We start from the raw sequence: 115,343 nt of genomic DNA on the forward strand, positions 1-115,343 counted from the left end.
CTGGAACAAAACACCATTGATATTGCGACTGAAGCAAAAGCAATGGAGCCGGAAATTGACGTCAAAACAGCGGTGGAAACCGTTGAAGAAATTCAAGAGTGGGTGATCGACGAAGAGCCGATGCCGACTGTTGAGGTTGAACAACCTGAGCCAGTTTGGGAGCAACCAGAAATTGAAATGGTTGAACCCACAGTTGATGTTGAAGTGGAGATTGAACAGTACACTGAGACAGAAACAGAACTGGAAACCGAAGCGGGTGCAAAGTTACCCAATACTTGGGAAAGTACGCAGCGGAGTGCAGACTTTCAAGTGCTTTACTTCGATGTAAATGGTGTGACTTTTGCGGTGCCGCTTGATGAGTTAGGGGGTATTCACCGCATCACAGAGCTGAACCACTTGATTGGCCGTCCTGCATGGTACTTGGGTTTGCAAACCAGTCGTGAGCAACAATTTGATGTTGTCGACACTGCAAAGTGGGTGATGGCGGATAAGCTTCGCGACGACAACTACAAAGATAACTACCAATACGTCGTCATGCTTGGTGAAAGCATGTGGGGGCTGGCCAGTAACCAATTGATGGGGACTGAGACGCTCAATATCGACAAAGTCCGGTGGCGTGAACAAGCGGGCAAACGCCCTTGGCTAGCGGGCATGGTGAAAGAAAAAATGTGTGCTTTAATTCATGTCCAAGCACTTATAGACATGCTAAACGCGGGTTTAGATGTAAAATCACTGAATTAGATTTTTGGTCGGGAACGACATTAACGAGGATTAACTATGTCTCAAGCTTTTGAAGTAGAAGTGAAGAAAGATACATCGAACGACGAAGTTCTTCAGTGGGTGACGTTCCAACTAGAAGAAGAAACGTACGGCATTAACGTAATGCAAGTTCGTGAAGTTCTTCGCTACACAGAAATCGCTCCAGTTCCAGGTGCGCCAGATTACGTGCTAGGTATTATCAACCTACGTGGCAACGTTGTAACGGTTATCGATACACGTTCACGTTTTGGCCTAATGGAAGGCGAAGTAACAGACAACACGCGTATCATCGTGATTGAGTCTGAGCGTCAAGTAATTGGTATCCTAGTAGACAGCGTTGCTGAAGTGGTTTACCTACGCTCTTCTGAGATCGATACAACACCTTCTGTAGGTACTGACGAAAGCGCGAAGTTCATCCAAGGTGTAAGCAACCGTGACGGTAAGCTGCTTATCCTTGTTGATTTGAACAAGCTGCTAACCGATGACGAATGGGATGAGATGGCTCACCTGTAATTGGCTGATGAATCATGGCTGAAGAAACCTTCCTATCATTACCGTTTATTGTAGGCGGTCTAGCGTTTGTCTTCTTGGTGCTGCTTTTGCTTCAGCTGCGCGTGCGTGCGGGTTTGCAAAAGCAGATGGATCAGCAACGTGCTCAAGCGCGTCATGCGGAAAAAGAAGTGCAAAAGCTGAATAAACAACTGTTGGAAGTGCGTTCAGTGGTGGTTGGCCTAGGTCAGAAAGTCACTGAACAACAAGATGTTATTCAACATCTTAATGAGCGCATTCGTGAACTTGAACACGCTGATACAGACGGACGTTTGTACAGCCGCGCTTCAAAAATGGTTCAACTTGGTGCTGACATCAATGAGTTGATTGAAGAGTGTGAATTGCCGAAAGCAGAGGCTGAATTGATGTTGTCTCTGCAGAAAAAATTGGCAGGGAAAGAGAAAATCCCACCGCTAAGCAGTCAACCCTCCGATGACCCGACATATTCCTCTCGCGGAAGACGTCGATAAAGATTGAAAAAAGAAGCTCCGGCTTCTTTTTTTATTTTTAAAATAAAAACTTATAATCACTTATGGTTATTTTTATTAAAATGTGACTATAAGTTAACAAAAACTCACGAACTTACATACATCAACGCTTTCTTATCCTGTTTTGTCATATCTAAGCTGTGCTAATATAGCGACTCGTTCATTTTTTAGTTGAAGCCCTATGTTAGAAGTCTCTAACCTAACTGCGATCCGTGATGACCGGGTCCTGTTTGAAAACCTGCAATTCGAAATCAAGCCTAGTGAGTTGGTCCAGATTGAGGGACGTAACGGTACAGGTAAAACCACATTATTGCGCATCGTGACAGGGTTAGGGGACAGAGAAGAAGGCATCATCAAATGGAAGGGTGAAGAGGTTGAGAAATCTCGCGACGTATTCCATCAAGACTTGCTGTTCTTAGGGCATCAAACTGGCGTTAAACGCGAACTGACCGCATTAGAAAACCTGCGCTTTTACCAATCTATCCACAATAATCGCTCCTCTGAAGAAGAAATCTTTGCCGCACTTGCCCAAGTGGGACTTGCAGGCCGAGAAGATGTGCCTGTAGCACAACTTTCTGCAGGCCAGCAACGTCGCGTGGCGTTGGCAAGGTTGTGGTTAAGCAATCAAATCTTGTGGATTCTGGACGAACCTCTTACTGCCATCGACAAACAAGGTGTCAAAGTGCTGGAGTCGTTGTTTGCCAGTCATGCAGATAATGGCGGCATTGTTGTACTTACTACACACCAAGATATGTTTGCAGACAGCCCGAAACTTAGAAAAATAAAACTGGGTGATTGATATGATTTCGGCCATGACAACCATTATCCGCCGTGAGCTTCTGATCGCATTTCGCCGTCAAGCGGACATCTTGAACCCGTTGTGGTTCTTCATCATCGTGATCACACTTTTTCCTCTCAGCATTGGTCCCGAGCCTAATTTGTTAGCACGTATTGCAGCTGGCATTGTTTGGGTTGCTGCGCTGCTGTCTGCCTTATTATCATTAGAGCGTTTATTCCGTGATGATTATCAAGATGGCGCACTTGAACAAATGATGCTAATGCCAATTCCATTGCAACTTGTTGTGATTTCTAAGGTCATAGCTCACTGGTTGCTGACGGGATTGCCTCTGATTTTGATCAGTCCATTGTTGGCGATTCTGCTTTCTCTTGATTTCAATACTTGGTTGTCTGTAGTGCTGACACTTGCTATCGGTACCCCGACGCTGAGTTTTATCGGTGCCATTGGTGTGGCACTGACGGTTGGGTTGCAAAAAGGCGGCGTTCTTTTGAGTTTGCTCATTCTTCCGCTCTACATCCCGATTCTGATTTTCGCTACGTCCGCGATTGATGCTGCGGCATTAGGTATGTCGTATAACGGACAACTGGCAATTTTAGGCGCAATGCTGATGGGGGCGATGACCCTCACGCCATTCGCCATAAGCGCAGCATTGCGAGTTAGTGTTAACTAACTCAATAAATGCGATTTAAGCGACGTTTGATCAAAGAATTATTATTAAAGCACTGCTACGGTCTCGGCCCAATGGACAGTGTCCCTGAAGTAAGAGTGAGAACTTAACATGTGGAAATGGCTACATCCTTATGCCAAGCCTGAAACAGCTTATCACCTGAGTGGTAAGTTCCTACCTTGGTTTTCTGTATTGGCTCTCGTATGCCTAACGGTTGGTACTGTCTGGGGCCTTGCATTTGCGCCTTCTGACTATCAACAAGGCGACAGTTTCCGAATCATCTACATCCATGTACCTTCGGCTATTTGGTCGATGGGCGTTTACATGTCGATGGCCATTGCCGCATTTATCGGCTTGGTTTGGCAAGTACGCCTGTCAGATATGGCAGCATTGGCGATGGCGCCAATCGGTGCAGTATTCACCTTTATTGCTCTATTAACGGGTGCCGTTTGGGGTAAACCTATGTGGGGCACTTGGTGGGTATGGGATGCACGTCTGACTTCAGAATTAATTCTTCTATTCTTGTACCTTGGTGTTATTGCGTTGTACCACGCGTTTGACGACCAAAAAACAGCGGCGAAAGCGGCAGGTATTTTGGCTATCGTCGGTGTCGTTAACCTTCCGATAATCCACTTTTCAGTAGAATGGTGGAACACGCTTCACCAAGGCGCGACTATCACTAAATTTGAAAAACCATCCATCTCATCCGATATGCTTTGGCCTCTACTGCTAAACATCTTTGGTTTTGCGTTCTTCTTTGGCGCAGTCACGATGGTGCGTTTCCGTAACGAAATTATCAGCAAAGAGAGTCACCGCCCTTGGGTGCGCAAACTCGCAACTGAAAAAACTCAGTGAGGTAATTGATTATGCATTTTGATTCTCTGAGCGAACTATTTGCCATGGGTGGCTACGCAGGATACGTATGGAGCGCGTTTGGTATCACCTTCTTATCTATGCTTATTCTTCTGATTTCGAGCATCCGTCGTGGGGATGCATTGTTGAAAGAGGTGAAAGCGAAAATTGATCGTCAAGCGCGTATCGACGCGGCGAAGAATATGGAGAACACGTTATGAACCCGAGACGTAAAAAGAGGCTAGGCATTGTTTTAGCAATCTTTATCGGTATTAGTGCAACCATCGGTTTAATGCTATATGCACTGAACCAAAACATGGATCTATTCTACACGCCGACGGAATTGGTAAACGGTAAGCCAGACGGTACTAAACCTGAAGTAGGCCAACGCCTGCGTATCGGTGGCATGGTGGTTGAAGGTTCGGTTCGCCGTGACCCTGAATCATTAAAAGTAAGCTTTGATCTGCACGATGTGGGCCCTAAAGTTACCATCGTTTATGAAGGTATCCTTCCTGACTTGTTCCGTGAAGGTCAAGGTATCGTTGCGCAAGGTGTTCTTGAAGACGCAACAACCGTAAAAGCTTTTGAAGTGTTGGCAAAACACGACGAAGAATACATGCCACCTGAGATTGCAGAAGCAATGAAGAAGACTCATGAGCCTCTGCAGTACACAACTGAACAGAAACAAGGAAGCGGCCAATGATTGCTGAAATCGGTCACTTTGCCCTCATACTCTCGCTAGCAATGGCATTATTGCTCAGCGTATTGCCGCTATGGGGTGCATCAAACAACAACACCATGCTGATGAATACAGCACGACCGCTTTCGTGGTCGATGTTCATCATGCTGTTTTTCTCTTTCGTTATTCTATGTTGGGGTTTTTATACCAACGACTTTACTCTGCAATATGTAGCAAGTAACTCAAACAGCCAACTGCCTTGGTACTACCGTCTGACCGCGGTTTGGGGCGCGCACGAAGGTTCATTGTTGCTCTGGGTACTTATCCAAGCTGCGTGGACAGTGGCAGTTGCTACTTTCAGCCGTGGCATGCCACAAGAATCGGTTGCTCGTGTACTTGCAGTAATGGGTATGATTTCGGTGGGCTTCCTGCTGTTTATCATTCTGACGTCTAACCCATTCCTACGTACGTTGCCATTCTTCCCGGTAGATGGCCGTGACTTGAACCCACTTCTTCAAGACCCGGGTTTGATCGTTCACCCACCGATGCTTTACATGGGCTACGTAGGTTTCTCGGTAGCGTTCTCGTTTGCAATTGCGTCTTTGATGACTGGTCGTCTTGATACGGCTTGGGCTCGTTGGTCTCGTCCTTGGACAACCGCAGCTTGGGTATTCCTAACACTAGGTATCGCACTAGGCTCTTGGTGGGCTTACTACGAACTTGGCTGGGGTGGCTGGTGGTTCTGGGACCCAGTAGAAAACGCATCATTCATGCCTTGGTTAGCGGGTACAGCGCTGATGCACTCCCTAGCAGTAACTGAAAAGCGCGGTACGTTCAAAGCGTGGACAGTACTTCTGGCGATCTCAGCATTCTCATTAAGTTTGCTAGGCACCTTCTTGGTTCGTTCCGGTATCTTGGTATCGGTGCACGCGTTCGCGTCAGATCCATCACGCGGTATGTTTATCCTTGGTTTCCTAGTCTTCGTTATCGGCGGCTCACTCCTGCTATTCGCAGTGAAAGGGGCAGCGGTTCGTGTACGTGGTAATTTCGATTTGGTGTCGCGTGAGAACGCGCTGCTTGCTAATAACGTCCTTCTGATTGCTGCGCTAGTTGTAGTATTGGTTGGTACCTTGTTGCCATTGGTTCACAAACAAATTGGTCTTGGTTCAGTATCTATCGGTGCACCATTCTTCGACATGCTGTTCGCGTGGCTGATGATGCCGTTCGCCTTCCTATTAGGTATTGGTCCTATGATTCGCTGGAAGCGCGACAATCTATCCAAGCTTATTAAGCCAATGATTGTTTCTGGTGTGCTTGCTTTCGCATTGGCTGCAGTATGCGTGTTCCTATTCGCTGACTTCTTCTCAGTGATGGCCTACATCGGTTGGGTGATGGCAATCTGGATCATTGCAATGCATGGCTTTGAGTTGTACGAGCGTGCTACGCACCGTCACAGTTTCGGCGAAGGTGTTCGTAAACTTCAACGTAGCCACTGGGCAATGATGCTAGGTCACATCGGTCTTGCGGTTACCGTGATTGGTATTGCGATGGTGCAAAACTACAGCATCGAACGTGATGTACGCTTAGCACCAGGTGAGCACTTCAAGATTTACGGTTACGACTTCTACTTCTCAGGCCTACGTGACAAAGACGGTCCAAACTACGATGGTTACATCGCGGACTTCGAAATCACCAATGATGGTAAGTACGTGAACACGCTGCACGCTGAAAAACGTTTCTACCGCACGGCTAAGTCAATGATGACAGAAGCGGCCATCGACCGCGGCATCACTCGTGACCTCTATATCGCAATGGGTGAGCGTCTAGACGACAACCGTTCTTGGGCAGTACGTATTTACTACAAACCATTCGTTCGTTGGATCTGGGCTGGTTCATTGATCATGTCTTTAGGTGGTGCACTGGCTATCTCTGATAGACGCTACCGCTTCCGCAAAACGGCTAAGAAAGACGAAAAGTCAAAGCTAGCGGAGAAGGAGGCATAATAAATGAATAAGAAGGTCTTATTTATCCCGTTGGTGGCTTTCATGGTATTGGCGGGTATCTTCGCAACTCAGTTGGTTCGTAACCAAGAGGGTGATGATCCAACAAAATTGGAATCGGTACTGGTAGGTAAGCCAGTGCCTGAGTTTCACTTAGAAGATTTGGCGGAGCCTGGTAAGCAATACGATCAATCGATCTTTAAAGGCGAGCCTTTACTGCTTAACGTGTGGGCGACTTGGTGTCCAACGTGTTACGCAGAGCATAAATACCTAAACGAGCTTGCTGGTAAAGGTGTGAAGATCATCGGTATGAACTACAAAGATGATCGCAACAAAGCGGTGGGTTGGCTAAATGACTTAGGCAACCCATACCTAATCAGCCTGTTTGATGGCAGCGGCATGCTAGGTCTAGACCTTGGCGTATACGGTGCTCCAGAGACATTTATCATCGATGCTAACGGTGTAATTCGTTACCGCCATGTTGGTGACGTAAACCCTCGCAACTGGGCGGAAAAACTAGAGCCGCTTTACACCAAGTTGGTTGAGGAGGCGAAGCAATGAGAAAGTTTATCTTAGCGGCATTGGCTGCAATGACATTCTCTCTTGCTGCCCACGCAGCGATTGAAGTGTATGAGTTTGATAACCTAGAGCAAGAGCAGCAGTTCAAAGAGCTAGGCCATACTCTGCGTTGTCCAAAATGTCAGAACAACACTATCTCAGATTCGAATGCGGAACTGGCTCAGGACCTACGCCACAAGGTGTACGAAATGACCAAAGAAGGTAAGTCGAAAGATGAGATCGTCGACTACATGATTGCTCGTTACGGTAACTTCGTAACTTACAATCCTCCGTTTACTTTTGCGACTGCAATTCTTTGGCTAGGTCCGCTTGCAGTGGTATTAGGCGGTTTTGGTTTGATCGTGCTACGTAGCCGCAAATCTAAAGCAAAAGCAGTTCAAGCAAGCAATGAGCAATGGGACGAAGAGAAAGAAGCGCGTCTCAAATCATTACTTGATGAAGAGAACAACGGAGATAAGAAGTAATGACACTATTTTGGGTTTCAACCGTTGTTCTTACGCTAGTAGCGTGTGCACTGATTGCATTGCCATTGCTTAAGCAAAAAGCCAACAACGATGAAGTGTTACGTGATGAGCTCAACAAGGCGTTCTATAAAGACCGTTTATCTGAGCTTGCTGAAGAAACAGACGAAGGTCTGGTGGAAAGCGAAGACGATCTGATTTCGGATCTAAAGCAGTCTCTACTTGACGATATCCCGGGTGATAAAGCTCAAAAAGAAACCAAGGTTTCTCCTATTGCTGTATTAATCCCATCGGTCATTCTGACAGTAGTCTTGAGTTACGGCTTGTACTACAAGTTTGGTGCATCTCAAGATGTGATCAAGTGGCAAGAAGTTAACGCTAACCTTCCTGAGCTTTCTAAGAAGCTAATGTCTGCTGCGTCTGAGCCGTTAAGTGAAGACGAAATGGCCGATCTGTCTTTAGCACTGCGTACTCGTCTGCATTACCAGCCTGAAGATTCAACCGGTTGGTTGCTACTAGGTCGTATTGCTTTGGCTAACCGTGACGTGACGACTTCTATTGATGCGATGGAAAAAGCGTACAAGCTAGAGCCAAAAGACCCTGATGTTCAACTTGGTTATGCGCAAGCACTGATGCTTTCTCAAGACGAGATGGATCAAGCGACGGCTCGTTCTCTACTTGGAAAACTGATGCAGCAGGATTACGTTGATCTACGTGTATTCTCGCTTCTAGCGTTTGATGCATTCGAGCGTCAAGACTTCCCTGCGGCCATTAAATACTGGGGCATCATGCAGCAAATGATCGGTCCTGAAGACAGCCGCTATGAAATGCTTGGCCGTAGTATCGAGAGCGCGCGCAAACAAATGGGCGAAGCGGTTTCTCCAGATAAGAGTGTAGCTGTGACCATTAATGTTGCTCCAGAAGCTCAGTTGGATCCAAACGCAGTCTTGATCGTTTCAGTTCATCGTGCAGATGGTTCTCCAATGCCAGTTGCGGCGGCTCGTTACCCATTAGGTACATTCCCTCGCACAGTCGTACTGGATGATGGGAATGCGATGATGGATGGCCAGAAGCTTTCTTCATTGGATAAGCTGATAGTCCGTGTCCGCGTAGACTCTGATGGCAACGTGGCGACTCGTGACCAAGATTGGCACGGTGAGAGCGCTGTGGTAGATTTCGGTCAGCCAGTTGAAGTAATGATTGATAAACAGTATCAATAGACATCATTGTCTCTGATAGTTGACACTCAGTGAGCGCCACATCGGTTTTGTGGTATGACTTGCAACTATCGAGTAGAATATACAAAGGCCAGCAATCGCTGGCCTTTATTTATATACCCAAGTGACTTTTGTTTCGGCGCTAAAGAGCGACAACACAGGTTGCTTAGGTATATTAATAGTCGTTATGGAACGAAGAATGTATAACAAGGGTAAATCCATCTTCTTGTTGCTGTTTGCAGTTGGACTGGTTGGCTGTTCAAGTGCTCCCGAAGAGGCAGTGACTGAAGAAAACGAAACGAATCAAGCAACTTCTGATGTTTATGACCCATTAGAAGGCTTCAACCGCGCTATGTGGGACATCAACTACGACTATCTAGACCCGTATTTGGTTCGTCCGATCTCTCTTGCGTATGTTGATTACACACCAGTACCGATTCGTTCTGGTATTGCTAACTTCTTAGCGAACTTAGATGAACCAGCGAGTGTGGTAAACAACCTTGTAATGGGTAATGGCACTAAAGCTGTCGATCACTTTAACCGCTTTTGGATTAACTCGACGTTCGGTGTTTTCGGTTTGTTCGATATTGCAACGGCCGCTGGTATTACTAAGTACGACAACAAAGAATTCAGCAGCGTAGTCGGGCACTATGGCGTTGGTAACGGCCCATACTTTATGATTCCTGGTTATGGTCCATATACGCTACGTGAAGTGACAGATACTGTAGATGGTATGTACGTCCCCTTGTCTTACCTTAACTTCTGGGCTGGTCTTGGAAAGTGGGCACTAGAGGGCATGGAGAAACGTGCGCTATTGGTGCCACAAGAAGCACAGCTCGATGCATCGCCAGATCCTTACGTGTTAACGCGTGATGTCTACTTACAGCGCCAAGACTTTAAAGCGGAAATCAACAATGTTGATGAAGTGGATGAAGACGAAGAAGCATACTTGGATGAGTACTTAGAAGAAGACTTCTAATCGCTTCAGTAAATAGCAAAATAAAAAGGCTTGGTTTTCACCAAGCCTTTCTTTTTATCGTTAACTTTCTTTTATCGATAATTCGCGTTCAGATTAGAACGTGTAGTTCGCTTGAACACCGATTAGCCATACGTTACCAGTCACTTCACCTTCGAATGCGCCACCGAAACCAGCTGCTTCGTTATCAGAAGCATCGCGAGGTTCGCTGATAGGCGCGTCTTTTGCGAAAATGTAAGTGAAGCCCGCGTCTAGTGTTAGGTTCTTAGACCATTCATAGCCTGCACCAACACTTAGCCATAGACGATCAGTTTCTGGAATGGTCGTTGTGCGGTACTTGTCATCAACCGCTGACATGTCATAAGCAACGCCTGAGCGCAGTGTCCATTTTTGGTCAAGCTTGTAAGTAGTACCTACAGCAAAGCGGTAGTTATCTTCCCAGTTTTCAGACTTGATTAGATCTGATTTGTCTGGGAAATCTGCCACTAGCTCTTTAAAGCTGCTCCAATCAGTCCAGTTAATGCTAGCGTGTACTGCTAGTTGATCATTTAGTTGGTGGAAGCTTGCTAGTTCCGCTGTCGCTGGCAGTGTTAGGTCCATTGAGCCCGCTTTTTTAGCGTTAGGGTTCATTGGGTTGAAAGCAAGACCATTCGCGTGACCTTCAAGAGTAAGGTCTACTGCTGACTTGTATGCAAAACCAAGACGGTTGTTGTCGTTGATTTGCCAAGCTGCACCAACTTGCCAACCCCAAGCGGTATCATCACCTTCCATGTATTTAAGAGTTTGACCCGGTAGGGTAGGCTTTACTAGCCCCATTTGAGGAGGCATTACCGCACCAATGCTACCGTCTGCGATGATGTAACGAATACCACCACCAATGCTTAGCGCTTCATTCAGTTTGTAAGCCGCATTCAGGTTCGCTTCCATTGACATTACGCTTGCTTCGTTACCAAAGTTAGCGGCCGCGAAATCTTTACCTAGATCCGTTTCCATACCGTAGTTAGTACCAAACGCTAGACCAATAGCAAACTTGTCGTTGTACTGATGAGATAGGTAGAAGTTAGGGATAACAGCGTCGTGTGCAAAGTCATGTGAACTTGCTGGAAGAGTAGTACCACCACCAACATGCATTTGACCATCAACATCAACGTTAGGATTTACATAGATAGCGCCAACAGACACTTGTGTGCCTTCTAGGTAAGTTAGCATCGCTGGGTTACGCCATTGTGCGCTTGCGTTATCAGCCATTGCCGCTTCACCAGCGTATGCACGACCTAGGCCCGTTGCAGAGTATTCCGCAAGTTGGAAACCTGCTGCGTTTGCAACGCTTGAAGTGCTTAGTAGGCCAAATGCTACTGCTGCTGAAAGGAGAGTCTTGTTGGTTTTCATTGTAATGTTCGCTGAGTTATTTATAACGTGGAGCGAAATTTTACGACTAGAGTTATTACTTTAAAAATGAAAAGCCAATAAAACAGTGTTTTCAGTCCGATAATCTATTTATATAGAGATATGTAGATGATCTATCTAACTGTAACGGCTGTGTGAAAAAATTTCAGCTAACACCTGTGAGTTATAATTACGGCTTTTGATTACACATGTGCGCCCAATCGCGGTGAATGGGAAACAATAGATAAGAAAAAAGGCTGGAATTCCAGCCTTTTATATAGAGAGTGTTTATATTAGCTTATCGCGTAATGCTTAGAAGCTGCGGCTGTATTGTAAGCCGAATAGAATCGCATTTGCACGAGTTGTGGCTTCGATCGTCGATAGGCTACCACCGATAGGGTTCGGAGTAGACTCGCTCACACTAACATCATCGCCAAGTAGGTAGGTAAAGCCGATATCTACGTTCGATTTGTTGTCGATGTGGTAAGTTGCACCCGCTGAGAACCATTGACGATCTGAGTCTGGAACAGAGATAGACGTTGTTTCATCTTGAGCACTAGTGTCGTACATGTAGCCAGCGCGTAGCGTCCAGTCAGTGTTCATGTAGTACGTACCACCAATAGAGTAGTGCCAGCCATCTTGCCAATTATATTCGTTTAGTGGTGCCGTCGAGCCATTGATTGTTGCATCTAGTGTGTCAAATGCTTTCCAACCAATGTATTGGATGCTGTAGTGGACAGCAAACTGAGTATCTTGAATTTTGTGGTAGCCAGAGAATTCTGCAATATCTGGGAGAGGCATGTGCAGTTTACCGTTGCTATCTGCGTTACCTGAATATTCGACATCGCCTTCTGCTTCGATCTCTGGGCTGTAACGGTAAGAAAGACCAAAACGGTTATTCTCGTCTAGTTCAAATACAGTACCAACGTTAAAGCCTACACCAAAACCTGATGCATCCGCTTTAACTAGAGTTGTTCCTTGTGGAACTGGCATTACACAGTTACCAGAGATAGCTGCGATACACATACCATTACCAGCATAACGCTCTAGTTTACCCGCACCGTAAATTAGATCGATACCAGCACCAAAGCTCCATTGGTCATTTAGACGGTAAGAACCCGCAATACCAACGTTTACACTTTTAACGTCAGTTAGGCCGCCGTACTCAGACCAAGATAGGCTGTTAGAGAAGTCAGTCTTGGTACCGAAGTTAGAGTATGCGTTTACGCCCCATGCAAACTTGTCGTTTACTGGCACGATAAGGTGGATGTTCGGTGCAACTGAAGTGCTACCAGCATCATCGTAAGACTCTGCTGCTGAGCCGTTATATTGAACGCCTTTTGCTGTGATATCAGTAGTGATCGTTTCAAAACCTAGCGATAGTTCCATTTTGTCAAATAGAGCCATTGCTGCTGGGTTACGAGCCATTACAGATGCGTTATCTGCAATTACTGCATCACCTGCGAATGCACGACCGATACCAGTCGCTGATTGTGCGTTTAGCTGGAAACCAGCTGCCATTGCTTGACCGGATGCCATTGCAACCGTCACTGCTAGGAGAGTCTTTTTAAACAGACGCGTATTCTGAGTCATTTTTTATTCCTTATGGGTTTCGTCTCTTTGGACGATAAGTTGAGCTTTTGCTCAGTGGCGCAGATAGTAGTATTAAGAGTGGACCATACAAATCCGACCATTGGATAAATTTGAATAAAAATTGCAGAAATGATGTCTAAATGTCGGGAAATTGCATCTAAAGTGCATAATTTAGAGTTTTGACTCTAAAGTAAATAATTGGTGTGAATGATTTTTGTTTTATACATAAACAAAAAGCCTCTAAATTTCGAAATTTAGCGGCTTTTTACTGTGCAGTTACGTGCTTTCGATGAAGTTACTACATTGGCTCCATCATTGGCGCTAATTTCGCTGCGATAGCATCGATATCTTCGCCGCTGCTACCAACAAGAATCATGCTGGCTTTGCCCACCGGTTTCACTACACCACTCATACCATCTTTATCAAAGTCGACTTTCTGGTCGCTCTTCACATCAGTCACAAACATGGTGACTTTGCCTTCTTTGCCTTGGAAGACGATATGAAGCGCATTATTCGACTCACCAAAACCACAATGGTTTAGGTAGTAGACGTGATATGGGAAATCACCGTTTAGCTGATAATGGAAAGGCATCATTTTCGCATTGACTTGCTTATTCGAAACATCTTCATCGATGTTGCGAACAAACGGCTCTTCCGCCACGACGTGTTTCATTGCGGTGTCTGCGAGGCTTGCTTGCGCTGGAGAAACAATAACGTTACCCCAGTTAATTTGACCTACGAGTAGACCCGCAGTAAATGCAACTGATGCTGCCAACGCCATCGCTTTGCGAGCAAAATTCGGTCTTACGATTTTCTCGTCATCTAGCGCACTCGATGTCTGGTTAAACAGAATTTTATCAGCAAGATCTTCAGGCACATCCACATTCATGGCTTGCTTAATCTTAAGGTCGAGATCCAAAACATCATCAGCAAACTTACTGTTAGCGTCGCTCTCAGCTAAAGCTTGCAGAATCTCTTCATCCTTCTGTTTTGGATCCGACAAAATACGACGACGAAATTCTAAATCATCCATTTTTTTGTCCTCTCTGAGTATCTTGAGAATCCAACATCTCTTTTAATTGATTACGTGCACGGAATAGGCGTGTCATTACTGTGTTCTTGTTTAGATCAAGAATGCTGCCGATTTCTTCTCCACTGAAACCGCCTACAACTTGAAGAAACAAAGGCTCACGGTATTCAACATCAAGCTTCATGATTTGAGCTTGAAGCCATTCCTGTTGATGATGTGGGTCATCGCTGACTTTAGCATCATTGCCATAGTCATCGATATCAACCAAATCAAATTGTTTACGTTCAAAGCGGCGTGCGTTTTCTCGTCTTAATATAGTAATAAGCCAAGATTTCGCGGCCTTTTCATCTTGAAGACTATCCAGTGACTTCCATGCGCGCAGACAGGTCTCTTGAACCAAATCTTCTGCAATTGCCTTGTCTTTGCATAACCAGTAAGCGTAGCGATACAAATCTCTGTGATAGCCCCGTACAAGAGCTTCGTATTTTCTTTGTCTGTCCATATCAGAGTTGACCGGACTGTTGGAATTTTTCTTTCCAAACATTTTAAATATTGCCACAGGAGCCTCCGTCTTGCTCTGTGAGGTCATGGGTACCGCTTGTATTTATGGTTGTTCTGAGTACACACCATGTAGTTTAGCAGCAGCACAATATACATCTTGTACGATCAAACACTTATTTGAAGTGATGATAATTTGTTCTATATCTTTTTATTCGGGTGTTTTCCTACACTTATTGTTAGGCGATTTGAAGTTATTCGAACTTTGATACGGTTGGAATTCGTAAAATCGCCATAAAATTGATCTATTTCAAAATCTCGTGCAGTGAAGGGGCTATAGTACATCTTGTCATCTAGTTAGTCATTGACGACTAACATGTTGAGCAAGGTGACACTTCCTTTTGAAGGCTGACTTTACTTTCTCCTAATCAGGAAACTGATTAATTTTACAATTGGCGTAGGTTAATTGTTTTATAGATATTCCGACCACACAGTTTTGTGTGGTTTTTTTTTTGCTTCAATTTTACCTTCCGCACACTTCTCCTCTGTTTTACTCACTATAGTTAATCATTCTTAATCGCCTAAGAATCAATGAACTAGAGCAATAGATCTACTCGCTTCACGTTTATTTAAACGCACGTTTGATAAATTTAACAAGCTGATTACAATACATCAGGTCAGACCTCTTGTATTTAAGGAGAAACAATGGGCAAGCAGGAAGTGAAAACACGCCATGGTGAACGTGTTGCTATTGTCGCAGGGCTACGAACCCCCTTTGCTCGTCAAAGCACTGAGTTCAGCCAGGTGCCAGCGGTCGATTTAGGCAAAATGGTAGTGAGCGAAATGCTTGCTCGTACAGACATCGACCCGAAACTCATCGAACAAGTGGTATTTGGACAAGTAGTTCAAATGCCAGAAGCACCAAACATTGCGCGTGAAATCGTGCTTGGCACAGGAATGCACATCCATACTGATGCCTACAGTGTTACTCGCGCATGTGCGACTAGCTTCCAAGCTGCAGTCAACGTGGCAGAGAGCATTATGGCGGGCAGCATTGATGTTGGTATCGCGGGTGGTGCGGATTCTTCATCTGTTCTGCCAATTGGTGTTTCGAAGAAACTTGCCGCTAACTTGCTTGCGCTAAGCAAAACCAAAACGCTGGGTCAAAAGCTCAACATTCTTAAAAAACTCAGCTTCAAAGATTTAATGCCAGTGCCGCCGGCAGTGGCTGAATATTCGACGGGTCTTTCTATGGGCCAGACTGCCGAGCAAATGGCGAAATCTCACGGCATTACTCGTGCAGAGCAAGATGCTTTGGCGCACCGCTCTCATTCTTTAGCTTCACAAGCTTGGAAAGACGGAAAGATCCAAGACGAAGTGATGACCGCTTTCCCTGAACCTTACAAAAAGTGGATCTCTGAAGATAACAACATTCGTCATGACTCGACATTAGAGGGCTACGCAAAACTGCGTCCGGCTTTCGACCGTCAATACGGCAGCGTAACAGCCGCGAACAGTACGCCATTAACCGATGGTGGTGCGGCAGTGATGTTAATGCGTGAAGGCAAAGCGAAAGAGCTTGGTATGGAAATACTTGGCTACATCCGCGGTTATGCATTCTCAGCCATTGGTGTGGAAATGGACATGCTAATGGGGCCAACATACGCGACGGCAAAAGTGTTGGAGAACACTGGTCTCGAGCTTTCAGACCTGACACTTATCGATATGCACGAAGCGTTTGCTGCACAAGCTCTTGCGAACGTGAAGATGTTTGCTTCTGATAAATTTGCCCAAGAAAACCTAGGTCGCTCGAAAGCGATAGGTGAAATCGATATGGATAAGTTCAACGTCCTTGGCGGTTCAATTGCCTACGGTCACCCATTTGCCGCAACTGGCGCTCGTATGATGACGCAAACACTGCGTGAGCTTAAACGTCGTGGCGGTGGTCTCGCGTTGAATACAGCGTGTGCCGCAGGTGGTCTTGGTGCAGCAATGATTTTGGAGGTTGAGTAATGAGCGAGCAAAAAGCATTTAGTCTAAAGATTGATGAGCAGAACATTGCTTGGCTAGCCATCGATGTGCCAAACGAGAAAATGAACACGCTGCAAGCGGCGTTTGCAGATGAGATGAAAGAAATTTTCGCTCAACTGAAAGACACCAGCGGCGTGAAAGGGATGATTATTCACTCCCTAAAACCAGATAACTTTGTTGCGGGCGCTGACGTTCGTATGCTTGAAGCGTGCACAACGGCGAGTGAAGCGGAGGCATTGGCTAAGCAAGGCCAAGACTTGTTCCAACAGCTATCTGATCTGCCTTATCCGGTTGTCGCTGCGATTCACGGTCCATGTCTAGGTGGCGGTTTAGAGCTTGCTCTAGCGTGTGATTACCGTGTGTGTACTGATTCCGATAAAACGCGTCTTGGTTTGCCAGAAGTGCAACTTGGTTTGCTGCCAGGCTCCGGTGGTACTCAACGTCTTCCGCGTTTGATTGGTCTATTACCTTCGTTGGATTTAATCCTTACAGGTAAACAACTGCGTGCAAAGAAAGCGAAAAAGTTGGGTGTGGTTGACGCATGTGTGCCAGAGACTGTCTTGCTCGATATTGCGAAGATGCATGTCGAAAAAGGCAAGAAGAAAGGTAAACAAAAGCAATCGACAAAAGAGAAGTTGATGTCGGGTAGTGGTTTAGGTCGTAAGTTTGTGTTTGAGCAAGCCGCGAAGAAAACCAATGAAAAGACCCGTGGTAACTACCCAGCAACGGTTGCGATTTTAGAAGTGATCCAGCATGGCCTTGAAAAGGGCTTTTCCCAAGGTCAAGAACTTGAAGCGAAGCGCTTTGGCGAATTGGTGATGAGTTCAGAATCTAAAGCACTGCGTTCTATTTTCTTTGCTACCACTGAAATGAAGAAAGAAAACGGTGCGGAAGCAGACCCAGCTACAGTCAATAAAGTTGGCGTGTTGGGTGGCGGTTTAATGGGGGCGGGCATCAGCCACGTTTCTGTTGCGAAAGCGACAGTGCCAGTACGAATTAAAGACGTCAGCAATGATGGTGTGCTTAACGCATTGAACTACAACTACAAGTTGTTCGAAAAACAGCGTAAGCGCCGCATTATCTCGAAAGCAGGTCTGCAATCGAAGATGCTGCAACTTTCGGGTGGTATTGATTTTACAAGCTTCAACCATATTGATGTGGTTATAGAAGCGGTGTTTGAAGACCTCGATCTGAAGCAAAAGATGGTTGCGGATATCGAAGCGAACGCTAAACCGGAAACCATTTTTGCGACCAATACGTCTTCTCTGCCAATCCACAAAATTGCGGAAAAAGCAGAGCGCCCAGAAAACATCGTTGGTTTGCACTATTTTAGCCCGGTAGAAAAAATGCCGTTGGTGGAAGTGATTCCTCACGAAACTACGTCAGAAGAGACCATTTCTACGGTTGTTGCACTTGCTAAGAAGCAGGGCAAGACACCAATCGTTGTTAAAGATAAAGCGGGCTTCTATGTAAACCGTATTCTTGCACCTTACATGAACGAAGCTGCGCACATCTTGCTGGCAAATGAGCCAATCGAACAACTTGATGGTGCTCTGCTTGACTTCGGTTTCCCAGTGGGTCCAATTACTTTATTGGATGAAGTTGGTGTTGATATTGGTGCTAAGATCATGCCAATCTTGGTTAACGAATTGGGCGAGCGATTCAAAGGTCCAGACGTATTCGACACACTACTGAACGATGGCCGCAAAGGTCGTAAGACTGGTAAAGGCTTCTATACCTACAAAGGTAAGAAGAAAGAGGTCGATAAGTCAGTTTATAAGCTATTGAACCTGACACCAGAATCCAAGCTAAGCGACAATGACATTGCATTGCGTTGTGTGCTGCCAATGCTAAACGAAGCGGTTCGCTGTTTAGATGACGGTATTATCCGTTCTCCACGCGATGGTGATATCGGTGCGATCTTTGGTATAGGCTTCCCACCATTCTTAGGTGGTCCATTCCGTTACATGGATCAATTCGGTTTGAAAGAACTGGTTGAGAAAATGAACGAGTTTGCATCGAAATACGGTGATCGTTACGCACCGTGTGATGGTTTGTTAACTCGAGCTGGCGAAGGTCGTAACTTCTATGATTAACGGCTAGCGCTAAAAATAGAAAGGCTTGCATGATGCAAGCCTTTTTTGTAATCGAGGTTACAAGACATTATTTCTTTTTGTCTTTTTTGCCCTTGTCATGGCCTTTGCCAGGGTTGTCGTCCCCATGGACGCTTGCGTTACCTTTGTGGTCTTTATCATGCTTACCTGATGAACAGTCATCAGATTTGATTGATACGTTATCACCACTAAGACGCAAACAGTCCTCACTTAGCTCGAAGTCGTCACCTTTAATTGTAATATCTGCATATGCTGCAGGAGCAAGTGGCATCAGTACAGCAGCAAGTAAAAGTAGCTTTTTCATATTGTCCCCGTGTTTACGTATGTTTATTGAACGACGCTATTACAGCATAAACTAAATTAGTATTTTTACCATTTGGCGCCATTTCTTTGGTTATGTCTCTTATCCGAGACCGAAATCTTTCGGGCGCAACTGAAACTCTTCAATCGACCCAATTTCTAAACCAAGGTTGATACGCGGCGCGTCTTCATGAGCGATACCTTGCGAATGCATCACCAAACGATTGGCAGTGCGAGGTTTTAGTTCATTGACCACAAAACGGATCATGTCGGTACGGGTCAACTCTTTAAGCTCTTCCAACACTTTTTCACGCTGGTTAAAGTCGGTGTCTTTGTTACCAATTGCTACCCATAGGCGCTGCGCTCGACCGCGTAATGTGGTGTCAGGCGTTGCAATTTGGTTCCATAATCCGCGCTTGCTGCTGTGCCATTGGTATTCGTTAAGCTCCAACAACACCATATAAAACGCATTCAAGAACTCATCGATTGAGGTAACCAATTCAGCTGGCGCCGCATTTGGTGACTGCACATAAAGCACAATCCCCGGATGACGATTAAGCGGCATATTCCCCGTTCCCACCATGTAGCCAAGCTGTTGTTTAGTTCGGATCTCATGGAAGAAGGTTGCCGACATTAAGTGATTCGCCAAGGAATAAAGCGCAATGTTACGCGGCGATATATCTTCACATTGGTGATAAATCACCACCGCCGAGTCTTGTTGGTTACAGTTTACTTCGCGTTGGAAGCTGCCATTTTCACCCAGCATGACGAGTGGGCGAAGTGCCTCTTCGTAACGCTGCTCTTTTACACGCAATGCATCTTTTAATGTGGTTGCCATGTCATGAGCTTGCTGACGTTGCCAGTCGCCATACACAAACATCTCAACATGCAACTCGGCAAGAATCGATTCAACAAACACAGACAGCTCATCCACCTCAATCTCTTCCAATGCTTCAACCAGCGTTGCAAAAGGTGGATTGTTAGGTTGGAGCAAACCTGTCAGTGCATTAAAAAGCTGCGAAATTGGGCGATCTTGAGATGAATTGCGCCAATTACGAAGAAGCTGCTGTTTAATGGTTTCAAATCGATCTGGGTTGAATTCACGAGCTGCAAAGCGATGCAGAATCATTTCTAAAAGTTGAGGTAACTTCTGGCTAAAGCCCGATAATGTAAGCGTGACGCCGCCTTGGTGAGCATACATGTTGTAACCCATCCCCGCGATTTCCGCTTGATAGGTTTCTTTGGCTAGAGAATCGAGGAACATCTCGACACATAGGCGTGTTTTCACGATATTTTTCGGCGATGCAACGGCGTGTGAACTGTCGATAGCGACGTAAACGACACCTTTCGGTACTCTGAACTCATCATCTTGCAGGTGCCATAGTCGGAAACCTTCGAGATCTTCAACCAATTCTGGCAACGACCCGCCGTTTTCAAATGGTCTTGGGTCGAGGTCATAACAAATGTATGGGTTCTTTTCTGGCAGAACGAATTGCCAACTCGGATCAATTTGATGATAGAAGCGACGCTGGTTTTCACTAAACGGGATGACTGAGTAAGGCGTGAAGTACCACTCTGCGGTTCGGTTGTATTCTAAACCTTGTGCAATCAATGTGACGCGAACATTTTCAACCGAAAGGTACTGCAACAATGAACGTTGAAGCTCTTCATCGTAGCCTGCCATTTTGTAGTCACCATAAACCGTGTCTTCCGGTTGATAGTGCTGCATGTTGATCACCAGATGGCTGACCAAATCCATTGGGCGTGATGGCTCTTGGAAGCGGAAAGCCGATTCTAATACCGCTTGTTTTTCCAAGTATCGCCATTCATCCATGCCATCTTGTTTGATCATGGTGAGGTACTGGAATACCGCTTGAACGATGTCATCGACATGATCCAAACCGTTTGGTGTCAAGGTGCAACTTACTGTGAAGTCGCGGTAGTTGCTGCCGCTCGCCCCGCCACCTGCAGAGAGGGAAGTAATCCAGCCTTTCTCTTTGAGTTGAAGCATTAAACTGCCTTCACCTTCGTAGCCCAACAGGTGAGCAAAGTAGGAGAGAGGCTTCACGCTGTAGTGTGCGTCCATTCCTGGCATTGGGAACGTGAGGATCAGTTTACGGAACTCTTTGATTGGTTCGACTTGGACCAAAATACCAGTGCTATCTTCGCTGCCAATAGGGACATCAATCGATTTGCCGCGCAGTTGGTGGTTTGGAATGTCGGCAAACATGGCCTCTACCCAAGCTTGCTGCTCATCGAGAGATTGTGGACCAAACAAAGTCAGCGTCATCAAATCAGCGGAATACTGTGAGTGATGAAACTCAACAATTTCGTCGCGAATCGATTTGCCTTCGCGGTCACCAAGCGTATCCAAGTTGCCGACAGAGAATTTAGAAAACGGGTGCTCTGGGTTGATGACTTCTTTATTTACTTGATACAGACGGCGAGAATCGTCGTTCAGTTTGAGCTTGTATTCGGAGTCGACCGCTTGGCGTTCTTTGTCTAACGCTTCTTCGTTAAACAGTGGTGCGGTAAAGAATTGGCTGAAGCGATCAAGTGCGCTCTCAAAGGCGGTTGGTGTCACATCGAAGAAGAAACAAGTGTGCTCGGTACCTGTCCAAGCGTTGTTGGTGCCACCATGTTGACTAATATAACTTTGAAACTCGCCCACTTTAGGGTATTTTTCCGTACCCAAAAACAGCATGTGTTCTAGATAGTGTGCCAGACCTTGGCGATCCATCGGATCATCGAAGTGTCCAACGTTTACTGCTAGGGCTGCTGCCGACTGTTGAGCCGTGTCGGAATGAATCAGCAACACGCGCAGTGCATTACTCAATGTAATGTAGCGGTATTGATTTGAATCGTTTGGACTTAGGTGCACGATGCGTCTCCAGATTTCGCATTACAGTAATTATGATCCCCGAGCGGGGAGGCGCAAAGTTTGCGCTTCGACAAATACTGCTTGCCGCATTTTTGTTATTCGTAAGAGTACTGCATAAGCCCATCAGCAAATTGCTATGGGGTTCGAGCTATTTGAAGGAATGCACTGAGTTCATAACTTCATCGTAGAATGTGATGAACTGAGTATATTCTTTTTAATAGATTGTTAAGAAAGTCGCTATCTTTAGCAAGCGAATTGGTATAATGAACCGATAATTATATCAGTATTTTTGTTTCGACATTATTAAAGTTAGCCCGCTATCCGTATAAAGATAGCAGTCAACCTTTTGGTAGCGTTAGCTATCCCTAGGAAATAACATGAAAATATTTATCTTGCGTCACGGTGAAGCAGAGCATTTTGCGAACACCGACGCAGAAAGACAACTGACCCCAAGAGGCAGAACTGAATCGGAAGCAGTTGCCCGAGCATGTAAAGAGCAAGGTTTTGCTCAATTCGACAAAGTACTGGTGAGCCCGTACATTCGAGCGCAGCAAACTTGGCAAGAAATCAGCGCACACTTTTCGGCAAAAAGCATCGAAACGTGTGAAGACATCACGCCTTATGGTCAATCCGATCAAGTGTTTGATTTCGCTAATGCGCTAATTGAAGTTGAGAAGCTTGAATCTCTTTTGTTTGTGTCACATTTACCGCTGGTGGGCTACCTTACTGCGGAATTTGTGAAAGACATGACGCCGCCGATGTTCCCGACATCTGGCTTGGTGTGTATTGAGTTTGACCCGCAAACACGACGCGGTGAAGTGCTTTGGCATATCACGCCATAGAACAATAGTTCTCGGGATGATGGCTCGAGAAAAACAAAAAGGCAGGGTTAACCTGCCTTTGTCGTTCTTGCTCGTCAGCGAAATACTTTTCGGAGTCGGTGGGTTATTTCTCAGGAATAGAAAGCAGCACCAGTAGGGCACCATCGCCGCCAAACTCTAGAGGCGCTTGGTGGAATGCCATTACGTCTGGATGTTGAGCTAACCAAAGCGGCGCTTTCTGCTTCAAGATGTGCTTACCGATGCCATGTTGTACACACGCACAGTGTATTTCATTTTTCACGCAGTACGCGATCATCGCACCGAGTTCTCGCTTGGCTTCTTGTTGTGTCATGCCGTGCATGTCTAGGAAGACGTCAGGCACGTACACGCCACGACGAAGACGTTTCACTTCATAAGTCGAAACATCATCACGCGCGTAGCGAGTTGGTCCATCCGCATTTAAGAGCGGGACAAACTCATCGGAAAAGTAAAATTCAGAATCACTCGCTTCACGGTTTGAGCGTGTGATTTCTTTTTGCTTAGTATTTTTTTTTTGGTTGCTGGATTATGGTATCCTGTCGCAACTTTTTTACGCCCTGTACTGCATCCTTAAACAAGGCGAAATCGTCATCGTGTTCGGTGTCTTTTTTGCTCATTAGGTAAACAATTTCATTTTTACAACTTATGGCAGTATTGTAGCGCTTTTCGGAGGCAATTTTGGATAAGATTTTTGTAGAAGAGGCGGTATCGGAGCTCCATACCCTTCAAGATATGATTCGTTGGACGGTAAGCCGCTTTAACGCCGCTAACCTGTTTTACGGTCATGGCACTGATAATGCGTGGGATGAAGCGGTTCAGCTTATCCTGCCAACATTATACTTGCCGATTGATGTGCCTCCGCACGTATTGAACTCTCGCCTAACGACAAGCGAGCGTCTGCGTATTGTTGAGCGTGTAGTAAAACGCATCAACGAGCGTACACCAACTGCATACCTAACCAACAAAGCGTGGTTCTGTGGTCTTGAGTTCTTCGTTGATGAGCGTGTACTTGTGCCACGTTCTCCAATCGGCGAATTGATTCAAGCGGAATTCCAGCCTTGGTTGGTGGAAGAGCCTACGCGCATCATGGACCTATGTACGGGTTCTGGTTGTATCGCAATTGCTTGTGCACACGCATTCCCTGAAGCAGAAGTTGACGCGATCGACATCTCTACAGACGCTCTACAAGTGGCTGAGCAAAACGTACAAGATCACGGCATGGAGCAGCAAGTGTTCCCAATTCGCTCTGACTTGTTCCGCGATCTTCCAAAAGAGAAGTACAACCTGATCGTGTCTAACCCACCTTACGTGGACGAAGAAGACATGAACAGCCTACCAGACGAGTTCACGCACGAGCCTGAACTGGGTCTTGCTGCAGGTACTGACGGTCTAAAACTGGTTCGTCGTATTCTTGCTAACGCACCAGACTACCTAACAGACGATGGTATTCTTGTGTGTGAAGTCGGTAACTCAATGGTTCACATGATGGAACAGTACCCACAAATTCCATTCACTTGGATTGAGTTCGAGAACGGTGGTCACGGCGTATTCATGCTAACACGTGATCAGCTGGTTGAGTGTGCAGAAGAGTTCAAACTGTACAAAGACTAAGTCTGTCGAAATACACCATTCGAATAAACAATGAAAACACCGAGCCCAGTGCTCGGTGTTTTTTTTATCCGCTTCGCACTGAGCTTGGAAAATTTCGGCTGTTTTGTTTTTTCCACCAAATCGGGCTTTACATCAAAACGTAATACCGCCACTATGATTCCACGAAGAATTGAAAAGCAGTTGCGCTCATGGAGAGCGTGGCGACAAGAACTTGAGGAAGTAATGGCAGGAAACAGTATCGGACAACATTTCCGAGTAACGACATTCGGAGAAAGTCACGGTATCGCACTAGGATGTATCGTAGACGGATGCCCTCCAGGTTTGGAAATCACTGAGGCAGATCTGCAAACGGATCTCGACCGTCGCCGTCCTGGCACATCACGTTACACTACCCAACGTCGTGAACCGGACGAAGTAAAAATTCTTTCTGGCGTATTTGAAGGTCAAACTACAGGCACTTCAATTGGTCTGATGATTGAGAACACAGACCAGCGTTCTAAAGACTACTCAGACATCAAAGACAAGTTCCGTCCAGGACACGCTGATTACACTTACCACCAGAAATACGGTGTGCGCGATTATCGAGGTGGCGGCCGTTCGTCTGCTCGTGAAACGGCAATGCGTGTGGCGGCTGGTGCAATCGCTAAGAAATACCTGAAAGACGAGTTCGGTGTTGAAATCCGCGCTTACTTGTCACAAATGGGTGACGTTTCAATCGATAAAGTGGATTGGAATGAAATCGAAAACAACGCGTTCTTCTGCCCAGATGCAGACAAAGTGGAAGCGTTTGATCAACTTATCCGTGACCTGAAAAAAGAAGGCGACTCTATTGGCGCTAAAATTCAGGTTGTGGCAACGAATGTACCTGTTGGTCTTGGTGAGCCTGTATTTGATCGTTTGGATGCCGACATTGCGCATGCGCTAATGAGCATCAATGCGGTGAAAGGTGTTGAAATCGGCGACGGTTTTGATGTGGTAAACCAAAAAGGCAGCGAGCACCGTGATACGCTTTCTCCAGAAGGCTTCGGTAGCAACCACGCGGGTGGCATTCTTGGCGGTATCTCTACCGGCCAAGAGATTGTGGCAAACATCGCGCTTAAGCCAACCTCAAGCATTACGGTTCCAGGCGAGACTATCACTAAAGAAGGTGAACCAACTCAGTTGATCACTAAAGGTCGTCACGACCCATGTGTGGGTATCCGCGCTGTGCCTATTGCAGAAGCGATGCTGGCTATTGTCGTGATGGATCATTTGTTACGCCACCGTGGTCAAAACCATGGCGTACAAACCGAGACTCCAAAGATCTAAGTTTGAAACGTAAGTCGATAGATACACAAAAGGCTGCTCAGTGAGCAGCCTTTTTTCATGTCTTTTCAATAGCTTTCGAGTCGAATCAGTGAATCGAGCCTTCTGTTTCCAAGTGGAATGAAGGTAAGCGCCATTTGAAGCGTACTGCAGCCATTCGCAGCATGTAACCAGTAATCAGAGTGACAATCGTCGCGGTTACATCTGGTACGTTGAACTCAAGTAGCGCTAGGTACAAACCTGATGCGATAAGTGCCACCGATGCGTAAAGCTCTTCATGCAACACAAGCGGTGTTTGACGACAAATCAAATCGCGTAGCAGGCCACCAAATACACCAGTGACTAGCGCTGACACCATACAAATGCCAGGGTGTAAGCCCATACCAATTGCTACCTTGGTGCCGATAATGCTAAATACGATCAAGCCAAGAGCATCCAAACGAATGAATAGCCCTTTGAATTTAATCACCCATTTCGCTAAGCCAGTTGTCAGAACACCAGCTACACAAGTGATTGCCAAAAATTCTGGGTTCTTCACCCAACCTAATGGGTAGTGGCCAAGAAGAATATCGCGCACCGTACCACCGCCAATTGCCGTTGCACTGGCTACCAACATAACACCAAACCAATCCATTTTTCTTCGACCAGCACTCAACGCACCAGTCATGGCTTCAGCCGTGATACCAATGATATACAACACACTTAGCAGCATAAGGGGACACTCAAATAAAAGGGCGCTGTCTTAGTCCTTGAGATTAAGGAAAACAGCAGCAAAACTTACCAACAAGATTTAAGCCTTGAGGAAGGGGCTTAAACCCTAAAAGAATCTCGCTTTAAGTGGCGTTGATGTCGCCATCATTAAGCTTAAAAATAAGGCGTGAGTGTAGTGGGAAATGTGATCTGTGACGAATGAGAAATAGTATGGAGAAAGCGACTTTCAGATAAATCCAGCTAATAACCAAACTTGTTGTGTGGCTTTACCTGTTGAAGAAAAACAGCGACAATGCGCACCGCATATCAATTTGAAGTACAGAATCGATGATGAACCACGAATATCAAGACCTTATCGCCATCTTCAACGACACGTTTCTTGAAACTTTTAATACCAAGTTGGAGCTTGGTGGTGATGAGCCAATTTATTTACCAGCAGACCAAGAGCATCCGCATCATCGGATTATTTTTGCTCGTGGTTTTTACGCGTCAGCGCTGCACGAGATTGCCCATTGGTGCGTAGCAGGACCAGAACGTCGTTTGCTGGAAGATTTTGGTTACTGGTATGAACCTGACGGCCGTACAGCCGAGGTTCAAGCTGAGTTTGAAAAAGTGGAAATTCGCCCTCAAGCGTATGAGTGGATTCTAGCGAAAAGTGCTGACTTCCCTTTTAACGTCAGTTGTGACAATCTACACGGCGATTTTGAACCAGATCGTCTTGGTTTCATGCACAAAGTGCACAATGAAGTAATGGGTATTCTAGAAAACGGTCTTCCGCCTCGCGTGAAAATGCTATCGGATGCGTTGTGTGCCTTTTACCAAACCAAGCCGCTGGAAACGTCTGACTTTATCGTTAAATAACCTCAGAGAAGCTCCATGATTATTGAATTTGAAGAAAAACTACTAGAACTGATTGATGCTCGTATTGAAACGGCATCGGATGATGAATTGTTTGCTGGTGGTTATTTGCGTGGTCACATTTCTCTGTCTGCCGCAGCGTGTGAAGAAGAAGGCATTAACGATGTGACTGAGCTGAAGTCTCGCATTGAAAACAGCCTTGAAGAAGCGCGTTCAGAATTGACGCCTGCCGATCGAGTGATCGTGAGCGATCTATGGCAAGAGCTTCAAGCGCAAGCTTAAGTCTCATTCAGTTATATATGCTTCGATTGACGGCTCTAAGTTTCTGGTTGAAGCAATAGAGAGTTGAAATAAACTCCTTCGAAATTTTCGAATCTCTCCTTAAAATTTTTGTGGTTGTGGCACTTGGGCTCACCTTTTACTCTAGTGAGTACAAAACGTGAACAAGGATTACAACCATGAAAATTATCGCATTTGGCGCTTCTACTAGCTCTACCTCTATCAATAAAACCCTCGCGACTTACGCTGCCAACCTTGTTGAAGGTGCAGACGTGCAAGTATTAGATCTCAACCGCTATGATGTTCCTTTGTTCAGTGAAGACAAAGAGAAAGAAATTGGTCAGGCGGAAGGCGCAAAATCTTTTCTTGCTGACATCGCAACAGCGGATGCTTTGGTGATTTCTTTTGCTGAGCATAACGGCTCTTACCCAGCGGCTTACAAAAATCTGTTCGATTGGGCGACACGCATCGATCGCAACGTATTCCAAAATAAACCAGCGGTGTACTTAGCGACTTCACCTGGCCCTGGTGGCGCACAAACGGTTCTCGCTGCGGCGACAGGCTCTGCGCCTTACTTTGGTGCTGAAGTGAAAGCATCGCAATCTATTCCGAGCTTCTACGATAACTTTGATTTGGAAACAGGTCAGTTCCGTAATGCGGAAGTTGCAGAGCAAGTGAAAGCGGCTGTGGCAGCATTGAACTAAAAACTGGTAACCCCCTCTAACTCCCCCTTGGAAAGGGGAAGGACTATACGGAGTTCATAACTTGCTTTTCCACTTTTCAAGACGAGACAAAGAGGGGGGGGGGACTCAGAACAACCCTCACGAGATCAGCCTTGGAAAGAGGGAAGACGAATGTGGGGCTAAGAACTTGTTCCTCCCCTTTTTAAGGGGAGGCTAGGAGGGGTTCTTTACGCACTCGAAACGCGTTACAACTCAGTAATCGCCTTACCTTTACGCAGTTTTCTAACCCACATACGGCTAGGGTGCAGCTCAGTCAGGACATCAACAGGCAGTGGTAACGGATCGCCACAGATTTGTGAAGCCAACACTTCTGCCATTAGAGGTGCTGAGCTCAAACCACGAGAGCCTAAACCTAGGAAACAGAATAGGTTAGGGAACTGGTGAATCGCGTCAACGTCTTGCTCTTGTTGATTTTGCAGATCCGCATATTGCGTTTTGATGGTTTCAAAGTCGCCTACGTTCCCTACAAACGGAAGGTGGTCACGGCTAACACAGCGAATACCTTGGCGTGACAAGTTACCAGAGGTATCCACCTCTTTCGTCCAAGTTTGGTTCGGCAGGCACTTCACCAATTTCTCAGCGTTGTCTTTTTGCGCATCCTCGTCAAACTCGTAATCGAGGTGGCTGCGGTCGTAGCTTGCACCGATGCACAAGTGCTGATTATTCGGGTTAACAGGTGTCATGTAACCGTCGTAACACAGTACCGTTTTCAGCTTGGACAAAGTTTCTGTCGCTGGTGCGTGGCTAACTTGACCTTTTACCTGACCCATTGGTAAATCAGCGGTTTGGCTTAGTGTTTGGAACTCATTGCCATTAGCAACCACTACAGTTGAATGTTCAAAGCTTTGACCGTTCGCTTTCAATATCCAAACCTTGCGCGATTCGTCCCAAGTGAGCGACTCGACTTGATGCTCGAACTTCGCTTCAAAAAGTTCTGTTTTATCCAATTGAGCTATCAAGCCTCGGGTGAGTTCAGCAGGGCATAACCAACCGCCAAGAGGATAGTGAACCGATGCCATATCAATCGGCAAGCCAATCTTCTCTGCCGTCTCTTCAGCAGATAGCTTTTGAATCAACTCTGGCGTGAAATTACCTGCGAGCATTTTCTCTAACTTGTCTGCGGATTTGTCATCCCACATTAACTGAGTGATGCCGCACCAGTCGTGATCAAACTGGATATCTTGCGCAGCTTGGTCAACAAACTGACGAGCAAACAAAAAGCCCGGAGCGAACACGCGTGAAACGCCTTTGTGTGGACCATTTAACAATGGGTATACAGCACCTTGTCGATTGCCCGACGCGCCTTCTGCGGGTTGAGCGTCTTTGCAGTAAAGCGTGACATTCTGACCGCGGCGAACCAGCGTTTTAGCCAGAGCTGCACTGGCGATGCCGCCACCAATAATCGCTATGGAATCATGATTGGTCGATGCTGTGCGGTTGAACCAAGGTAGGTGGTTTGAATGCGCTTCACGTTGCTCCATCGAACCTGCAATCATTTCACGCTTGGTGCCGAAGCCTTTGACTTTCTTCATTGCAAAGCCCGCTTCGTTTAAGCCGCGACGCACAAAGCCCGCTGCCGTGAAGGTTGCGACCGTACAATCCTGTTTCGCCAATTTTGCCATGCCGTTGAATAGGTTTTGATTCCACATCTCAGGGTTTTTGCTTGGAGCAAACCCGTCTAAGAACCAAGCATCAATCAAGCCTTGCTCAGCATAAGGAACAAGCGGCATGCAGTCTTTGATATCGCCAAACCATAGATCGAGCGTGATAGCGCCGTCTTCTAAAACAATGCGATGACACTCAGGCACAGCAGCTGGGTAGTGCTGTTGCAGCTTTTCGGCAAGCTCTGCCAATTCTGGCCAAGATTGATGTGCTTTTTCTAAATCAGCTTTGCTAAGTGGGTACTTCTCAAAACTAACGAAATGCAATTCTTTTAGCGTTGCCTCTGGATATTCGCGACGAAATTCGGTAAACCATTGCCACACGGCTAAGAAGTTCAACCCTGTGCCAAATCCGGTTTCACCAATAACAAAACGTCTTTGGTCAAATTCCTGCCATCTTTCTGGTAGATGATTTTGTTTGAGGAACACGTAACGCGTCTCTTCGAGACCGTTTACGTTGGAGAAATAAACATCATCAAATTGGTCAGAAACCGGTGTACCAGCTTCGTTCCAACCAAGTTCTGCGTTTTTAATCGAAGTCATAATGGTGCAAATATGTGATTTGGCGCGGTTAGAATTCGGCGATTGTACGAATTTCTGGGAAAGCTGACCACTTTTGTTGACTATCTTGGTTATTATCTAGCGGATTTTTGAATTATAGGAATGTCATAATGAAACGAGTCGTAATCACCGGTATGGGTATTGTTTCAAGTATCGGTAACAACGTCGAAGAAGTTCTAGCGTCTCTTAAAGCGGGCAAATCTGGCATCACTGCGTCTGAGCAGTTTAAAGAAAACGGTCTGCGTTCGCAGGTATGGGGTGATCTGAAAATCAACCCTGCAGAATTTATTGACCGTAAGCAGATGCGCTTTATGGGTGATGCGGCTGCTTATGCATACCTATCAATGCAGCAGGCAATTGAAGACGCTGGTCTATCTGAAGAACAAGTTTCAAACGATCGTACAGGTATCGTTGCTGGTTCTGGTGGTGCTTCTGCATTAAACCAAACAGTAGCAACTGACACGATGCGTGCGAAAGGCGTAAAACGCGTAGGTCCTTACATGGTTCCACGTACTATGTCTTCAACAGTATCAGCGTGTCTTGCAACACCATTTAAGATTCGTGGTGTGAACTACTCAATGAGCTCAGCTTGTGCAACGTCTGCACACTGTATCGGTCACGCGATGGAGCTTATCCAACTTGGCAAACAAGACATCGTATTCGCAGGTGGTGGTGAAGAGCTAGATTGGTCTCAAACTATGATGTTTGATGCAATGGGCGCACTATCTACTAAGTACAACGAAACGCCAGAAAAAGCATCTCGTACTTACGATGCAGATCGTGACGGTTTCGTTATCTCTGGTGGCGGCGGCATGCTGGTTATCGAAGAACTAGAGCACGCACTAGCACGTGGCGCGAAAATCTACGGTGAAATCGTAGGTTACGGCGCGACTTCTGATGGCTACGACATGGTAGCACCATCAGGTGAAGGCGCAGTTCGTTGTATGAAGATGGCAATGCAAGATGTTGACGCTATCGACTACATCAACACACACGGCACTTCTACTCCAGTAGGTGACGTGAAAGAGCTAGGCGCTATCCAAGAACTATTCGGTGATAACAGCCCTGCGATTTCTGCTACAAAAGCGATGACAGGTCACGCACTAGGTGCAGCTGGCGTTCATGAAGCGATTTACTCAACGCTAATGCTAGACAACAACTTCATTGCGCCAAGTGTGAACATCTCTAACTTGGATGAAGCAGCACAAGGTCTAGACATCGTAACGGAAGCTCGTGACGCTGAGCTAACGACAGTTATGTCAAACAGCTTTGGTTTTGGTGGTACAAACGCGACATTGGTAATCAAAAAGTACCAAGCGTAAGCGACCCAAAGCTAACTGAATTTGTTGGTCGGAATATCACTGTGATTTCCCAAGCGGCGCAAACGGACCAACAAACCAGTTTCCAGAGCTTGATCAGTCAAACTGATCGAACAGACGCAGACTCTATCCCAAGGAGAGCGGGATAGGATCCTTTTGTTCTGGAACTTTGCCCGGCTAATTTAGCCGGGCTTTTTCTTTTCTGAAACCTGTTTTTGCTCGCTCTAGTTGTTGAGATTTTTCAAGAAAAGGGCACAATCGCTTTAGCTTCGCATCTTGCGAATAAACGAACTCATACAAATGGATGTTAAACGCTGGCGCTATGAAAATTATTGTTGATGAAAATATGCCGTACGCTGAAGAGCTATTCAGCCAACTCGGTGAAGTGATTCTAAAACCCGGTCGCACACTCACCGCCGATGATTTAGTGGATGTAGATGCGCTAATGATTCGCTCGGTTACTAAAGTAAACGCAGAACTGATCAGCAAAGCAAACAAGCTGAAGTTCGTGGGTACGGCGACGGCGGGCATGGATCATGTCGACCAAACGTTGATGCAAGAGAAAGGTATTTTCTTCACTGCTGCGCCAGGTTGTAACAAAGTTGGCGTTGCCGAGTATGCGTTCAGCGTCATGATGGTGCTAGCGCAACAACAAGGCTTCTCAGTTTTCGATAAAACCGTTGGTATCATCGGTGCGGGCCAAGTGGGTAGTTACCTTGAAAAATGTTTGAAAGGCATGGGTATCAAGGTGCTCATCAATGACCCATTCAAACAAGAAGAGGGCGATTCTCGCAGTTTCACTCCGCTAGCAGAGCTCATCGAACGTTCTGACATCATCACGCTGCACACACCTATCACTAAAGATGGCCCACACCCAACGCATCATTTGATTGATGAGAAGGTGTTAAATGGTCTTCGTAGCGATCAAATTCTTATCAATGCGGCACGCGGTCCAGTTGTGGACAACCAAGCGCTGAAGCAACGTTTACTGAAAAACGACGGCTTTACAGCGGCACTCGACGTGTTTGAATTTGAACCAGAGGTTGATATGGAGCTTCTGCCTCTGCTAGCATTCGCAACCCCTCACGTTGCAGGCTATGGTCTGGAAGGGAAAGCTCGCGGTACGACGATGATTTTCAACAGCTACTGTGAGTTCTTAAATAACGAATTACGTGCGCATGCCAGCGATTTACTGCCAACCGCGCCTGTTCCTACTATGGTATTGGACAGAGCATGGGATGAAGCAACGCTGCACAACATCACGCAGTTAATCTATGATGTGCGTAAAGATGACGCTCTTTTCCGCCGCGAAATCAGTAAGCCAGGTTCTTTTGACCTGATGCGTAAAAATTACTGGGATCGCCGCGAGTACAGCGCTGTCAAGCTAGTGGGGAACGAAACATGCAATCTTGCGCCATTAGCAGAACTAGGTTTTCAGGTTGAGGTAAGTCAATGAGCCAGCAATACAATGTTGCCGTATTAGGTGCGACCGGTGCGGTCGGTGAAACAATTTTGGAAGTGCTTCAAGAGCGCAAATTCCCAGTAGGCGAAATCTTCCTGTTGGCAAGTGAACGCAGTGAAGGTAAGACTTACCGCTTCAATGGTAAAACAATTCGCGTACAAAACGTGGAAGAGTTTGATTGGTCACAAGCGCACATCGCTCTGTTCTCTGCTGGTGGTGAACTGTCAGCGAAATGGGCACCAATCGCAGCAGACGAAGGCGTGATTGTTATCGACAATACGTCACACTTCCGTTACGAGTACGACATTCCTCTTGTTGTGCCAGAAGTAAACCCAGAAGCGATTGCAGAGTTCCGTAACCGTAACATCATTGCGAACCCGAACTGTTCAACCATCCAAATGCTGGTGGCACTAAAGCCTATTCACGATGCAGTGGGTATTGAGCGTATTAACGTGTCAACGTACCAATCGGTTTCTGGCGCGGGTAAGGCGGGTATTGATGAGCTAGCAGGTCAAACAGCGAAGCTGCTAAACGGCCTACCAGCTGACAAGAAGCAATTCTCTCAGCAGATCGCCTTTAACTGTATTCCACAAATCGACCAGATGATGGAAAACGGCTACACCAAAGAAGAAATGAAAATGGTGTGGGAAACGCAAAAGATCTTTAACGACCCATCAATCACCGTAAACCCAACGTGTGTTCGTGTACCAGTGTTCTACGGTCATGCAGAAGCACTTCACATTGAAACTCGTTCACCGATCGATGCACAAGAAGTGGTTAACCTACTTGAGCAAACTGACGGTATCGAAGTATTCCACGGTGAAGACTTCCCAACACAAGTTCGCGATGCGGGCGGTAAAGACCATGTAATGGTAGGTCGTATTCGTAATGATATCAGCCATCACAGCGGCGTAAACCTATGGGTTGTTGCAGATAACGTACGCAAAGGCGCAGCAACTAACGCGGTTCAAATCGCAGAAGTTCTGATCCGCGACTACTACTAAGTCGACATCGCTAAGAACCTTTAAGCCTCGCACTATGCGGGGCTTTTTTGTTCGAACGGCGTAAAATTGTGTGAGATTAGTACGAATATGGTGAGAGCCACACATTTTTTGCCCTCAACGCTATAGTTTTGCGTGCTTTATCCGATATATTTAACCGATCACCATTTCAAATTGTTACTAGCACCTAACTGAGCCTTCTATGCGTCAAAATTATAAGCGTTTGTTAGCAGCCCTTGTGCTGATGAGCGCGACTCAGACATCGTCAGCGGTTCAAGCCGAAGGTATTCGTCTTGTAGGACCCTCTGGTGAAGTGCAAGCGTCTCCAAGCTATGCTGAGGAGATTGAACGAGCGTTGCCCGCTCCACCTAAAAATGACCAACCGTCGCGTTTCTTCGGTCCAACTGGTCAAAACGAGACTCTCTGGTCGATTGCTTCTGAATTGCGACCATCTCGAAATGTTTCTGTACAACAAACGCTACTCGCCATTTACCGTATCAACCCTCAAGCGTTTGATAACCAAAATATCCATGAATTGATCCCTGGTAGTCGTCTTCGCGTGCCTTCTCTTGACCAGGTTCAAAGTGCGACGACAGAGCAAGCCGTCGCGATCATGAAAGCGCACGAAGTTCGCTTAACTCAACCGAAGCCAAAGCAACCAGTAAAACCAAAAGTTGAGCAACCAAAGCCTGTTACTGAAGTTGCAAAACCTGAACCAAAACCAGAAACGGTTAAGCCAGAATTACCAAAACCGCAACCGATTAAAGTGGTTGAGCCAACAACACCGGTTCCAGCGGTGACCACATCACCTGAGGGTGAGAAGCAGATCAGCGAGCTAAAAGACAAGCTGCAAGGTTCGCACAGTGAGTTAGAGTCACTGGAAGAGAAGAACCATCGTCTGCGTTTGATGCTTTCTGAGGTACAAAGCGAAGTTGAAACGCTAAAAACGTCGTTGAATGACGAAGAACGCATTCGCTCAGAAGTAGAAAAACTGCTGGCTGAGGAGCGTCAGCGTGTTGCTGAGCAACAACGTATGCAGCCAAGTACGATGGATAAAATCCTATCGAATGGTTGGCTTGTCGGTCTTGCTGCATTAATTCCTGGTGCTTTGATTGCGTTGCTAGTCGTTATGCTACTTGGTCGTCGTTCTAAAGCGAAAGAGGAAGAAGCGGCTACGCAAGAACAGCAAAACGTTGATCCTCTCGCTGCGCCTATTGGTCTAGCTGCTGCGGATGAGTTAGATGAAGAGCTAAGCCTTGATGACGATCTGTTTGGCGATGACGACGAAACAGAAAACCTATTTGGGCAAGAAGAACAGCAACCTGAAGAAGAAGACGTTTTCGGTAACCTAGATGGCGATGACCTCGACTTCAACCTAGAGGGTGATGATGGCGAAGATCCATTTGCTGGTATCGGCGATGATGGTGAACTAGACGTTGGTTTCGATGAATTCGATTCTTCTAGCAACGGCATCAAGGTCAACGGTGAAGAAAAAGCCCTTGGTCTTGAAGAGATGGAACGTGCGCTTGATGAAGTCACGCCAGAGCTGGAAGTGTTGGATGACGATGATGATGCAGGCTTCGATCTTTCTGACGAAGACGGTTCGGATGCATTGTCTGATGATGCTTTCGCAGAATTGCTTGCCGCAGATGAGCCAGAAGAAGCGCTACAAAATGATGCCGTCGACCAAGCTATGCTGGATGACCTATTCGCCGATCTTGATGGTGATGATCTCAACTTAGACGTTGAAGATGACAAGTCAGCGGTGTCTGAGAGTGCGTTCTCAGCAGGTGAAGCGACAGACGATGACATCGATAAACTGCTAGCACAATACGAGCAGCCAACATCAGGCGAATCAGATGAGGATGTGTTTGATGAACTTGAAGCACTTTCTGGACTAACAGAAAACGACTCAAATGAAGAGGACGCATCGGCGTTACTTGATGAATTGATCGGTGAAGACGATGGCGAGTCACTTAACGAACTCGATCCGCTTGAAGAGTTGGAAGACATCGCAGGTTTAAGTGAAGAACCAACCATTGATGAAGACAGCACAGATTTACTTGATGAGCTCATTGGCTTTGATGATGAAGATTCATTCGATGATGACTTTGACCCGCTTGATGAGCTAGAAAAGCTGTCGGGATTTGATGGTGACGATACTCTAGAAGACATTGATGAAAACAGTGTTGACCTGTTGGACGAGCTGCTCAGCGACGAGAGCGTAGAAGAAGAGCAGAACGAAACAAGCAGTGAAATCGACCCATTTGATGAATTGATTCGTGAAGATGACGAGACAGAGCAAACAGCGGCTACACAGAGCGATGACGATCTTCTCGCTTCGCTAGGTTTTGATGATTTAGAGCCAGCAGTAGAGGAAGTACTGCCTCAATCTCAACCAGTGATGGATGCTGAGCCTGTTGTTGATCTAGAAGATGAAAAGGCTGCGCTGGGTTTAGACTCTGGTTTGGATATCGATGCGTTATTGAGTGAAAATCAGCCAAAGGCTGAAACACAATCGTTAGAACAAGCATCAAACGACGAACTTGACTCAGAAGCAGCCGAATCTATTGCCGACTTTGATAGCAACGATTTCCTTGGTGATCTAGAAGACGCGTCGCCTGAGCATGATCCGTTAATGACGGAACTGGATGAGCTATTCGAAAGTAACAATGAAGCTCTGTTACCAAGTGAACAAGAGCGTTCAGACTTTGCCGCAGAACTGGATGCTTTGATCGGTGAAGAAGAATCAGAAACGGACGCTGAAGAGCATTTACCTGAGCTGCCTGAAGCATTAGCGCCACAAGAAGAAACGATCGTAGAACCGGGCGCAGAACCAGCTCCAGCGTTCACGCCAACACCAAATACGGTTGAAAACGAATTTGGAATTCCTCAAGAAGAGGATTGGCTGGTTGATGAGATCGAATCTGAGAGCAAAGTTGAACAAGAGCCGGTGGCGGCAAGCTCAACTGATGCTGATGTTGACGAAGAGGAGTTCAACTTCGATGAGTTGGAGCTTCCGGAGTTCAACGAAGAAGATGCATTAGCTTCGATGGCCGATGAGCCTGCGTTAGCTGAATCTGAAACCGCTGAGCCTGAAGCATCAGTTGCGCAAGCAGAAGAAGAGTTCAGCTTCGACGAGTTAGAACTTCCAGAGTTCAACGAAGAAGATGCATTAGCTTCGATGGCTGAAGAGCCAGCGCTAGCGGAATCTGAAACCGCTGAGCCTCAAGCGCCAGTTGCGCAAGCAGACGAAGAGTTCAACTTCGATGAGTTAGAGCTGCCAGAATTCAACGAAGAAGACGCATTAGCTTCAATGGCCGATGAGCCAGCGCTTGCGGAATCTGAAACCGCTGAGCCTGAAGCGCCGATTGCGGAAGCGGAAGAAGAATTCAACTTCGATGAGTTAGAGCTTCCAGAGTTCAACGAAGAAGATGCATTGGCTTCGATGGCCGAAGAGCCAGCGCTAGCGGAATCTGAAATCGCTAAGCCTGAAGCACCAGTTGCGGAAGCAGAAGAAGAGTTCAACTTCGATGAGTTAGAGTTTCCGGAGTTCAACGAAGAAGACGCATTAGCTTCGATGGCCGAAGAGCCAGCGCTTGCGGAATCTGAAATCGCTGAACCAGAAGCGCCGGTTGCGGAAGCAGAAGAAGAGTTCAACTTCGATGACTTCGAACTACCAGAGTTCAATGAAGAAGATGCTTTGGCATCAGTGACAGAAGAGGTAGCAAGTTCTGACTCTGACACTGTTGAACCTGAGGTTGTTAAAGAGCACTCAGAAGTCTCTCAAGCTGTACAACAAGCAGAGAATGACCATGACGCTCTGTTTGAAGTTTTCGCGCAACCAGAAGCTTTCAGTGCCGATTTAGAGCCTGAGCCGAGCAATGACCTGGAATCGGAATTAAATGACTTTGAAGAGTCTGCGATGGCGAACTTGTTATCTGAAAATGCTGAATCTGAAGTATTTGATGGCAAGTTAGACAGTGACACCATTGCAAGTGCAGGTATGGACTTTGAAACCATGCTGGATGTTGGTGACGATTGGGATGGCTTTAAGCTGTCGCCAGAAAACACCTCGTCAACGGCAGAGGTTCCAGAAGACCAGCGTGAAGTATGGAGTTCATCAGAAGCTCTGGCACAGCCAGAGATCGCGCAAGAAAACTGGGGTGAGCAAGACGACCTAACCGATTTTGATCCGAAGAAAAATCAATTCATGACCATTGATGAGTTGATGGCTCAGGTAGACAAAGACGGTGGTGAGTTTGAAGAGCAAGAGCTTAAACTTGACGTGGGTTTGAATGAGTTCCCGGATGTGATTGGCGATATTGGTGATGTCGACGTAGATACCAATGCAGAAGCCGCAGGTAAGCTGGATCTCGCAAAAATCTACCTTGAAATGAACGATCCTCAAGGTGCGATTAAACTGTTAGAGGAAGCTATCGTCTACGGGGAAGATGATATTCGCCGAGAGGCTAAGAGTCTCATCGATACGATTAACGGTCGATAAGTAAAAAGGGGTAGCAAACGCTGCCCTTTTTTGTATCTGGAAAGACTTACGTATATACTTCCCGCCCCATTTTAGAGTTCGAAGGTTAAAATGAGAATCGCATTAGGTATCGAATACAACGGTACAAACTACTTTGGTTGGCAACGCCAAAGAGAAGTGAAAAGTGTCCAAGAAGAGCTAGAAAAAGCATTGTCCGTGGTCGCGAATCATCCTGTCGAAGTACAGTGTGCGGGTCGTACCGATGCTGGCGTACATGGCACTGGTCAGGTTGTTCACTTTGACACCAACGTGAGTCGTAAAATGGTGGCTTGGACCATGGGCGCAAACGCGAACATGCCAAGTGATATTGCTGTCCGTTGGGCTGTGGAAGTGAACGATGATTTCCATGCTCGATTCTCTGCAACCGCACGTCGTTACCGCTACATTATTTTCAACCACGCACTGCGCCCAGGTATTTTGAACTCTGGTGTGAGCCACTACCATGGTGAACTCGATGAGAAGAAGATGCATGAAGCAGGGCAGTACCTACTGGGTGAGAATGACTTTAGTTCATTCCGTGCGGCACATTGCCAATCATTAAGCCCATGCAGAAACATGATGCACTTGAACGTGACTCGTCATGGTGATTACATCGTGATTGATATTAAAGCGAACGCTTTTGTACACCATATGGTGCGCAACATTACTGGTAGTCTCATTAAAGTGGGTCGAGGCGAAGAAAAGCCAGAGTGGATTAAGTCACTTTTAGAAGCGAAAGATCGCAAATTAGCAGGTGCAACGGCCAAAGCTGAGGGCCTATATTTGGTGGATGTGGACTACCCAGAAGAGTTCGGATTGCCACGTGTGCCGATCGGTCCGTTATTTTTGCCCGATAATTTGAACTAAATTTGCGATTTTGTTTCAAAATATCGGTACTTTAGACTGGATACGTACAGAAACTGTGCGTTATTAATGATATCAAAAATAGGTACAACCAGTTTTTTATCTACAGTCGCGGCAAGATATGTTTTAATCCATCCGCAATATTCCGAATTTATATCTTTCGCAATGAAGCGGAAGAGTTGAGAGAAAAGGTCTTCCATGAGTTGGCTTGAAAAGATTTTAGAGAAAAGCAACCTAGTAAGTTCACGTAAAGCTTCTATCCCTGAAGGCGTGTGGACCAAATGTACTTCTTGTGAGCAGGTTTTATACCATGCTGAGCTTGAGCGTAACCTAGAAGTTTGTCCTAAGTGTAATCACCACATGCGCATGAAAGCGCGTCGTCGTCTAGAAACATTCCTAGATGAAGGTGAACGCGTAGAGCTTGGCACTGAACTTGAGCCACAAGATAAACTGAAGTTTAAAGATTCTAAACGCTACAAAGAGCGTATCTCTGCTGCACAAAAGAGCAGTGGCGAGAAAGATGCACTGATCGTAATGCAAGGTGAATTGTTGGGCATGCCACTAGTGGCGTGTGCGTTTGAATTCTCTTTCATGGGCGGTTCAATGGGTTCAGTTGTTGGTGCACGCTTTGTTAAAGCGGTAGAAGCAGCAATTGAAAACAACTGCGCGCTTGTTTGTTTCTCAGCAAGTGGTGGTGCGCGTATGCAAGAGGCTCTGATGTCTCTAATGCAAATGGCGAAAACCAGTGCAGCACTTGAGCGTCTTTCTGACAAAGGTCTACCATTCATCTCTGTACTGACTGACCCAACAATGGGTGGTGTATCAGCGAGTTTGGCGATGCTAGGTGACATCAACATTGGTGAACCTAAAGCACTTATCGGCTTTGCAGGTCGTCGTGTAATCGAACAGACAGTGCGTGAAGACCTTCCTGAAGGCTTCCAACGCAGTGAGTTCCTTCTTGAGCACGGTGCGATTGACATGATCGTTGACCGTCGTGAAATGCGTCAGCGTGTGGGTGGTCTAGTGGCTAAGCTAACTAACCACAAGTCTCCTATGGTGGTTTCGGTTAACGAATCTCCAAATGAAGAACCATATTCTGTACCAGAAGCGGACGAAAAAGGGTAAAGTATCAGCTAACATAAAAACCAAAGAAATTAATGGTTAAAGTTAGATGACCCAAAACTCTATTCCTCAAGCCACATCCCCTCTAACGATGTGGCTTGATTATTTAACAAATCTCCACACTTCAGCTATCGACCTTGGCTTAGACCGCGTTCAAGCGGTAGCACAAAAAGCCAACCTTACCAAACCAGCTCCTACTGTGATTACTGTTGCCGGCACCAATGGCAAGGGTTCGACGTGTGCGTTAATGGAAGCGATTCTATTAGATGCAGGTTATTCCGTGGGCGTTTACAGCTCACCACACCTAATTCGTTACAATGAGCGTGTTCGTATTAACGGAGTCGATGCAGAAGACAGCAAGCACTGTGCAGCGTTTGACTACGTTGAGCAACAACGCGGCGACATCAGCCTAAGCTTGTTTGAATTCGGTACGCTAGCCGCACTTCGTATTTTCCAAGTTGAGAAAGTCGATGTGGTTCTGTTAGAAGTTGGCCTCGGTGGCCGCTTAGATGCGACTAACGTTGTTGATCACGATGTATCAGTGATTACCAGCTTGGCTATCGATCATGTTGATTGGCTGGGCGATGACATCAACGTGATTGGCTTTGAGAAAGCGGGCATCTACCGCTCGGGTAAGCCGGCGATTTGTGGCCAACCAACGCCGCCAGCAACTGTTGCAGCACACGCAGATGACATTCAAGCTGAATTCTTCCAAGTCGGCATCCAGTTTGATTACCAGTTGACTGAGAAAGGTTGGAAGTGGACCAGTGGCGCATTTGCACTAGAAGACCTGCCGGTACCATCGCTACCGTTACCAAATGCGGCGACAGCATTAATGGCTCTTGGCGCTTCAGAATTGCAAATCACTGACATTAATATCGTTAATGGCTTGAATAATGCTCGCCTAGCTGGCCGAATGCAGGTTTTGCAAACGGGTCCAGAAATCGTTCTTGATGTCGCGCACAATCCTCACTCAGCAGAATACTTAGTTGAGAAGGTCAAACGCCAATACGCGGATAAAAACATCCACGTTGTGGTGGCTATGCTGCACGATAAAGACATCAAGGCAACAATCGAAGCATTAACCCCAATTGCAACACAATGGTACCCAGCATCGCTGACTGGCCCACGTGCGGCAACAGCAGATGAATTGTGCCAATACTTACCTCAAGGTCAAGTTCAGTTCCAAACCCCAGTAGAGGCGTTTGAGAGTGCGAAAACTCACGCGGCTCAAGATGATGTCATTCTGGTGGTTGGATCCTTCCATACTGTGGGCGAAGTGTTGGAGCATTGGCAATCAAATAATGAGTAATCAAAGGTAATTTGATGGCAAGTAAATTCCAAAGTCGTTTAGTCGGCACCATCATTCTAGTGGCAGTGGGGGTCATCGTACTTCCAGACGTGCTAGATGGTAAGAAACTGCACTACAAAGAAGAGTTTGCCAGTATTCCTATCAAACCTGAGCTTGATAGCGATGTGGAGAACTTCGAAATACTCGAGCCTGTAGAAGATGATGTCTCTTTGCCTGAATCTCCGGTAACGGCAACGGTGAATGAATCTGAAGAGCCTCATGTCGCAGTTTCACAGCCAGAATCGGAGCCTGCGATTCAACCGGAAGAAGTCAAACAGCCTGAACAAGTTGAAGTTGCTGTTCGTCCGGTTGAAGAAAAAAATCAATATGAAGATTCCGCCTGGATCATTCAGTTGATGGCACTGAAAAATCATGAGAATGCAGTTGCACTGGTAGAGGATTTACAGAAGCGTGGTTACCAAGCTCATGTAAAAAAAGAGACAGCCTTTACTCGAGTGATTGTTGGTCCTGATGTATCAAAAAGTAAACTTGAACGACAGGTCAAGGAATTACAAAAAATTACAGGCTCAAAAGGTCAATTGCTTAAATTTAAGCCATTAAATCCATAAGAAAACGTTTGCGTCAGCATTTTTTCTGTTAAAATGCGCGCCAACTTAAGATGAAGAAAACATGAATTGGTTAGATTTTGTCATTTTAGGTGTGATCGGATTTTCAGCTCTGATCAGTTTAGTTCGCGGTTTTGCTAAAGAAGCTTTGTCTTTGGTGATTTGGTTCGGAGCATTTTTTATCTCCAGTAACTACTACGCCAAATTGGCGGTGTATTTCACCAACATCGAAGACGAAATGTTTCGAAACGGAGCCGCAATTGCGGCGTTATTCGTCGCAACCCTAGTGGTTGGTGCAGTGGTGAATTACGTCATTGGTCAACTGGTACAAAAAACAGGACTGTCAGGTACCGATCGAATTCTCGGTGTGGTGTTTGGTGGTTTACGCGGAGTACTGATTGTTTCTGCGGTGCTGTTTTTTATGGATGCGTTTACTGCATTCCCAAGCTCGGATTGGTGGAAAGAGTCACAGTTGGTCCCAGAGTTCAGCCGTATCATCGCCCCATTCTTCGAGCATTTAAAAGCAACATCAAGTTTTCTGTCTGGCACTATCTAGTAGTGCCAGCTACTGTCGCAAATCGAGGATTAGGACATGTGTGGTATTGTTGGAATCGTGGGCACAACGCCTGTAAACCAGTCTATTTATGACGCGTTAACGGTGTTACAGCATCGTGGCCAAGATGCCGCTGGTATTTGTACCATAGAAAGCAATCGTTTTCGTCTGCGTAAGGCGAACGGTTTAGTGAAGGATGTGTTCGAAGCAAGACACATGCAACGCTTACAAGGTGAGGTAGGTATCGGCCATGTTCGTTACCCTACCGCTGGCAGTTCAAGTGCCTCAGAAGCTCAACCTTTCTACGTAAACTCTCCTTTCGGTATTACACTTGCCCACAACGGTAACCTGACTAACGCACACGAAGTTCGTCAGAAACTGTTTGAAAAAGATCGCCGCCACGTTAACACCACTTCAGATTCAGAAGTGCTGCTCAATGTATTGGCTCATGAAATTGACACAGTCAAAGGCAACGTCACTTCAGAAGATGTGTTCCGCGCTGTCACTAACGTGCATCGAACCATCCGTGGTGCATACGCGGTAACGGCAATGATCATCGGTCACGGTATGATTGCATTTCGCGACCCACACGGTATTCGTCCGCTTTGTCTTGGCAAGCGCGAAGTAAATGGCAAAACAGAATACATGGTTGCTTCTGAATCTGTTGCACTTGATGCGGTTGGTTTTGACTTCATGCGTGATGTGGCGCCTGGTGAAGCGATTTATGCGACATTTGACGGTGAGCTTTACACTAAGCAATGTGCAGACAACCCAAAACTGAACCCATGTATTTTTGAGTTCGTTTACTTTGCTCGTCCGGATTCATTCATCGATAAGATTTCGGTTTACAGTGCGCGCGTTGAAATGGGTAAGAAGCTTGGTGAGCGCATCAGTGAAGACTACGCCGATCTCGACATCGATGTGGTTATCCCAATTCCAGAAACCTCTTGTGATATTGCCCTGCAAATTGCTCAAGCGATCGATAAGCCATACCGCCAAGGTTTCGTGAAAAACCGCTACGTAGGCCGTACCTTCATCATGCCTGGTCAACAGCAGCGCAAGAAATCGGTACGTCGTAAGCTGAACGCGATTCGCTCAGAGTTCAAAGGTAAGAACGTACTGCTTGTCGATGACTCTATCGTTCGTGGCACCACATCTGAGCAGATCATCGAGATGGCTCGTGACTCAGGAGCGAACAAAGTGTTTATGGTGTCTGCTGCGCCAGAAGTTCGTTTCCCGAACGTCTACGGCATCGATATGCCGAGTGCGGCAGAGCTGATTGCACATGGTCGTGATAACGATACTATTTGTAAACAAATTGGTGCGGATGCTCTTATCTACCAGCGTCTCGATGACTTAGTTGAGGCAGTCGGTCTTGGCAACCAAGACATCACTCAGTTCGACACTTCGGTATTTAACGGTGAGTACGTAACGGGTGATATTGACCAACAATACCTTGATTTCCTGGACGGTCTTCGCAATGACGATGCGAAAGTACAGCGTGAGATCCAGCAAGACCTAGCGAACCTAGAGCTGCACAATGAAGGCGCTTAAATAGCACTTCTCAAGATATAAAAAAACCAGAGCCTAGGCTCTGGTTTTTTGTTTCTATTCGCTTATGTTTCTCAGCTTAGTGAATGTTGTAAGCAATCACGAAGTCGATGAACAAGCGCACTTTCTCTGGCAAGTGATCTTTGTGGTTGTACAGCATGTAAATGTCGCGCGGGTTTGCGCTCCAATCAGGCAGTATACGCACTAAGTCACCACTTTCGATGTACTCTTTGATCATCACGTCAGGCATCAAAGTAATACCTAAACCTTCTGAACAAGAGCTACGTACTACGTTCAGTGCGTTAGCTTGGAAACGTCCGCGTTCTACGTTCACCACAGACTCGCCCTTGCTGTTGATCAGGGTCCACTTGATAAGTGGTGAGCCTTTTAGCAAAGAGTGGTTAGAAAGCTCTTCAGCATGATTTGGCGCTGGGTTTGCGTTCAAGTAATCAGGACTAGCAACCAGGATGTCTTTTACTTCACCGATTTTACGTGCAATCAAGCTTGAATCACGTTGTGGACCAACACGGAAGATCACATCCCACTCAGTAGGATCAAGTTGATCGGCATTGCTTTCCGTTGTCAGTTCGATGTTGATATCTGGGTACTGTTTCATGAACGCATTGAACATTGGCATCATCATGCGCTTTGTCAGGTTGTACGGGGCAGAGATTTTTATCTTGCCCGATGCCCCACGACAGTCATCCGTAATCTCTTCAGCGGTTGAGGTTAGGCGTTGCAACAGTGGTGAGCATTCATGGTAAAAGCGTTCCCCGGCTTCAGTCAGAGAAAGCTTACGCGCATGACGGTTCAGCAATCGAAGATTGACAGAGTCTTCTAGCGCTTGAATGCGTCGGGTGATGGTTGCCACCGGAATCATGGTTTTTCGCGAAGTTGCGGTATAGCTCCCATTTTCGACAACCAATCGAAATAGGTTTAGATCATCTAATTTCATATTTCCAGACACATTAAACTACCGTTTATGGCTAATTTATAATTAACTTTGTGATCAAAGTTTGCTTTAAGTCAACATGTTGCACCATTTGAACACAGCATAGCGCTTTTAGTAAACACTGATAAACCATGGAATATTTGTATAAACGTCAATTTAAGGCTACGGTTTATAACAAGGTGAAAGGGCCTGACGTCTTGCTGCATAACGTTTTGTAAGATGTAAATACAACAAAAATAATAACGTAGAAATTTGTTTTTTGACTGAGCTTTGTGAGGTGCAAAGGTATGTTTAAGACTCACAGTCAAACGGCAATGGTCTCGGCGCAAGAAATGGTCAATCAAAAACTCATCATGTTGGTGGACGATGACCCGATATTTCGTAAAGTGACTAGTGCTTATTTGGAAAGTCAGGGTTTTAAGGTAGTCGAAGCTGAGAATGGCCTTGAGGCGCTTCAACAACTAAGGGAATGCCACCCAGATCTTGTCTTGTGTGACTTATCTATGCCCGTGTTAGACGGGATCGAATTTGTCGAGGAAGTTAGTCTAGAGTATCCGTCGATGCCATTAATCGTCGTTTCTGGGACTGATGAGATGTCAGACGTTGCGAAAGCATTGCGTTTCGGCATCAAAGACTTTTTACCAAAACCAATCGGAAACTATGAACATTTGTCTCAAGCGATAGAAAACACGCTTGAGGACTCAGACTGTCATTTTGCGGAGCAACGCGACTTTTCAAGTCAGTGGTTCCGTGTTGATGACGGTGGGGAAATGCCAGATGAACAAGAACTGCATTGGCATTTAGAGTATTTACAACAAAACCCAAATGCAGCGCGGGACTTGCTTCATGCTCTGCTCCCTGAGAAAGACACTTCGCAGGGTGATTGGAAGTGCTCGTATCGTTTACTTCAATCTACCGATGTCATGCCTTTGGTGTTTGATTATCGATGGTTGATGAACGGTCAATTCGCTTTCTACTTGGTGGATTCAGCTTCGTTAGACAAAGACGGTGTGGCGACTACGCTATTAGTTCGTGCGTTGTTCGATGATTACTTACGTAACTTAAAAAGCTTTAGCGCCGATCTGAAAGACATGGTTGAAATCATCGAAAAGGGCATTCAGTGCTCTGAGTGTGCGGGCGCAGTAGATGCCGTTTTTGGTATTGCGGATCTAGCCTCTGCCTCGGTTTCGATTCTGCCTGCGGGGCTTGATAGTCAGTGGTCTGATGGCCATGAAAATCAACACATAGCAGCTGCAAATAAACTTGGTGATGGAAGTTTGAAAAATTTCATTACAAGAGATTTGCCTCTGAAAACCAACGGGCAACTCTCTATCGGTTGTCTTGGTTCATCGAGCTTTAGTCTTAACATCATCCGATTAAACCGCCTGATGTAACTAGCAACCACAGCAGCTAATAATCACTGTAAAAAAGCAGCTTTTTGAAGCTGCTTTTTTATTGCCTGCCGCAACCATTTAGTGAGCGCATTTTTCTCAATAACCTTACTTTTTACTGGTGTTTAGTATTTGTTGTTTAAGGTATAGTCAGCGCTTAAAACAATAATGACCCATTTATGCAACGATAATTTAACGATGCGTAGGTGGGAGAAGTAAAGTCAACAAGTGAGAAGAAGCAACATGGCAGACAAAGATTTTAAAGAACCTTATAATATTTTTTACTTTCTAGGTTTCATTGCAGTCCTTTTGATCCCAACTTTACCTGCAACGCTAACTTGGATTCGCGTAATGAACGGTTACGCAGGTTTTTAATCGAACGATTGTCTACTGGAGTCCACTATTCGTATTAAGCGTTACTTTTTCAATATTGCTGGTGGACTCTGCATGATGCTCGGCATTGCCGGTATCGTCCTTCCTCTATTACCCACAACACCTTTTATTCTTCTCGCTAGCGCTTGCTTTATGCGTGGTAGCCCTGCGTTTCATCGTTGGTTGCATGATCACAACACATTTGGCCCTATGCTGGAGAATTGGCACAAAAACCGCGCTGTCACGCGCAAGGTAAAACAACGTGGTGCGTTCTTCATCGTGCTGAGTTTCACCGTTTCTATCATTGTTGCGCCCATTACTTGGGTGAAAATTGCGCTTTTAGTGATGCTAATCGTTTTACTGAGTTGGTTTATGCGCCTGCCTGTGACTGAGTTGGTTGCTGACAGGGAAGAAAATCACTAAGATTGTAGAGAATAGTGTGCCCGCTCTTCGAGTGGGCGTTTGTATTTTCAGCGTCTGTGACTTCGATTCAATTGAGCTCATAGCGGTGAAAACCTATTGTTTGTTGCCCTCATATATACTGCGATAAGAACAGAGGGTGATGAGCCAATCTAAGTAAATCGGTATTATGACTACAGAAACAATTTCACTGATCAGATCTAGCATCAAAAGCATTCAAGATTACCCAAAACCAGGCATTCTTTTCCGCGACGTAACTAGCCTTCTTGAAGACGCAAAAGCGTACCAAGCAACGATTAACCTATTGGTTGAGCGATACAAAGACATGGGCTTTACAAAAGTGGTTGGTACAGAAGCGCGTGGTTTCCTATTTGGTGCACCTCTAGCACTTGAACTCGGTGTTGGCTTTGTTCCTGTGCGTAAGCCAGGCAAATTGCCTCGCCCTACAATCGCTCAATCTTACGAGCTTGAGTACGGTGTTGATACGCTAGAAATTCATACTGATGCAATCGTAGAAGGCGATAAAGTATTGGTTGTTGACGATCTGCTAGCAACTGGCGGCACAATTGAAGCAACAACAAAACTGATCCGCCAATTAGGTGGTGAGGTAGAGCACGCTGCTTTCGTTATCAACCTACCAGAAATTGGTGGTGATAAGCGCCTAGAAGGTCTAGGTCTGAACGTATACAGCATTTGCGAGTTTGAAGGACACTAATACATTCAATGAGTTATTTAGCTTTAGCGCGAAAATGGCGTCCTAACAAGTTTGATCAAGTCGTCGGGCAGAACCATGTCCTGACGGCTCTAGAGAACGCGTTAGCGCAAAATCGCTTACACCATGCGTACCTATTTAGCGGTACGCGAGGCGTTGGTAAAACGTCGATTGGCCGACTGTTTGCTAAGGGCCTGAACTGTGAAACGGGGATTACTGCTAACCCTTGTGGTGAGTGTGATACCTGTCGTGAGATTGATGAAGGTCGCTTTGTTGACCTATTAGAGATCGATGCAGCTTCTCGTACTAAAGTTGAAGACACTCGTGAACTGTTAGACAACGTTCAATACAAACCTGCTCGTGGACGTTTTAAAGTGTACCTCATCGATGAGGTACACATGCTTTCGCGTCACTCTTTCAATGCGCTGTTAAAAACGCTTGAAGAGCCGCCAGAGTATGTGAAGTTCTTGTTGGCTACGACGGATCCACAAAAACTGCCAGTGACGATTTTGTCGCGCTGTTTGCAGTTCCACCTCAAGCCAATCAGTGTTGATGATATTCATCAGCAACTTGACCATATTCTGGAAAAAGAACAAGTTTCTGCAGAAGCAAGAGCACTTGGCATGATCTCGCACGCTGCAGATGGCAGTATGCGTGATGCACTTAGCCTTACTGACCAAGCTATCGCCCTAGGTAACGGTACGATTCAAACCGATATCGTGAGTCACATGCTTGGAACGATTGATACAGACCAAGCGATTCACTTGCTGGAATCGATCAGCAGTAAGCAACCTCAACAGGCGATGGACAAAATCCAGCAACTTGCATCAAACGGTGTGGAGTGGGATGGGCTGTTACAACAATTGGCATCGCAGCTTCATCGTGTCGCGATGTACCAAGCTCTGCCATCGACCTTGGGTCAGGCTCAACCTGATGCTGAAAAAATCGAATTACTGAGTAAAGCTCTAACGCCACAAGATGTTCAGCTTTACTACCAAATTGCTTTAAAAGGGCGTGAAGATCTGACGTTGTCACCTAATGGTCGCGTCGGCATGGAAATGATTGTATTGCGTATGATGGCATTCCGCCCATCAGCCAGTAACGGTGCAAACGTAATTTCGACGTCATCACAGCCACAAGTCGCGCCAGCTGCGAGTACGAGTCAGCCAAAAGCGGCTCCACAGCAGCCATCTCAACAGACATCATCGCAACAGCAACCAGTGTCTCAAGCGCCTGCACAGCAAATGCAAAGTCGCCCGATGACATCGGTACCGCAACAACAAGCCGTATCTCAGCCAACGAGCCAGCCAGCGGCCCATAATCCAGCTACGATGAATGAAGCGCCACAGTACCAACCTGAATATCAGGGTGGCTACGACATGGCTCCACAATATGATATGGCACCACCAATGAGTGAGAACCCTGCACCAACGCAGCAAGCTCCTCAACAGGCTCAGCCACAAGAAAGTGCCCCGGCACCAGCTCGCAGTAACTTGAGTGGCCTGCGTCACCAATTGCGTTCACAGCGTCAGGGGCAGCAACAGCAACAACAAGCACCTGGACAAAGTGGTGGTCCAAAAAAGTCTAACGCGACATCTGCACAAAAAGAATCGGTTATTGACCGTCTAGCGCAATTGCATGGCAATTCCGCGCAGGTGTCGCCTAAGTCTGCTCCTCAAGCTGAAAAACAAGCTCCAGAGGATGAAGCGTACCGTTGGCGACCAACCAAACCGGTTGAAAAGAAAGCCAATACGCAATTGACACCTACGCAGCTCAAGCAAGCGCTAGAGCACGAAAAGACGCCAGAAATGGCGCAAAAACTGGTTGATGAATCACTAGAGAAAAGCGAGTGGGCGAACCTGATTAGCAAGATGGATACGCCTAAGTTGGTTGAACAACTTGCATTAAACTCGCATTTCAACAAAGAAGGCTCGACAGTTTCGCTACAATTAAGAGGCAGTCAGGCACACTTGAACACCGACAGAGCGCAAAGTGAGCTGCACAGTGCACTAAACCATGTGTTGGGTGAAGAGTGTCACCTGAGTATTGATGTTAGCGAAAGTGGTGAGACGCCACTAGAGTTGAGAGATAGACTCTACCAAGAGAAATTACAGCAAGCGCTGAACAGTTTAGAAAACGATCCACACGTTCAGTTCATCGAACGTCGATTCGCTGCAGAGCTTGATAAAGATAGTGTACGCCCTATCTAAAAATTGAACGGAATGGGGTTGAAAACCCAAAGTGACAACCCCATTAACAGATGCAACACCTAATTAAACCAGAGAGATAAACATGTTTGGTAAAGGCGGTATGGGCAACCTAATGAAGCAAGCCCAGCAAATGCAAGATCGCATGCAAAAGCTTCAAGAAGAAATCGCGAATATGGAAGTAACTGGCGAGTCTGGTGCTGGTCTAGTTAAAGTTACAATCACTGGTAGTCACAGTGTGCGTCGTGTAGAAATCGATGAAAGTCTGATGGAAGACGACAAAGAGATGCTAGAAGATCTTATCGCTGCAGCATTCAACGATGCAGCACGTCGCGTTGAAGAAACTCAAAAAGAGAAAATGGCTTCAGTAACTGGCGGTATGCAACTACCACCAGGCATGAAAATGCCATTCTAATCTGCTGAATTCTAACTAAGCGGATTTTCAATGCGTACCAGTCATATGCTGGAACAATTGATGGAGGCCTTACGTTGTCTACCTGGGGTTGGCCCCAAGTCGGCGCAGCGTATGGCCTTTCATTTGTTACAGCGTGATAGAAAAGGCGGTCTGCAACTGGCAGATGCGCTGAGCCAAGCAATGACAGAAATTGGCCATTGCACCGAGTGTCGTACTTTCACTGAAGAAGAAGTTTGTCATATTTGTACTAACCCAAAACGCCAAGAAAATGGTCAGATTTGTGTGGTAGAAAGTCCGGCAGACATCGCAGCAGTAGAAGCAACGGGTCAATACTCGGGTCGATACTTTGTTCTGATGGGACATTTATCACCGCTGGACGGAATTGGTCCAAGTGATATTGGTCTAGATGTATTGGATTACCGTCTGCGCCGCGGAGATATCTCTGAGGTGATTCTCGCTACCAACCCAACGGTAGAAGGGGAAGCGACGGCTCATTACATCGCAGAACTTTGTAAAGAACACCAAGTGGAAGCAAGCCGCATTGCACACGGTGTACCAGTAGGCGGCGAGCTTGAGCTCGTGGACGGGACTACCTTGTCACACTCCCTTCTGGGTCGACACAAGATTTAATAAAAAAGCCGCTGAATTCAGCGGCTTTTTTTGATCTTGAGGTTCGAGAATCGATTAATCGTTTGATTCTGTACCAAGTAGATTTTTGTAGATAAGTGCACCTAGAATACCACCAACGATTGGTGCTACCCAGAATAGCCAAAGCTGAGAAACCGCCCAGTCGCCAACAAATACCGCAACACCAGTGCTACGCGCTGGGTTAACCGATGTGTTTGTCACAGGGATGCTGATTAGGTGAATCAGTGTCAAACATAGACCGATAGCGATAGGTGCAAAGCCTTGTGGTGCACGTTTGTCTGTCGCACCCATGATCACGATTAGGAACATCATCGTCATCACAACTTCAGTCACTAAAGCCGCAACCATTGAATATTGGCCTGGAGAATGTGCGCCGTAACCGTTCGCAGCAAAGCCAGAACCAACCACGTCAAAGCCCGCTTGACCCGTTGCGATTACGTAAAGTATGCCACCTGCAATCACACCACCAATCACTTGCGCGATGATGTAAGGCACTACGTCTTTAGTATCAAAGCGACCGCCGGCCCACAAACCGATGGTTACTGCTGGGTTTAGGTGACAACCTGAGATATGGCCAATTGCAAATGCCATAGTAAGAACGGTTAGACCGAAAGCAAGAGAAACGCCCAGTAGACCAATGCCTACATCTGGGAAACCAGCCGCTAATACTGCACTACCACAACCACCAAGTACTAACCAAAAAGTACCAAAAACCTCTGCCATGTATTTATTCATGTTGTTTCCTATATCGGATTTAGATTACCCGCTGAACATAGTAGAGAATTGTCAGAAAAGTGTGAGTTGAAGCACGGAAATTAACCTAAATATAGGTTTGGAGTGATTTTGTCTCAGATATGAAACGGAATGGGTAGGTAAATGAGTTAAAAGGAAAACCTCGGTCATCATCATAAAGATGGATAACCGAGGTGAGAGGAATTGTTCGACTAGTGATGCTAATCGTTAGCTAAATGCGATGAATGGTGAAATACAAAGTAGGATGCCCGTTGCGATGATCAGGTAAAGTGAAGCGCCTTTGTATTTATGTAAAGAAGGCACTTGGTATACCAAGTAAGCTGGGATTAAACAGCCGATCAAACCGAAGATAGGACTACATACCGAAGTGAAGCTCAACACCGGTAAGTTGAGCACGATTGCTCCCCAAGCCATTAGGATGGCAAATAAGATGATGCCTTTGGTGACGAGTTCGCGATTGATTTGTTCTTCTGGCATCACTTTTTTCAGCGCTAGCATGGCAAGGCCTTGGCAAGAGTCGCGGAAACCTAAGTACACACCGAAGAATGCCGTCATCACAGAGAAGATGTTTAGCATCAAGCTAAGAAGCTTCAAAGTTGTGCCGTCCATGCCTTGAGCAACCATCGCAAGCGCAGAGATGTTCTCGTTTGCTGCACGGACGGCTTGTTCATGAGACATCGCCAACGTGAAAGAAATCGCGTAGAAGAACACAGTCACAAACAAAATGCCAAAAGCGATATTCATGGCGCGCATCGCTTTAAAACGGGCAACTTCAATAGACTTCTCTTTTGAACGGTAAGAGATCACCATCGGGCTCAAGCTTTGGATAAACAAGATAGAAGTAAGGGTGAACGGCAGCAGTTCAATCGCATCTTTTAAGCCAGCACCAGCCGTTGGTACCGTACCGATATTAGCTAAATCCCACTTTTCTACCATCATGAAACCCAACAGGGCAACGGTACAAAGCTTAATTAGCACTAAGCCCGTACTGACTTTAAATAAGATCTTTTCGCCACGAGACGCGATCGCCACCAAAGCGCAAACCAATGCTAGACCATACAACGGGTTTTCCGACAACAGCCCCTCAGTGATACCAAAGCTGTGTAGGAAAGAGGCTGAGTCATTATTGATTGCTGTCGAGTATACGAATACCCAAATCACCAACATGATGAAGTAGAGTACGCCTAACAAAGCGCCCCATTTATTACCAAGGTAGCCTGAGATAACCCCCGCATAGTCTTGACACTTAGGAGAGGTGGAAAGCGTGTTAATAAATAGGCGTTGGAACAAGTACATCGCTGGATAACCAATCACCGCGGAGGCAAGAAATACCCATATACCAAGTACGCCCACTTTTACTGGAAGAAAAACAATACCAGCACCGATTGCCATGCCGATACTCATGATTACCCAGCCCCAGTCAGTGCTATCAAACTTAGTCGCCGCTTTCCATTCCGTGGCTGTCATTCCGGCTTTAACGTGAGGTGGTTCTTTAGTTATTGGAAGAGTTTGTGTAGGTACAGTAACGCTCATTGTCGTTTTCTCTTTGTTAGTATGAATTTTTCTCAAATCTATTTGAGAAAAAGATTAACAACAATTTTTTTGTGGAAAATTCAGATAAATTTGAGATCTCGGCAAAAATACTCAATAAAATCTGAATTTAGATCGATTTGTGTGATCTGTAGTGGTTGTTTTGCTCATGTATAGTTGAAAGAATAGCTTTGAAAAACGAAAGCGAAAGCTGAGTTTTACGACTAAAACTAAAAACTATGTGAGGATTAACATGAAAGAATTGATCGCTTCAGAGCACGCCCCTGCCGCAATTGGCCCATATTCACACGGTACCACTTACGGGGATTTGATTTTTACTTCTGGCCAGCTCCCAGTTGATAGCGCGACAGGTAAAGTAGTAGAGGGAGGGATTACTGCTCAGAGTCATCAATCTCTAACGAACTTAAAACATGTGCTTGAAGCTGGTAACGGCAGTTTAGATACGGTTTTAAAAACGACGTGTTACTTGGCAAACATTAGCGACTTTGCGGAATTCAACAAAGTGTATGCAGAATTTTTCCAAAAAGATTGCCCAGCACGAAGCTGCTTTGCGGTGAAAGATCTTCCGCTAGGTGTTTTGATTGAAGTTGAAGCGATTGCTAGTAAAAAGTAATACGGAGAAGAAGCATGAATCAGCAATGGAACCAATATATCCAAATCATTAAGCAAGTTGTAAAACCTGCCCTCGGATGTACAGAACCCATTGCTGCTGCATATGCGGCAGCAGTTGCAAAGCGTGAGCTTGGATGCCAAACCCCGGATACGATTGAAGTCCGTGTCTCAGATAACTTATTTAAAAACTCAATGGGGGTTTACGTTCCCGGTACCGGGAAAATTGGCCTTAAGATCGCGGCGTCAGTTGGCGCATTAGCGGGAGACCCAAACGCAGAACTGGAAGTGCTCGCTAAAATTAATCAAGACGATGTGACTGCTGCCCAGCAACTTATTGATGAAGAGCGAGTCAGTGTTGCTCGCATTGATACACAAGAATTTATCTTTTGCAGCGTGACCATGAGCGCTGGAGAAGACACAGTCTCGGTGACCATCAGCGGTGGGCACACTAACATCATTCAGATCACTCGAAATGGAGTGGTGACGTTTGATGCCCCGCAGCAGCAACGTGTTGCGACAGGATCGGTATGTGAAGGGGTTGATATCTCCATTAAGCAGATTTACGACTTTGCCCTTCAAGCGCCATTTGATGACATCAAATTCATTCTGCAAGCAGCGGAACTCAACTCTTCCTTAGCGCAAGAGGGTATTGACCGAGGTTACGGTTTAGAAATTGGCCGGACATTAAAAGGCAATATCGAACAAGGTTTACTTGGCAATGATCTGATGAGCAGAATCCAAATGATGACTTCTGCCGCATCAGATGCTCGAATGGGCGGCGCTACATTACCAGCCATGAGTAATTTCGGCAGTGGTAATCAAGGTATCGCGGCAACTATGCCAGTGGTGATTGCAGCTGAAGCCTTCCAAAGTAGTGAAGAGCAATTAGCAAGAGCTCTGATCATGAGCCATCTAGGCGCTATATACATAAAGTCTTACTACCCACCACTGTCTGCTTTTTGTGGCAACACGGTAACCAGTGCTGCAGCATCCATGGCGTTGGTATACCTAGCAGGTGGTTCGTTCGAGCAATCCTGTGATGCGATTCAAAACGTTATCAGTGATAGTTCGGGCATGGTGTGCGATGGCGCAAAATCCTCATGTGCGATGAAAGTCTGCACTTCTTCTACTACGGCAGTACGCTCATATTTGATGGCGATGGGTAACCACAGTGTGAAGAATCAAGGTATAGTAGGCGACGAAGTTGAACAAACAATAAGAAACGTAGGCTCTATGGTTAGGCTTGGTATGCCGTATACTGATAAATCTATTATCGATATCATGTCGGCCTAGCCTCAAAGTTTTTGCTAAGGGAAGTAAATTGCAGCTTAAGAAACTCACCAAAAGTGATTTAGATATTTTGAATTCAATGAAGAACGTTGTCGATGGCATTGCCCGTATGTACGGTGAGCATACTGAAGTCGTTCTTCACAGTCTTGATGCAGAAGCACCGGAAATCATCAAAATTGCCAATGGCCATATCACTGAACGTGGAGAAGGCGCGCCAATTACCAACTTAGCAAGAATGAAGCTACTTGAGGGCAAGGACGTTTCAGACTCGTATCTGACTAAAACGGCGAGCGGAAAGACCTTGCACTCGATCACCACTATCGTCCGCAACCCAAAAAACAAGCCGATTGGCCTGCTTTGTATTAACGTGGATATGGATGTGCCAATGCAAGACTTCTTGCGTTCCATCATGCCACCACAGCAGAACCCGTGTTGTACTGGGTCGCAATCCCCAGAAACGTTTGCTCGTAATATTGATGAGACCATCATTAGTACGATTGAAACGGTTCAATCAGAAGTGTGGTCGAACGAAGCAATTAGCCCATCTAAACGCAATCGAGAGCTAGTGACACGCTTACAAGGTTTGGGGATTTTCAAATACAAAGATGCGGTATTAATGGTGGCCAACCACCTAGGTATCTCGCGTGATACGATTTACCTCTACCTGAGAGAATTGGGTAACGATTAAGTGAGCAGTTCTAGCTCAGTAATGTTGCTCAAAGCTTCCTGATTGGTTTTGCCACACACGATCGGACACGGTTTGAATTCGTGGCAAACTTTTGGTCGCTCAGCTTTTCCGAATAGCTTGCATAGGTTGTCGTCATTCAATTGAACGCAACGTTCGCCCGCTGGTTTGCCATTTGGCATGCCAGGAATAGGGGAAGAGATACTCGGTGCAATGCAGCATGCCCCACAACCTAATCGACAATCCATCTAAAAGCCCTCGTAAAAATGAAGGGGGCATTATGGACATTTCTCGCCAGATTGGAAGAGGTGTGAGTAAATTCCTATCCACAAGATCACTTGGCTAAATACGAACAAATCTTACTCAATGCTCCTATCACTCCAGTAAGGCCGTAAAACTTGAATTTTGCCGTTCAGAGGGGTATAAAACGCACCCAATTCAATCCCATTCAGTAATAAGTAGTAAGCGTATGAGCACTCCATTTTGGCAAAGTAAATCGTTAGAGCACATGACAGAAGAAGAATGGGAATCGCTCTGTGATGGGTGTGGCAAGTGTTGTCTGCACAAGCTAATGGATGAAGATACGGATGAAATCTATTACACCAACGTGGCGTGTAGTTGGCTGAACAGCAAAACATGTTCGTGTAAAGACTACCCGAACCGTTTCACTTCAGGCGAAGAGTGCACCAAGCTGACGCGTGAAGATATTGATGACTTTACATGGCTGCCACACACTTGTGCATACCGCTTGTTGGCAGAAAACCAACCGCTGCCAGAGTGGCACCCATTAATCACTGGCTCTAAGTCTGCAATGCACGCAGCAGGAGAAAGTGTACGAAACAAAGTGGTGTATGAAATCGATGTGGTGGACTGGGAAGATCACATTTTGAATCACCCAAATCGCCCATAGCCGAACGTCAACAAGCCTTTCATTATGAAAGGCTTGTTTGTTTTTAAGGGACTGAAACTCGCTCAACCTTTAATAAAGCGGTTGTAGACAAACAATACAACGAAAGCACCTAACGTTGCGGTGATGATGCTGCCTATATTCACGCCGTCTGCAGCGCCAAGGCCAATAAAGCTTCCTAAGAAGCCACCAACGAAAGCGCCCACGATACCCAGTACCATAGTTGCAATCCAACCGCCGCCATCATTACCTGGCATCAACCATTTAGCTAATGCACCAGCAATCAAGCCTAGAATAATCCAAGATAGAAAGCCCATGATTTCTCCTTAATCTTTAATCAATTAGCGTTCAGTTCGCTTAAATGATAGTTCATTGTGGGTAATGTGCAGATTCTTCATTAACTAATGACCATTGCAATGTAGCCCAAAATCAACACTAAGACAGAAGTCAGGGCGTAAGGGACAGGGTAGCCGATGGCTGGCATATCACTTTGACTTGCATCTTGAGCCCCTTTCATTGCAGGAGTGCTGTTTCGGCCTCCAGCACAGGCGCCTGCCAAAATTGCCGGGTTCATTTTACGGAAGTACAAACCATACAACCAAGCCAACAACGGAGGCACCAAAGCGGCTGTCACACCAAGTAACGCTATTTTTATGACGATAATGCCTTGAAACGAGGCCAAGATTTTTGGACCTACTGTAGCGGCAAGCACAGCAACAAACAGGTTAAGACCAATATCTTGTAAGAAGCTTCTTGCGCCTTCGCTCATTGGTCCGCCAAAGGCAGGGTTTCGTGTTCGTAGGAAGGAGAACACAATACCAGTCAACATACAGCCTGCAGAGGTACCAAGTGCAAATGGAATTCCCGCTAACGTGACGCTAAAGTGACCGAAAATATAGCCAACAAGCAATGATAAGGCGAGATAAAAAGTCTCTGTCACCGTGCTCTCAACAATGGCAATACTGTTCAGTTGTGACGCGGTTTTTTCGACACACCATTTGGAACCAGCGATACGGATGACATCCCCAACTTCGACTTTGGTTTGAGGCAATAAAGGCTGCTGGTGGCCTTGTCGGAATATCGCTTTGAAATAAACACCAAAACCAACTTCAGCATGTAATTGAGCAATGGTTTTACCAGCATGCTCTGACTTACCGACATGGATGTCGGCGACTTCAATGTCGACATTTCTCGCACGCGGCTCATCAACCTCGTTCCCAATATCGGCCTCACCTTCCGCAATTAACACGCGATATTCACCGCGAATACCAATCACGTCATTAAGAGCTAGAGTTGGATTCTGTGAAGCGTCGATCACTTCATCGCCTCGTACGACTTTTAGGACCGCTGCGTCAGGGAAAGACTGGTACAGCTCCTGGACTGAACGCCCGACGAGTTCCTGATGTGTCACTTTATAGGCGCGAACATCAATTGGAAGGACGCCAACATCTGAAAATCCAAACGTACTTGGTAGCTTTTCATCGTCGTCGCCCGTCGAGAATTCCGCTTCGGCGTCTTTACCTGCTTGCACAGGGTCGATACCAAAAAGGGAAGGAAGGTACTTGATAAATAGGATAATGAGTACGGTCGATAAGACGTAGCTAATCGCGTAGCCTGCAGCAATGTTCGCACTAACATGGTCGATACTCATACCTTCTGGTGGCGTAAATGCCCCCGAGCTGATGGCTGATTGCGCGACCCCCATCACTGCCGTCACTGTGTAACTACCGGAGATGATTCCGGCGGCATATCCGGGCTCTAACCCCATCAGTTTGGCGCCGATGACCACGATTGCGAAATTGCTGAATACGACAATCAAGCCAATTACGACAAAGTCGATGCCACCGCGAGCCAACCCAGAGAAGAATTGAGGGCCAACTTTCATCCCGATGGCATACATAAACATCATTAGGAAGATGTCTGAGACCAGACCGGGTTCTTCAATTTTTAATCCATAGACAGAGAACGAAGTCAGCGCTAGAGCAACGCCCACCACCAATGTGCCTGCTGTGGTGCCTAAGCTCACCCCTTTAAAGGTCAATCGGCCAAGTGGGTAACCAATAGCGAGTGATAAAAACAGAAATACGAATGGGTTTTCGGACAAGTAACTAAAAAGAAAAGACATACTGTCACCTGTGATTTTAAACGTTAAAAAAGCAAGGAGCGCACGAGGCTCCCTGCTCTATGTGGAAGGGGACAATTAGCCGTGATTGAAGTTACTAGACTCGTCTGCATCGCTGCCGTTTACGACTGGATGCTTGTCGAAGAAGTCCACGCAGTGCTGCAAATCCGTGATCAGTAAGTCAGCCAAATCACGGCTGAAACCGTGACGGACTAAAATTCGCATGATGACCAAGTCTTCACGTTCCGCCGGCATCGCATACGCTGCGATCTGCCAACCACGAGACCGGATACGATCAGAAAGATCGTAAAGATTAAACCCTGGATTTGCCCCTTCTTTTATTGACCAACTCAGTGCAGGAATACCGCCGTGTCCATCATAGATAATGTGGAACATACCCATTTTCTCGATCTCTTGAGCAAGGTAACGAGCAGTGTCATAACAGGCTTCATGGATTTTGCGGTAACCCTCACGGCCAAGGCGAAGGAAGTTATAGTACTGAGCTACGATTTGCCCACCAGGACGAGAGAAGTTGAGGGCGAAGGTTGGCATGTTGCCACCAAGGTAGTTGACGTTGAAGATCAGGTCTTCGTGCAAAGCGTCCGCATCGCGCCATACAACCCATCCAACGCCAAGCGGTGAAAGACCAAACTTATGCCCAGATGCGTTGATCGATTTCACGCGAGGTAATCGGAAGTCCCAGACTAAATCAGGGTCGCAGAATGGAGCGAGAAACGCGCCGCTTGCACCATCCACGTGAATGGGGATATCTAAGCCTGTTTCTTCTTGGAGCCTATCCAGTGCATCATGCACCTCTTTTACAGGCTCGTATTGGCACGTAAAAGTCACACCAAGTGTTGGCACCACACCGATCGTATTTTCATCACAGCGCTTGATCACTTCCTCTGGTGTCATGATTAAGCGATCGCCTTGCATTGGTATTTCGCGTAATTCAATATCCCAATAGCGAGCAAACTTATGCCAACACACTTGTACTGGACCACAGATGAGATTAGGGCGGTCAGTCGGTTTGCCTTGCTTCTTCATTTTTTCGCGCCACGCCCACTTGAGCGCCATTCCGCCTAGCATGGCTGCTTCACTCGATCCTGTTGTCGAGCAACCCATTGGGTTTTCTGCATGAGGAGCATGCCAAAGGTCAGCCAACATGTGCACACAACGAGACTCAATCTCTGCTGTTTGTGGATACTCATCTTTATCGATCATGTTTTTATCGATGCACTCGTCCATCAGCTTATGAACTTCGTCTTCCGCCCAGGTCTGGCAGAACGTCGCTAGGTTTTGGCGGGAGTTTCCATCTAGCATGAGTTCATCGTGGACGACTTGATAAGCGTGAGAGGCCGCATGCTCGTTTTCAGGAATGCGATACTTGGGCATCACAATAGAGAGATCTTTAGAACAGTAGACGTCGTCGAGAATAGAGCCTTTCAAGGCCGATTTTTTATGGAGTGGCATCTTCTAATCCTTTATCTTATTGAATTTGTTGTTTTTATTGTTAGTTCTATTGGTTGGTCGACTAACAACGCCGGCAGCAAAATAGATATAGCAGGCATTTATAAAATAGCCTTATTTATGTGTCAGGATGCGTATTGCTGGCGATGTTTTGTTCGGTTTTGTGTCCTAAAGAACAGATATCGTAAAAGTATGGTGTTTGGTGTTAGAAAAAGGTTGCTATAAAGGTGCTTTTATGAAGAGTGAGGCATGTTATTTAAAGAAGGCGCTCTAATTTATGTTCAGTGTTGTAAACTTAGAGCATATAATTTCAAGGCTTTATATCCCGATTCTTGATCGCTTAGATCGAGTAGTGTCTCTTACGAGGTAAAAATGACGTTACTATCTCCCCTAAAAGTGCGTTTTACACCGCTGGTGGTTTTATTTACGGTGTTGGCGTTAACGATGAGCTCTTTCATTGTGCGTGCGACAGAAAGTTCGGAAGCGCCTGCTGAGGCTCCAACAGTGTCTGCTGCTGAACAAGCGATTGATAATATCAATAAAGATATCATTGACTTATCTGAAACGTTAAAACTAGCCAGTGGTGACGAGCGTGACGCGCTTCAGCTTCAACTGTTTCAAAAAAATGAAGAGCTGAGAAGCCGCCTTTCAACCGCGATCAGTAATAAATCGATTCCTCATGAGCAGCTTATTAAGTTAGTACAAACTCAAGAGAAGTACTCAGAAGGCGCTGTCGCGTACCTTGATGACAAGATCAAAACGCTGAACGGTGAGCTTAATTCTGCAAAAGACGAAGATAAGCTTTCACTGGTTAACGAGTACCGTGAACTTCAGCAATACCTTGATGTGAGTTACGAGTCGAGCTGGCAAAACCTGAATTGGTTGAAGATGCTGGGCGTGCAAGATGAAGATGCGGACGTTGACTTTAAAGACAGCGTTGATAAGCGCATGCGTCTGCTATCTGCATCGATTCAATACTTAAAGCAGCAAAGTGAGATCATCAGTTCACAAGTTTCTTCTAGTCCAGAGTCAGAAAAAGCGTCGTTGCAACTGAGCCAACTGATTCTTAAGCAGCGTCTAAACATTGCCACTGACAGCCTACGTACGCTGATTTCAATTGGCGATAAAGTAGGTATTGAGACGTCTGAATACAAACGTCAGATCTTTGAGGTGACAGGTAGCATCACTCATGACTTGCTCAATACAAAAGTCATTCTGTCTATCCTAAGTCATTGGTCAAATTCAGCCGTCGACTGGTTTGCAGAAAATGCTCCGCAGCACATCTTCCAGCTGTTTGTGTTTGCTCTGATTCTTTTGATCGCCCGCGCTTTAGCGAAATTAACCCGCAAAGTGGTGAGTAAGACGGTTGCATCGAAGAACCTAAAAATGTCGCATTTGATGCAAGACTTCTTTATCTCGATGTCGGGTAAAGCAGTGTGGATCATCGGTATCATGGTTGGCCTGTCACAAATCGGTCTTAACCTTGCTCCAATCCTTACCGGTTTCGGTATTGCCGGTGTGATCATCGGTTTTGCATTACAAGATACGCTATCGAACTTTGCTGCGGGTATGATGCTGCTTATTTACCGTCCATTCGATGTCGGTGATTTTGTTTATGCGGGTGGTGTCGATGGTAAAGTTAGCCACATGAGCTTGGTAAACACTACAATCCGAACGTTCGACAACCAAATCATCATCGTGCCAAATAGCAAGATCTGGGGTGATGTGATCAAGAACGTGACGCACGAGCGTATTCGTCGTGTTGATATGGTATTTGGTATTGGTTACGCGGATGACCTGTTAAAAGCTGAAGAAGTGTTGAACGATATTCTTACTTCACACCCATCAGTACTACGTTCACCAGAGCCAAACATTAAGGTGCACACGCTAAATACTTCATCAGTGGACTTTATTGTTCGTCCTTGGGTGAAGACTGACGATTACTGGGATGTGTATTGGGATGTGACTAAAGAAGTGAAACTGCGTTTCGATCGCGAAGGCATTTCGATTCCGTTCCCACAACAAGATGTGCATCTGCATATGGTAGAAAAGAAAGAGGCGTAAGCTTTTTCTGTTACCTATCCAATAAATCTTACCAACAAATAAGGCGCTCAACATGAGCGCCTTTTTTTATTGGTTTATTGATAGGGCTTCGAGATTAGATCTCGTTGAAGAAAGTGATCGTAGGTTCACAGACAAGCAAGCCATCAATCTCAGCCAGAAGCGATTGAAAATGTGCCGTGTTGCAATGTGCGTCAAACGCAGCTTGGTCTGCAAACTGCTCTTGGAACAAGAATTGGCTTGGATCGTTTTTGTTTTGGAACAATTGGTAGCGTAGGCAGCCGGTCTCGTTTCGAGTCGGTTCTAGCATGGCTTCTAGCGCTTGCTTAAGTTGTGTGATGGTGTCTGTTTTTGCGTGAAATGCAGCAGTTAAATGAATCATAGTTGTATTTACTTCTTTGTTGTTATGGAAGGTATCTTTATGACTGATACCGTTACTAAAGGTACCGACCTTGACGCTGCAAGAACTCAATCTTGTAGCCGTCCGGATCAGTAATGAAGAAAAATGTCGCTAAGTGTCTTTCCTGATGATCAAAGACTTTGATGTCACTGGCTTCAATACCCAGCGAGGTGAGGCGTCGGTGAGTTGCGGCAATGTCTTCTACGCTGACAGCAAGATGGCCATAGCCATTGCCGTGTGTGTAAGGCTCGCTTTGATCGTGATTATGGGTGAGCTCTAGCTCGAAGTCCGTTTCAGGATTGGCTAGATAAGTAAGAGAAAAGCCGTCGAATACGTATTGGTCTTTGATTTCTAGCTCAAGTGCGTCGCGGTAAAACTTAAGGGAACGCTCCAGATCGCTTACGCGGATCATGGTATGAATCATTTTTGTCATGAGTACTCCTTAATATTGCGCTAAGACTAATCAGTTTTAGCGCGCAATAGGTAGTACTCGGGTACGACAATAAAATCAGGGCTTAGCTGAGCTCGTTAAGGGCTTGAGAAAGGGTCGCTTGTGGCTGACGCGCGTAAGTAAGGCAAGCACAGCGTAGTAGTGATGCGAAGTTATTGACTTCACCATTGTGTTCTAACGCTTCTTGGTAAACCGTACTGATAAACTTAGGCACTGTCATATCTTGAGCAGAAGCAATTTCTTCAAGAATTAGCCAAAAGCTCGATTCTAATTTGACGCTGGTGGAATGGCCATCAATGCGGATAGATCGGGTGATAAATTGATAATTTTCCTGAGGTTGTTTAGCAAATATTTCGCACATGTGATGTTGTTTGTTTTATAAATGACTTGCAGATATTGGCGTTTGAGACGCAGAGCGTCAACTATTTTGAGTATAAAAAACGCCCTCAAATGAGGGCGTGAAAGTGCACCAGTATAGTCAGTGCGGAGCATGGATTAGTTGATTTGCTTGATAAGGTATTCGCCAAGTTGCGAGTGATGCATGATTTTTGAAACTGGTAGAATGGTATCAGCAGGCCCCCATGCGAAGACGTTCACAGGCGTATGGGTGTGCGTTCCTGTGCCCCAAACGGTGTTTTGTTTGGTTGCCTGTTCACGCGCTAGTAAATTGCCTCTGTCGTTGTATGGGAAGAAGGCATCAAAGTCGTTAATGGCAGGAACATTCTCTTCACTCAAGTATTTGTGGCTCGCTAAACGGTAAGGGTTTGGTTTGCTGGCCAATACGCGTTCTGCTTGTTCTGCTGTGATCGAAAAGTCGCTGTTGGCGTTCACAATTTCAGCCAGCTTTTCTGGGGTTTGTTTCGCTTTATCAAGCTTTTGGAACTCACTGATCATACCGTAGTAGCTTTGCTTTTGATTGTAGAGGCCATCCAGAATATCAAATTTACCGAAGTTGAAATTTGGTGCGAAATCGCGTTTGGCAAATGCTTCTCCGCTGCGTTTCTCTGGCTTCGGCACATCAGATGAGGAATAGCTAAAGCCAAAAGAGCCGGTTTCATGATCGGCGGTGACGATCACAAGAGTATCTTCGCGGCCTTTTGCCCATTCATAAACAGAATTTACCGCTTCATCGAATTTGATCAGTTCATGCAGCATGGTACCCGCATCATTGCTGTGGCCAGCCCAGTCAATCTGTCCACCTTCAACCATTAGGAAGAAGCCGTCTTTGTCTTTTGAAAGCACATCTAACGCTTTCTCGGTCATCTCTTTGAGAGAAGGTTGGGTGCGCTTTGGATCGCCTTTGCTTTGGCTGTAAGTGATGCCATCATTCATTCCAGAGTAGGCAAATAGGCCTAGGACTTTGTCGCCCTTCGCCTCTTCAAGCATATTTCGGTTGAACGCTAAGCTATACCCTTGTTGTTGAGCTTCAGTCAGCAGGTTACGCTCATCTTTACGCTTTGATTTTAGGTAAACATCACCTTGAGTGAGTTGCTCAAGTTGCTTGTATGTATCGCCTTTGTCGTTGGTTGACTTTGGAATCCAATGACGAAGGCCACCAGATAGCATCACATCGACGCCAGTTTCTAGCATGTCTACAGCGATGCTGTTTTCGAGTGAACGATGTGGTTGGTGCGAGGCAAAAGCTGCAGGTGTCGCGTGCGTCATTCGGGTGTCTGATACTAAGCCAGTCGCTTTCCCTTTTGCTTTCGCTTTTTCCAAAATAGTTTCAACATGGTTGCCTTGGCTGTCGATACCAATCACTTCAGAAGCCGTTGGAATGCCTGTCGCTAACATTGTCGCAGAGCAGGCTGAATCGACAACAATCGCGTCTTCAGGGTTTGTCAAAGAGGAACCGATCACACCTTCTTGTGCCAGCTTATATATCGCGGTGGTTTCACCTTTGTAAATTGAGTGCGGCGCATGGTTCGCGTAGGTTTCTAGCAGGCCAACTTGTTGTGGGCCCATGCCATCGCCAATCATTAAAATAACGTTTTTGATTTCTGCCGATAGGGCATTGAAAGAGAGCGTCGAAGCCGCCACTGCGGTTACGATTGGGGTCACTAAGTGCTTCATTGTATATTCCTTATTTATAAAAGCGGTCGCATTAAAACAAGGATTTATGACGGAAATACTACAGTCATAAAAGATTCATATGAAAGCCATGGTTCTGCTCTAAGCCTAATACAAAAAAAGCTCACCGAAGTGAGCTTTGAACTAGGTTTAGGAGTTGAAAGTCATGAGCTAAAGTTACACCGCGTACGCAGTACTTTGGGCCACGATTTGATTAAACTCGGCTCTAGACTGCTGAGCAGTTTCGGATAACTCGAGTTTTCTTTCTTTTGCTTTTACCACGTTATCCAGTAGGTTTTGCAACTCCTCTTGCATCTCCTGAGGTAAGTGATGGTCTGCAAAATCGTTGTCGTCGCTGTGCTCAAGAGCAAAAGCGCGAATACGTTTACGAAGCTTCATCAACTCAGCCAGTGCGTCACGTTCATCTTCTGCTGCTTCTTGGGCTGCATCACGCGCACGCTCAAACCTTGCCATCGCCATCCCTTCGGTTGACCAAGGATCGAACTCTGGCAGTTCTTCGATGTTGATGGTTGGCTCTACATAATCTTCTTGATGACGAATGTCCAACGTTGTGGCACGAACGGCTGACACCATCAACATGATGGAAATACCAAGCAATGGCAAACCACCAACGATCGCTGCGGTTTGTAAGGTGCTTAGGCCGCCCATGAACATGAGTACTGTCGGTAGGAAAGACAGCGTAAATGCCCAGAACATGCGGTTCCAGCGCATCGGTTCTTCGGTCACGTTATTTTGTACCACAGACGCAAGAATGTAAGAGATTGAGTCGAATGTGGTTGCGGTAAAGATAATACAAAGCAATGTAAAGACCGCGATGACCAAGTAGCTCATTGGCAGTGCATTAAGCATTGAGAAGATGGCAGCGGTTGCCCCTTCAGCATTCAAGATGCCAACGACGTCCAATTCCCCTGATAGCTGCAGAGACAAGCCATAGTTGCCCAGAATCATGAAGAATAGGAAACAACCTAGAGAGCCGAAGAAGATGGAGCCAGAGACCATTTGTTTGATTGTGCGCCCGCGAGAGATACGCGCTACAAATAGACCCATACTTGGCGCGAACACGAGCCACCATGCCCAGTAGAAAATCGTCCAATCCTGTGGGAAGTGGGTGTTGTCGAACGTACCGTATCCGCCGAATGGTTCCGCCCATGTTGCCATCACAAAGAAGTTCGACAGCATACGACCAATCGAGTCTAAGCCCGTTTCAAGCATGAAGATGGTCGGGCCAACGGCAAGTACAAAGGCAAGCAATCCCATTGCACCCCAGAAGTTAATGTTACTGAGAACTTTAATGCCTTTTTCCATACCCGCGTAAGAGGAGTAAGCAAAAATCGCCGTACAGATAAGCAGTACCAGTACTTGGCTGTAGGTGTTCTTAGGCATGCCAAACAAGTAATGTAGGCCTTCACCAATCAGAGGTGCTGCCAAGCCCAAGCTGGTCGCCGCGCCGCCAAGTAGACCAAAGATAAATAGTACATCAACAATTTTACCTGCTGAACCTTTACTGCGCTCTTCACCAAGGACGGGCATCAAGGCACTGGATACTTTCAGTACAGGCTGTTTACGTACGTAGAAGAAGTACGCAATCGGTAGAGCAGGAATCAGGTAGATAGACCAAGCAATTGGTCCCCAGTGAAAAAGACCGTAGGTTGCAGCCCAACGGACCGCCTCTTCGCTGCCAGGCTCAAGCTGGAAAGGAGGTGATTGGTAGTAGTAAGCCCATTCGATACAGCCCCAATAAAGGATGCTGGCACCGATACCGCCACAGAAAAGCATGGCCGCCCATGATGCGGTGGTAAATTCTGGTTTTTCGTCTGGATCACCTAGCTTGATTTGCCCCATGTCGCTGAACACAACGTAAATCATGAAGATAAAGGCAGCAAGGCCAAGTGCAAGGTAGAGGAAACCGAGCTTGTCGGTCATAAAGGTCTTAGCAACCGCAATCCATTCTGCACCTTCTGTTGGAAACAAAATTAGAGGGAAAACAATAGAAAGGAGAAGCGCAATTGCGCCAAAAAAAGTGGGTTTGTCTATAAGAGAAAATGCGTTTTTCACAGTTCATCATCCGTTAATGAATAGTGATCCATTATGGACTTGGATAAAAAACGCGTTCAAATGAGGTTCGTTGTCGTAACGAAAGAAACTCTTGTTTAATCAATTGATTATTGGTTGAATTTTAAACTCATGTCGCACAAAAGCTAGACTAGAGCCAAGATGATTCCACCCACAGTCAACGCCGCTGAAAGGTATTGGCCAGCAGAGTATGAGCCATCTTCCTCTTCTTCAATGGTGTCAGGGTGATCCATCCCCAATGCTCCATGAGCAAAAGACTCTACTTGGTCACCGACGGTTTTATTTTCCGCTTCGACTTTTTTACTTTCGTGATCGATTTGCTTTAGCGCCGCAAGCAACGCTTTTCCTTCTGAGGAGAGCGTGACTTTGTTTTGCTCCACTTTTAATGGGGCTGCGTCGGCAACGTTTTCTGCCGTTTTGGCTTGGTCTACTTTGTTTTGCTGCGCCGCGTATGTATTGACTGAATTGCTTCCTACTGGATTCATCTGTTACCCCTTCGAACAACGACACTCGCTCATTGAGTGCAGGTAAAAAGCAGTTATCTTTATATCGACGGCGACAGACATTTCTTGAATCAATCAAATCAAAATTAGGTCTGTTTTTGCCGCTTCCTATGTATAAACAAAGTTGCTAGCAAAAAGCAGACCTATTTTTCTTCATCCTTTGTCAGACGATTCTGATCACTTACATTGTAGATCGCTGTTACGTGGCGCTAAGTGTTTGTACGCAGCCATGCGATTTGCGTCTTGTACATAGCGCACGGGCGGTTCGAGCACCTCAAGCTGATAATCGGAGCCATCTAAAGTGATTTTTGCCGTTGGGGTAATCACCAGCACTTTTAAGCTTGGATTGCGATTCAAGATAGAAGCTGCTGTGCCTAAGCCACCTTCAGTATGGAATTTTCCGGCAACGTGAACCACTTGAGTACCTGGATGCTTTTCCAAGTATTTGACGATGGATTCCGCCATGGTTTCATCCCATGTTACCTGAGCTGCGTATTGTTTTTCGGTCTGCTCAGGCTTGCCATGGTGCATAGATGCCATGAACTTTTCTTTGTACGGGCTGTTCGCAGTGTTGACGTCATCTGCAACAAAACTGCGCTCATCGCTATCGAGTTTATCTAGGTAATCGACACCTTGGCGGCCAATACAACGCACAATGTTTTTCGGTGCGTTTGAGGCGATGACTGGAATTTCAGCCTGCTTAGCAAACTCAACTAATGGGCGGTAATCACTTTCATAATTTGGCCATGCATTACTTTGTTTCATGAAGTACTGCTCACCAATTTCACCGTTTAAGTAGGCATCTAATATCGCTTGCTTGTCACGTGTCACTTGCTCCATTGAAAGGGCAAGAGGGCGATTCGCAGAAGATAACTGTTTTAACATGTCGGTCTGAAAACGGTGGATGCCAGCGTGCGTGTGCCATTCACCAATCAGAATTACATCGGCTTGTTGTATCTCGGGCGTTAATTGATTAACTGAGATAGCTTCACCAGAAGGGGCATGAAGTTGGTAGTCATAGAAACTGGTCACGTTGTCAGCAACAGCGTTGGGAGCAACAGCGTTGGGAGCGGTCGGTGCGTTTGACGCACAACCTGTCAGTAAGCCCGTAAAAATCAGGCCTAGGGTAGAAAAGCGCATTAAAAAGCCTCCAAAAATGTCCGAATGATATTAATGGAGGCTGATAAATGAATCAATGGTAATGAGAATAATTTGCGTTACAGTTTATTCTTCATTCTCAGATTGAGCTGATTTCTTACGATAAACTCGTAACATAAAATCAGCCTCACATTGGAAAAGTGTAGATGACTTTAGCTCTTCACGAAGTTCATCGCTGGCTTTCCATGCAAATGGGGTCATTTGCAGTAAATCGAATGCCACGCCATCTTTTAAATCCATGACGTAGTTAAGTTTTTGTTGATGCTCAAGTTCGAATCCTTCGATACTTTCTGGTTCTTCGTTGTGCAAACGAATTTCCTGATAGATACGCTCGCGGAATTGATATAGGTGACGACCTGCTGGCGTTACCGTAATGACCACACCGCTATCTTTAATTACACGTTGCAGCTCTTCCGCTTTACATGGTGCGTAGATACGTAAGATCGCATCCAGAGATTGCTCTGCAAAAGGTAGGCGATGACTTGATGCCACGCTGAAATCGCAGTTAGGGTAGCGCTTAGAGGCGTAACGAATAGCGACTTTAGAGATGTCCAAGCCGTAAACATTTGCCCCTTCATTTTGAGCATGCAGAGACTGCTGAACTTGATCGGTGTAGTAGCCTTCACCACAACCAATGTCCAATAGCTGATGGCGTGTGCCTTCGGTGTACTTCGCACACAGGCGAGCAACTTCTTGGCGCATTGGATCGTAATGGTTGCCTTCTAGGAAACGACGACGTGCTTGCATCATTTCTTTGTTGTCACCTGGATCTTTTGAGCGTTTGTGATGTGCAGGCATCAAGTTGACGTAGCCTTCTTTCGCTAAGTCGAATTGATGATTGTTTTCACACTTAAACGTCTTAGCTGTGAGCTCAAGAGGTTGGTGACATAGAGGACATTGATAGTTCATGACGATCTCTGGACTGGAAGTAGGGCGGCAAATTCTATCAAAAAGGAATGCGGCAAGCGAAACAAAAAAGCGCTCGAGTCGTCGCGCTTTGGGTGGTGAATGAGCGGCATACTGGAGGAAAAATCATACCTTAGGTTTAGGTCACGTTTATCGCTGTTTTTTCTGGGTATGGTTGAGGCTTTCCTAGCGTTTGATAGAAGCCGATATGACAAAGAAAATTATCTTAGACACAGACCCTGGCATTGACGATGCAATGGCGATTCTTTTTGCAGAAGCGCATCCAGACATTGAGCTAATGGGCATTACGACAGTTTATGGCAATGCGACCATAGACAATGCCACACAGAATGCTCTTTACCTAAAACAGAAGTTTGGTATGAAAGCGCAGGTTGCGAAAGGAGCGGATAAGCCTTTAGTAAAAGCGCCGGTCGGAGCAACGGTTGTTGTGCATGGTGAAGCCGGCTTTGGTGATGTGAAAGCGCCAAGTTTACTGGATGTGAGTGCCATTGATACGCCTGCTTATCGTTACATCATTGATAGCGTTAGAGCGGAGCCGGGAGAAATTACCTTGGTGGCCGTAGGCCCTTTAACGAACCTTGCGCTTGCTTTGGAAGCGGACCCAGAAATCGTTAACTTGGTTAAAGAAGTGGTTGTGATGGGCGGCGCTTTCGGAGAGAACGACCATCGAGGCAATGTCACGCCATTTGCGGAAGCAAATATCCATGATGACCCTCATGCTGCCGATAAAGTATTCACTGCGTCTTGGCCTGTGGTGATTATTGGTTTGGATGTAACGGAAGAGAGCTTCTTTACTGGGCAATACTTAGACCAACTGCGAGAAGAGGCGGGTGAAGTAGGGCAATTTATTTGGGATGTCAGCCGCTACTATTTGAAGTTTTACTCAGAGAAGGTTGGAATGAATGGTTGCCATGTCCACGATCCTTCCGCGATTGCCTATGTGATTGAACCTGAGCTATTCACCTTACGCAGTGGTGCCGTCAGGGTGGTTACCGATGGACCCGCAGAGGGGATGACGATTCAGAAAACGGATCAACGCAAATACATGCACGATGAGTGGAGTGCTTTCTCCGCGCAAAACGTTGGGGTTGGTGTGAAAAGCGATACACTGCTTTCACTGTATCGAGAGTCGATTATTCGTTATTCAAAGCGATAATGGAGTGGGGTTATCGGTAATAGTCGATGACTTGCACGGATATCCACTCGCTGTCTTGCTGTAAGGGAAGAGTAAAAGCATTCGACGTTGGATATTGATTTTGATTGTCGTAGGTTAGGCCTTCAATCTTCTTGAATGGTTTGTTCTCGGTATAGAACATCTCAATGCTTACTGCCGTTTTTTGGTTTGCGGAAACTTGGAAACGGCAAATACCCGTAGGGCAATACACATGATATTGAGTTGGCGACAACTGCTTGTATTCGGCGACGTTCTTCGTGGGTTGTAATGAGATCTCAGTGTTGGCACAGCCAAACAATAAGCCCGTAAGAAGTGATATTGAATAAATGCGGTATTTCATGGTTATGCCATCATCTCGACTCATTTTGGTTGGTCTTAGTATGGCATGAGTAGCTCGTGTGTTATGCTTTGGCGTTGTAAAAAAGGCCGGATTAACCGGCCTTTAAACTGGATTACTGCGCCGAAATCACAGTGATAAGTTCGTGTGTCTCGCCTGGCTGTAACGTCTTGCCTTGCTCGATACTTGGCGAATGCACTGTCGACTCAACACACAGCATGGTTTCGTAGCCGTTGTCTGCCATGTCACCCATGCCTTGTGCGCCTTCTGCCCAAGGGTTCCACAGCACTGCTGAGTTATGGCCTTGGTTTTCTACACTAAGAGTGCGATCCAATACTGGATCTTTAACCAAAATTTGTGCTTCTGGCTGAGTGTAAACACGGTCGATAGTATCGGTTAGCTGAAGAACTTCGCCACCTTGGCAGACTTCGCCTGCTTTTAGACTGTCGATGTATTCAGGGCCCATACCCGTCGTTTGTGCTTGCTTAATGTCACCAACGTTTAGGTAAGTGTGCAGTGCACCAGAGAATGTCCACTCTTCATCATCAATGTTCATGACTTTCAATGTCACTTTTAGTTCATCGCTGATTTCAACGACAAGACGAGCATCGAACATGTGTGGCCAAATGTTATGAATCTCTTCAGTTGGGAAGAGAGCAAGTTCAACGATCACACCATTGTCGTTTTCACGGTGTTCAACCAATTCCCATTCTGCCGTGCGCGCAAAACCATGAGCTGGTGCTGCGATACGGCCAAACCAAGGCCAACAAACCGGAATACCGCCGCGAAGGGCTGCTTTACCATCGAAGATAGCTTTTTCGCTCATCCAGATCAGATCTTGCTGGCCTGCAGGAGCGAACGATACGACATGACCACCATGTAGTGCGATACCTGCTGTTGCTTTCTCATGAATAACGCGGACGATTTTAATCTGATCAACTTCGACGATAGTGACGTTATCAGATAGCACGGTTAGGGCTGGGAGAGTTTTTAAATCCATGTATAGTTTCCTATCGCTGGGAGAGAGCTTTCGACAAGCTTCGCATATTGAATGCAACTTCGAGTCTTCATTCTCTCAAATTCCAGATACAAAAAAGGCGACTCTAGAGCCGCCTTTTATTCAAATCTTATGTTTCAAACACAAGCTTCGCTAATTGCTTTTCAGCTAAGTAATAATTACTTAGAGATGTGAGCGATTAGGTCTAGAACTTTGTTTGAGTAACCGATTTCGTTGTCGTACCAAGATACAACTTTAACGAAGTTATCAGTTAGAGCGATACCAGCTTTAGCATCGAATACTGAAGTTTGAACTTCACCGATGAAGTCTTGAGAAACAACTTGGTCTTCAGTGTAGCCTAGTACGCCAGCTAGTTCGCCTTCAGAAGCTTCTTTCATTGCTGCACAGATAGCTTCGTAAGATGCGCCTTCTTTTAGGTTAACTGTTAGGTCAACTACAGAAACGTTAGCTGTTGGTACGCGGAAAGCCATACCAGTTAGTTTGCCGTTTAGTTCTGGAAGAACAACGCCTACAGCTTTAGCAGCACCAGTTGATGATGGGATGATGTTTTGAGAAGCACCACGACCACCGCGCCAGTCTTTAGCAGAAGGACCGTCTACAGTTTTTTGAGTTGCTGTAGTAGCGTGAACTGTAGTCATAAGACCAGATTCGATACCGAACTTGTCGTTAAGAACTTTAGCGATAGGCGCTAGACAGTTAGTAGTACAAGAAGCGTTAGAAACGATGTCTTGACCAGCGTAAGTAGCGTGGTTAACGCCCATTACGAACATTGGAGTAGCGTCTTTTGAAGGACCAGTTAGAACAACTTTCTTCGCGCCAGCAGTGATGTGCTTACGTGCAGTCTCGTCAGTTAGGAAAAGACCAGTTGCTTCAGCTACTACGTCAACGTCGATAGCGTCCCATTTTAGGTCTTCTGGGTTGCGCTCTGCAGTTACACGTACAGTTTTACCGTTAACGATTAGGTTACCGCCTTCAACTTCAACAGTACCGTTGAAACGGCCGTGAGTTGAGTCGTACTTAAGCATGTATGCCATGTAATCTACGTCGATAAGGTCGTTAATACCTACAACTTCGATGTCGTTGCGCTCTTGCGCTGCACGGAATACGAAACGACCGATACGGCCAAAACCGTTAATACCTACTTTGATAGTCATTATAGTTGCTCCACAACTTAATTTCTGATTAAAGATAACTGGTAGTAAAATTACAGAATCCAGTAAACATCTGCAACAGATAATCGGACTTAACTTGTTTAAAGTCAAAAAAAAGCGACGCTTTTTTTAACAATTCTTCGCAAATGCTCGTTTTTTAAACTTTTAACTGGTTATTCTACATCCCAGTTGGCGTAATATAACTTTCGAGATAAGAACTCGTATCAAATTAATTACACATGGTGTCCTGGTGAGAAAGTATGTGCTACAACTGTTACGAGAAGCAAGTTTTTTGCTAAAAAAGTCATTGCCAAAAATAAGAAATAAGGAACAGAAATTGGTAGAACAAAGCGGAAGAAAAGTAACGAAGTCCGATGAACATTGGCGTGAACAGCTCTCTGATGAAGAGTTTCGCGTTTGTCGTGAGCAAGGAACAGAGCCTCCGTTCTCCGGTAAACTGCTTCATAATAAGGAGACGGGTGTCTATGCTTGCACATGCTGCAATGCCCCTCTATTTGTCTCCGATAACAAGTACGATTCTGGCTGTGGATGGCCAAGTTTTGATGCGCCAATTAACGACACAGCGGTGCGTTATCTTAAGGATCTGAGCCACGGAATGGTGCGAACTGAGATTCGATGCGCGGCTTGTGATAGCCATTTAGGTCACGTTTTTGAAGATGGGCCACAAACGACAGGCGAACGCTATTGTGTAAACTCGGTGTCGTTAATTTTCAACAAATCCGACCAATAACGCCATTTTAGGCTGAAAGAATGTTTCATCCTTTCAATTAATAAAATACTAAGCGGTTACCGTGCAAATAAAAAAGCTCCCGATATGAACGGGAGCTTTTTATTTTATAAATCGACAGGAATCATCTTTGGTGAATAGTTCCCTTTATCGATCGCCTTCGATATAGATTTAGCCAGATCATCTAACTGTTCATATTGTCCTTGGTCGGAAAAGTTGAACATGCGCTTTAACTGTTGTTCATCGGCGAGGGGAACATCGAAGCGTTTAGCAACCATCGCCCATAAGTAAGCTTGCTTTTTGTTACCCATACCTTGGTTAATGCTCGCTAATGATTTCAAGATCGCAGGGTTTAAGGATTTCTCATTCGACATCGAGAGCGCGTTATGCAGCAATGTTAGTGTCTTTTGTGGATCGCGGTTCGTATAGAAAGTTGCGAGCGCATATTGCATTTCGGCAGTATTTAACTCTGGTTTCCCTTCCATTTGTAAAAACTGGCGACGTGCTTGATTATCGCCGGTTTGAGACCACAAGAAATACAGCGTGGCTGGAGCTTTCGACCCTTTCAGTTCCGCAACGATACGATCTAACTCATCAATACTGTGCACCAAAGCATCAAAGCGTTTACGTTTTAACGCACTTTGGTCGATAGGTGTGATTTGCGAGGCGAGTTCTAGACATTTGCGATACTCAGCAACCAAGCCATATTCGATTACTTGATTAGCTTCTGATGGATCTTTGAGAAGTTCAAAGCGATGCCAAACCAAATTCGTTCGTGGAATACGACATTGACCGTCGTCCATATTGAGGTTCTCACAACGAAGCTGCGGATTTTTCTCGCACAGTTCTTCTGTGGTGACGTTGCCTTCGAAGCAACCTGTTAATGTCAGGCTGGCAAGCCCTGCTAGTAACCAGTATGTTCGTTTCATGGTTTTGCTTGTGATCCGTTACACCAATTCATTTTCGGGTTCTTGACTCTGCTTTCTATACCGTTATGTTCTGTAAATAGAATGTAATAAGAAGGTACATTATGGACGCAGAACAATTATTAAATGCGATAACTCCAGAAGTCTATGATCGATTGGTTTACGCAGTAGAGACAGGAAGATGGCCTGAGGGTACACCACTTTCTCAAGAGCAGCGAGACTCATGTATGCAAGCTGTGATGTTGTATCAATCAAAACACAACACAGATGCACAGCACATGACGGTTGCCGCTGGTGGCGAAATTAGCTTTAAATCTAAGCAAGAATTGAAGAAACAGTTCAGCCAAGAAGAGCAAGACATCGTTCGCGTGAACCCAAACCTGAACTAAACGGTGCATCTCTGTTCACCGGATAACTCCGTTAAAGCAAAAAGCCCAATTCACGTGAATTGGGCTTTTTCGTATCTTGTTGTTGGGCTATGGGTCTACTTGTTGTGCATTGGAATCACTTGTTGTGCTATAGCGTCATTCTTTGCACTGTGAACCTGGTTATAGGCTCATTTCACCACGTAGGACTTCTTGCATCTTCTGTTTTATTTCTTCGTAAGACAAATCTTGGCTCAGAAGGTAGTGAAGTTTTGCCAATGCCGCTTCAGGTGTCATGTCGAAACCACTGATTACGCCAGAGTCAGCCAGAGCACAGCCCGTCGCGTAGCCACCCATATTTACCTTACCGGCTAGGCACTGAGTCAGGTTCACTACGATAACGCCACGCTCAGATGCTTCTTTAAGGTGACCAAGTAGTTCTGGGTTTTGCGGAGCGTTACCCACGCCAAACGTCAGTAGAATCATTGCGTTCACTGGCTGGCGAAGCGTGTTGCGAATCACTTCGTGCGAAATCCCTGGGTACATGGTGATCACACCGATTGGTTGCGGCGTGATGTTGTGTACTTTGAAGTCACCTTCAGGTTTTGCGCCCACAGTAATGTTGCTGCTGATCTGAATGTTGATACCTGCTTCCAGAAGTGGAGGTAGGTTTGGTGAAGTGAAGGCATTAAAACCATCAGCATGAGACTTGGTACTGCGGTTACCGCGCATCAACTGGTTGTTGAAGAACAACGTCACTTCATTGATAGGGTAGTTTGCCGCAATGTGCAGTGCGTTAAGAAGGTTTGCTTGACCGTCTGAGCGCAATTCTGCCAGTGGAATTTGTGAGCCTGTTACGATGACTGGCTTACCTAGGTTCTCCAACATGAAAGACAAAGCAGAAGCTGTGTATGCCATGGTGTCGGTACCATGCAGAATCACGAAGCCATCGTATTTGTCGTAGTTGTCACGGATGTCGTCTGCGATTTGCTGCCAGTCAGCTGGCGTCATATCTGATGAGTCGATCAGAGGCTCGTACTCATGGATAGTGTATTCCGGCATTTCAGGACGGTGGAACTCGGGCATACTGGCTAATTGCTTTTCCATAAAGCCAGCCACAGGCACGTAGCCGTGATCCGATTTTTGCATACCGATGGTGCCACCGGTGTAAGCGATGTAGATATGTTTTCTAGTCATCGTTCTACTTTACTTCATGTAGGGGAACAGTGGCGGGGATTATAGCGAAATGAAACCTAATAAAAAGGGGCATCTCGCACAGAGATGCCCCTTTTTGACTAAGCTAGGAAAGCTATTGCACTTGGCAGTTCAAACAGAAAGCGTATTGACCTTTTGGATCGTTGAAGCTCTGCATCATGCTTGCATCTTGCTCAAGCTGTTGAGCCACAGGCTGTAAGCTCTTTGGTAAGAAGCTCGTCGCATCGATGCCCAAAGACACTTTCACTTGGTTCATGAACTCTTGGACGAACTGTTCTGTTGGTGATAATGGTTCTTCAACCCAGTAGAGCTCATAGTTTTCTACTTCAGCCAGTTTCGCTGCCAATTTCACTGCGTCATCAAAGTCACCCATTTGGTCTACAAGGCCGAATGACATTGCATCTTGACCTGTCCAAACTCGACCTTGAGCGACTTTATCTACTTCGTCTAGTGACATATCTCGGTTTGAGCCAACCAGAGAGATAAAGCGCTTGTAGCCATGTTCGATACCGAGCTGGAATGCTTGAGATGCACCATCTGAAAGACCCGTCGTGATGCCATCACCAGAGAATGGTGATGTGCCAACACCATCGGTACTGATACCAAGTTTGGTAAAGCCTTTTTCAAATGTCGTGATAACACTGAAGATGCCTATCGAGCCAGTTAGCGTGGTTGGCTGAGCAACAATCTTATCTGCACTCATTGAGATCCAGTAACCGCCGGAAGCCGCTAAACTAGACATCGAAACCACAACCGGTTTACCTGCCTCTTTTAACGCTTCTACTTCGTTACGAATCACTTCAGAGGCAAAAGCGCTGCCTCCTGGGCTGTCGACACGAAGAACAACCGCTTTAACTTTGTCGTCGTTGCGAGCTTGACGAAGTAGGCTTGCCACCGTATCACCGCCAACGGTACCGCGCGGTTGTTGGCCATCCATAATGGCGCCGCTTGCTACGACAACAGCAATGTCATTTTCAGACGGCGTTAGGTTAGGGCGCATGGTCGCTAGGTAATCGTAGTAGCCAATTGCGTTGTAGCTGTCTTTACCGTCACTGCCGAACTCTTTTGCGAACAGTTTGCGTACGTCTTGGCGCGTTGCTAGCTCATCGACTAGGCCCATTTTAACGGCCAGTTGCGCAAGGTCACCATCGACTGATTTCATCTCAGCAAGCAATTCATCCATGGTTGGATTCAGTGCTTTGGCATCGATATTACGGTTGGTTGCTACGTCATCAACAAAGGCACTCCAAAGCTGAGTGATCCAGCGCGTCGCCGACTCTTTTGCCGCATCAGACATGTCATCACGAATAAATGGCTCAATTGCAGACTTGTAAGTACCCACGCGGAACACGTGCGTCGATACGTCTAACTTCTCTAGCAATGTTTTGTAGTACATCGAGTAAGAGCTGTAGCCCTTAATCAACACACCACCATCCGGAGCGAGGAAGACTTTATCTGCGTAGCTCGCTAGGTAGTATTGACTTTGGTTGTAGAAATCGCCGACTGCGTAAACAGGTTTGCCAGACGTTTTAAATTCATTCAGCGCTTTGGCGATATAACGAAGTTTGGTCAGGTTAGTCTCAGGCATATCGCGCAGAGCCAGAACTAGGCCAGATACCTTAGGATCGTCTTTCGCGTAGCGAATGGTATCGACGATGTCGAACAATACGTTCTCTTTCGGCATCTCGTTACCGAGCACAGAGCCAGCTATCGAATCCATCGGGTTTACGTAACGGCGCTGCTCAACGATAGGCCCAGAAAGGTTCATTACCAGCGCGGATTCTTTTTCCACGGTTGGCTGACCTTCGCCAGTGTAGGTAAAGGCAAAGTAGAAGACGGCAATCATCACCAGGAAGATCAAGTTTGCCAGAGCAAGTCTGACAAAGGTGATGGCTTTCCATATCCCCTTAAATATCAGACCAATAAATTTGAAGAGTTTTTTCATCTTGTCTCCATAACGAGATAGTCATTCCCTAATCTTACAAAGTATGGGTTCTTATCTCTAAGATCTCAAAAGATAACAATTTTTTTAGCTTATCACGGCAATTCAACAATTGGCATATTTTAACGTGAGATTGACGCGTGTTGCAAAAATGTAAACGGCTGTTTGATCTTTTGGTTTTTGCGGCGTACTGTGGTCAGACCACAACAATAAAAATGGATGTTTAGTGATGTCTGCCATGTACCCGAATTTGTTAAAGCCACTGGACTTAGGTTTTACACAACTACGAAACCGTGTCCTGATGGGATCAATGCACACAGGCCTAGAAGAGCATAAAGAAGGTCTACAGAAGCTTGCGGCGTTTTACGAAGAACGTGCAAAAGGTGGTGTAGGTCTTATCGTGACAGGCGGTTTCTCCCCTAATCTACGTGGTCGATTACATCCTTTGAGTGCAGAATTTAGTAAGCCAAAACATGCTAAAGCACACAAGGTAGTGACAGAAGCAGTACATAAACACGGCGGTAAAATTGCCCTACAAATCCTTCATGCTGGACGCTACGCGATGCACCCATTCGCGCAAAGTGCGTCGGGCATGAAAGCACCGATTGCTAAGTTCGCACCGAGCGAAATGAGCGATCGTCAAATCAAGAAAACCATCGACGCTTTTGCTAACAGCGCTGAGCTTGCGCAACTGGCTGGGTACGATGGTGTCGAACTGATGGGTTCGGAAGGCTACTTGATTAACCAATTCCTTTGTAAACGCACCAATATGCGTTATGACGAATGGGGCGGTAGCTATAAGAAACGCATGCGCTTCCCAGTTGAAATCGTCAAAGCCGTACGCAAGGCCGTGGGTGAGAAGTTCATTATCATCTTCCGCCTTTCGATGCTTGATTTGGTTGAGCAAGGCAGCACATTTGAAGATGTTATCGAGTTAGCAAAAGCGCTAGAAGAAGCAGGCGTGACCATCATTAACACGGGTATCGGTTGGCATGAAGCACGAATTCCAACTATCGCTACTCAGGTTCCTCGTGGTGCGTTCACGTGGGTAACAGAGAAAGTCAAACCTCATGTGTCTGTGCCAATTATCACCTGTAACCGTATCAACACTCCAGATGAAGCTGAGCGAATTCTTTCTTCAGGTCACGCAGATATGGTGTCGATGGCACGTCCGTTTCTGGCAGACCCATATTTTGTCGCTAAGGCAGAGCAAGAAAAGTCGCAGCTGATTAACACTTGTATTGGCTGTAACCAAGCGTGTTTGGACAATGTGTTTAAAGGTAAGCGCGCAAGCTGTTTGGTTAACCCGCTTGCGTGTTACGAAACGGAAATCGTTGTTGAAGACGCTTTCAAGAAGAAGAACATCGCCGTTGTTGGCGCAGGCCCTGCTGGTTTAGCGTGTGCGACGACGCTGGCAGAACGCGGACACAAAGTGGATCTGTTTGAGAAGAACGATCGCATTGGCGGTCAGTTCCGCTTAGCGATGCAGATCCCGGGTAAAGAAGAGTTCCGTGAGACCATTCGTTACTTTGCTAACCGCATTGAAGAAACAGGGGTGAACCTTCACCTAGAGACAGAAGCCAATTACGACTTGTTGACCGAATACGATGAAGTCGTCATGGCATCGGGTGTTGAACCACGCAAAGTGAAAATCGATGGTATCGATAATCCTGAAAAAGTGATCGATTACCAAACACTGATTCGAGATAAAACGCCTGTGGGCGAGAAAGTCGCAATCGTCGGTGCTGGTGGTATCGGTGTCGATGTCGCTACCATGATCACTGAGCCTGTCGGTCAAACGCTGGATGATTGGTTGCATGAATGGGGCATCGACAAAGAAATGTCTCAACCGGGTGGCCTGTATCCTTATCCAGATGCCGTTAGCGATAAAGAAGTATGGGTGCTTCAGCGTCGTAAAGGTCGTGTCGGTAAAGGGCCAGGTAAAACCACAGGTTGGATTCATAAACGTACGCTAGAGAAGCGCGGTGTGCATCTATATGGCGGAGTGTCTTACGATAAGATTGATGAAGCTGGTTTGCACATCCATGTGAATGGTAAAGAGCAGTTGCTAGAAGCCGACAAAGTGGTGATTTGTGCAGGACAAGAATCGGTTCGCCCATTTGAAGACAAATGGCATGAATTGGGCGAGAAGCTGCATATCATTGGTGGTGCAGACCATGCGGGTGAGCTTGATGCCGTGCGAGCGATTCGTCAAGGTGTAAAGCTTGCCGTGAAACTCTAAATCATAACCTTAACGCTTAGTCTTTTTCGTTCTTAACTTTTTATAGCTGCGCCAAGTGCGCAGCTTTTTTTGTTTTGAAGTCCCTATAAAACAGAGTGTTATTTGCCAATGTGGATTATGTTAAAGTGAGCTGCGTAAAAAATAATAATTCAATTTAATAAGGACCTTTTCATGGAAGCTCTCGATCTTTTGCTCAATCGTCGTTCTATTGCTAAGTTGTCTGAGCCTGCACCAGAAGGTAAAGCGCTTGAAAACATCATTCGCGCGGGCCTACGTGCACCGGATCATGCAGGCTTGACACCTTGGCGCTTTGTCATTGCACAAGGTGACGGTTTAAAGAAATTATCAGACATTCTTGTGAAAGCGGCTGAAGCAGAAAACAGCGAAGAGGCCGTGATCGAAAAAGTGAAAAACGCCCCTTTCCGCGCGCCAATGGTGATTACGGTTATTGCCAAAGTAACGCAACATGAGAAAGTCCCTGCGCTAGAGCAATACCTTTCGGCTGGTTGCGCTGCTCAAGCGATGCAAATGGCCGCAGTCGCACAGGGTTTCCAAGGTTTTTGGCGTTCAGGCAAGTGGATGTTCCACCCAGAAGTACACCAAGCTTTTGGCCTTAAAGGCGAAGACCAAATTGTAGGCTTCTTATACCTAGGCACGCCTGGGTGTACGCCGATGAAGGTGCCAGAGCGCGACTTATCCAAATTTGTCGAGTTCCAATAAGAGCGATTGGTGACTCATTTACTGTTTATCTGTACAGTTTTTCTTGATTTGTTAGGGCTACATTAGATAATGTGGCCCTAATTATTATGATTTCCAAAACGTTATGTCTCGTCTGTTTATTGCTGAAAAACCAAGTTTAGGCCGTGCGATTGCGGCTGCACTGCCAAATCCCCAAAAGAAAGATCAAGGCTTTATCCGCTGTGGTAATGGCGATGTGGTGACTTGGTGTATTGGCCACTTGTTGGAGCAAGTCGAACCAGATGCTTACGACGAACGCTACAAAAAATGGAATATGGCAGACTTGCCGATTGTCCCACAGCAGTGGCAGCTGAGACCGCGAAAAAGCGCCAGCAAACAGCTCACGGTAATACGTAAACTCCTCAAAGATGCGACAGAAGTTATCCACGCAGGAGACCCCGACCGAGAGGGGCAATTGTTGGTGGATGAGGTGTTGGATTACTGCAAGCTTTCCAAAACCAAAAAAGAAGCCACACAACGCCTACTGATCTCTGACTTGAACTTACCTGCGGTCAAGCGTGCCTTGAGCTCGATGCGCAGTAATCGCGACTTCATACCTCTTTCTGTTTCAGCTCTGGCGCGTTCTCGCGCTGATTGGCTTTATGGAATGAACATGTCTCGCGCCTATACCTTGTTGGGCCAAAAAGCGGGCTATCAAGGTGTCTTATCAGTAGGGCGAGTTCAAACTCCGGTACTTGGCTTGGTGGTTCGCCGCGATGAAGAAATCGAAAACTTTGTACCGAAAGATTACTTCACTCTGCATGCTTTAATTCCTTATCAAGATCAAAATGGCGCATTTGATATTCGCGCTCGTTGGAAACCAAGTGAAGCTTGTAAGCCTTGGCAGGACGAAGAAGGACGGGTATTGAGCAGAAAGTTGGTTGAGAACGTAGCAAACCGCATAGCCAATCAACCTGCCAAAGTGACCGAGTCTGAACAGAAGCAAACCAAGCAATCAGCACCGCTTCCGTATTCGTTATCCGCACTGCAGATTGATGCGGCAAAACGCTATGGCATGAGTGCTCAGCAGGTATTGGATACTTGTCAGGCGCTGTATGAAAAGCATAAGCTCATTACGTACCCACGTTCGGACTGTCGTTACTTACCATTGGAGCATTACTCGCAAGCAGGCTCTGTTACATCGGCTATCGCTAACAATGCCAAAGAACTACAAAGCGCAGTGCAAGGTGCAGACTTATCGATTAAGTCCAAGGCGTGGAACGACAAGAAAGTCGATGCCCACCATGCGATCATTCCAACGCCGAAGCAGGCAAATGTGAATGCGTTATCTGGCAATGAGATGAAGGTTTATCAACTGATTGCTCGTCAATACTTGATGCAATTTTATCCAGCGGCGGTATATGCCGAGGCTAAATTGGTGTTTGATATTGCTGGTGGTACATTTATCGCCAAAGGTCGCCAACTGGTTTCTCCAGGCTGGAAAGCGTTAATGGGAAAAACGGATAAAGAAGACGATGGCATTGATGCTGTCCCGCCGCTCGCAGAAGGCACGGTGTTGACCTGCCGAGAAGGTGAAATCAAAGACCGTAAGACTGAACCGCCAAAGCACTTTACAGAAGCAACACTGCTTCAGGCCATGACGGGTATTGCTCGTTATGTTGCAGACAAAGAACTGAAGAAGATCCTGCGCGACACCGATGGCTTAGGAACAGAAGCGACTCGAGCCGGTATTCTGGATACGCTTTTTAAACGTCAGTTGCTGACTCGTCAGGGTAAATCAATTTTGAGCTCACCAGCGGGGCGAGGCTTGATTCATGCCCTACCAATGGATGCGACCTATCCTGATATGACGGCGCACTGGGAACACCAGTTGCAAGGAATGGCAGAACGAAATCAAGCCTATCAGCCTTTCATGCAAGCGTTAGAGCAGCGCATTGATGGATTAATGGGAGAGGTGAAATCGGGCCCGATTCCTGATTCGTTACGTCATTTGCCTAAAGTCGAGCGCCCGGCATTCAAGCGTAAAAAACGCAGCTATTCGAAGGGCGGTGCGTCGAAATCAAGCTCAGGGAAGCGGAAGTCTTCATAACAGCTGAATGAAGTAAAAGCGGCAATCTAATGCGTATAAGCTCAAAGAATGCCGCCTTGTATTTCAATGTAATGACCTATCTGTATTCAAACAGCTCTAATCAAACAAGTCATCATTGTTTTGGATTGCACCACGCACGTCGTCTTGCGTTAAGACACGCTTCCCTAAATTCTGTTTTACTTGTCTTCCCAAGTCGACAAGAGCATCTCTGTTCTCTTGAGTCTGACGTTTCCCTGCACTTCTTAAGCAGTAATTGAGCTCATGATCTTCACTGAAATTGACCAGATCTTTATCTGCAGCCATATTTACTCTCCTTAATGGTGGATGTCATCACTAAGTCTGGTTTGAAAGTGGTGAAAATCAAGCTAAGTCATGGGAGTAAGGTTGGCAGGGTATAGTGATGAAACAACACGCTTCTCATTAATTCTTCATAAGCCATTGATTTGTAAAGTCTACCAAGGCAGTTGAGTTCCGTCGTAATTAATAAACTGACCGGAGTTTTTTTGGGTACTTTGCGCAATCACTTTTGCTAACCCTGCCGCAGAGGTTTGGGTTTCGATAAGGGCGTTAGGCCCTCCCATTGCAGTGCGTACCCAACCCGGGTGTAGCGCAAGTACGGAGAAACCTTCACTTGTTAAATCATTAGATAAGCTTTTCACAACAGAATTGAGCGCCGCTTTAGAAGAACGATAGATATAACCACCGCCGGAGGTGTTTTCTGTCATGCTGCCGACTTTAGATGAGATACAGGCAATCTTCTTCGTTCTAGCTGCTTGTAAAAGCGGATAAAAAGCCTCAACCAACTTTAGTGGTGCGATGGTGTTTATCTCGAAGACCTTTCGCCATTCCTCAACATCTGTATTACCAAAGCCATAGCCTTTAGGCCCATAGTAGCCTGCATTGTTGATCAGAAGATCGATGGCTGGGAGTTCTTTTGCTAGTTGGGCAACTTGCGGGTAATTCGTCACATCTAATTCGTGTAACGTCAGTGTGGCATAGGTCGACGCTAATGCTTGAAGCTCTTTGCTTTCTGCAAGGTTACGGCTAGTCGCATGTACTTGATCGCCTTGTTGCAAATACAGTTCAGTTAAACTTAAGCCGATCCCACGGTTTGCACCAGTAATAAAGACTGTTTGACTCATGTTCGTACCTATCTATTTGACTCAGTGAGGTTAATTTAATACAGGACCATTGTGTTAGCTCAAAGCGATAAAATCAACCAACCACCACGCGCTGAACATCATCGACATAAACAGGGACATCGCACAGAAAGAGCCAAAGAAAGCACCAAGAATCGTGTATAGGGTTTTATTCATAGCAAAAGGAAATTAATTGATATTGAAAATCATTATCAATTAATTTCCTTTTTAATCAACGCTTGGAGTTGGTACTATTTCACAACGATTTATGAAAAGAATGTCTCATGCTGCCTCTGATTTATCATCCCATTTACTCACAACTTGATCTGCCGGAAGGCCATCGCTACCCAATCATGAAATATCACCACCTGCATCAAGCGGTGTTGGAGAAGTTAGCGAACGAAAGTTGGGGAGGGAAAATTGAGTTCTTCCAACCAACCCCTCTAAGTACGGATGAAATTAAACGTGTTCACAGTGAAGAGTATGTAGACCTATTAGTGACTGGTGCCATGCCCGCGGCAAAAATGCGTCGGATCGGTTTTCCGTGGAGTGAAGCTTTGATAACACGAACGCTGACATCAACAGCGGGTACAGTGTTAACGGCAGAGAAAGCACTAGAGCATGGTATCGCCATTCATCTCAGTGGTGGGTATCACCATGCGCATAAAGACTTTGGCAGCGGCTTTTGTCTTTTCAATGATCTTGCTATCGCGGCGAAGCACATGCTTGATCATGAGCATGTCGACAAAGTGATGATTATTGACAGCGATGTACATCATGGTGACGGCACTGCCACCTTGTGTAAGGATGAGGCAGATATCATCACGTTATCGTTTCATTGTGATAAGAACTTTCCTGCGAGGAAGCCAGATTCCGATCTTGATGTTCCTTTTCGTCGTGATACTGACGATGAAACCTTCCTGATGACGTTTAAAGAAGTCGTCCAAATGGCGATCAACTTACACCGTCCCGATATGGTCATCTATGACGCAGGCGTGGATATTCATACTGACGATGAACTGGGCTATTTCAACGTGTCAACAGAAGGGATATTTGAGCGAGACCGCTTCTTAATGCAGTTGATGAAAGACCGAGGCATTCCTGTTGCCGCAGTTGTTGGTGGTGGTTACCGAAGTGAGCACGCGGATTTGGTGCCTATTCATATGCAGCTTATCGATGCAGCAGAACGGGTTTATAAACATCGATAAAAACCCTGCAATAGTGGAGAGGCGAGACTCAGAAGTCTCGCCTTTTTTATTGGGTGACGATCAGAACCTATACTTAAAGTGGGCAAGGTCAAAAGTGAGGTTGCTGCATATGGACTTTACGGAAAAGTTACGACTACGGGAAAAAGCAATCGAAGATCTATATTTTGCTGAGGTTGATCGGAAGCTGATAGAAGCGTTGCATGAAAAACAGAATCAACCAGTGTTACCTGTACCGTCGGAGCGCGATGAAGGCGATATTAGCCAGTAATGGCTTTGAATATTCGAATGGGATTTAGAGCTGGGAATCCTTTCCCAATTTTATTTTCCTAGCCTTTGACGTTGTCTAAAACAACAAATGGATGGATTTAGCTTATGCAGTAAGATGCTTCTGCGATATGCCGAGGAGAATAATAGGCCGTCTGATAACTCTTCGGTAGTTACAAACACTTTATAATTCACCTGACAGAAAATGTAATCAGCAACTAACCTGTTGATTGGTAAGGTGACACCTCAGGTTTTGAGTTTTTTAGTTATAATGAACTATTGTTGATTAAATTCACTGAATAGATGGTTTTTATCACTTTAACTGCTTTCATTTGCGCGAAATTGGCTATTAAATTATTTTTCAGGTGAATTATGGGGTGTGGTAAATATGTGTTTTATAGATAAATGACGTTTAGTTTGCTCATGGCAGTCAAGTTTATCAATTTATGAATGAGATAGGATAATACCTTTAAATTCATAAAATTAAATAAACTATTCGGACTGTATATGAACCATCAACGCATTTCCAATACCATCTCATTTAAAGGACGAGGGGGAGAGTTTTTTGGCATCTGGATTGTCAATGTTCTACTTTCTATCGTTACACTTGGAATTTACTCTGCTTGGGCCAAAGTAAGAACAAAACGCTACTTCTACGGTAACACGTACATCGACGGTGATAACTTTGAGTATCATGCCGAGCCAATGCAAATCTTAAAAGGGCGTTTAGTCGCGCTGGCGATTATATTGGTGTGGGGTATCGCAAACTCATTTATTCCCCAACTTGCACTTGTGCTATTACTTCTGTTTTATGTTGCTCTTCCTTGGTTGTTATGGAGCAACGCAAGATTTGATTCTGCAATGACGAGTTACCGCAATGTTCACTTCTCTTTTAATTCGTCACTGAAAGATGCATACATCACCATACTTGGCCGAGGCTTCGGTGCAGCGCTGGCGGTCATGGTTTTCATTGTTATCTGTGTAGCGGTTGCGAGCGTTTCGCAAGCTGCGTCGGTTATTTTAGGACTTTGTTCAGTCGTTGTTATGGCCGCACTTTATGGTTGGGTTGTGGTTGGCGTTCAACGCTACTTTGTTAATGGCTACCGTTATGGTGATTGGCAGTTTAGTGGTGAACTTGAAACCAGTTTCTTTGTAAAAACTTACCTGAAAGCCGCAGCAATTGGTCTTAGCACGGCTGTCGCGATTGCGATTGTGGCGGTCATTGTAATGGTTGGGAGCTCAGGGCTCATGGAAGCTGCAGCGGGCGACTTGGCTTCACTGAATAAATCTAGCCCTGTCATTACGATGGTTGTCATGTACCTTGGTATGATTGGCCTAACCATCGGCTTGACGGCATACACAGCAACAAGAACTCGTAACTACTTGTTCTCTCAAATGAAGCTAGAAAAAGAAGGACAAGAAGAAAATAACTTTACGTTTAAGTCTACCTATACAGTTGATGGCTACATGTGGCTGATTATCTCAAACTTCTTATTACAAGTTGTGACCTTGAGTATTGCGAGACCATGGGTAATGGTTCGTACTTCTCGCTATGTTGCTGATAAGACGGTTGTCGTTGGAGACATGAGCCAACTTAAAGCAGCAGACCAAGATTCAAAAGTGAAATCAGCGATTTCTGATGAAGTGGCGCAAGCCTTCGATCTTGGAGTTGGGATCGGTTAATGCAGTTTAAAGGGACCGCGTTTCCACCAAAAAGCTCTGAGCGACATCAAGCCATATTGAATGTCGCTCAAACCAACTCGCTGAGCTTGATTGTTGCTGACAATATCTTCAGCTGTGATCAGCAGCATGCAGAGGTTACTGCTCCAGTTGGTAACTTACCCGTCAGATTTAAGCTGCCCAATGGTTGGGTTTTTGTTACCGAACGGACTGATGAAGTGTCTCGATGGTTACAGGCAAATAAAAGATCGAGCTTCGTTGACAAAATAGAATCAAACTGGCTTGCGTGGGTAGTGTCTGTGATGGCATGTATTGCCGTTGTGCTCGGGGGGTATTATTACGCGCTTCCTTGGGTGAGCAACAAAGTCGCATACGCGATTCCTGACAGTGTCTCAGTTGTACTTGGTGAAAAGGTACTCGAAAGTTTGGATTCCCGTTGGGAACCGAGCGAGCTGAGTAAGGCCGAACAAGAAGCCATTCGAAGTAGGGTAGAGCAGCACTTAACACAGTTAGAGGCTCTGCCTTACCAAGTAGAGATTGTTTTTCGATCTTCTGAGCTAGGAGCGAATGCGTTTGCCTTACCCGGTGGAAAGATTGTGTTGCTCGATGAATTAGTTTCGCTGTCTAAAAACCAGCAACAACTGGACAGTATTATTCTTCACGAGCTTGGTCATATTCATCATCGCCACATGCTAAAGAGGTTGGTGTATTCGAGTGTCCTTTCTGTTGGTGTCGCTCTTTTAACTGGTGAAAGCTCTGGCATCGTGGACAATCTTGCCGGCGCAAGTGTGTTTGTGTTGTCCAGTGGTTACTCCAGAGATGCCGAAATACAAGCCGATGCATTTGCAAGAGAGGCGATGCTCAAGATTTATGGCGACACAAAGCCGATGGCTGAGATGTTTGAACTGTTCCGTAACCAAAGTTATGAAGAGTTGCCTGAATGGTTGAGTACCCACCCAGACCTTGATAAAAGGATTAAAGCGGCAAAAGGAAACTAACCTTTCCATTCGAATACCTAACGATTAAAGCTCACTAAATATTAGTGGGCTTTTTTCTTGCGTATTGAAAAGTGCTTCGAGGATTAGACAGGTTTTTCTGGAAGTGGCTGAGTGCGGTGACGCTTGGTCTAAACTTGGCTGAGATTCGGGGTTGCGCTTAACTAGGGATTGAGAAATCCCGTAATTTCCCAAGTGCCAAAACGACGAAAGCCCGTTGATTTCTCAACGAGCTTTCTAAATGTGGGGGAGTGCTGGGCTTGCATTCAAGGAGGGATTTGTCTAAATCCCTCTTACGCCTTCAGATACGAAAAAGCCCACTAATTTCTTAGCGGGCTTTCTCTAAATGTGGCTGAGAGCCGGGGTTGCGTTCAACTAGGGATTTAGAAATCCCGAAATTTTCTAAGCGCTAAAACGACGAAAGCTCGCAATAAATGCGAGCTTTCTAAATGTGGCGGAGAGATAGGGATTTGAACCCTAGATACGCTATTAACGTATGCCGGTTTTCAAGACCGGTGCTTTCAACCACTCAGCCATCTCTCCGTTGTTGAGGCGCATAATATAAGGCTTTGAAAATCTTGTAAACCCCAAAATGAATCGTTTGGATGATTACTGCTCGATTTTGTGTTGTTTGCAGAGAAAAGAATCAAAAAAGCTCGCCCAGTGGAGAGCTTTTGTTCAATTAATTACTTTTCGAATAGAAGCGTTGAAGTTCTGTCAAACCTTGCATTAGTACAGGAAGCTTAGGTGATGTTTCACGTAAGCGCTTGTAATTGCTGTCATACAGCTTGTAGTTACCAAATTTGTCGATAACTGTGGTTTGAGAGCCAGTAATCAGCGCTATTTCACGAGTATCGCCCGCTAGGATCCAACGACGGCGGCTTTCATCAAATAAATTACGTCCACTGCTGTAATCGTATGGGTTTGAAGAAACGCCCAGCATGTCTTGCAGAAGGGTCACAGACAAGTCTAGGTGGCTAGTACTGTGTGTAAACTCTGCAGGTAGCATACCTGGCCAATGAATAACCATAGGAACTTGCAGTTGGTAACGGCTGTAGTTGCTGTTTGCACCCCAGCTGTTGGTATTGGTTTCGTTGAACTCGCTGCCGTGATTAGAGGTAATGACCACAATCGTGTTTGCCAGCAACTCTTTTGCTTCCAAATCGGCGATGATCTCTGCAACCGTTTTATCTGCCGACTTCACCGACTGCTCGTAAGCTTTCTTGAATCGTTCGCTAGCAGGCATTTCTTCATTCGCCGCCATTGGCTCTGATTCAAAGTTATCGACGGTAGTGACTTCGATGTAACTAAACCAAGGCTGTTTCGCTTGTTCGGTCAGCCATAAGTTCCAAGCCGCGATAGACTGCTTGTCGGTATGAGCTTGTGTACCATCGAGATCATTAGCCAGATTCAAGCCACGGAAGATGACCTCTGAATACAGATCGTCTTCAAAACCATTACCGCTGAATAGACCAAAGCTGTAATCCTGATCTTTTAATACATCTAATAGCACTGGTGCACTGCCTTGCGCTTTGATGCTGCTCGCGTAGCTGCTTGGTAAGCCATAGAACAAACCAAACGCACCGTAAGTGTCGTTGCTTGAGCTGTAATGATTAGTGAAATTTTGATTATCTTGTGCAAATTTGTACAAGTTCGGCATTTCGTCTTGGTTTAGCGCGTCTGCCCGCAGGTTATTCACGCTGATCATCAGCACGTTTAACTTGTTACCACGACGGTTGAATTCTAGTTTCTCAAGCGGGTAGCTGACTAAGTCGATGTTACCTTGGTTTTCTGCCAAACGCTTAAGGTACTCTTCACGGTCAAGAAGACCATGTTTTTCCATAAAGCTCTTCGCTGTCATTGGGTATGACAGTGGGAAATTAGAGCGCTGGCTAGTAATTGGGTTGTAGAAGTAAGCATCAGCCCAGATGTAAACCAAGTGGCTGGTCATAAAGCTTAAGAAGAACACGGCAGCCAATGGACGACCAACGTGTTTGTGAGACAGTTTACGTTGTTTGCGCCAAACCCACTCAGACAGAGCAAGTTGAACGAGGAAAATAAGCGGCATTACCACGAAAAGGTGCTGAAGATCAGAACTGATCGCGCTTTTATCTTCGCTAAACAACAGCTCCCAAACCACAGGGTTCAGGTGCAAATTAATCGACTGATACGCTTGAGTATCAATCAGAAGGACGGTCTGGCCGACCGTTGCGAATATCACTGCCACCAAACGGAATAACTTCCGAGATGGCAGGACAAACGTCAGCGGAAATAGAACCAGTAAGTACAGGGCGAAAACAAGGAAGCCAAAATGACCAACCCAAGACACTGCCAGATAGAATTGCCCCATTAGGGTCTCTGGCCAAGGGGATTGAACGATATAGCGTGTACCAATCAACATCGAAGCGACGATGTTGAAGAATGCAAACCAGTGACCCCAACCAACTAGTCGGGATACGCGTTCGCCGTATGAGTTTCCGCTGTCTACCATGTACTTGTTCTATTATCCGTTATTAGTGTGCTTTTGGCACTTCAAGAGAAGAGATTAATGCCTGAGCAAATTTTTCAGCAATAACTTTGCGTTGTGAAGCAGCAACTTGTTGATTTAAGACATTCGTTGCGATATTTCCCGCAATCATTAGCGTCAACTCAGGAGAGGCAGCGTGTTTCTCAAGAACAGCGCCCACTTCAGCAAGAATTTTCTCTACTTGTTCGTCAGTATATTTAGATGTAATCGGCATAAAGACTCTAATAATGATAGTAAAAGCGGCTTATGATAACCTACAATGCCCAACAACTTAAACCTTGTAGCAAGATAAAATCACTATGAGCCTTCATCTTTCAAACGTTATTCTGCATCAATTGTGCAAAAACGATCAGGACGAACTGGTTGTTAAACTTCGCCCGGCGTCGTTAGAAAACGATACCTCTACTGAAAACCTTGTCGCGGAACTGCATCGCGTATTCCACTCTAAAGCAGGTAAAGGTTTCGGCTCTTTCCAATCTGACAGCGAATTTCAATTTTGGCTTCAAGAAATGCGCAAAGGAGAGAGAGATTTCTATGATTTCTCACAAATTAGTGCAAATCGCCTGAAAGAAGAGCTGATTAAGTACCCATTTGCTGACGAAGGTATCTTAGTGTTTGCTGAGTACCAAAGCTTAGCTACGGACTATCTGTTTATCGGTATCTTACCAATGAATCAAAGCCTGAAAGTCACAGAAGGCTTAGATATTGATGCAACGGATTACCTAGACATTACTAAGATGGACATCGCTGCACGTATCGATCTTTCAAGCTACGATACTGACCGTGAGTCAAACCGTTACCTTTCTTACATTAAAGGTCGTGTGGGTCGTAAAGTGGCAGACTTCTTCCTAGATTTTCTGCAGGCGGATGTTGGTTTAGACACTAAACAGCAAAACCAAGTACTGATGCAGGCGGTGGAAGACTTCTGCGCAGACTCAAAATTAGAGAAGCAAGAAGCGAACGAGTACAAAAAGCAGGTTTACAACTACTGCAATGAGCAAATCAAATCGGGCGACGAAGTACAAATTTCTGAACTGTCTGGAGAGCTGCCTCCGAGCCAAGATGGCACCAGCTTTATGGACTTTACCAAAGAGCAAGGATACGATTTGGAAGAATCTTTCCCCGGTGACCGCTCAACGGTACGCAAGTTAACAAAGTACGTTGGTGCCGGCGGTGGTTTGAACATCAGCTTTGATAGCCTGTTACTTGGCGAGCGTATTTTCTACGATCCAGAGACAGACACGCTGACGATCAAAGGGACGCCACCAAACCTAAAAGATCAGTTAAGCCGTAACTAATTTAAGAAAGAGAGCGTGATGCTCTCTTTTTTTCTGTGAAGTGCGCACAGTTATGGTGTAATTCATGGTATATGCTTGTGATTAAAAACAAAGAGTTGAGGGATAAGCGTTGCTGCAATTCAAAGAGGGAATAAGACGATCTGCTTGGTTTTTATTTGCCGCGTGGTGCGTATTCGCGGTGGGTATTTGGTTACAAGCGCAGCAGACCATTCGCACAATCTCTACGGTTGATGAACTCAGCAGTAAAATTGATGAAGTTCGTAATATTTTTAACTTTGAGCTTCCTTATCGTGCTCAACATGTCGATGAAGTGTCCCTCAAACTTCAGCTTGTGTATGCTGTGCGCTTACAATTAGAAAGTGAGTACTCTCATCGGTTGGGGGCTCCAGACTTAACGCAACTCTTCTACTTAACCGACCGTTTTCTTGAAGGTGCGAGAACCTTTATTGGCAGTGACAGTGAATTGGTTGCGTTGGCCGATCAGCTACATAACAGTCGTGAATCAGGCAGCAACTCGCTTGAGCTGCGTACAATGTATTACCGGTTGGGCGCCATGGTATTGGAAGCGATGTTTAGCGATGCTGCGACCAGTACAGATACCTACCAAGAGTTAGATTTGTTGTTCACGGCGTCCCAAGGTCTCGATGTAAAAGAGCAAGCTTCATTTCAACGCCGATTAGACCAAACTTCCAGTGTGCTTGCTGCTCATGCGCAAGGCAGCCATTTGTCGAATCAACTGCTTAATCCTGAACTACCAAATCAATTGGCTTCTGTCATTGGCTCTCTTGAACGCAAGTTGACGTTTTATATTACTTTTTTAACGTTAGTCAGTGGTTCCTTACTCGCTGCTTATTCGTGGGCAGTGTTTGCTAAAAAAGTACCCACCTCGCAATCAGCCTTAACCTCAGTTCAGGAGAAAGGGGAGCCACCTCATCCATCTCCTGTTGAATCCGGCTCCGAAGAAAGGAAACCTGCGTTTGTTGGGCAAAATGAACAAGAAACTCATGCTGATTTCCTTTGCCCGAAAGAACAAAACGTGATGCAACCTTCCGTTGAGAGCGTCAACACTGAGGATGATGCTCCCTCAGTCAATGAGCCATATATTGATATCGAGAAAATGTTGGATTCTTTATCTGACGACGAAGATTCGGTACGCATGCTGCTAGAGGTCTTTATCCAAGACCATACAGAAGATGGTACAAAGCTTCGCGTATTGCTCACAGAAGGTAAAGACAAAGACCAGGCGCAGCGGATCGCTCATAGTTTGAAAGGGGTATCTGGCAGTATAGGCGCCATGCCTCTGCACTATATTTCTGGTGATATTGAAGCGTTGATAAAGCAGGGAGAGCGGGTTACGGATGACAAGCTTGATTTGCTAGAACAGGTATTGCAGGAAACGACACTTTTTGCAGATAAAGTTCTCAATAGTGAAAACATTCGAGAAGTACTAACAGATTGATATTCCTCTGACTTAAAATACCAAAGACTAAGGTATCACGTTGCGCTCGCGAACCTGATGCCTTGGTTCGTTACTGTTCCTGTTCTACATATTTTGACCATAGGTAATTTCATGTCCATCCGCCGACTGTCCTCATTGATGGTGGCTTGTTTAGTTTTGAGCCTTTCAGGGTGTTCTCTGTTAGAGGTGAAGATCGACAGCCAAACTGTACCGCTAACCAAGCAAGAGCTGAATATGCGCATTATGACGCGTGAATATGCTCAGCAATTCTTTGCTCAAGTTGAGCAAGCCGCCGACGTGCTGCACGAAAACTACGAACCAAGCGATAAAGTAAACCAATCTTATATCTTGCTTTGGAAAATCAATGCGGAAGAGGGGCTTCAAGCTGCGGCTTACCAAGTGTCGCCAATGGCTGCGCTGATCGATACGTGGGTGTTCACTCACCAGATGAACCAGTTCTACAGTGAAGGAGCAGGCAAAGACTTATTCACGACAGGTGAAGCCAAACAAGTGTCTGTACACCTAGCTAAAGAAGTTGACAAGTTAGCCAAATCGCTATTGAAGAAAGACGTATACGAAAACACCAAAGTGTTTGTCGCTGGCTTTGTTGAGAAGTATCCATTTGCGGATCTAAGCATGATTCGTACGCCTGCATATCGTGCTTGGTTAGAAGCTAACCAAATTAGCGAAGAAGAGGCGGTAACGACTCTAGGTACGATGCCAGAGGCCATCGGTGACGTGTCTGACCGTTTGAGCTTAGTCTCTGAGCAAACACCAAAGATCATGACGTGGAAAGCTCAGTTGTTGGCGCTCAACAGCTCAGCAAGCATTGAACAAGTAAACGCAGCACTAAACAGTTTGAAGGTGACTTCTGAGTCTTTGAAAGACTTTATCGATAACAACCCTGAGTACATGCGCAACTTAGCGGAGCAGATGGCTGTGCAACTTCAACCTCTAGTGGAAGATATCGACCAAAAAACAGAAGAACGTTTGTCTCAGTTGAGTGAAGAGCGTCAGGCTTTAGAGCAAATGGTGGCAAGAGAGCGCCAAGAGATTGCTCAAATCATCACAAACGAGCGCGAGAAGTTTGCTCAGGACCTAGACCATGTTTCGCAAGAAGTGGTGAACCTAGCAATGGATAAGTTGATTGAGCTAGTAAAGAGCACCATCATCTACTTTATTCTGTTTATCCTAGTGATTTTCTTTGCTCCTCTCGTTCTTGGTTATGCATTGGGTAAACGCTCAGCGGTAAGAGCCAGCACTAAATCGGCGTAATCATCTAGAAGTCACAACACGAAATAGCAGATACAAAAAAGGACCGAATCATCGGTCCTTTTTATTTATGGAAGGTTTCTATCTATGGAAAGCTGAAGCCTTAAGCTGTTTGTTGTTTGAGTTCAGCTTCTGTTTGTTCTTCTGTTGCTGGAGCTGTTGGTTCGCATTTATCAACAAACCAGCCCATATAAGAAGTAAAGATGGTCACGATGATACACACGAAGCTCAGCCACATGAACGGCGCATACGACAATGTTGCCACACCCAAGATGCTCGCCATGTAGATACCATTATCACTCCAAGGCACCATACCAGATGTTAATGTGCCGCCGAACTCTGCGTTACGAGATAGATTCTTGCGTTTGTAGCCAAGGCGGTCGTAGTTCTTCGCACAGATCTTAGGAGTAAGAATCAGTGATACGTACATCGCAGAGCCGAATACGTTACCCATGAAGGCCGTACCAATTGTGCTGGTTGCCAATGAGCCTGCGCTTTGAACACGTCGTTCGAACAGCTTTGCAATCGTTTCTAGTACGCCAACCTTATCTAGTAGGCCGCCAAAGCCTAGACCAAACACGATCACCGCAACAGAACCTAGCATAGAAGACATGCCACCACGGTTTAGAATCGAGTCAATGAAATCCACGCCTGAAGAAATCGCAAATGGTGCCCAAGCTGTGTTGAATGCTGTCAGGAAGTCTACATCCTGGATCATCACTGCCCAGATAATACCTAGCAGAGAACCAAAGCTAATCACAGGGAAAGAAGGCATACGCATCGCAAGTAAAGCCAATACGATGATCACAGGGACAAAGGAGTACGGCGTAATAAAAAATTGTTGTTCCATTGCCTGAATAACCGAATCCACTTGGCTCATGTCAACTTTACCAGCGAAGTGGAAGCCAAATGCGGTAAACATAATGCCAGTGATGATGTAGCTGATCAGCGCGATAGGTAGCATACCTTTGATGTGCTCAACCACTTCTACATTTGACATAGAAGAAGCAAGGATCACTGAATCTGAAAGTGGAGACATCTTGTCACCAAAGTAACAGCCCGATAGCACCGCACCTGCTGTGATTGGTGCTGGAACACCAAGACCTTGACCAATACCCATCATCGCAATACCAGCTGTACCTGCTGCACCCCAAGATGTACCAGTTGCTAGTGCTGTCAAAGAACAGATGATCATTGTTGCTAGCAAGAAGATAGAAGGGTGAATCGCTTTCAAACCGTAATAGATGATAGTCGGTACGATACCGCCTGAGATCCAAGTACCGACCAAGGCACCAACAGCAAGAAGAATAAGCACGGCACCAAGGCCATTAGAAATGCCATTTAAGGCTGCTTTTTCAAGGTCTTTGTATTGGTGACCTAATCTTAGGCCCAATAGCATAATAATGAACCAACCGATGTACAGCGCGAGCTGGATTGGAAGGTCTAATTTGGCAGTAAATGAAAATGCCAAAAGAAGAAACAAACCTAGCGAGATAAATACCTGTATCAGACTAGGAAGACGTGTTGTAACTTGCTTCATATGTGCCTCTGTCGTTCATGGAGCAATAGAGGAAGGCCGCTCCCTGTTTTAATCGGGCATAACATACATTAACAAAAATTATATTTCGAACATTTGGTGCTTTATCTTGACTTTCATCCGCAAAAACGTTTGCTTGTGAAATTAATAACTAAAAAACTTTAATGTTAATGGTTGGAAATGTTTTGTAATGTAAAAAATATGTGCCGCAAATGTTTTTTTCTCATTGAGTGGTAAGACCTTATTGTGGGGAGTTAGCACTTTACCAGGCAGGATCAGGCGAATAATCAAGAAGAAAAGAGAAGAAAATAACTTGGATTATAAAAAACCGCGGCAAACGTTAAAAAAGTTGCGTTTATTTGCAAATTAGGGCTTGAGATTTTGTGTCGAAAATTGAACTATGGAGAAAGTTTCAAAAATATACATGGAGAGTTAATGCGATGAGAGTAGGTTTAGTTGGTTGGCGCGGCATGGTCGGTTCGGTACTGATGCAGCGCATGGTCGAAGAGAAAGATTTCGACTTAATTGAGCCAGTTTTCTACAGCACGTCTCAAATAGGTATCCCGGCTCCAAACCTAGGTAAAGAAGCTGGTCTACTTCAAGATGCGTTCGATATTGACAGCTTAAAACAGCTTGATGCAGTGATTACGTGTCAAGGTGGTGGTTACACAGAGAAAGTTTACCCAGCACTACGCCAGGCTGGCTGGAAAGGCTACTGGATTGATGCAGCGTCTACACTGCGTATGGCAGAAGATTCTATCATCACTCTAGACCCGGTAAACCTAGCGCAAATTCAACAAGGCATTCACGGTGGCACCAATACGTTTGTTGGTGGTAACTGTACAGTAAGTTTGATGCTAATGGGCCTTGGTGGTCTGTTCGAGAAAGGCTTAGTTGAGTGGACAAGTGCAATGACGTACCAAGCTGCGTCTGGCGCAGGTGCACAAAACATGCGTGAGCTGATCTCTCAGATGGGCGTAATCAACGACTCTGTAAGCTCTGAATTGGCAAACCCAGCAAGTTCTATTCTGGATATCGATAAAAAAGTAGCGGATACAATGCGCAGCTCTTCATTCCCAACCGATAAGTTTGGTGTGCCGCTAGCGGGCTCTTTGATTCCTTGGATCGACGTTAAACGCGACAACGGTCAGAGCAAGGAAGAATGGAAAGCAGGTGTAGAAGCGAACAAGATCCTTGGCTTCCAAGATGCGCCAGTGCCAGTCGATGGCACTTGTGTCCGTATCGGTGCGATGCGTTGTCACTCTCAAGCATTGACTATCAAGCTTAAGCAAAACGTGCCAATGGATGAAATCGAAGAAATCATCGCGACGCACAACGACTGGGTGAAAGTGATTCCAAATGATCGTGACATCACCGCTCAAGAGCTAACGCCGGCAAAAGTAACTGGCACGCTTTCTATTCCTGTTGGTCGTCTACGTAAGATGGCAATGGGTGATGATTTCCTAAACGCGTTCACTGTAGGTGACCAGCTTCTATGGGGTGCAGCAGAGCCACTACGTCGTACTCTACGAATCATCCTTGCTGAGAAAGCATAATTTGTCTCAAGTTTGAGATGCCAATTTTGAAAGCGCCCAATCGGGCGCTTTTTTATATTTCAATGACAGTAAGTTGACTTTGATTGCATAACGTTGCCGCGAATTCAATCTATTGGAGTACGGTAATGAAACAAAATACAAAAGGTTTTACTCTTATCGAGTTAGTGGTTGTCATTGTAATTCTCGGTATTCTAGCCGCTGTTGCCGCTCCGAAGTTTCTAAATCTTCAACATGACGCGAGAGCTTCTTCCATTCAAGGTATGGCGGCTTCTGTTCATAACGCTGCTGAAATAGCATATGGGAAAGCGGCTGTTGAAGGAGAAGAGAATTCACCGTCGTATCATGTAGTAGGAGCGGGTAATGTCCACTTTGGTTATCCCGCAGTGGAAAATAATGGCTTGGAAGATTTCCTAGATGCGGATCTGGGTTACAAAGACGGTACAAAAGACTGGGTTTGGGATGCGTATAATACTGGTGGTAGCTTAGCAGACCCAGACTATAAAGTTATTACCCAATCAGAATGGGTTCAAAAGTATGACCGCGAAGCAATCAAAGCGAGTAACTGCTACGTGAAGTACACCGCGGCAATGGAGCCGGGTGATGAATACAAAGTGGAAGTGTTTACTGACGGTTGTTAAATCGAGAATAGACCTTGCCCACAGGAAATGTTTGTTTCTTGAGAGCCAAAAGTTATGTAGAAGCCGATGTGAATTCATCGGCTTTTTTGATCGTGGAGTTGGAATACAAGGGCGTTCAGAATGCAGCGCTCCAATAACCGGAAGCGCTGCGTTGGAAGGCAAGCGAAAGAAACTAAGTTCTAAAACGCGTTGACAGAATCTATCCCCAGAAAGACAAAATATAGCCGATTCCCGATTCCCGATTCCCGATTCCCGATTCCCGATTCCCGATTCCCGATTCCCGATTCCCGATTCCCGATTCCCGATTCCCGATTCCCGATTCCCGATTCCCGATTCCCGATTTTATTCTTCCTCGTCCGCACTCACGACGCGATTATCAGGATCCGCTAACTCACTACCACAATGCTTACAGTGCATCGCATCAGAGTCATGACCAGAGCGATTGCAGTTCGGGCACTTAACCAATTGCTTATGCGCATTCATCTCATTACTCAGTTCTGCGGTGATAATGCCGGTTGGAACCGCAAGTATCGAGTAACCAAGCAACATAGTGAGGGATGCAATGGCTTTACCCAAGTGAGTTTGCGGTACCATGTCGCCATAGCCAACCGTAGTAATAGTTACGATCGCCCAGTAGATGCTTTTCGGAATACTCGTAAAACCGTTATGGGGCCCTCAATCACAAAGATCAGCGCGCCAAAAATGGTGACCAGAATACCTACAGTACTAAAGAAGATAAGAATCTTACGACGCGCCATTAAAAGGGAGCGCAACAAGATGTTTGAATCCTGCAGGTAGCGAACCAATTTCAAAATACGGAAGATTCGCATCACACGAAGCAGTCGCACCACGCCCATAAATGAAGCGCCGGGGAAGAATATTGCTAAGTAGGTAGGCAGAATGGCCAGCAAGTCGACGACGCCATAAAAGCTGGTGGCGTAAGACTTAGGTTTTGGTGAACAGTAGAGTCTTAACAGATATTCGACAGTGAATATGGCAGTAAAGGTGTACTCAATGTAACGCAGCTCACGTGACCATTCCGTCATGACCGATGGCAGTGACTCTAGGATGAGAACTAATAACGAGGTAATGATCGCGATAATAAGCGCAATATCGAAGGCGCGTCCGGCACGTGTGTGAGTGCCGAAGATGATGACGTATAAATGATGCTTAATAGACTTGCGAGGCATGATGTTGCACTGTCAGCGTTAAAATGAAACGAATTGCAACATCATACCAGAAGTTTGGAAGCTTAGGCTAAGCCGGGGAAGAGGTTTCTTAGGCCGTTTGCGATGAACTCGATACCCAATGCACCTAGGATAAGACCCATGATACGCGTGATTACGTTGATACCCGTCTGGCCAAGGAAACGTACGATCAAAGGTGCAGAACGGAACAGTAGCCACGAGCAGAAACAAAACAACATGATGGTAACGCTAATGCCAACTGTGTCGAGTGCGCTTGGGTAGCGTGCACCATATACGATGGTTGAGCTGATTGCGCCAGGGCCTGCCATTAATGGCATCGCCAGTGGCACTACGCCAATCTGTTCACGACTTACATACTCAGTCTTTTCTTGTTTGTTCTGCTTATCTTCACCCAGTTTACCGCTCATCATTGAGAACGCGATGCTCAGAAGTAGCAAGCCGCCAGCAACACGGAAAGAGTCCAGCGAGATGCTGAACATATCCAGCAGTAACTGACCAGCAAAAAGAGAAATGATCAAAATCACTGCAACAGCAACGTTTGCTGTCGTGGCGGTTTTGTTTTTCTCTTCTGGAGTCATATGTCCGGTTAGGGACACGAACACTGGCATGATACCAACAGGGTTCACTGCTGCGACCAAACCTAAGAAAAACTGTAGGAAAATAGCTAACTCTAAAGTCTGCATGTTGCTTACTCGTAAACGTTCACAATAGTGAAAAAGAGAGGGGGTAATTTTAGGCGGTAATGTAAGGCAAAACTGCGGCTGGAAGAAATGAAAAAAACTAACGTATTTGGGCTAGTATTTGTGAGAAAAACTAATTATTGAAGAAAATGTATTCAACCTGGAAACGAATTGTTACGTAGAAAGTTGGTGAGAGAGCATACTGATTTACACAAACGTTAACATTCGCACATTTTTCGCAAAAATAAAGGTGGTTTGTAGAGAGATAAGACGTATTCGATATACTCTCAGTAGCACAAAAATTAGGGTCCACATGTAATTTTGTTGGCTAAAAATGAAACTTTTTTACAGATTGTTGTTGTTTCTTTTAGTTTTTAGTTCGTTTGCTTCTTTTTTGTTCAATAAAAAATGAAGTTTAATTTATTTGTTTATCAATGAGTTATGTGGTTTTGTTGTGGTAAACCACTACTTTGGGGGTATTTCAGTTGTGAGAACTGATCCAAGTCAATTTTTTTCATACTCTGAAATATTATACTCAGCCCTGAAAGCAATTTACTAAGATGGTTGTTAGTTAAGTCGCTGATAAACAGTAAAAACGAAAGACAATAGCCTTACTAAAAAGTTTTTAATATTTATTATTTTAGGAGATCCACCATGCCTGTAACTAACTTAGCTGAACTAGATGCTCTAGTAGCACGCGTTAAAGCAGCACAAGAAGAGTTCGCAACATTTTCTCAAGAGAAAGTAGACGCAATCTTCCGCGCAGCTTCACTTGCAGCTAACCATGCTCGTATTCCACTAGCACAACAAGCAGTTGCTGAATCTGGAATGGGTATTGTTGAAGATAAGGTAATCAAAAACCACTTCGCTTCAGAATTTATCTACAACAAATACAAAGACGAAAAAACATGTGGCATCCTAGAAGAAGATGACAACCTAGGCACAATGACTATCGCTGAGCCTGTAGGTATCATCTGTGGTATTGTTCCAACGACTAACCCAACTTCTACAGCAATCTTCAAATCTCTAATTTCTCTAAAAACTCGTAACGGCATCATCTTCTCGCCACACCCACGTGCGAAGAACTCAACTAACGATGCCGCGAAACTAGTTCTAGACGCAGCAGTTGCAGCTGGTGCTCCAAAAGACATCATCGGTTGGATCGACCAACCATCTGTAGAGCTTTCTAACGCTCTTATGAAGCACGACGGCATCGCTCTTATCCTTGCAACTGGTGGTCCAGGCATGGTTAAAGCAGCTTACTCTTCTGGTAAGCCAGCAATCGGTGTAGGTGCAGGTAACGTTCCTGTAGTTATCGATGAAACAGCTGACATCAAACGTGCTGTTGCTTCTATCCTAATGTCTAAAACTTTTGATAACGGCGTAGTATGTGCTTCTGAGCAAGCTGCAATCGTAGTTAGCGAAGTGTACGACGAAGTGAAAGAGCGTTTCGCTTCTCACAAAGCTCACGTTCTATCTAAAGCTGATGCTGATAAAGTACGTAAAGTACTTCTTATCGACGGCGCGCTAAACGCGAAAATCGTAGGTCAACCTGCTCCAGCAATCGCTGAAATGGCTGGCGTTAAAGTTCCTGCTGACACAAAAGTTCTTGTAGGTGAAGGTCTAGGTAAAGTTTCTTACGATGATGAGTTCGCTCACGAGAAACTATCTCCAACTCTAGGTCTATTCCGTGCTGACAACTTCGAAGATGCAGTTGCTCAAGCGGTAACAATGGTTGAAATCGGTGGTATCGGTCACACATCTGGTCTTTACACTAACCAAGACGTAAACGCAGACCGCATCCGTTACTTCGGTGACAAGATGAAGACTGCACGTATCCTTGTAAACATCCCGACTACTCACGGTGGTATCGGTGACCTTTACAACTTCAACGTAGCACCTTCTCTAACTCTAGGTTGTGGTTCTTGGGGTGGTAACTCTATCTCTGAGAACGTAGGTCCTAAGCACCTTATCAACAAGAAAACTGTAGCTAAGCGAGCTGAAAACATGTTGTGGCACAAACTACCTAAGTCTATCTACTTCCGTCGTGGTAGCCTTCCAATCGCAATGAGCGACCTAGAAGGTAAGAAACGCGCATTCCTAGTAACTGACCGTTTCCTATTCAACAACGGTTACGCTGATGAAGTAGTTAAACTGCTTAAAGAGCAAGGCATCGAAGTTCAAACATTCTTCGACGTAGAAGCGGATCCAACACTATCTGTTGTTGAGAAAGGTGCAGAAGCAATGAAGAGCTTCCAACCTGACGTAATCCTAGCTCTAGGTGGTGGTTCACCAATGGATGCTGCGAAGATCATGTGGGTAATGTACGAGCACCCAGAAACTCACTTCGCTGAACTAGCAATGCGCTTTATGGACATCCGTAAACGTATCTACAAGTTCCCTAAAATGGGTAAGAAAGCTGAGCTTGTATGTATCACTACAACTTCAGGTACTGGTTCAGAAGTTACTCCATTCGCTGTTGTTACAGACGACAAGACTGGTGCTAAGTACCCACTAGCTGACTACGAAATCACGCCAAACATGGCTATCGTTGATGCTAACCTAGTAATGAACATGCCTAAGTCTCTAACAGCATTCGGTGGTTACGATGCAGTAACTCACGCTCTAGAAGCTTACGTATCTGTTCTTGCGAACGAGTACTCAGATGGTCAAGCTCTACAAGCGCTTAAGATGCTTAAAGAGTACCTACCTTCAAGCTACGCGAACGGTGCAAACGACCCAATCGCTCGTGAGAAAGTACACAACGCGGCAACGATCGCTGGTATCGCGTTTGCTAACGCATTCCTAGGTGTTTGTCACTCAATGGCGCACAAGATTGGTGCTGAGTTCCACCTACCTCACGGTCTAGCGAACGCACTACTAATCTCGAACGTTGTACGTTACAACGCGAACGACAACCCAACTAAACAAACTGCGTTCTCTCAATACGACCGTCCACAAGCACGTCGTCGTTACGCTGAAGTTGCTGACCACCTAGGCCTAAGCCAAGAAGGTGACCGTACTGCTCAGAAGATTGAACGTCTACTAGCATGGTTGGACGAGCTGAAAGGCGACTTAGACATCCCAATGTCTATCCAAGCTGCAGGTGTTTCTGAAGCTGACTTCGTAGCGAAACTAGACGAACTAGCTGTTGAAGCGTTCGATGACCAGTGTACAGGTGCTAACCCACGTTACCCTCTAATCACTGAGCTAAAAGAAGTACTAATGGCTTCTTACTACGGTAAAGCGTTCGTTGAAGGCGAAACTTTCGAAGGTACAACTGTTATCAAGAAGAAAGCAGACCAAGTAGCGAAAGAAGCAGCACCAAAAGCTAAGAAAGAAAAAGCTAACGCATAAGTAAGACGTTAGTTATGAAGTAGGTTTTCGCTAGCACGAAACTTACAATCGGGAAACTCAAAGCCCCAGTCGAAAGACTGGGGCTTTTTTTGTTTCTCTATTTAGCCGTTTTGCAGCAGAAGGTGATTATCAATCGTGGAGAGTTAGACTTCGGTCGTGACAACGCGTCCGCTAAAGTACTCATTTGCGACAATGTAGGCGGTATTTCTTACCAACTCATCTTGGATTTGAGCCCAATGTCGCTCGTCTAGATCTTCGCTGGTATGGTTTACTGATGGGATGACACCACCCACACGAATATTGAAAGGGGTCAGCTCTTTTGCCCAGCTGTAAGTAAAACCAGAGACCAAAGCCGCCATGCTTTCCACACCGGTCAAATCCTCATGGTTGTCATGTGAGATTACATTCACGATAACCCCTTTTTTCTCTTTTGAACGGAATCGTTCTGCGCTGACTTGCCCATAGGTATATAGAAAGCGAGCTGCAGAAGAAAGGTGATCGATGTACGTACTCATTGGTTCTGGTGCCATCAAGCTCGGCATTGGAGAGCTGGTCCAACAATTAACGATGACGTCGGGTGTTGCGCCTAGCTGTGACTCAATTTGATCGAACAATAGATTGATTGAGGTGGTGTTATCACTACACACGTTTATCGCATAAACCTTGTCGGAGAAGGCGCGGATTTGCTCGTAGCTCGCCTTTAAAGCATGAGGGTTCTGGTCACAGAGCACCAACGTCGCACCAAGGTGGGCAAAGTGGTTGGAACAAGTCCTGCCTAAGACTGAGCCTGCAGACGTAACGAGAATGATTGATTCTTTGATATCCATAGCACCTTCACTGTAATTTCTTGTGTTAAACAATACATCAGTGGTTTGTGCTAACAGCATGGATGAATTTCTTTGAGCTCAGTGTGAAAAGCTTCAAAGTAACGCTTTTGAGTCGGAATTATTGTCTAGGAATTTGTAAGCCGTCACATTTCTGACGTGCTTCAAATGTAAGTGCTTGGAGAAAAAGAAGATCGTTAAGCTTGTACTTGAATTTGATACTGACGTTGAGCCGTCACTAGTTGGTTGTACAAGCCCGCTTCAGGGATCAACTGCTTATTACGCTCTCCTAAGCTACGACGCTCATGCCCGGAAAGGTTGTGGTAAACCTCTTCTGGCAGGTTGAATGTGTCTTCTGGCAGGTAAGTTAGCGCGTCTGGTTTTAGGTAATGGCTCAACTTCGCAGATGGTAAGCCTGCATCATGGAACTGTTTTGCTTGTTCCGCTGCAAGTTCATAGCTGCTGCTATCAGAGCGAAGCGCTTGAGGCTGAGACAGCCCGAATTGCTGGCGAAGAATGTCGTCACTGGTGATGACTTCTTGTACTTCTTCAACTGGAACCACATCTCGAACATCATTCGAAAACATAGACAGAATTAACGAGAAATCAGCACGACGGCCTTCGTGCACGGCATGGTTGATACCATTACCGAACTGAAGTTCGTTGATGATTGCTGCTTTGTCTACAGTATGGATTTGCATGGTGTTCCTCGCTTGATGCACTTTTAACGGCAACAGAAGGAAGAACTTTAGAGAAAAGAGGGGATTAATTGAAGAAATAGGTTTGAGAAGCAATAAAAAAGCCCGCAGTAATGCGAGCTTTTAACTATGACTAAATTGAACTTAGGGGGAAGTAAATTACTTCGCTAGGTTCTCAGCTACAAAGTCCCAGTTTACAAGAGCCCAGAAGCCGTTCATGTAATCAGGACGTACGTTGCGGTAATCGATGTAGTACGCGTGTTCCCACAGGTCAACAGTTAGAAGTGGAGTAGTACCTTCTTCTGTTAGTGGTGTTGCTGCGTTAGAAGTGTTAACGATTTCTAGAGAACCGTCAGCTTTCTTAACTAGCCAAGTCCATGAAGAACCGAAGTTGTTGATTGCTGCGTCAGTGAACTTCGCTTTGAATTCTTCGAAAGAACCGAATGCTGCGTTGATTGCTTCAGCAACTGCGCCAGTTGGTTCGCCGCCCGCGTTTGGCGCTAGACAGTGCCAGTAGAACGTGTGGTTCCAGATCTGTGCTGCGTTGTTGAATACGCCACCAGTAGAAGTCTTGATGATTTCTTCTAGTGTTTTGCCTTCGAACTCAGTACCAGGGATAAGACCGTTTAGCTTAACAACGTAAGTGTTGTGGTGCTTACCGTGGTGGAAATCTAGAGTCTCTGCAGAGATGTGTGGTTCTAGTGCGTCTTTCGCGTAAGGAAGAGCTGGTAGTTCAAATGCCATTGCTCGATTCTCCATAGATATGAAAGGGTTACCTTTCGATTGCTTCCAGTGTTTTTATTTATATGTAGTCGTTACGACTGACTTGAGAAGTATTTTAGCAAGTTTTTACTTTATTAAAACCCCGATATGAAAATATTTTAAGATACCAAGGCTAAAGACTTACTAATTATATGGTTTTTATTCTGTGGTTATTGAGTAGAATGTGGCAAATAATTAAAGTTCACATCCATGAATGAGGAAGCGATGGAAACTATCGATAAAATCAAACAGCAGATCTCTGAAAACACAATCCTGCTGTACATGAAAGGATCACCGAAACTGCCTAGCTGTGGTTTTTCTTCTCAAGCTGCACAAGCACTAATGGCATGTGGCGAGAAGTTCGCTTACGTAGACATTCTACAAAACCCAGACATCCGCGCTGAGCTACCAAAATACGCTCAATGGCCAACATTCCCACAACTATGGGTTGAAGGCGAGCTGATCGGTGGTTGTGACATCATTTTGGAAATGTTCCAAAAAGGTGAACTTCAGCCTCTTATCAAAGAAGCTGCAGCACGCGTTGAAGGTGACGCTGAGTAATTCGTAAATACTCACATTTGGCGATAGAATACAAAGGAGCCGCATTGGCTCCTTTTTCTTTTTAGGTTAGTGGAATGAACTTGAAGCTATACTACGTACATGATCCAATGTGCAGCTGGTGTTGGGGCTACAAACCAACCATCGAAAAATTGAAGCAGCAACTGCCGGGTGTGATTCAGTTTGAGTATGTTGTGGGTGGGCTTGCGCCAGATACTAATCTGCCGATGCCTCCGGAAATGCAGCAAAAAATTGAGCAGATTTGGAAGCAAATTGAAAGCCAGCTTGGTACCAAGTTTAACTACGATTTCTGGACGTTGTGTACGCCAGTGCGCAGCACTTACCAGTCTTGCCGCGCTGTTATTGCCGCAGGCTTCCAAGACTCTTATGAGCAAATGCTAGAAGCGATTCAACACGCTTACTACTTACGTGCGATGCCACCTCATGAAGAAGCAACGCACTTGCAACTAGCACGAGAGATTGGCTTAAACGTTCAGCAGTTTAAGAACGATATGGATGGCACTTTGCTGGAAGGTGTTTTCCAAGACCAACTGAGTCTTGCTAAGAGTTTAGGTGTTAACTCTTACCCGAGTCTGGTACTGCAAATTAACGACGCTTACTTCCCAATTGAAGTAGATTATGTGTCGACAGAAAACACGTTGAAGCTCATTCGCGAACGTATTATCGACAATATGCCAGCGCAGTAAGTTGAAACCGATTTTCTAAAAAACAGACAACAAAAAGCCGCTCATTGAGCGGCTTTTTCGTAACGAATTGTATCCATCCGATGATGCGATTACAGCACCATTGCAGCAATCCAACCAAAGATGATCAGAGGGATGTTGTAGTGGATAAATGTCGGTACTACGGTTTCCCAAATGTGTTCGTGCTGACCGTCTGCGTTTAGGCCTGATGTTGGACCTAACGTTGAGTCTGAAGCAGGAGAGCCGGCATCACCAAGAGCGGCTGCCGTACCAACAAGGGCGATAGTTGCCATTGGTGAGAAGCCGAATGCTAGTGATAGCGGAACATAGATAGTCGCAAGGATTGGAATCGTAGAGAACGATGAGCCGATGCCCATTGTTACCAACAAACCAACGATAAGCATCAATAGTGCTGCAAGAGGTTTGTTGTCACCGATGCTGGTTGATAGCGATTGTACCAGTGTTTCAACGCCGCCAGTTTGCTTCATTACTGCCGCAAAACCTGCCGCTGCAATCATGATGAAGCCAATCATTGCCATCATGTGAACACCTTTAGTGAACACATCGTGCGTCTCTTTCCACGCGATAACGCCGCCGAAAGTGAATACCATGAAGCCAGCTAATGCACCAATGATCATCGAGCCTGTGTAAAGCTGAACGCTTAACGCTGCGATAATACCCAAGCCTGCAACCATGATGTGCTTCTTATTTAGCTTCGCTTCTGATTCTTGAACAACGGTCAGTTCAGTTTCTTTGTATTCGCGAGGTTTGCGGTAGCTAAAGAAGATCGCAGTTAGAAGACCAAACAACATACCTGCGCCCGGCAACAGCATTGCTGTCGGTACTTGGCTTGCCACAACATCGGTTAGACCGTTGTCATGCAGATTCTTCAGAAGGATATTGTTAAGGAAGATACCACCAAAGCCGATAGGCAGAACCATGTATGGCGTGATCAAACCAAAGGTAAGCACACAAGCAACTAAACGACGGTCCAGCTTCAGCTTAGCGAATACGCCCAAAAGAGGTGGGATCAAAATTGGAATGAAGGCGATATGTACCGGAATCACGTTTTGAGATGACATGGTAACAAGTACAAGAGCAACCAATACTGCGTATTTTAGACCCGTAGTCGACGCAGAGCTCTCTTTACCATTTAGGCGCTTGATAACGCTTTTTGCAAGAAGGTCAGTGATGCCAGAGCGAGAAATTGCAACAGCGAAAGTACCTAGCATTGCGTAGCTTAGTGCGATAGTCGCACCGCCACCTAGGCCACTTTCAAATGCGGCAACCGTATCCCCAAGGCTCATGCCAGCAACAAGGCCACCAACGATGGCACTAAACGTGAGGGCAACCACCACGTTTACGCGCATCAATGCTAATACGAGCATGACGCACACAGATATAACGACAGGATTCATACTTTTCCTAATATGTTGTGTTTACTTATTATTCTTCGTCGACAAGCGGCCAACCGCCTAGGGCCTTCCATTTGTTGACGATGCCACAGAATAACTCTGCAGTTTGTTGTGTATCGTAGAGGGCTGAGTGTGCCTCACGATTGTCGAATTCCATCCCTGCAGCTTTACATGCTTTAGCGAGAACAGTTTGACCATAAGCAAGCCCACTTAATGTTGCGGTATCAAAAGTGGCAAATGGATGGAAAGGGACTCTTTTGAGTTTGCAGCGCTCATTTGCTGCATTAACAAAACTTAAGTCGAAAGCAGCGTTATGTGCCACCATGATGGCACGGGAACAGTCTGCCGCTTTTTGCTCTTTGCGGATCAGTTTGTAGATTTCTTTGAGTGCTTCTTGTTCTGATACTGCACCGCGAAGAGGGCTGAATGGGTCACGAATGCCATTGAATTCAAGCGCTTCTTTTTCTAAATTCGCGCCTTCGAATGGTTCGATATGAAAATGAATGGTTGAGGCAGGATGCAGATCGCCATTTTCATCCATGCTAAGGGTGACGGCACAGATTTCTAAAAGTGCATCAGTTTGAGCATTGAAACCTGCGGTCTCAACGTCTACTACCACTGGAAAATAACCACGAAAACGCTTTTTCAGGGTCAGAGCTTCATTTTCTATTGTCATGTTGGCTTATATTTGTGTGACGAAGGCTGCATTATTGCAGATTCTACCGATGAGAAAAACCGCAATTTGGGAGAAATGTAAAATTCTATTTCCCGTTAACCAGTAAGGGTTATAACTAAAAACAAGGTTAACGTGCACCTGTTATTCTCGCGATGTTATTTACCATTTTATGCACTTGCCAAAGTGAGCGTTAACTCCTTATATCCCCTTGCAAATTCTATGTTGGCGGGATTTTTGCATTAGTTTGCATGTTTTTAATTGATTCAAGTAAGCGGCAATAGACTGCCGTTTGAGAGAAGAACCTAGATGAATAAATGGCTAGTAACCAGTGGTGTCCTGATGTCTTTACTCAGCGCAAACAGCTTTGCGTCGATGGGAAAGCGCTACGTTGCCACACCGCAGCAATCACAGTGGGAAATGGTGATGAATACGCCGTTGGAGTGTCAGCTGGTGCATCCAATCCCAGGATTTGGTGATGCGGTATTTTCATCTCATGCAAGTAAAAAAATCAATTTGGATTTTGAATTGAAGATGCTCCGCCCTATGGGTGAAACGCGCAATGTCAGTTTGATTTCTATGCCGCCACCTTGGCGTCCGGGAGAGAATGCGGATCGCATTAGTAACCTTAAATTCTTCAAACAGTTTGATGGTTACGTCGGCGGACAAACCGCTTGGGGCATTCTCTCTGAGCTAGAAAAAGGCCGCTATCCAACGTTTAGCTACCAAGACTGGCAGAGTCGAGATCAGCGTATTGAGGTCGCATTGTCTTCGGTACTGTTCCAAAACAAATACAACGCCTTTAGCAGCTGCATTGCTAACTTGCTGAAGTATAGTTTTGAAGACATTGCCTTCACGATTCTTCATTATGAGCGTCAAGGTGATCAGTTAACTAAAGCTTCGAAGAAACGTTTAGCGCAAATCGCTGATTACGTTCGCCATAACCAAGATATCGATTTGGTGTTAGTGGCGACATACACAGATTCGACAGATGGTAAAAGTACGAGCCAAAGCTTATCTGAACGACGAGCGGAATCATTGCGCAGTTACTTCGAATCTTTGGGCTTATCTGGGGAGCGTATTCAAGTGCAAGGCTACGGCAAGCGTCGTCCGATTGCAGATAATGGGTCACCAATAGGTAAAGACAAGAACCGTCGCGTGGTGATTTCACTAGGGCGTACCCAGGTTTGATCTTAAATATTCACTAATACAAAAACGCCAGAGTCTGACTCTGGCGTTTTTTATCCGTTTGACGCTGTTTGATTCTATTGGTTGTCGCTTAGAGTTGCTTGCTGCTTAAGGCATATAATGAATGCTAGTTTAAGCGGAACTTAGCAATGATTTCGCAATTGGTTGCTGTGTCGATTTTCTCGACCTGTTTTGCGATTACAGGGTTTGGATGGCGCTTCATGAAATCAATGAGGGCCTTAGTACAGCAGCCGATTGAATCAATAAAGCTTGCGCAATCTCTATTCGGACATTGAGGGATCAGCGTCAGCACTTTCTCAGAAGCGAGTTGAAGATATTTGAGCTCATATTCTGTGTCGCCTGCCCAGCGCCAAAATTGGGCAAGGTTGTGGCATGAAATCACCGAAATCAATAATCGCTCGTCGGCCTCTATTTCCACGCATTCGCTAATATCTTCACTCAGGCTAAGGGCTTGCTGGTAATGAAGAATGCTGCGAACAGGGTCATCTAGTTGAAGTGCCGTATCGGCTAGAAGTGTGTGTTTTTCCCATTCACTGATCATTATCGTTATCCCACATGTCGATGTTGGTGGTGAATCTAAACGATAATTATTATCAAGTAAAGTAATTTGTTGATAAAAGAAAGGCAGGTCTCAGACCTGCCTGCAAATAATAGCGAGTTTCAGTAGGAGAGGCTGAGTTAGCCCTCTAGGCCTGCTGATGCTTGTTTATTTTGAATCAGTTCAATCATGTAGCCATCTGGGTCCTTAACGAAAGCGATATGAGTCGTTCCGCCTTTAACTGGGCCAGCTTCGCGAGTCACGTTACCGCCAGCTGCTTTGATTGCGTCGCAAGTTGAGTAGATATCGTCTACGCCAATTGCGATGTGGCCAAATGCAGAGCCTAGGTCGTACTCGGTTTTACCCCAGTTGTAAGTTAGCTCAATGACGGCACCTTGAGACTCATCACCGTAACCAAGGAACGCCAGCGTGTATTCGTACTCTTTGTTTTCATTAGTACGAAGCAACTGCATGCCCATGACTTCAGTGTAGAACTTGATAGATTTGTCTAGATCACCCACGCGCAGCATGGTGTGAAGAATTCGACCGTTTGACATTATTTGCTCCTAGCGATTGTTTCAGACGGGGTTATTCGTCTGGGTACACTTTTTCTTTGAATTCACACAGATCTTCGATGATACAGCTGCCACAGCGAGGCTTTCTCGCCACACAGGTATAGCGACCATGAAGGATCAGCCAGTGGTGTACATCAAGCTTAAACTCTTTTGGCACCACTTTAAGAAGTTTTTCTTCTACGTCGTCGACGGTTTTACCCATCGCAAACTTTGTACGGTTAGATACACGATAGATGTGCGTGTCCACCGCGATAGTTGGCCAACCGAAGGCGGTATTCAGTACCACGTTAGCGGTTTTACGACCTACACCCGGCAAAGCTTCAAGTGCTGCACGATCTTCTGGCACTTCACCGTTGTGCTTCTCTAGCAAGATCTTACAAGTCTTGATGGTGTTTTCGGCTTTTGAATTAAACAGACCGATGGTTTTGATGTATTCCTTTAAACCATCGATACCCAAATCAAGAATGCCTTGTGGTGTGTTCGCTACAGGGTAAAGCTTGTCTGTTGCTTTGTTTACACTTACGTCTGTCGCCTGCGCAGAAAGCAGTACTGCGATAAGTAACTCAAACGGTGTGCTCCAGTTAAGCTCCGTCTGAGGATTGGGATTGTTTTCTCGTAGTCGTTCGAGAATTTCAATTCTTTTGACTTTGTTCATTGCTGACTTCCAAACCCGTCTTTGCGGTTTATGAAAAAGGCCCTACGAGTGGTAGAGCCTTGATTTTTGAATTCTTATATTATGCGTTAGTTACGCGAGCGCGCTCAATGGCTGGTTTTTCTTCTTTTGGCTGACGTGCCTGAATTGAGCTGTCGATAACGTTTTTCAACGCAATCAAAAGTCCTACGCCAATAAAAGCCCCTGGCGGCAATAATGCCAATAGGAAGCTGCTATCAAAGTGGAAAACTTGAATACGCAGTGCCGCAGCCCAGTCACCCAATAGCAGGTCTGCACCATCGAACAAGGTGCCGTTACCGATAAGTTCACGCATAGCACCAAGTACAACCAATACCGTTGTCATACCCAGCCCCATCCAGAAACCATCCAATGCTGCTGGCAATGGATCATTCTTCGAAGCGTAAGCTTCCGCACGGCCGATGATAATACAGTTGGTTACGATCAGTGGGATGAAGATGCCCAGAGATAGATACAGTCCGTAGGCATAAGCGTTCATCAAGAGTTGAACACAAGTTACCAAGGCGGCGATGATCATAACGAAAACGGGAATACGGATTTCTTTTGGTACGTAGTTACGAATCAGTGAAACCGTCACGTTCGAACCAACAAGCACCAATAAGGTTGCAATACCCAAACCAAGGGCGTTGGTAATAGTGGAAGAAACCGCAAGTAGAGGACACAACCCCAGAAGTTGCACTAGGGCAGGGTTGTTGCTCCACATGCCGTTTTTCATTAGCAGTTTATTTTCACTCATGGTTGCCTCCTGCGCAGTCTAGGGGCTGATTTAGAATCTCATCACGAGACTTATTTACGTAGTTTACTGTGTTTCTCACCGCTTTCACTACCGCACGAGGGGTAATAGTTGCGCCAGTAAACTGATCGAAATCGCCACCATCTTTACGAACTCGCCAAGAATTCCAGTTGCCTTCGGTGACTTGCTTACCAGTGAAGCTCAAGATCCAATCCGTAACGCGTAAATCAATTTTATCACCCAATCCCGGCGTTTCTTGATGGCTTAGGATACGAGTACCAAGGATCTTGCCTTCGTTATCGATGC

General features: G+C 45.7%; 107 protein-coding genes, 1 tRNA gene and 2 pseudogenes (2 of these 110 cut by a window edge). 62 read left to right on the forward strand and 48 right to left on the reverse strand.

Annotated features, from left to right (window positions below; translation table 11 throughout):
• The 13 genes from KHO06_RS05510 to KHO06_RS05570 all read left to right on the forward strand — a co-directional run.
• On the forward strand, window positions 1-741 hold the 3' portion of the coding sequence (locus KHO06_RS05510) for a chemotaxis protein CheW (RefSeq protein WP_212582216.1). 369 nt of this gene lie to the left of the window's left edge; the window shows 741 of its 1,110 coding nt (coding positions 370-1,110); its start codon lies off the left edge, out of view; the stop codon is at window positions 739-741.
• A gap of 36 nt (window positions 742-777) precedes the next feature.
• A complete protein-coding gene (locus tag KHO06_RS05515) occupies window positions 778-1,272 on the forward strand; it encodes a chemotaxis protein CheW (RefSeq protein WP_005438733.1) in 495 nt (164 codons plus the stop codon).
• A 14-nt stretch (window positions 1,273-1,286) separates the two neighbouring features.
• Window positions 1,287-1,778, forward strand: a complete 492-nt coding sequence (locus KHO06_RS05520) for a DUF2802 domain-containing protein (protein WP_005433118.1) — start codon at window positions 1,287-1,289, stop codon at window positions 1,776-1,778.
• Between the two features lie 199 nt (window positions 1,779-1,977).
• Window positions 1,978-2,595 carry a cytochrome c biogenesis heme-transporting ATPase CcmA gene (ccmA, locus tag KHO06_RS05525; protein WP_212582217.1) on the forward strand — a complete coding sequence of 206 codons (618 nt, stop codon included), beginning with the start codon at window positions 1,978-1,980 and terminating at the stop codon, window positions 2,593-2,595.
• Window position 2,596: 1 nt separating this feature from the next.
• Window positions 2,597-3,265 (forward strand): heme exporter protein CcmB, encoded by a 669-nt coding sequence (gene ccmB / locus KHO06_RS05530; RefSeq protein ID WP_005433124.1) that lies wholly within the window; start codon window positions 2,597-2,599, stop codon window positions 3,263-3,265.
• A 108-nt stretch (window positions 3,266-3,373) separates the two neighbouring features.
• Window positions 3,374-4,117 carry a heme ABC transporter permease gene (locus KHO06_RS05535; RefSeq protein ID WP_005433101.1) on the forward strand — a complete coding sequence of 248 codons (744 nt, stop codon included), beginning with the start codon at window positions 3,374-3,376 and terminating at the stop codon, window positions 4,115-4,117.
• 11 nt (window positions 4,118-4,128) lie between these two features.
• The gene (gene ccmD, locus KHO06_RS05540; protein ID WP_005433154.1) at window positions 4,129-4,335 is read left to right on the forward strand and encodes a heme exporter protein CcmD; all 207 of its coding nucleotides are present in this window, start codon (window positions 4,129-4,131) and stop codon (window positions 4,333-4,335) included.
• On the forward strand, window positions 4,332-4,817 hold the full coding sequence (gene ccmE / locus KHO06_RS05545; RefSeq protein ID WP_005433109.1) for a cytochrome c maturation protein CcmE: 486 nt from the start codon (window positions 4,332-4,334) through the stop codon (window positions 4,815-4,817). Before ccmD ends, ccmE begins: the two co-directional genes overlap by 4 nt.
• Complete coding sequence (locus tag KHO06_RS05550; protein ID WP_050906826.1) at window positions 4,814-6,796, forward strand: heme lyase CcmF/NrfE family subunit; 1,983 nt, start codon at window positions 4,814-4,816, stop codon at window positions 6,794-6,796. Before ccmE ends, KHO06_RS05550 begins: the two co-directional genes overlap by 4 nt.
• Window positions 6,797-6,799: 3 nt before the next feature.
• Window positions 6,800-7,354 (forward strand): DsbE family thiol:disulfide interchange protein, encoded by a 555-nt coding sequence (locus KHO06_RS05555; RefSeq protein ID WP_005433114.1) that lies wholly within the window; start codon window positions 6,800-6,802, stop codon window positions 7,352-7,354.
• Complete coding sequence (locus KHO06_RS05560) at window positions 7,351-7,836, forward strand: cytochrome c-type biogenesis protein (protein WP_005433110.1); 486 nt, start codon at window positions 7,351-7,353, stop codon at window positions 7,834-7,836. Before KHO06_RS05555 ends, KHO06_RS05560 begins: the two co-directional genes overlap by 4 nt.
• Window positions 7,836-9,053: a c-type cytochrome biogenesis protein CcmI gene (ccmI, locus tag KHO06_RS05565; protein WP_005433122.1), complete on the forward strand. Its 1,218-nt coding sequence runs from the start codon at window positions 7,836-7,838 to the stop codon at window positions 9,051-9,053. The genes KHO06_RS05560 and ccmI overlap by 1 nt, the downstream gene beginning before the upstream one ends.
• 196 nt (window positions 9,054-9,249) lie before the next feature.
• On the forward strand, window positions 9,250-10,029 hold the full coding sequence (locus KHO06_RS05570; protein ID WP_038893057.1) for an MlaA family lipoprotein: 780 nt from the start codon (window positions 9,250-9,252) through the stop codon (window positions 10,027-10,029).
• Between the two features lie 93 nt (window positions 10,030-10,122).
• Here the strand turns inward: KHO06_RS05570 and KHO06_RS05575 are convergent, their stop codons facing one another.
• The 4 genes from KHO06_RS05575 to KHO06_RS05590 form a co-directional block, all read right to left on the reverse strand.
• The gene (locus KHO06_RS05575; RefSeq protein ID WP_212582218.1) at window positions 10,123-11,415 is read right to left on the reverse strand and encodes an outer membrane protein transport protein; all 1,293 of its coding nucleotides are present in this window, start codon (window positions 11,413-11,415) and stop codon (window positions 10,123-10,125) included.
• Between the two features lie 309 nt (window positions 11,416-11,724).
• The gene (locus KHO06_RS05580) at window positions 11,725-13,005 is read right to left on the reverse strand and encodes an outer membrane protein transport protein (protein ID WP_212582219.1); all 1,281 of its coding nucleotides are present in this window, start codon (window positions 13,003-13,005) and stop codon (window positions 11,725-11,727) included.
• Between the two features lie 298 nt (window positions 13,006-13,303).
• Window positions 13,304-14,038, reverse strand: a complete 735-nt coding sequence (locus KHO06_RS05585; protein WP_038893055.1) for a DUF3379 domain-containing protein — start codon at window positions 14,036-14,038, stop codon at window positions 13,304-13,306.
• Window positions 14,031-14,624 (reverse strand): sigma-70 family RNA polymerase sigma factor, encoded by a 594-nt coding sequence (locus KHO06_RS05590; RefSeq protein WP_077262342.1) that lies wholly within the window; start codon window positions 14,622-14,624, stop codon window positions 14,031-14,033. Before KHO06_RS05590 ends, KHO06_RS05585 begins: the two co-directional genes overlap by 8 nt.
• A gap of 614 nt (window positions 14,625-15,238) precedes the next feature.
• Here KHO06_RS05590 and fadI point away from each other — a divergent pair.
• Together fadI and fadJ are read left to right on the forward strand one after the other, a co-directional pair.
• Window positions 15,239-16,546, forward strand: a complete 1,308-nt coding sequence (gene fadI / locus KHO06_RS05595) for an acetyl-CoA C-acyltransferase FadI (protein ID WP_005433092.1) — start codon at window positions 15,239-15,241, stop codon at window positions 16,544-16,546.
• A complete protein-coding gene (gene fadJ, locus KHO06_RS05600; protein WP_212582220.1) occupies window positions 16,546-18,660 on the forward strand; it encodes a fatty acid oxidation complex subunit alpha FadJ in 2,115 nt (704 codons plus the stop codon). Before fadI ends, fadJ begins: the two co-directional genes overlap by 1 nt.
• A 67-nt stretch (window positions 18,661-18,727) precedes the next feature.
• Here fadJ and KHO06_RS05605 read toward each other — a convergent pair whose 3' ends face one another.
• Together KHO06_RS05605 and KHO06_RS05610 are read right to left on the reverse strand one after the other, a co-directional pair.
• Window positions 18,728-18,982 (reverse strand): hypothetical protein, encoded by a 255-nt coding sequence (locus tag KHO06_RS05605; RefSeq protein WP_005433107.1) that lies wholly within the window; start codon window positions 18,980-18,982, stop codon window positions 18,728-18,730.
• Window positions 18,983-19,081: 99 nt separating this feature from the next.
• Entirely contained in the window at window positions 19,082-21,859 is a 2,778-nt protein-coding gene (locus tag KHO06_RS05610; protein ID WP_005433090.1) for an insulinase family protein, read from the reverse strand.
• 377 nt (window positions 21,860-22,236) lie between these two features.
• On the opposite strand from KHO06_RS05610, the gene sixA reads away from it, so the two are divergent.
• Window positions 22,237-22,701 carry a phosphohistidine phosphatase SixA gene (sixA, locus tag KHO06_RS05615; RefSeq protein WP_212582221.1) on the forward strand — a complete coding sequence of 155 codons (465 nt, stop codon included), beginning with the start codon at window positions 22,237-22,239 and terminating at the stop codon, window positions 22,699-22,701.
• Window positions 22,702-22,804: 103 nt separating this feature from the next.
• On the opposite strand, the pseudogene smrB reads toward sixA, so the two are convergent.
• A pseudogene (smrB, locus tag KHO06_RS05620) lies at window positions 22,805-23,336 on the reverse strand (endonuclease SmrB).
• 61 nt (window positions 23,337-23,397) lie between these two features.
• On the opposite strand from smrB, the gene prmB reads away from it, so the two are divergent.
• Together prmB and aroC are read left to right on the forward strand one after the other, a co-directional pair.
• Entirely contained in the window at window positions 23,398-24,330 is a 933-nt protein-coding gene (prmB, locus tag KHO06_RS05625; protein ID WP_005433096.1) for a 50S ribosomal protein L3 N(5)-glutamine methyltransferase, read from the forward strand.
• Window positions 24,331-24,552: 222 nt separating this feature from the next.
• Window positions 24,553-25,638 carry a chorismate synthase gene (gene aroC, locus KHO06_RS05630; protein ID WP_005433120.1) on the forward strand — a complete coding sequence of 362 codons (1,086 nt, stop codon included), beginning with the start codon at window positions 24,553-24,555 and terminating at the stop codon, window positions 25,636-25,638.
• Between the two features lie 85 nt (window positions 25,639-25,723).
• Here aroC and KHO06_RS05635 read toward each other — a convergent pair whose 3' ends face one another.
• Entirely contained in the window at window positions 25,724-26,347 is a 624-nt protein-coding gene (locus KHO06_RS05635; protein WP_009707348.1) for a trimeric intracellular cation channel family protein, read from the reverse strand.
• A gap of 329 nt (window positions 26,348-26,676) precedes the next feature.
• Here KHO06_RS05635 and KHO06_RS05640 point away from each other — a divergent pair, with 329 nt between their 5' ends.
• The 3 genes from KHO06_RS05640 to KHO06_RS05650 all read left to right on the forward strand — a co-directional run bounded on the left by KHO06_RS05640 (window position 26,677) and on the right by KHO06_RS05650 (window position 28,187).
• Window positions 26,677-27,207, forward strand: coding sequence for an elongation factor P hydroxylase (locus tag KHO06_RS05640; RefSeq protein ID WP_038893052.1), 531 nt, complete (start codon window positions 26,677-26,679; stop codon window positions 27,205-27,207).
• A 15-nt stretch (window positions 27,208-27,222) separates the two neighbouring features.
• Window positions 27,223-27,486, forward strand: a complete 264-nt coding sequence (locus KHO06_RS05645; protein WP_005433127.1) for a YfcL family protein — start codon at window positions 27,223-27,225, stop codon at window positions 27,484-27,486.
• Window positions 27,487-27,662: 176 nt separating this feature from the next.
• Window positions 27,663-28,187, forward strand: a complete 525-nt coding sequence (locus tag KHO06_RS05650) for an NADPH-dependent FMN reductase (RefSeq protein WP_012128608.1) — start codon at window positions 27,663-27,665, stop codon at window positions 28,185-28,187.
• A gap of 224 nt (window positions 28,188-28,411) precedes the next feature.
• On the opposite strand, the gene mnmC is transcribed toward KHO06_RS05650, so the two are convergent.
• On the reverse strand, window positions 28,412-30,430 hold the full coding sequence (mnmC, locus tag KHO06_RS05655; protein ID WP_212582222.1) for a bifunctional tRNA (5-methylaminomethyl-2-thiouridine)(34)-methyltransferase MnmD/FAD-dependent 5-carboxymethylaminomethyl-2-thiouridine(34) oxidoreductase MnmC: 2,019 nt from the start codon (window positions 30,428-30,430) through the stop codon (window positions 28,412-28,414).
• A gap of 128 nt (window positions 30,431-30,558) precedes the next feature.
• Between mnmC and fabB the strand changes: the two genes are divergently transcribed.
• The 10 genes from fabB (at window position 30,559) to purF (ending at window position 44,765) form a co-directional block, all read left to right on the forward strand.
• On the forward strand, window positions 30,559-31,770 hold the full coding sequence (gene fabB, locus KHO06_RS05660; protein WP_005433116.1) for a beta-ketoacyl-ACP synthase I: 1,212 nt from the start codon (window positions 30,559-30,561) through the stop codon (window positions 31,768-31,770).
• Window positions 31,771-32,089: 319 nt separating this feature from the next.
• Window positions 32,090-33,223 carry a 4-phosphoerythronate dehydrogenase gene (locus KHO06_RS05665; protein ID WP_212582223.1) on the forward strand — a complete coding sequence of 378 codons (1,134 nt, stop codon included), beginning with the start codon at window positions 32,090-32,092 and terminating at the stop codon, window positions 33,221-33,223.
• On the forward strand, window positions 33,220-34,233 hold the full coding sequence (locus tag KHO06_RS05670; RefSeq protein ID WP_045453684.1) for an aspartate-semialdehyde dehydrogenase: 1,014 nt from the start codon (window positions 33,220-33,222) through the stop codon (window positions 34,231-34,233). Before KHO06_RS05665 ends, KHO06_RS05670 begins: the two co-directional genes overlap by 4 nt.
• A gap of 199 nt (window positions 34,234-34,432) precedes the next feature.
• A complete protein-coding gene (locus tag KHO06_RS05675; RefSeq protein WP_212582224.1) occupies window positions 34,433-38,737 on the forward strand; it encodes a FimV/HubP family polar landmark protein in 4,305 nt (1,434 codons plus the stop codon).
• A gap of 90 nt (window positions 38,738-38,827) precedes the next feature.
• Window positions 38,828-39,622 (forward strand): tRNA pseudouridine(38-40) synthase TruA, encoded by a 795-nt coding sequence (gene truA, locus KHO06_RS05680; protein ID WP_005433129.1) that lies wholly within the window; start codon window positions 38,828-38,830, stop codon window positions 39,620-39,622.
• Between the two features lie 195 nt (window positions 39,623-39,817).
• Window positions 39,818-40,744 carry an acetyl-CoA carboxylase, carboxyltransferase subunit beta gene (accD, locus tag KHO06_RS05685; protein WP_005439795.1) on the forward strand — a complete coding sequence of 309 codons (927 nt, stop codon included), beginning with the start codon at window positions 39,818-39,820 and terminating at the stop codon, window positions 40,742-40,744.
• 46 nt (window positions 40,745-40,790) lie between these two features.
• Window positions 40,791-42,053 (forward strand): bifunctional tetrahydrofolate synthase/dihydrofolate synthase, encoded by a 1,263-nt coding sequence (gene folC, locus KHO06_RS05690; protein ID WP_038891438.1) that lies wholly within the window; start codon window positions 40,791-40,793, stop codon window positions 42,051-42,053.
• 14 nt (window positions 42,054-42,067) lie between these two features.
• Window positions 42,068-42,661: an SPOR domain-containing protein gene (locus KHO06_RS05695; RefSeq protein ID WP_010643964.1), complete on the forward strand. Its 594-nt coding sequence runs from the start codon at window positions 42,068-42,070 to the stop codon at window positions 42,659-42,661.
• Window positions 42,662-42,722: 61 nt separating this feature from the next.
• Window positions 42,723-43,214 carry a CvpA family protein gene (locus tag KHO06_RS05700; RefSeq protein WP_005432921.1) on the forward strand — a complete coding sequence of 164 codons (492 nt, stop codon included), beginning with the start codon at window positions 42,723-42,725 and terminating at the stop codon, window positions 43,212-43,214.
• Window positions 43,215-43,250: 36 nt separating this feature from the next.
• Window positions 43,251-44,765 (forward strand): amidophosphoribosyltransferase, encoded by a 1,515-nt coding sequence (gene purF, locus KHO06_RS05705; protein WP_012128598.1) that lies wholly within the window; start codon window positions 43,251-43,253, stop codon window positions 44,763-44,765.
• 76 nt (window positions 44,766-44,841) lie between these two features.
• Here purF and KHO06_RS05710 read toward each other — a convergent pair whose 3' ends face one another.
• Complete coding sequence (locus KHO06_RS05710) at window positions 44,842-45,717, reverse strand: LysR family transcriptional regulator (RefSeq protein ID WP_005432984.1); 876 nt, start codon at window positions 45,715-45,717, stop codon at window positions 44,842-44,844.
• A gap of 284 nt (window positions 45,718-46,001) precedes the next feature.
• Between KHO06_RS05710 and KHO06_RS05715 the strand changes: the two genes are divergently transcribed.
• The 7 genes from KHO06_RS05715 to recR all read left to right on the forward strand — a co-directional run bounded on the left by KHO06_RS05715 (window position 46,002) and on the right by recR (window position 51,861).
• Window positions 46,002-47,108 carry a response regulator gene (locus KHO06_RS05715; RefSeq protein WP_005432976.1) on the forward strand — a complete coding sequence of 369 codons (1,107 nt, stop codon included), beginning with the start codon at window positions 46,002-46,004 and terminating at the stop codon, window positions 47,106-47,108.
• A 240-nt stretch (window positions 47,109-47,348) separates the two neighbouring features.
• On the forward strand, window positions 47,349-47,480 hold the full coding sequence (locus tag KHO06_RS26725; RefSeq protein WP_005432936.1) for a hypothetical protein: 132 nt from the start codon (window positions 47,349-47,351) through the stop codon (window positions 47,478-47,480).
• 15 nt (window positions 47,481-47,495) lie between these two features.
• On the forward strand, window positions 47,496-47,900 hold the full coding sequence (locus KHO06_RS05720) for a YbaN family protein (RefSeq protein ID WP_038891442.1): 405 nt from the start codon (window positions 47,496-47,498) through the stop codon (window positions 47,898-47,900).
• Window positions 47,901-48,066: 166 nt separating this feature from the next.
• Window positions 48,067-48,612, forward strand: a complete 546-nt coding sequence (apt, locus tag KHO06_RS05725) for an adenine phosphoribosyltransferase (protein WP_005432901.1) — start codon at window positions 48,067-48,069, stop codon at window positions 48,610-48,612.
• An 8-nt stretch (window positions 48,613-48,620) separates the two neighbouring features.
• On the forward strand, window positions 48,621-50,819 hold the full coding sequence (dnaX, locus tag KHO06_RS05730; RefSeq protein WP_212582225.1) for a DNA polymerase III subunit gamma/tau: 2,199 nt from the start codon (window positions 48,621-48,623) through the stop codon (window positions 50,817-50,819).
• 82 nt (window positions 50,820-50,901) lie between these two features.
• Window positions 50,902-51,231, forward strand: a complete 330-nt coding sequence (locus KHO06_RS05735) for a YbaB/EbfC family nucleoid-associated protein (protein ID WP_005432961.1) — start codon at window positions 50,902-50,904, stop codon at window positions 51,229-51,231.
• Window positions 51,232-51,261: 30 nt separating this feature from the next.
• On the forward strand, window positions 51,262-51,861 hold the full coding sequence (recR, locus tag KHO06_RS05740) for a recombination mediator RecR (protein WP_005432989.1): 600 nt from the start codon (window positions 51,262-51,264) through the stop codon (window positions 51,859-51,861).
• Window positions 51,862-51,915: 54 nt separating this feature from the next.
• Here the strand turns inward: recR and aqpZ are convergent, their stop codons facing one another.
• A complete protein-coding gene (gene aqpZ, locus KHO06_RS05745; RefSeq protein WP_005432982.1) occupies window positions 51,916-52,614 on the reverse strand; it encodes an aquaporin Z in 699 nt (232 codons plus the stop codon).
• A gap of 225 nt (window positions 52,615-52,839) precedes the next feature.
• Window positions 52,840-54,099: an amino acid permease gene (locus KHO06_RS05750; protein ID WP_050918965.1), complete on the reverse strand. Its 1,260-nt coding sequence runs from the start codon at window positions 54,097-54,099 to the stop codon at window positions 52,840-52,842.
• A gap of 316 nt (window positions 54,100-54,415) precedes the next feature.
• Between KHO06_RS05750 and KHO06_RS05755 the strand changes: the two genes are divergently transcribed.
• From KHO06_RS05755 to KHO06_RS05765, 3 genes are read left to right on the forward strand one after another with little or no spacing between them, the layout of a single operon-like run.
• Window positions 54,416-54,796: a RidA family protein gene (locus KHO06_RS05755; protein ID WP_005432926.1), complete on the forward strand. Its 381-nt coding sequence runs from the start codon at window positions 54,416-54,418 to the stop codon at window positions 54,794-54,796.
• A 14-nt stretch (window positions 54,797-54,810) separates the two neighbouring features.
• The gene (locus tag KHO06_RS05760) at window positions 54,811-56,088 is read left to right on the forward strand and encodes an L-serine ammonia-lyase, iron-sulfur-dependent, subunit alpha (protein WP_050909895.1); all 1,278 of its coding nucleotides are present in this window, start codon (window positions 54,811-54,813) and stop codon (window positions 56,086-56,088) included.
• Between the two features lie 28 nt (window positions 56,089-56,116).
• Complete coding sequence (locus KHO06_RS05765; RefSeq protein ID WP_012128590.1) at window positions 56,117-56,773, forward strand: PAS domain-containing protein; 657 nt, start codon at window positions 56,117-56,119, stop codon at window positions 56,771-56,773.
• Here KHO06_RS05765 and KHO06_RS05770 read toward each other — a convergent pair.
• Window positions 56,770-57,018 carry a YkgJ family cysteine cluster protein gene (locus KHO06_RS05770; protein WP_005432895.1) on the reverse strand — a complete coding sequence of 83 codons (249 nt, stop codon included), beginning with the start codon at window positions 57,016-57,018 and terminating at the stop codon, window positions 56,770-56,772. The two genes, KHO06_RS05765 and KHO06_RS05770, sit on opposite strands and share 4 nt — an antisense overlap.
• A gap of 221 nt (window positions 57,019-57,239) precedes the next feature.
• On the opposite strand from KHO06_RS05770, the gene KHO06_RS05775 reads away from it, so the two are divergent.
• A complete protein-coding gene (locus KHO06_RS05775) occupies window positions 57,240-57,680 on the forward strand; it encodes a YcgN family cysteine cluster protein (protein WP_005432911.1) in 441 nt (146 codons plus the stop codon).
• Between the two features lie 62 nt (window positions 57,681-57,742).
• On the opposite strand, the gene KHO06_RS05780 is transcribed toward KHO06_RS05775, so the two are convergent.
• The 3 genes from KHO06_RS05780 to KHO06_RS05790 form a co-directional block, all read right to left on the reverse strand.
• Window positions 57,743-57,994: a GlsB/YeaQ/YmgE family stress response membrane protein gene (locus KHO06_RS05780; RefSeq protein WP_005432892.1), complete on the reverse strand. Its 252-nt coding sequence runs from the start codon at window positions 57,992-57,994 to the stop codon at window positions 57,743-57,745.
• An 80-nt stretch (window positions 57,995-58,074) separates the two neighbouring features.
• Window positions 58,075-59,802 (reverse strand): transporter, encoded by a 1,728-nt coding sequence (locus tag KHO06_RS05785; RefSeq protein ID WP_212582226.1) that lies wholly within the window; start codon window positions 59,800-59,802, stop codon window positions 58,075-58,077.
• Between the two features lie 75 nt (window positions 59,803-59,877).
• Entirely contained in the window at window positions 59,878-61,272 is a 1,395-nt protein-coding gene (locus KHO06_RS05790; RefSeq protein WP_012128575.1) for a glutamate decarboxylase, read from the reverse strand.
• A 369-nt stretch (window positions 61,273-61,641) separates the two neighbouring features.
• Between KHO06_RS05790 and KHO06_RS05795 the strand changes: the two genes are divergently transcribed.
• Window positions 61,642-63,333, forward strand: coding sequence for a mechanosensitive ion channel family protein (locus KHO06_RS05795; RefSeq protein ID WP_038891450.1), 1,692 nt, complete (start codon window positions 61,642-61,644; stop codon window positions 63,331-63,333).
• Between the two features lie 94 nt (window positions 63,334-63,427).
• On the opposite strand, the gene KHO06_RS05800 is transcribed toward KHO06_RS05795, so the two are convergent.
• The 8 genes from KHO06_RS05800 to rlmA form a co-directional block, all read right to left on the reverse strand.
• Complete coding sequence (locus KHO06_RS05800; RefSeq protein WP_050909897.1) at window positions 63,428-63,712, reverse strand: putative quinol monooxygenase; 285 nt, start codon at window positions 63,710-63,712, stop codon at window positions 63,428-63,430.
• Window positions 63,713-63,767: 55 nt separating this feature from the next.
• Window positions 63,768-64,163: a VOC family protein gene (locus KHO06_RS05805; RefSeq protein ID WP_045377359.1), complete on the reverse strand. Its 396-nt coding sequence runs from the start codon at window positions 64,161-64,163 to the stop codon at window positions 63,768-63,770.
• Between the two features lie 82 nt (window positions 64,164-64,245).
• Window positions 64,246-64,542, reverse strand: a complete 297-nt coding sequence (locus KHO06_RS05810; RefSeq protein WP_005432964.1) for a ribbon-helix-helix domain-containing protein — start codon at window positions 64,540-64,542, stop codon at window positions 64,246-64,248.
• Between the two features lie 134 nt (window positions 64,543-64,676).
• Window positions 64,677-66,254 (reverse strand): alkaline phosphatase, encoded by a 1,578-nt coding sequence (locus KHO06_RS05815; RefSeq protein ID WP_212582227.1) that lies wholly within the window; start codon window positions 66,252-66,254, stop codon window positions 64,677-64,679.
• 174 nt (window positions 66,255-66,428) lie between these two features.
• Window positions 66,429-68,327, reverse strand: a complete 1,899-nt coding sequence (locus KHO06_RS05820) for a BCCT family transporter (RefSeq protein ID WP_212582228.1) — start codon at window positions 68,325-68,327, stop codon at window positions 66,429-66,431.
• Window positions 68,328-68,470: 143 nt separating this feature from the next.
• The gene (locus KHO06_RS05825; protein ID WP_005532640.1) at window positions 68,471-68,830 is read right to left on the reverse strand and encodes a hypothetical protein; all 360 of its coding nucleotides are present in this window, start codon (window positions 68,828-68,830) and stop codon (window positions 68,471-68,473) included.
• Window positions 68,831-69,025: 195 nt separating this feature from the next.
• Window positions 69,026-69,988, reverse strand: coding sequence for a ChaN family lipoprotein (locus KHO06_RS05830; RefSeq protein WP_212582229.1), 963 nt, complete (start codon window positions 69,986-69,988; stop codon window positions 69,026-69,028).
• An 84-nt stretch (window positions 69,989-70,072) separates the two neighbouring features.
• Window positions 70,073-70,915, reverse strand: a complete 843-nt coding sequence (gene rlmA, locus KHO06_RS05835) for a 23S rRNA (guanine(745)-N(1))-methyltransferase (protein WP_212582230.1) — start codon at window positions 70,913-70,915, stop codon at window positions 70,073-70,075.
• Window positions 70,916-71,120: 205 nt separating this feature from the next.
• On the opposite strand from rlmA, the gene KHO06_RS05840 reads away from it, so the two are divergent.
• Window positions 71,121-72,089, forward strand: coding sequence for a nucleoside hydrolase (locus tag KHO06_RS05840; RefSeq protein ID WP_212582231.1), 969 nt, complete (start codon window positions 71,121-71,123; stop codon window positions 72,087-72,089).
• 10 nt (window positions 72,090-72,099) lie between these two features.
• Here the strand turns inward: KHO06_RS05840 and KHO06_RS05845 are convergent, their stop codons facing one another.
• The 3 genes from KHO06_RS05845 to gap all read right to left on the reverse strand — a co-directional run bounded on the left by KHO06_RS05845 (window position 72,100) and on the right by gap (window position 74,616).
• Window positions 72,100-72,447 carry a spore gernimation protein gene (locus KHO06_RS05845; protein WP_223976055.1) on the reverse strand — a complete coding sequence of 116 codons (348 nt, stop codon included), beginning with the start codon at window positions 72,445-72,447 and terminating at the stop codon, window positions 72,100-72,102.
• A 112-nt stretch (window positions 72,448-72,559) separates the two neighbouring features.
• Complete coding sequence (locus KHO06_RS05850; RefSeq protein ID WP_047481158.1) at window positions 72,560-73,444, reverse strand: D-hexose-6-phosphate mutarotase; 885 nt, start codon at window positions 73,442-73,444, stop codon at window positions 72,560-72,562.
• Between the two features lie 176 nt (window positions 73,445-73,620).
• The gene (gene gap, locus KHO06_RS05855) at window positions 73,621-74,616 is read right to left on the reverse strand and encodes a type I glyceraldehyde-3-phosphate dehydrogenase (RefSeq protein WP_005432905.1); all 996 of its coding nucleotides are present in this window, start codon (window positions 74,614-74,616) and stop codon (window positions 73,621-73,623) included.
• Window positions 74,617-74,950: 334 nt separating this feature from the next.
• Here gap and msrB point away from each other — a divergent pair, with 334 nt between their 5' ends.
• Entirely contained in the window at window positions 74,951-75,364 is a 414-nt protein-coding gene (gene msrB, locus KHO06_RS05860) for a peptide-methionine (R)-S-oxide reductase MsrB (RefSeq protein WP_005432972.1), read from the forward strand.
• A 104-nt stretch (window positions 75,365-75,468) separates the two neighbouring features.
• On the opposite strand, the gene KHO06_RS05865 is transcribed toward msrB, so the two are convergent.
• Window positions 75,469-76,290, reverse strand: a complete 822-nt coding sequence (locus KHO06_RS05865; RefSeq protein ID WP_212582232.1) for a DUF2989 domain-containing protein — start codon at window positions 76,288-76,290, stop codon at window positions 75,469-75,471.
• Between the two features lie 101 nt (window positions 76,291-76,391).
• Here KHO06_RS05865 and KHO06_RS05870 point away from each other — a divergent pair, with 101 nt between their 5' ends.
• On the forward strand, window positions 76,392-76,676 hold the full coding sequence (locus tag KHO06_RS05870) for a DUF1315 family protein (protein WP_005432903.1): 285 nt from the start codon (window positions 76,392-76,394) through the stop codon (window positions 76,674-76,676).
• A 159-nt stretch (window positions 76,677-76,835) separates the two neighbouring features.
• On the opposite strand, the gene ansA is transcribed toward KHO06_RS05870, so the two are convergent.
• Window positions 76,836-77,849, reverse strand: coding sequence for an asparaginase (gene ansA, locus KHO06_RS05875; protein WP_005432970.1), 1,014 nt, complete (start codon window positions 77,847-77,849; stop codon window positions 76,836-76,838).
• 112 nt (window positions 77,850-77,961) lie between these two features.
• Complete coding sequence (gene sppA, locus KHO06_RS05880) at window positions 77,962-79,812, reverse strand: signal peptide peptidase SppA (protein ID WP_045369401.1); 1,851 nt, start codon at window positions 79,810-79,812, stop codon at window positions 77,962-77,964.
• Window positions 79,813-80,038: 226 nt separating this feature from the next.
• On the opposite strand from sppA, the gene KHO06_RS05885 reads away from it, so the two are divergent.
• The 3 genes from KHO06_RS05885 (at window position 80,039) to KHO06_RS05895 (ending at window position 84,839) form a co-directional block, all read left to right on the forward strand.
• Complete coding sequence (locus KHO06_RS05885) at window positions 80,039-82,051, forward strand: NADPH-dependent 2,4-dienoyl-CoA reductase (protein WP_167423989.1); 2,013 nt, start codon at window positions 80,039-80,041, stop codon at window positions 82,049-82,051.
• A 171-nt stretch (window positions 82,052-82,222) separates the two neighbouring features.
• Entirely contained in the window at window positions 82,223-82,771 is a 549-nt protein-coding gene (locus KHO06_RS05890) for an NAD(P)H nitroreductase (RefSeq protein ID WP_005432980.1), read from the forward strand.
• Between the two features lie 103 nt (window positions 82,772-82,874).
• A complete protein-coding gene (locus KHO06_RS05895; RefSeq protein ID WP_038891461.1) occupies window positions 82,875-84,839 on the forward strand; it encodes a DNA topoisomerase III in 1,965 nt (654 codons plus the stop codon).
• 96 nt (window positions 84,840-84,935) lie between these two features.
• Here the strand turns inward: KHO06_RS05895 and KHO06_RS05900 are convergent, their stop codons facing one another.
• Window positions 84,936-85,142 carry a hypothetical protein gene (locus tag KHO06_RS05900; protein WP_005432950.1) on the reverse strand — a complete coding sequence of 69 codons (207 nt, stop codon included), beginning with the start codon at window positions 85,140-85,142 and terminating at the stop codon, window positions 84,936-84,938.
• A 149-nt stretch (window positions 85,143-85,291) separates the two neighbouring features.
• Window positions 85,292-85,981: an SDR family oxidoreductase gene (locus KHO06_RS05905; RefSeq protein WP_005532609.1), complete on the reverse strand. Its 690-nt coding sequence runs from the start codon at window positions 85,979-85,981 to the stop codon at window positions 85,292-85,294.
• 281 nt (window positions 85,982-86,262) lie between these two features.
• Between KHO06_RS05905 and KHO06_RS05910 the strand changes: the two genes are divergently transcribed.
• The 4 genes from KHO06_RS05910 to KHO06_RS05925 all read left to right on the forward strand — a co-directional run bounded on the left by KHO06_RS05910 (window position 86,263) and on the right by KHO06_RS05925 (window position 90,128).
• Window positions 86,263-87,186, forward strand: a complete 924-nt coding sequence (locus tag KHO06_RS05910) for a histone deacetylase (RefSeq protein WP_212582233.1) — start codon at window positions 86,263-86,265, stop codon at window positions 87,184-87,186.
• A gap of 109 nt (window positions 87,187-87,295) precedes the next feature.
• Entirely contained in the window at window positions 87,296-87,454 is a 159-nt protein-coding gene (locus KHO06_RS05915; RefSeq protein WP_179136891.1) for a hypothetical protein, read from the forward strand.
• 503 nt (window positions 87,455-87,957) lie between these two features.
• Window positions 87,958-89,133 carry a YjgN family protein gene (locus KHO06_RS05920; RefSeq protein ID WP_038891467.1) on the forward strand — a complete coding sequence of 392 codons (1,176 nt, stop codon included), beginning with the start codon at window positions 87,958-87,960 and terminating at the stop codon, window positions 89,131-89,133.
• Complete coding sequence (locus KHO06_RS05925; RefSeq protein WP_081233235.1) at window positions 89,133-90,128, forward strand: M48 family metallopeptidase; 996 nt, start codon at window positions 89,133-89,135, stop codon at window positions 90,126-90,128. The genes KHO06_RS05920 and KHO06_RS05925 overlap by 1 nt, the downstream gene beginning before the upstream one ends.
• A gap of 449 nt (window positions 90,129-90,577) precedes the next feature.
• On the opposite strand, the gene KHO06_RS05930 is transcribed toward KHO06_RS05925, so the two are convergent.
• The 3 genes from KHO06_RS05930 to KHO06_RS05940 form a co-directional block, all read right to left on the reverse strand.
• Window positions 90,578-90,668: transfer RNA gene (locus tag KHO06_RS05930), tRNA-Ser, on the reverse strand.
• 139 nt (window positions 90,669-90,807) lie between these two features.
• Window positions 90,808-92,616: a DUF3413 domain-containing protein gene (locus tag KHO06_RS05935; protein WP_045377315.1), complete on the reverse strand. Its 1,809-nt coding sequence runs from the start codon at window positions 92,614-92,616 to the stop codon at window positions 90,808-90,810.
• 22 nt (window positions 92,617-92,638) lie between these two features.
• Complete coding sequence (locus KHO06_RS05940; RefSeq protein ID WP_005432983.1) at window positions 92,639-92,866, reverse strand: YejL family protein; 228 nt, start codon at window positions 92,864-92,866, stop codon at window positions 92,639-92,641.
• Window positions 92,867-92,951: 85 nt separating this feature from the next.
• Here KHO06_RS05940 and yejK point away from each other — a divergent pair, with 85 nt between their 5' ends.
• The 3 genes from yejK (at window position 92,952) to KHO06_RS05955 (ending at window position 96,684) form a co-directional block, all read left to right on the forward strand.
• Entirely contained in the window at window positions 92,952-93,950 is a 999-nt protein-coding gene (yejK, locus tag KHO06_RS05945) for a nucleoid-associated protein YejK (protein ID WP_212582234.1), read from the forward strand.
• Window positions 93,951-94,059: 109 nt separating this feature from the next.
• Complete coding sequence (locus tag KHO06_RS05950; protein WP_212582235.1) at window positions 94,060-95,409, forward strand: Hpt domain-containing protein; 1,350 nt, start codon at window positions 94,060-94,062, stop codon at window positions 95,407-95,409.
• A 111-nt stretch (window positions 95,410-95,520) separates the two neighbouring features.
• Window positions 95,521-96,684, forward strand: a complete 1,164-nt coding sequence (locus tag KHO06_RS05955; RefSeq protein ID WP_047481123.1) for a hypothetical protein — start codon at window positions 95,521-95,523, stop codon at window positions 96,682-96,684.
• Between the two features lie 100 nt (window positions 96,685-96,784).
• On the opposite strand, the gene nhaC is transcribed toward KHO06_RS05955, so the two are convergent.
• Complete coding sequence (gene nhaC / locus KHO06_RS05960; RefSeq protein WP_005439709.1) at window positions 96,785-98,221, reverse strand: Na+/H+ antiporter NhaC; 1,437 nt, start codon at window positions 98,219-98,221, stop codon at window positions 96,785-96,787.
• Between the two features lie 437 nt (window positions 98,222-98,658).
• On the opposite strand from nhaC, the gene asd reads away from it, so the two are divergent.
• Together asd and KHO06_RS05970 are read left to right on the forward strand one after the other, a co-directional pair.
• Window positions 98,659-99,774, forward strand: coding sequence for an aspartate-semialdehyde dehydrogenase (gene asd, locus KHO06_RS05965; protein WP_212582236.1), 1,116 nt, complete (start codon window positions 98,659-98,661; stop codon window positions 99,772-99,774).
• Window positions 99,775-99,899: 125 nt separating this feature from the next.
• Window positions 99,900-100,412 (forward strand): type II secretion system protein, encoded by a 513-nt coding sequence (locus KHO06_RS05970; protein ID WP_038892815.1) that lies wholly within the window; start codon window positions 99,900-99,902, stop codon window positions 100,410-100,412.
• 342 nt (window positions 100,413-100,754) lie between these two features.
• On the opposite strand, the pseudogene KHO06_RS05975 reads toward KHO06_RS05970, so the two are convergent.
• Both KHO06_RS05975 and KHO06_RS05980 read right to left on the reverse strand, forming a co-directional pair.
• Window positions 100,755-101,602, reverse strand: a pseudogene (locus KHO06_RS05975) (ion transporter).
• A 62-nt stretch (window positions 101,603-101,664) separates the two neighbouring features.
• On the reverse strand, window positions 101,665-102,303 hold the full coding sequence (locus tag KHO06_RS05980; protein ID WP_005433169.1) for a YchE family NAAT transporter: 639 nt from the start codon (window positions 102,301-102,303) through the stop codon (window positions 101,665-101,667).
• Window positions 102,304-102,954: 651 nt separating this feature from the next.
• Between KHO06_RS05980 and adhE the strand changes: the two genes are divergently transcribed.
• On the forward strand, window positions 102,955-105,657 hold the full coding sequence (gene adhE / locus KHO06_RS05985; protein WP_005444662.1) for a bifunctional acetaldehyde-CoA/alcohol dehydrogenase: 2,703 nt from the start codon (window positions 102,955-102,957) through the stop codon (window positions 105,655-105,657).
• Window positions 105,658-105,800: 143 nt separating this feature from the next.
• Here the strand turns inward: adhE and KHO06_RS05990 are convergent, their stop codons facing one another.
• The 3 genes from KHO06_RS05990 to sodB form a co-directional block, all read right to left on the reverse strand.
• Window positions 105,801-106,544 carry an SDR family oxidoreductase gene (locus KHO06_RS05990; RefSeq protein ID WP_212582237.1) on the reverse strand — a complete coding sequence of 248 codons (744 nt, stop codon included), beginning with the start codon at window positions 106,542-106,544 and terminating at the stop codon, window positions 105,801-105,803.
• A 134-nt stretch (window positions 106,545-106,678) separates the two neighbouring features.
• The gene (locus KHO06_RS05995; protein WP_212582238.1) at window positions 106,679-107,182 is read right to left on the reverse strand and encodes a VC2046/SO_2500 family protein; all 504 of its coding nucleotides are present in this window, start codon (window positions 107,180-107,182) and stop codon (window positions 106,679-106,681) included.
• A 156-nt stretch (window positions 107,183-107,338) separates the two neighbouring features.
• Window positions 107,339-107,923, reverse strand: coding sequence for a superoxide dismutase [Fe] (sodB, locus tag KHO06_RS06000; RefSeq protein WP_005536241.1), 585 nt, complete (start codon window positions 107,921-107,923; stop codon window positions 107,339-107,341).
• Window positions 107,924-108,166: 243 nt separating this feature from the next.
• On the opposite strand from sodB, the gene KHO06_RS06005 reads away from it, so the two are divergent.
• Together KHO06_RS06005 and KHO06_RS06010 are read left to right on the forward strand one after the other, a co-directional pair.
• Entirely contained in the window at window positions 108,167-108,502 is a 336-nt protein-coding gene (locus KHO06_RS06005; RefSeq protein ID WP_009707292.1) for a Grx4 family monothiol glutaredoxin, read from the forward strand.
• A 74-nt stretch (window positions 108,503-108,576) separates the two neighbouring features.
• Window positions 108,577-109,206: a DsbA family protein gene (locus KHO06_RS06010; protein WP_045400654.1), complete on the forward strand. Its 630-nt coding sequence runs from the start codon at window positions 108,577-108,579 to the stop codon at window positions 109,204-109,206.
• A gap of 89 nt (window positions 109,207-109,295) precedes the next feature.
• On the opposite strand, the gene KHO06_RS06015 is transcribed toward KHO06_RS06010, so the two are convergent.
• Both KHO06_RS06015 and rnt read right to left on the reverse strand, forming a co-directional pair.
• Window positions 109,296-110,621 (reverse strand): Na+/H+ antiporter family protein, encoded by a 1,326-nt coding sequence (locus KHO06_RS06015; RefSeq protein WP_005430775.1) that lies wholly within the window; start codon window positions 110,619-110,621, stop codon window positions 109,296-109,298.
• 28 nt (window positions 110,622-110,649) lie between these two features.
• A complete protein-coding gene (gene rnt / locus KHO06_RS06020) occupies window positions 110,650-111,294 on the reverse strand; it encodes a ribonuclease T (protein ID WP_005439693.1) in 645 nt (214 codons plus the stop codon).
• A 306-nt stretch (window positions 111,295-111,600) separates the two neighbouring features.
• Here rnt and KHO06_RS06025 point away from each other — a divergent pair, with 306 nt between their 5' ends.
• Window positions 111,601-112,482, forward strand: a complete 882-nt coding sequence (locus KHO06_RS06025) for an OmpA family protein (RefSeq protein WP_045377297.1) — start codon at window positions 111,601-111,603, stop codon at window positions 112,480-112,482.
• 124 nt (window positions 112,483-112,606) lie between these two features.
• On the opposite strand, the gene KHO06_RS06030 is transcribed toward KHO06_RS06025, so the two are convergent.
• The 5 genes from KHO06_RS06030 to rsxG all read right to left on the reverse strand — a co-directional run.
• Window positions 112,607-113,041, reverse strand: coding sequence for a DUF2753 domain-containing protein (locus tag KHO06_RS06030; protein ID WP_005536418.1), 435 nt, complete (start codon window positions 113,039-113,041; stop codon window positions 112,607-112,609).
• Window positions 113,042-113,178: 137 nt separating this feature from the next.
• Window positions 113,179-113,595 carry a lactoylglutathione lyase gene (gene gloA / locus KHO06_RS06035; protein ID WP_005536423.1) on the reverse strand — a complete coding sequence of 139 codons (417 nt, stop codon included), beginning with the start codon at window positions 113,593-113,595 and terminating at the stop codon, window positions 113,179-113,181.
• Window positions 113,596-113,626: 31 nt separating this feature from the next.
• The gene (nth, locus tag KHO06_RS06040) at window positions 113,627-114,268 is read right to left on the reverse strand and encodes an endonuclease III (protein ID WP_050906281.1); all 642 of its coding nucleotides are present in this window, start codon (window positions 114,266-114,268) and stop codon (window positions 113,627-113,629) included.
• Window positions 114,269-114,347: 79 nt separating this feature from the next.
• Window positions 114,348-115,040, reverse strand: coding sequence for an electron transport complex subunit E (locus tag KHO06_RS06045; protein WP_010645729.1), 693 nt, complete (start codon window positions 115,038-115,040; stop codon window positions 114,348-114,350).
• Window positions 115,033-115,343 carry the 3' end of an electron transport complex subunit RsxG gene (rsxG, locus tag KHO06_RS06050; RefSeq protein ID WP_038889838.1) on the reverse strand. It continues 328 nt past the right edge of the window, so 311 of the gene's 639 nt are visible here — the last part of the coding sequence; its start codon lies beyond the right edge, outside the window; its stop codon occupies window positions 115,033-115,035. Before rsxG ends, KHO06_RS06045 begins: the two co-directional genes overlap by 8 nt.

Origin of the sequence: Vibrio sp. B1FIG11 (assembly GCF_905175335.1) — a bacterium.
In the GTDB taxonomy this organism is placed as follows: Bacteria; Pseudomonadota; Gammaproteobacteria; order Enterobacterales; family Vibrionaceae; genus Vibrio; species Vibrio campbellii.

Excerpts from the sequence above, each read along its gene's own strand:
- KHO06_RS05800 (WP_050909897.1), bottom strand. The coding sequence starts at position 63,712 with ATGATTCATTTAACTGCTGCATTTCACGCAAAAACAGACACCATCACA.
- accD (WP_005439795.1), top strand. The coding sequence starts at position 39,818 with ATGAGTTGGCTTGAAAAGATTTTAGAGAAAAGCAACCTAGTAAGTTCA.
- KHO06_RS05580 (WP_212582219.1), bottom strand. The coding sequence starts at position 13,005 with ATGACTCAGAATACGCGTCTGTTTAAAAAGACTCTCCTAGCAGTGACG.
- KHO06_RS05735 (WP_005432961.1), top strand. The coding sequence starts at position 50,902 with ATGTTTGGTAAAGGCGGTATGGGCAACCTAATGAAGCAAGCCCAGCAA.
- asd (WP_212582236.1), top strand. The coding sequence starts at position 98,659 with ATGAGAGTAGGTTTAGTTGGTTGGCGCGGCATGGTCGGTTCGGTACTG.
- ccmE (WP_005433109.1), top strand. The coding sequence starts at position 4,332 with ATGAACCCGAGACGTAAAAAGAGGCTAGGCATTGTTTTAGCAATCTTT.
- KHO06_RS05550 (WP_050906826.1), top strand. The coding sequence starts at position 4,814 with ATGATTGCTGAAATCGGTCACTTTGCCCTCATACTCTCGCTAGCAATG.
- ccmI (WP_005433122.1), top strand. The coding sequence starts at position 7,836 with ATGACACTATTTTGGGTTTCAACCGTTGTTCTTACGCTAGTAGCGTGT.
- KHO06_RS05605 (WP_005433107.1), bottom strand. The coding sequence starts at position 18,982 with ATGAAAAAGCTACTTTTACTTGCTGCTGTACTGATGCCACTTGCTCCT.
- KHO06_RS05570 (WP_038893057.1), top strand. The coding sequence starts at position 9,250 with ATGTATAACAAGGGTAAATCCATCTTCTTGTTGCTGTTTGCAGTTGGA.
- KHO06_RS26725 (WP_005432936.1), top strand. The coding sequence starts at position 47,349 with ATGGCAGACAAAGATTTTAAAGAACCTTATAATATTTTTTACTTTCTA.
- fadI (WP_005433092.1), top strand. The coding sequence starts at position 15,239 with ATGGGCAAGCAGGAAGTGAAAACACGCCATGGTGAACGTGTTGCTATT.
- ansA (WP_005432970.1), bottom strand. The coding sequence starts at position 77,849 with ATGACTAGAAAACATATCTACATCGCTTACACCGGTGGCACCATCGGT.
- KHO06_RS05715 (WP_005432976.1), top strand. The coding sequence starts at position 46,002 with ATGTTTAAGACTCACAGTCAAACGGCAATGGTCTCGGCGCAAGAAATG.
- KHO06_RS05915 (WP_179136891.1), top strand. The coding sequence starts at position 87,296 with ATGGACTTTACGGAAAAGTTACGACTACGGGAAAAAGCAATCGAAGAT.
- KHO06_RS05635 (WP_009707348.1), bottom strand. The coding sequence starts at position 26,347 with ATGCTGCTAAGTGTGTTGTATATCATTGGTATCACGGCTGAAGCCATG.
- rnt (WP_005439693.1), bottom strand. The coding sequence starts at position 111,294 with ATGACAATAGAAAATGAAGCTCTGACCCTGAAAAAGCGTTTTCGTGGT.
- KHO06_RS05845 (WP_223976055.1), bottom strand. The coding sequence starts at position 72,447 with ATGAAATACCGCATTTATTCAATATCACTTCTTACGGGCTTATTGTTT.
- KHO06_RS06045 (WP_010645729.1), bottom strand. The coding sequence starts at position 115,040 with ATGAGTGAAAATAAACTGCTAATGAAAAACGGCATGTGGAGCAACAAC.
- KHO06_RS05850 (WP_047481158.1), bottom strand. The coding sequence starts at position 73,444 with ATGGATTTAAAAACTCTCCCAGCCCTAACCGTGCTATCTGATAACGTC.
- yejK (WP_212582234.1), top strand. The coding sequence starts at position 92,952 with ATGAGCCTTCATCTTTCAAACGTTATTCTGCATCAATTGTGCAAAAAC.
- KHO06_RS05795 (WP_038891450.1), top strand. The coding sequence starts at position 61,642 with ATGACGTTACTATCTCCCCTAAAAGTGCGTTTTACACCGCTGGTGGTT.
- KHO06_RS05760 (WP_050909895.1), top strand. The coding sequence starts at position 54,811 with ATGAATCAGCAATGGAACCAATATATCCAAATCATTAAGCAAGTTGTA.
- KHO06_RS05870 (WP_005432903.1), top strand. The coding sequence starts at position 76,392 with ATGGACGCAGAACAATTATTAAATGCGATAACTCCAGAAGTCTATGAT.
- adhE (WP_005444662.1), top strand. The coding sequence starts at position 102,955 with ATGCCTGTAACTAACTTAGCTGAACTAGATGCTCTAGTAGCACGCGTT.
- fabB (WP_005433116.1), top strand. The coding sequence starts at position 30,559 with ATGAAACGAGTCGTAATCACCGGTATGGGTATTGTTTCAAGTATCGGT.
- KHO06_RS05840 (WP_212582231.1), top strand. The coding sequence starts at position 71,121 with ATGACAAAGAAAATTATCTTAGACACAGACCCTGGCATTGACGATGCA.
- KHO06_RS05515 (WP_005438733.1), top strand. The coding sequence starts at position 778 with ATGTCTCAAGCTTTTGAAGTAGAAGTGAAGAAAGATACATCGAACGAC.
- KHO06_RS05520 (WP_005433118.1), top strand. The coding sequence starts at position 1,287 with ATGGCTGAAGAAACCTTCCTATCATTACCGTTTATTGTAGGCGGTCTA.
- KHO06_RS05755 (WP_005432926.1), top strand. The coding sequence starts at position 54,416 with ATGAAAGAATTGATCGCTTCAGAGCACGCCCCTGCCGCAATTGGCCCA.
- KHO06_RS05770 (WP_005432895.1), bottom strand. The coding sequence starts at position 57,018 with ATGGATTGTCGATTAGGTTGTGGGGCATGCTGCATTGCACCGAGTATC.
- KHO06_RS05885 (WP_167423989.1), top strand. The coding sequence starts at position 80,039 with ATGTCTGCCATGTACCCGAATTTGTTAAAGCCACTGGACTTAGGTTTT.
- KHO06_RS05935 (WP_045377315.1), bottom strand. The coding sequence starts at position 92,616 with ATGGTAGACAGCGGAAACTCATACGGCGAACGCGTATCCCGACTAGTT.
- KHO06_RS05925 (WP_081233235.1), top strand. The coding sequence starts at position 89,133 with ATGCAGTTTAAAGGGACCGCGTTTCCACCAAAAAGCTCTGAGCGACAT.
- KHO06_RS05825 (WP_005532640.1), bottom strand. The coding sequence starts at position 68,830 with ATGAATCCAGTAGGAAGCAATTCAGTCAATACATACGCGGCGCAGCAA.
- sodB (WP_005536241.1), bottom strand. The coding sequence starts at position 107,923 with ATGGCATTTGAACTACCAGCTCTTCCTTACGCGAAAGACGCACTAGAA.
- aroC (WP_005433120.1), top strand. The coding sequence starts at position 24,553 with ATGGCAGGAAACAGTATCGGACAACATTTCCGAGTAACGACATTCGGA.
- KHO06_RS05970 (WP_038892815.1), top strand. The coding sequence starts at position 99,900 with ATGAAACAAAATACAAAAGGTTTTACTCTTATCGAGTTAGTGGTTGTC.
- KHO06_RS05775 (WP_005432911.1), top strand. The coding sequence starts at position 57,240 with ATGAGCACTCCATTTTGGCAAAGTAAATCGTTAGAGCACATGACAGAA.
- aqpZ (WP_005432982.1), bottom strand. The coding sequence starts at position 52,614 with ATGAATAAATACATGGCAGAGGTTTTTGGTACTTTTTGGTTAGTACTT.
- KHO06_RS05940 (WP_005432983.1), bottom strand. The coding sequence starts at position 92,866 with ATGCCGATTACATCTAAATATACTGACGAACAAGTAGAGAAAATTCTT.
- purF (WP_012128598.1), top strand. The coding sequence starts at position 43,251 with ATGTGTGGTATTGTTGGAATCGTGGGCACAACGCCTGTAAACCAGTCT.
- KHO06_RS05575 (WP_212582218.1), bottom strand. The coding sequence starts at position 11,415 with ATGAAAACCAACAAGACTCTCCTTTCAGCAGCAGTAGCATTTGGCCTA.
- dnaX (WP_212582225.1), top strand. The coding sequence starts at position 48,621 with ATGAGTTATTTAGCTTTAGCGCGAAAATGGCGTCCTAACAAGTTTGAT.
- KHO06_RS05905 (WP_005532609.1), bottom strand. The coding sequence starts at position 85,981 with ATGAGTCAAACAGTCTTTATTACTGGTGCAAACCGTGGGATCGGCTTA.
- folC (WP_038891438.1), top strand. The coding sequence starts at position 40,791 with ATGACCCAAAACTCTATTCCTCAAGCCACATCCCCTCTAACGATGTGG.
- KHO06_RS05990 (WP_212582237.1), bottom strand. The coding sequence starts at position 106,544 with ATGCTGTTAGCACAAACCACTGATGTATTGTTTAACACAAGAAATTAC.
- KHO06_RS05665 (WP_212582223.1), top strand. The coding sequence starts at position 32,090 with ATGAAAATTATTGTTGATGAAAATATGCCGTACGCTGAAGAGCTATTC.
- mnmC (WP_212582222.1), bottom strand. The coding sequence starts at position 30,430 with ATGACTTCGATTAAAAACGCAGAACTTGGTTGGAACGAAGCTGGTACA.
- sppA (WP_045369401.1), bottom strand. The coding sequence starts at position 79,812 with ATGAAAAAACTCTTCAAATTTATTGGTCTGATATTTAAGGGGATATGG.
- sixA (WP_212582221.1), top strand. The coding sequence starts at position 22,237 with ATGAAAATATTTATCTTGCGTCACGGTGAAGCAGAGCATTTTGCGAAC.
- KHO06_RS05865 (WP_212582232.1), bottom strand. The coding sequence starts at position 76,290 with ATGAAACGAACATACTGGTTACTAGCAGGGCTTGCCAGCCTGACATTA.
- KHO06_RS05920 (WP_038891467.1), top strand. The coding sequence starts at position 87,958 with ATGAACCATCAACGCATTTCCAATACCATCTCATTTAAAGGACGAGGG.
- KHO06_RS05810 (WP_005432964.1), bottom strand. The coding sequence starts at position 64,542 with ATGTGCGAAATATTTGCTAAACAACCTCAGGAAAATTATCAATTTATC.
- KHO06_RS05650 (WP_012128608.1), top strand. The coding sequence starts at position 27,663 with ATGAAAATTATCGCATTTGGCGCTTCTACTAGCTCTACCTCTATCAAT.
- KHO06_RS05675 (WP_212582224.1), top strand. The coding sequence starts at position 34,433 with ATGCGTCAAAATTATAAGCGTTTGTTAGCAGCCCTTGTGCTGATGAGC.
- KHO06_RS06030 (WP_005536418.1), bottom strand. The coding sequence starts at position 113,041 with ATGATCAGTGAATGGGAAAAACACACACTTCTAGCCGATACGGCACTT.
- KHO06_RS05780 (WP_005432892.1), bottom strand. The coding sequence starts at position 57,994 with ATGGGCTTTCTATCTTGGATTATTCTAGGCTTGATTGCTGGTGCATTA.
- KHO06_RS05670 (WP_045453684.1), top strand. The coding sequence starts at position 33,220 with ATGAGCCAGCAATACAATGTTGCCGTATTAGGTGCGACCGGTGCGGTC.
- KHO06_RS05555 (WP_005433114.1), top strand. The coding sequence starts at position 6,800 with ATGAATAAGAAGGTCTTATTTATCCCGTTGGTGGCTTTCATGGTATTG.
- KHO06_RS05560 (WP_005433110.1), top strand. The coding sequence starts at position 7,351 with ATGAGAAAGTTTATCTTAGCGGCATTGGCTGCAATGACATTCTCTCTT.
- KHO06_RS05895 (WP_038891461.1), top strand. The coding sequence starts at position 82,875 with ATGTCTCGTCTGTTTATTGCTGAAAAACCAAGTTTAGGCCGTGCGATT.
- ccmA (WP_212582217.1), top strand. The coding sequence starts at position 1,978 with ATGTTAGAAGTCTCTAACCTAACTGCGATCCGTGATGACCGGGTCCTG.
- KHO06_RS05980 (WP_005433169.1), bottom strand. The coding sequence starts at position 102,303 with ATGCAGACTTTAGAGTTAGCTATTTTCCTACAGTTTTTCTTAGGTTTG.
- KHO06_RS05790 (WP_012128575.1), bottom strand. The coding sequence starts at position 61,272 with ATGCCACTCCATAAAAAATCGGCCTTGAAAGGCTCTATTCTCGACGAC.
- gap (WP_005432905.1), bottom strand. The coding sequence starts at position 74,616 with ATGACTATCAAAGTAGGTATTAACGGTTTTGGCCGTATCGGTCGTTTC.
- ccmB (WP_005433124.1), top strand. The coding sequence starts at position 2,597 with ATGATTTCGGCCATGACAACCATTATCCGCCGTGAGCTTCTGATCGCA.
- KHO06_RS05535 (WP_005433101.1), top strand. The coding sequence starts at position 3,374 with ATGTGGAAATGGCTACATCCTTATGCCAAGCCTGAAACAGCTTATCAC.
- KHO06_RS05645 (WP_005433127.1), top strand. The coding sequence starts at position 27,223 with ATGATTATTGAATTTGAAGAAAAACTACTAGAACTGATTGATGCTCGT.
- KHO06_RS05955 (WP_047481123.1), top strand. The coding sequence starts at position 95,521 with ATGTCCATCCGCCGACTGTCCTCATTGATGGTGGCTTGTTTAGTTTTG.
- KHO06_RS05695 (WP_010643964.1), top strand. The coding sequence starts at position 42,068 with ATGGCAAGTAAATTCCAAAGTCGTTTAGTCGGCACCATCATTCTAGTG.
- gloA (WP_005536423.1), bottom strand. The coding sequence starts at position 113,595 with ATGTCAAACGGTCGAATTCTTCACACCATGCTGCGCGTGGGTGATCTA.
- KHO06_RS05785 (WP_212582226.1), bottom strand. The coding sequence starts at position 59,802 with ATGTCTTTTCTTTTTAGTTACTTGTCCGAAAACCCATTCGTATTTCTG.
- nth (WP_050906281.1), bottom strand. The coding sequence starts at position 114,268 with ATGAACAAAGTCAAAAGAATTGAAATTCTCGAACGACTACGAGAAAAC.
- KHO06_RS05910 (WP_212582233.1), top strand. The coding sequence starts at position 86,263 with ATGCTGCCTCTGATTTATCATCCCATTTACTCACAACTTGATCTGCCG.
- KHO06_RS05900 (WP_005432950.1), bottom strand. The coding sequence starts at position 85,142 with ATGGCTGCAGATAAAGATCTGGTCAATTTCAGTGAAGATCATGAGCTC.
- KHO06_RS06025 (WP_045377297.1), top strand. The coding sequence starts at position 111,601 with ATGAATAAATGGCTAGTAACCAGTGGTGTCCTGATGTCTTTACTCAGC.
- apt (WP_005432901.1), top strand. The coding sequence starts at position 48,067 with ATGACTACAGAAACAATTTCACTGATCAGATCTAGCATCAAAAGCATT.
- KHO06_RS05590 (WP_077262342.1), bottom strand. The coding sequence starts at position 14,624 with ATGACCTCACAGAGCAAGACGGAGGCTCCTGTGGCAATATTTAAAATG.
- KHO06_RS05805 (WP_045377359.1), bottom strand. The coding sequence starts at position 64,163 with ATGACAAAAATGATTCATACCATGATCCGCGTAAGCGATCTGGAGCGT.
- KHO06_RS05815 (WP_212582227.1), bottom strand. The coding sequence starts at position 66,254 with ATGAAGCACTTAGTGACCCCAATCGTAACCGCAGTGGCGGCTTCGACG.
- KHO06_RS06015 (WP_005430775.1), bottom strand. The coding sequence starts at position 110,621 with ATGAATCCTGTCGTTATATCTGTGTGCGTCATGCTCGTATTAGCATTG.
- KHO06_RS05640 (WP_038893052.1), top strand. The coding sequence starts at position 26,677 with ATGAACCACGAATATCAAGACCTTATCGCCATCTTCAACGACACGTTT.
- KHO06_RS05710 (WP_005432984.1), bottom strand. The coding sequence starts at position 45,717 with ATGAAATTAGATGATCTAAACCTATTTCGATTGGTTGTCGAAAATGGG.
- truA (WP_005433129.1), top strand. The coding sequence starts at position 38,828 with ATGAGAATCGCATTAGGTATCGAATACAACGGTACAAACTACTTTGGT.
- KHO06_RS05750 (WP_050918965.1), bottom strand. The coding sequence starts at position 54,099 with ATGACAGCCACGGAATGGAAAGCGGCGACTAAGTTTGATAGCACTGAC.
- KHO06_RS05830 (WP_212582229.1), bottom strand. The coding sequence starts at position 69,988 with ATGCGCTTTTCTACCCTAGGCCTGATTTTTACGGGCTTACTGACAGGT.
- KHO06_RS06005 (WP_009707292.1), top strand. The coding sequence starts at position 108,167 with ATGGAAACTATCGATAAAATCAAACAGCAGATCTCTGAAAACACAATC.
- KHO06_RS05700 (WP_005432921.1), top strand. The coding sequence starts at position 42,723 with ATGAATTGGTTAGATTTTGTCATTTTAGGTGTGATCGGATTTTCAGCT.
- KHO06_RS05585 (WP_038893055.1), bottom strand. The coding sequence starts at position 14,038 with ATGGATGATTTAGAATTTCGTCGTCGTATTTTGTCGGATCCAAAACAG.
- nhaC (WP_005439709.1), bottom strand. The coding sequence starts at position 98,221 with ATGAAGCAAGTTACAACACGTCTTCCTAGTCTGATACAGGTATTTATC.
- KHO06_RS05995 (WP_212582238.1), bottom strand. The coding sequence starts at position 107,182 with ATGCAAATCCATACTGTAGACAAAGCAGCAATCATCAACGAACTTCAG.
- KHO06_RS06010 (WP_045400654.1), top strand. The coding sequence starts at position 108,577 with ATGAACTTGAAGCTATACTACGTACATGATCCAATGTGCAGCTGGTGT.
- fadJ (WP_212582220.1), top strand. The coding sequence starts at position 16,546 with ATGAGCGAGCAAAAAGCATTTAGTCTAAAGATTGATGAGCAGAACATT.
- ccmD (WP_005433154.1), top strand. The coding sequence starts at position 4,129 with ATGCATTTTGATTCTCTGAGCGAACTATTTGCCATGGGTGGCTACGCA.
- recR (WP_005432989.1), top strand. The coding sequence starts at position 51,262 with ATGCGTACCAGTCATATGCTGGAACAATTGATGGAGGCCTTACGTTGT.
- KHO06_RS05890 (WP_005432980.1), top strand. The coding sequence starts at position 82,223 with ATGGAAGCTCTCGATCTTTTGCTCAATCGTCGTTCTATTGCTAAGTTG.
- rlmA (WP_212582230.1), bottom strand. The coding sequence starts at position 70,915 with ATGAACTATCAATGTCCTCTATGTCACCAACCTCTTGAGCTCACAGCT.